The organism is Achromobacter anxifer (assembly GCF_903652925.1).
Classification (GTDB): domain Bacteria; phylum Pseudomonadota; class Gammaproteobacteria; order Burkholderiales; family Burkholderiaceae_B; genus Achromobacter; species Achromobacter anxifer.
Genome location: NZ_CAHLAR010000008.1, coordinates 111,852 through 226,108, shown reverse-complemented (window position 1 = coordinate 226,108; position 114,257 = coordinate 111,852). Strand labels below are relative to the sequence as shown.

Here is a 114,257-nt window from a genome sequence, read left to right as displayed (position 1 = left end):
AACGGATTGGCGCTGCTGAACCATGGCCTGTCCCTGGACGGCAAGGCTTTGAAGCCGGCCCAGGTGCGCTGGCAGAACAGCGACCAGCTGCGCTTCGTGTTGCGCGAAGGCAAGAAGCGGCAGATCCGCCGCATGTGCGAGCTGGTCGGCCTGAAGGTGATAGGCCTGAAGCGCGTGCGCATCGGCCGCGTGTCGCTGGGCGACCTGCCGCTGGGGCAGTGGCGCTACCTGCGCGAGGACGAGCGTTTCTGAGCGCCATTCCGGCCCCGATTGAACGGCCCAGCCGACAACTGTTGTCGGCGGCCCCTAAATTTTTCAGTCTGTTTCCGGTTCCTGCCTGGTTCAGAAAGCAGGAGTATCCTTCGCCTGCCCGTTGCCGCCCAGGCGCTCCATCAGGAATTCGATGAAGATCCTGGTCTTGGCGGGTAGAAGCCGCGTCTCCGTTACCGCGTAGACCGGGAACGGCCCCAATTGCCAGTCAGGCAGCACGCGCTGCAATTGGCCGGACTGCTGTTCGGCCGGCTGGCCGCCCACGAGCACCACGATGCCCGCGCCCAGCATGGCCAGGCGCCGGGCCATGGCGACCCCGTTGACGGAAAAGCGGTTGCCCGGCGTGAATTCGATGTGGTTGCGGCCGTCGGTCAGGGGCCAGCGGGTGACCTGTCCCGCGCCCTTGGCGCGGAACTCTATGCATTCGTGCCGGGTCAAGTCGCTGGGGTGCTGCGGAACGCCGTGCTTCTCCAGGTATTCACGCGAGGCGTACAAATGCGCGGGCAGCATGCCCAGCAGCCTCGCAATCTGTGTCGAATCGGGCAGTTCGCCGATTTCGATGGAAATATCGCAGGTCTGGAACACGCGCGACGCGTGGTCCGGATTGGCCAGATCAAGGAAGAAGGTCACGTCGGGATAGCGGCGGGAAAACTCCATGAACGACTCAGCCAGGAAGTCCGTGCCGAAATCCGCGGGCATGTTCACCCGCAGCGGCCCGGCCGGTCTGTCGACCAGCTTCTGCAGTTCCTCATGGGCGATCTGCGCCTCGGCCACGATGCGCTGGCAGCGATCGAAGTACAGCCGGCCCGCATCGGTCAGCTCGACCTTGCGGGTGGTGCGGCTGAGCAGGCGCAACCCGACCGACCGCTCCAGTTCGGCCACCTGGCGGGACAAAGTCGATTTCGGCACGCCGAGCATCGCCGCCGCGCGGCTGAAGCTGCGCGTTTTCGCGACTTCGACGAAAAGTTCCATGCCTTGTAAGCGTTTCATGACGAAATTCTGTCATATAGAGGTGAGGCTATTGTCCCATAAATGGAATGATGTTTTCTCAACATGCCTCTTTGTTTCTCGGGCGGGATAACTCAGAATGCGAGTTCTGCAATGCAGCAATGCGACAAAGCCCAGCCTGCGTGTTCGAGGCAAATCCACCCAATCGATGCGCACGGACCGCTCAGCAGCGGACCGGGGCGGGCATTTTTTTGTTGAAATCGGGAATGCAATCTATGGATAAGAAAAGCGCTATGTGGCGCAGCGCGGCGGTTGTCACGCTGACGGCATCGGCCCTCACTCTGGCCGCTTGCGGCAAGAAGCAAGACGCTCCTCAGGCGGGCAAGCCCAATGTAACGGTAGTGACGCTCGCCACGCAGCCCGTTTCGCTGACCACCGAACTGCCCGGCCGCACCTCGCCCTTCCGCGTGGCCGAAGTGCGTCCCCAGGTGAATGGCATCGTCCAGAAACGCCTCTTCACCGAGGGCGGCGAGGTCAAGTCGGGGCAGCAGCTCTACCAGATCGACCCCGCCCTCTATCAAGCCAGCCTGGACAGCCAGAAGGCCGCCCTGGCGCGGGCCCAGGCCCAGCAGAAGACGGCAGCCCTCCTGGCCGAACGCTACAAGCCGCTGGTCGCCACCCGCGCGGTCAGCCAGCAGACCTATGACAACGCCGTCGCCTCGCGCGACCAGGCCGCCGCCGACGTGCTGTCGGCCAAGGCGGCGCTGGACACGGCCCGCATCAATCTGGTCTACACCAAGGTCCTGTCGCCCATCGACGGCATCATCGGCCGTTCGGCGGTGACCGAAGGCGCGCTGGTCACGGCCAACCAGACCACGGCCCTGGCCTCGGTACAGCAGATCGATCCGATCTACGTCGACGTGACCCAATCCAGCGTCCAGCTGCTGCGCCTGCAGAACGCGCTGGCCAGCGGCCAGCTGAAGAAGGCCGACGGCGACCAGGCCGCCCTGGTGACCTTGACCCTGGAAGACGGCTCGCAATACGCGCAGCCGGGCAAGCTGCAGTTCTCCGAAGTGACGGTGGACCAGGGCACGGGCTCGGTCACGCTGCGCGCGGTGTTCCCCAACCCGGACCGCCGCCTGTTGCCGGGCATGTTCGTGCGCGCCCGTCTGGCAGACGGCGTGGCCGCCGACGGCCTGCTGGTGCCCCAGCGCGGCGTGACCCGCAACCAGCGCGGCGTGCCGACGGCGCTGGTGGTCAACGCCAAGAACCAGGTCGAACTGCGTGAACTGAAGACCGACCGCGCCATCGGCGACAAGTGGCTGGTCACCGATGGTCTGGCCGCCGGCGACAAGGTCATCGTGGAAGGCTTGCAGATGGTGCGCCCGGGCGCCGAGGTGGTCGCCACCGAAGCCAGCGCCGCCCCGCAGCCGGCGCAGCAGCCGCAAGCAGCCGCCGCGGCGGCGAAGCAGCAGTAGTCAGGAGCCTTGCATGGCAAAGTTTTTTATCGATAGACCGGTCTTCGCATGGGTGATCGCGATCGTGCTGATGATGGCCGGCGCGCTGTCCATCCTGAAGCTGCCGGTCTCCCAGTACCCCAACATCGCGCCGCCGGCCATCGGCATCGCGGTGACCTACCCGGGCGCTTCCGCGCAGACCGTGCAGGACACCGTGGTGCAGGTGATCGAGCAGCAGATGAACGGCCTGGACGGCCTGCAGTACATCTCGTCGGAAAGCAATTCCGACGGCAGCATGTCCATCACCCTGACCTTCACGCAGGGCACCAACCCTGACACCGCGCAGGTCCAGGTGCAGAACAAGCTGTCGCTGGCGCAGCCGCTCCTGCCGCAGGAAGTGCAGCAGCAGGGCATCCGCGTCACCAAGGCGACCAAGAACTTCCTGATCGTGGCGGGCTTCGTGTCCACCGACGGCTCGATGACCAAGGACGACCTGGCCGACTACGTCGCGTCCTACGTCCAGGATCCCATCAGCCGCACGCAGGGCGTGGGCGACTTCCAGCTGTTTGGTTCGCAGTACGCGATGCGCATCTGGCTGGATCCGGCCAAGCTCGTCAACTACGGCCTGACCACGGTCGACGTCGTGACGGCGATCAAGGAACAGAACGTGCAGGTGTCGTCCGGCCAGCTGGGCGGCCTGCCGTCCGTGCGCGGCCAGCAGCTGAACGCCACCATCATCGGCCCGTCGCGCCTGGAAAAGCCGGAGGACTTCGGCCGCATCCTGCTCAAGGTCAACACCGACGGCTCGCAAGTGCGCCTGAGCGACGTGTCGACCATCGAGCTGGGCGGCCAGACCTACGCCATCGACAGCTTCTATAACGGCAAGCCGGCCTCGGGCCTGGCGATCAAGCTGGCGCCGGGCGCCAACGCGCTGGACACGGCGCAGGCGGTGCGCGACACCATCAACAACCTGAAGCCGTACTTCCCGGCGGGCATGGACGTGGTCTATCCGTACGACACCACGCCCTTCGTCAGCCTGTCGATCCACGAAGTGTTCAAGACGCTGGTCGAGGCCATCATCCTGGTCTTCCTGGTGATGTACCTGTTCCTGCAGAACTTCCGTGCCACCATCATCCCGACGCTGGCGGTGCCGGTGGTGCTGCTGGGCACGTTCGGCGTGCTGGCGGCCTTCGGCTACTCCATCAACACCCTGACCATGTTCGGCATGGTGCTGGCCATCGGCCTGCTGGTCGACGACGCCATCGTGGTGGTGGAAAACGTCGAGCGCGTGATGGCCGAGGAAGGGCTGACCCCCAAGCAGGCCACCCGCAAGTCCATGTCGCAGATCACCGGCGCCCTGATCGGGATCGCCATGGTGCTGGCGGCCGTGTTCATTCCCATGGCCTTCTTCGGCGGGTCCACGGGCGTGATCTACCGGCAGTTCTCCATCACCATCGTGTCGTCCATGGTGTTGTCCGTGCTCGTGGCCATCGTGTTCACGCCGGCCTTGTGCGCGACCCTGCTCAAGCCCATCCCCAAGGGCCATCATGGCTCCAAGAAGGGCTTCTTCGGTTGGTTCAACCGCACGTTCGAGCGCAGCAGCCACGGCTATGCCAACACCGTTGCGCGCGGCCTGAACCGCACCAAGCGCCTGATGGTGGTCTACCTGGCGCTGGTCATCGCCATGGGCTGGATGTTCACCCGCATCCCGACCGCGTTCCTGCCGGACGAGGACCAGGGCATTCTGTTCGCCCAGATCCAGACGCCTGCCGGCGCCACCGCGGAAAGCACCAAGGCCGTCATCGACGACGCCACGAACTACCTGCTGACCGAAGAGAAGGACGCGGTCACCTCGGTGTTCGCGGTCAACGGCTTCAACTTCGGCGGCCGCGGCCAGAACGCGTCCATCCTGTTCATCAAGCTGCGCGACTGGGAAGAGCGCGGCGGCGCCAACCTCAAGGCCGGCGCCGTGGCGGCGCGCGCCAACGCGCACTTCGCCAAGACCGAACGCCGCGCGCAATTGTTCGTGGTGCCGCCGCCGTCCGTGATGGAACTGGGCAACGTCACCGGCTTCGACTTCCAGCTGATGGACCGCGCCGGCGTGGGCCACGAGAAGCTGCTTGCCGCGCGCAACCAGCTGCTGGGCGAAGCCGCCAAGAGCCCGGTCCTGCGCGGCGTGCGCCCGAACGGCATCGAAGACGCGCCGCAGTACCAACTGGACATCGACCGCGAGAAGGCGCGCGCCCTGGGCGTGGCCGTGTCGGACATCAACAGCACGCTGGCCACGGCCTGGGGTTCGTCGTACGTCAACGACTTCATCGACCGCGGCCGCGTGAAGAAGGTGTTCGCGCAGGGCGAGGCCTCCTCGCGCATGCTGCCCTCGGACCTGGATAAATGGTACGTGCGCAACAATGCGGGCGACATGGTGCCGTTCTCGGCGTTCGCCAAGGCCACCTGGAGCTACGGTCCGCAAAAGCTGAACCGCTACAACGGCGTGCCGTCCTACAACCTGCAGGGCCAGGCGGCGCCGGGCTACAGCTCGGGCGCGGCGATGGCGGAAATGGAACGCCTGGCGGCCAAGCTGCCGGTGGGCGTGGGCTATGAATGGACCGGCCTGTCGTTCGAAGAACGCCTGTCCGGCGCCCAGGCGCCCGCGCTCTACGCGATTTCGCTGATCGTGGTGTTCCTGTGCCTGGCGGCACTGTACGAAAGCTGGACGATTCCGTCGGCGGTGATGCTGGTGGTGCCGCTGGGCATCATCGGGGCCTTGCTGGCCACCATGCTGCGGGGCCTGTCCAACGACGTGTACTTCCAGGTGGGGCTGCTGACAACCATTGGTTTGGCGGCCAAGAACGCCATCCTGATCGTGGAGTTCGCCAAGGAGCACTACGAGGCGGGCGCCAGCCTGACCGAGTCGGCCATCCACGCCGCGCGCCAGCGCCTGCGCCCCATCCTGATGACGTCGCTGGCGTTCATCCTGGGCGTGACGCCGCTGGCGATCTCGTCGGGCGCGGGTTCGGGCAGCCAGAACGCCATCGGCACGGGCGTGATCGGCGGCATGCTGACCGGCACCTTCCTGGCCATCTTCTTCGTTCCGGCCTTCTTCGTGATCATGTTGCGCGTCTTCAAGGTCAAGCGCATGAGCGAAAACGTCGACAAGCACGACCCCAGCGTCAACGGTACGCAGGACGTGTCGACGGAGGGTCAATCGTAATGACATCCCCGATGAGAACCTTGTTGTCTGTTTCCCTGGCGGCGGCCCTGGCGGGCTGCTCGCTGGCCCCCACGTACGAACGGCCGGATGCGCCGGTCGACGCGGCCTATCCCACGGGCCCGTCCTACCAGGCGGCCCAGGCCGCCGGCGCGGGCGGCATGATGACCGCCGACATCGGCTGGCGCGATTTCTTCGGTTCGGATCCGCTGCTGCTGCAACTGATCGAGCAGTCCGTGGCCAACAACCGCGACCTGCGCGTGGCGGCCCTGAACGTCGAGGCGGCGCGCGCTCAGTACCGCATCCAGCGCGCCGACCTGATGCCCAGCGTGGGCATCGCCGGCCAGGAATCGGCCCAGCGCACGCCGGCCGACCTGAGCGCCAGCGGCCGCGCCACCACCAGCCACAGCTACCAGGTCGGCGCCGCGATGTCGGCCTGGGAACTGGACTTGTTCGGACGCATCCGCAGCCTGAGCGACAAGGCGCTGGAATCCTATCTGGCGCTGGACGAAACGCGCACGGCGACCCAGCTGACGCTGATCGCCGAAGTGGCCAACGCCTATCTGACCTTGCGCGCGGACCAGGAGCTGCTGAGCCTGACGCGCGACACGCTCAAGAGCCAGCAGGATTCCTTCAAGCTCACGCAGCAGAGCTACGACCAGGGCCTGTCCACGGCGCTGGACTTGAGCCAGGCCGAAGTGTCGCTGCGCACCGCCGAGCGCAATCTGTCGCAGTACACGCGCCAGGCCGCGCAGGACCGCAACGCGCTCGTGCTGCTGGTAGGCCAGCCCTTGTCGCCCGAGATGACGGTGGCGCTGGACAACGCGGTCAAGCTCGACGATTCCATGCTGCCGACCACGCTGCCCGCCGGCTTGCCCTCGGACCTGCTGGCGCGCCGCCCGGACATCCGCGCGGCCGAGCACCAGCTGAAGGGCGCCAACGCCAACATTGGCGCTGCGCGCGCGGCGTTCTTCCCGACCATCAGCCTGACCGGCTCGGCCGGTACCGCCAGCGCCAGCTTGGGCGGCTTGTTCGAAGGCGGCTCGGGCGCCTGGAGCTTCGTGCCCCAGATCTCCGTGCCGATCTTCGCGGGCGGCTCGCTGCTCGCCGGCCTGGACCTGGCCAAGGTGCAGAAGAACATCGAGGTCGCGCAGTACGAGAAGTCCATCCAGACGGGCTTTCGCGAAGTGGCGGACGCCCTGGCCGGCCGCGGCACGCTGGATGAGCAAATCCAGGCGCAGCGGCTGCTGGTGGCCGCCAACCAGCGCGCCTACGATGCGTCCGACCAGCGTTTCCGCCAGGGCATCGACGACTACCTGAGCGTGCTGGACTCGCAGCGTTCGCTGTACACCGCGCAGCAGGCCCTGGTCGACACGCGTCGGGCCAGGCTGTCCAACCTGGTCACCTTGTACAAGGTGCTGGGCGGCGGCTGGACCGAGCGCACCGTGACCGCGCAGGCCCAGTAGGGCAGAGGCCGCGGCACCCCGCAAAAGAAACGGGCCGATCAAACGATCGGCCCGTTTTCATTCCGTACCCAGCAAGATGTCAGGTGCGCTTCTTGGCGATCAGGCCGACGACGAACAGCACGATGATCGCGCCGACGACCGAGCCGATCCAGCCTGCCGGTTCGCCTGGTTGGTACCAACCCAGCGACTGGCCCAGGAAACCGGCGACGACCGAGCCGACGATACCCAGGATGGTGGTCATGATGATCCCCATGTTCTGGTCTCCGGGCATGATGGCGCGGGCGATCAGGCCCACGATGAACCCGACGATGATCATGATGATGATGCTCATGCGCGTACTCCTTGCTGGAAGTAAAAGGGGCAGTGTGGCTAGATAATACCCACGCCCCGCGCGCAGCGGCTGTAACAACTGGTGTATGGGCGGTGCGCGACATGCCGCGCCCGCAAGCGGCGCCGGACGGGCAGCCTCAGGACGTCAGGTCGATCAGCTGGCGCACGTCCTTGGTCAGGGCGTCGATGCTGTCGGTGTCAGAGGCCAGCAGCCGCGCCTTGCCGTCCTTGTCGAATATATACACGCCGCGGCTGTGCGTGACTTCGTACATGTCCGCGTCGTCGCCCGGGCGCGGCTTCTCGATCTGGTAGGCCACCCGGTAGCGGCGCGCCAGGTCCGCAATCTGCTTTTCATTGCCGGTCACGCCGATGGCATTGTTGTTGAAGGCGTTGACATAGGCCTGCAGGATGTCGGGCGTGTCGCGGTGCGGGTCCACGCTGACAAACAGGATGCGCACGTTCTTGGCCTTGTCGCCCAGGTTCTGCAGCACGGCCGTCAACTGCGCCATGGTGGTCGGGCAGATGTCTGGGCAGCTGGCGTAGCCGAAGAACAGCAGCACGGTCTTGCCCTTCAGGTCGTCGCTGCTGACCATCTTGCCGCCCGCGCCGGGCAGCGAGAACTGCAGGTCGGGCAGGTGCCCCTTCACGTTGTACAGGGTCCAATCGACGTTCCTGTCGCCGCAGGCAGCGAGAAACACGCACAGAGTCAGCAGCAGGCTGCGCAGGGCGCGGCCGGAAATGAGGTGTCGCATGAGTCCAAGGGCCGGGTAGGGGGTAAACCTTTCGATTCTACCCGCAAGCCGGGGGGCGGACGGATGGCTCAGGGCGCCGCAATCCGGCTGTGGCTTGCCCTGGCGCAAACCTCGTTTGCGCTATCCGGCGGCGGCACTTGTAAAGCTTTGTCTGTTTATTGTTTGGAAGTGGCGAATTTCGCGGACCCGGCGAGATGTCTGCCGCTAAATTCAGGTCCGTGTCAGATTTCATTATCCAGAGGCTTCGTACATGGACATGCCGGCCAGGAATTCCTTGCGCTATCCCTACTATCCGTATTACCCCGTGGTCCTGGACATCCTGCGCAGCCGCCTGGCGGACTCCGTGCTGGACGCGCCTTGCGGCCTGGGCTGGCTGGGCGACATGCTGCCCGCGGCCAGCGGCCGCCAGGTGGATATCGACGGGGTGGGCCTGTGGGAATTTCCCGAGGCCGACGGCGGTTATCGGCGCGTGACCGAGCACGACCTTGAAACCCCGTTGACGGTGCAGGCGCTCTACGACGCCGTGGTGTGCTGCGAGGGCATACATCTGCTGACCAATCCCGGCGTGTTGATGCAGAGCTTCCAGCGCGCGCTGCGTCCGGGCGGCACCCTCATCATCACCACCCCCAACACCTGGTACTTCCGTTCGCGCCTGCAATTCCTGTTGCGCGGCTTCCACTCAGGCTTTCGGCCGATGGTGGGGCGGCAGCGCGGCGAGGACTACGTCACGTACTTTCCCTGGAGTTTTCCGCAGCTGCACCTGCTGCTGAAGCACTACGGCTTTACGGACATCACTTTGCATGAGGTCAACGAGGCCAAGCCCAAGCGCGTGGTGGAGCATTTGCTGGCGGTGCCGTCGCGCTTGTATTACGGACGGCGGCTCAGGCAGGCGCAGGACGAGGAGAGCCGCCGCTACTGGAAGCAGGCGGGATCCGACCAATCCGTGCATGGACGCTGGCTGGTGATGTCGGCGCGCCGGCCGGTCAGCGATTCTTCCATCCAATAGAAAACGGCCCGCCAGGGGCGGGCCGTTTGAATGGGCGCTGCGTGGGCGCGGCGCTCAGGCGGGCGTCATGCCGCTGTGGCGCAGCAGGGCGTCGATGCGCGGGGCGCGGCCGCGGAAGGCGGCGAAGGACTCGGCCGCCGGGCGGGAGCCGCCCACGGCCAGCACTTCGCGCCGGAAGCGTGCGCCCGTTTCGGGATCCAGCGTGCCCAGGGCATTGCCGGCTTGGCGGGCCGCCGCTTCCTCGAAGGCTTCATAGGCGTCGGCCGACAGCACTTCCGCCCATTTGTAGCTGTAGTAGCCGGCGCCGTAGCCGCCCGCGAACAGGTGCGAGAAGGCATGCGGCAGGCGGTGCCAGGCGGGCGGGAACAGCACGGCGACTTCCTTGCGCACTTCTTGCAGCAGGGCCAGCACTTCGGCGATCGACGCGCCCTGGGCGCGGTCGTGCATCAGCATGTCGAACAGCGCGAATTCGATCTGGCGCACGGTCTGCATGCCGCTCTGGTAGTTGCGGGCGGCGACCAGGCGGTCGTAGAGCGCGCGCGGCAGCGGCTCGCCCGTGTCGACGTGGGCGGACAGCTTTTGCACCACCGCCCATTCCCAGCAGAAGTTCTCCATGAACTGCGAGGGCAGTTCGATGGCGTCCCATTCCACGCTGGCAAAGGCCGCGGCGCCCGGCTCGTCCACCTCGGACAACAGGGCGTGCAGGGCGTGGCCGGTTTCGTGGAACAGCGTGATGACGTCGTCGTGCGTCAGCACGGCCGCCTTGTCGCCGTTGGGGCGCGAGAAATTGCAGGTCAGGTAGGCGATGGGCGTCTGCACCTTGCCGCCGACGACGCGGCGCGTGCGTTCGCTGTCGACCCAGGCGCCGCTTTGCTTGCCGGCACGGGCGTACAGGTCCAGGTACAGATAGCCGATGAGTTCGCCCTTGGGGCTTTCCACGCGCACGCCGCGCACGTCGCCGTGCCACGACGACACGGGCGTTTCCGCCAGGCGCACGTCGAACAGGGTTTCGATGACTTCGAACAGGCCGGACAGCACGCGCGGCTCGGTGAAGTACTGCTTCACCTCGTCCTCGGAATAGGCGTAGCGCGATTCGCGCAGGCGCTCAGAAGCGTAGGCCACGTCCCAGGGCTGCAGGTCGTCCAGGCCCAGTTCGCCGGTGGCGTAGGCCTTGAGTTCGGCCAGGTCGCGCTGGGCATAGGGCTTGGCGCGCGCGGCCAGGTCGCGCAGGAATACGGTGACTTCCTTCGCGTCGCGGGCCATGCGGGTCTGCAGGCGCAACGCGGCGAAAGTGCCCAGGCCGAGCAGGCCAGCCTCTTCGGCGCGCAGGGACAGCAGTTCCTCGATCAGGGGTGAGTTGTCGAACTTGCCTTCGCCCTGCTCGGACGCCACGGTGCCGTAGCCGCGGTACAGGGCCTCGCGCAGCGCGCGGTCCTGGGCGTACTGCATGACGGGCAGATAGCAGGGCATCTTCAGCGTGAGCTTCCAGCCGGCCTTGCCATCTTCCTCGGCGGCTGCGCGCGCCGCAGCGCGGACGTCGCCAGGAATGCCGGCAAGGCGCGCTTCGTCCTCGACCAGCAGCGACCAGGCGTCGATCGAGTCCAGCACGTTTTCGGAGAACTTCTGCGAGGCCTGGGCCTCGCGGTCGGAGATGGCGGCGTAGCGCTCGCGGTCCGCGCCTTGCAGCTCCACGCCGCTGAGGCGGAAGTCGCGCAGCGCCATTTCCACGATGCGGCGGCGCACCGGCGTCCAGGACGCGAAATCGGGGGCGGAGGCCAGGCGCTGGTATTGCTTGTACAGGCCTTCGTGCAGGCCGACCCAGGTGGAGAATTCGGTCACCAGGGGCAGGGCGGCGTTATAAGCCTCGCGCAGCTCCGGGGTGTTGACCACGGCATTCAGGTGGCCGGCCACCGACCAGGCGCGCCACAGGCGCTCGGAGGCGGTATCCAGCGGTTCCGCCACGGCTTCCCAGGTGGGCGCGAGCGCCGGGTCGGCGGCGCGGTCCACGGCCTGGCGGGCGATGCCCAGCAGTTCCTCGACCGCGGGCACGATGTGTCCGGGCTTGACGGCCGCATAGTCGACGAGGTCGGAAACAGGGGCGAGCAGGGGATTCTGGGACATGGCGGTAGCGGGAGGAATAGGGACAAGAATCAGGTTGGGGCGATTCCCGGGAATGCAAGTGCGATGGGCGCGGCGCGGGAGTTCTGGCAGTAGAACTCCCGCGCCGCGCCCATTACATGCAAGGTATCAGCCTGCGGCGCGTTCCGCGGCTTCGATCGTGTTGATCAGCAGCATGGCGATGGTCATGGGGCCCACGCCGCCCGGAACGGGGGTGATGGCGCCAGCCACTTCCTTGGCCGAGGCGAAGTCCACGTCGCCGCACAGCTTGCCGTCGGCGCCGCGGTTGATGCCCACGTCGATGACGACGGCGCCGGGCTTGATCATCGAACCGTCGATCATGCCGGGCTTGCCGGTGGCGACCACCAGCACGTCGGCGCGGCGGGTCTGCGCCGCCAGGTCGCGCGTCTTGGAATTGCAGATGGTGATGGTGGCGCCGGCCTGCAGCAGCAGCATCGCCATGGGCTTGCCGACGATGTTGCTGGCGCCCACGATCACGGCTTCGGCGCCGCGCAGCGTCACGCCTTCCGATTCCAGCATCTTCATCACGCCGTAGGGCGTGCAGGGGCGGAACAGCGGCTGGCCGGTCATGAGCAGGCCGGCGTTGCTGATGTGGAAACCGTCCACGTCCTTCTCGGCCGCGATGGCTTCGATGACCTTGTGCGAGTCCATGTGCTTGGGCAGCGGCAACTGCACCAGGATGCCATGGATGGTCGGGTCCTGGTTCAGGACGGCGATGCGGGCCAGCAAGTCGGCCTCGGTCATGTCAGCCGGATACTGCTCCTTGACGGAATGCAGGCCGGCCTTTTCGCAGGCGGCAACCTTGTTGCGGACGTACACCTGGGAGGCGGGGTCCTCGCCCACCAGCACCACGGCCAGGCCGGGGCGGGTGCCCTTGGCGGCCAGGGCGGCAACGCGTTGGGCGGCTTCTTCGCGAATGCGCGCCGACAGGGCCGCGCCGTCGATAATTCTGGCGGTCATGCAGTTGCCTCGGGTTTGGCCAAGGCCACTTTCATCAAATCAGCTACGGTGGTCACTTCAAGTTTTTCCATGATGTTGGCGCGGTGCGCCTCTACGGTCTTGATGCTGATGCCCAGGTCGTCGGCGATCTGCTTGTTCAAGCGGCCGGCGACGATGCGCTCCAGCACCTGCTGCTCGCGTGCGGTCAGGCGCGCCAGCATGGCTTCGTGGTCCTTCTGGGCCTGGTGCTTGCTCACGCGCTGCGTGGCCTGCTCCAGCATGCGCGCCACGATCTCGCGCAAATCGGATTCATTGAACGGCTTTTCCAGGAAGTCCACCGCGCCTTTCTTCATGGTGGACACGGCCATGGGTACGTCGCCGTGGCCGGTGATGAACACGATGGGCAGCGGGGCATTGCGTGCGATCAGCTGTTCCTGCAGTTCCAGGCCGCTCATGCCGGGCATGCGCACGTCGGCGATCAGCACGCCGATCTGGCTGGCGTCGTAGTCTTCCAGGAAGGATTCGCCGCTGGCGTAGGCGCGAACGCGGTAGCCATTGGCTTCCAATAGCCAGCGCAGCGAATCGCGGACCGCTTCGTCGTCGTCAACAATGAAAACCGTGCTCGACAGGTGGGGCGTGTTCATGCGTGCAACTCCTCGGACTGATCGTTCTGGGCCTGCGACTGGGGTGCAGCGCAGGGCAGGGTAAAGCGGAAAATGGTGCCGCCGGCGGGATTGGGATCCGCCCACAGGCGACCGTGGTGCGATTCAATAATGGTACGGCAGATATTCAGCCCCATGCCCAGGCCCTGGGTCTTGGTGCTGAAGAAGGGTTCGAACAGGCGCTCGGGTTCGGCCAGGCCGTGGCCGCGGTCGACCACGGCGACCTCGATGTGCTGTTCATGCAGGATCACGGCGACCTTGAGCTCGTCGGATTCGCTCTTTTCCATGGCTTCCAGCCCGTTCTTCAGCAGATTCAGCAGCACCTGCTCGATCAGGATGGGGTCGGCCAGCACGTCTGGCGCGTTCGACGGCACGAACCGGTCGATGCGGATGCGGCGCTTGCGGGCGTCGATCTCGGCGAAGCCGATGGCATTGTCCACGATCCGGCTGATCGCGACGCGCTGGCGGCGCGGCTCGCTGCGCTTCACGAATTCACGGATGCGGCTGATGATCTTGCCGGCGCGCTCGGCCTGCGAGGCGGCCTTTTCCAGGGCCGGCAGCAGCATGTTCGGGCTGGTATGGCCGGCCTTGACCAGGGCGACCGCGCCCATGCTGTAGTTGGCGATGGCGGTCAGCGGCTGGTTCAGTTCGTGCGCCAGCGACGATGCCATTTCGCCCATGGTGGTCAGGCGGCTGGTGAGCTGGATCTTTTCCTGCTGCACGCGCGAGGCCTCTTCATGGACACGGCGCTCGGTGATGTCGCGCGCCACCTGCATGCGCACGCGCCGGCCGTCGGTCCAGGCCAGCATGCGGTGGTGCACTTCGAACCAGCGCTGCACCGAGGGCGCGAAGACTTCCACCGATTCGTCGGTGAAGCGGCCGCGGCGGCCGGCCAGCAATTCGTCATGGCCGCCGGTCTGCGCGCCGAACACGCGGCGGTAGGTGCGGTTGGCGAACAGCAGTTCCAGGCCGTCGTGGGTGTCGGCGGTGACCGAGATGGCGTCGTCCAGGCCTTCCAGCACCGTCATGAAGCGTTCGTGCGCGGCCGTCAGGGCCTCGCGGATGCGCTTGGGCTCGGTGATGTCGGTCATGGAGGTCATCCAGCCGATCTGGTTGCCGTTGGGGTCCAGAAGTGGGGACACGTACATGCGCGCCGTGAAGCGCGAACCGTCGCGGCGCTGCGCCTCGACTTCCAGGCCGCTGCTGGGCGTCTTGCCGGACATCAGCACGTCCAGGGTGTGCTGGTGTTGTTCGTGGCGGCCCGGCACCCAATAGGGGAAGGGCGGGCTGCGGCCGATCAGGTCGGCCTCGTTCCAGCCGATCATGCGGCAGAAGGCCGGGTTGACGTAGGCGATGCGGCCTTCCATGTCCAGGACCCGCATGCCGGTGGACATGGAGTTCTCCATGGCGCGGCGGAATCCGGTTTCGGCGATCAGGGCAGCCTCGGCCGCCGAGCGGAAGCGGGTATAGCGCCACAGCATCAGCAGGCTGATGACGATCACGCAGGACAGGGCCAGCACCACCCAGATCAGGCGTTGCTGGCGCATTTCCTGGTCGATGGTGACAAACATGACGCTGTCGTCATGGATGCGCTGCAGCCAGAAAAACACCGCCATCACACAGATATAGAGGATCAGCACCATGGCTGGCGTGACCCAGTACACCCCGCGTCGGCGAGTGCGGGCGTGATCGTGGAACGGCGTAGGAATATTGGACTTGGGCGCGCTGGACATGGAATTCGGGCCGGATAGACCGCGCATTTTAGTGCGTGTTGGCAGGGATTTGCCGGGAATCAACCCCTCCTTTTGGAGTACCCACTAAAAAGTATGACGCTAAACCGTTCAGCTTGCTTTCATTTTTCCGCATTATGAAATGCCGTACCGCAACATGAAATTTTGCTTGCGACCGGTTAACCTTCTTTCTTAGAATGCCCGCTGATAGGGAACCGACCCAGTAGCAGGTCTCTAGAACACCCCGACCCATGCACTGCATGGTAGCCCGGATGATCCCGGCTACCATGCGATGTCCGCGAGTAGATAAAGAAGCGGGTGTGGTCACGAACAAACCCAACAGGAGACACACGATGTCCTCTTACGCCCAGGCTGGCGCCGTGCAGGCTGCCAACGACGAAGACACCCTTGAAACCCAGGAGTGGCTCGAAGCCCTGGCGGCAGTCCTTGATCGTGAAGGACCGCAGCGCGCCCACTATCTGCTCGAACGCCTGATCGACGAAGCCCGTCGTTCCGGCGCCCATATCCCGTTCTCGCCGAACACCGCCTACGTCAACACGATTCCCCCCGGCCTGGAGCCGGCCCACCCGGGCAACCTGGAGCTGGAATCGCGCATCCGTTCATACGTGCGCTGGAACGCCATGGCCATGGTGGTCAAGGCCAACAAGCACAACCCGCCGGACGGCGGCGACCTGGGCGGCCACATCGCCTCCTTCGCCTCGCTGGCCACCATGATCGGCTGCGGCCAGAACCATTTCTGGCATGCCGAGGACGAAAACCACGGCGGCGACCTGGTCTACTTCCAGGGCCACACCTCGCCCGGCATGTACGGCCGCGCCTACCTTGAAGGCCGCCTGACCGAAGACCAGCTGAACCATTTCCGCCAGGAAGTGGACGGCAAGGGCCTGTCCTCGTACCCGCACCCGAAGCTGATGCCGGACTTCTGGCAGTTCCCGACGGTATCGATGGGCCTGGGCCCGCTGATGGCCATCTATCAGGCCCGCTTCCTGAAGTACCTGCACGCCCGCGGCATCGCCGACACCAGCAAGCGCAAGGTCTGGGTGTTCTGCGGCGACGGCGAAATGGACGAACCCGAATCGCTGGGCGCCATCGCCCTGGCCGCCCGCGAGAAGCTGGACAACCTGATCTTCGTCATCAACTGCAACCTGCAGCGCCTGGACGGCCCGGTGCGCGGCAACGGCAAGATCATCCAGGAGCTGGAAGGCGACTTCCGCGGTTCGGGCTGGAACGTGATCAAGCTGATCTGGGGCGGCTACTGGGATCCGCTGCTGGCGCACGACAAGGAAGGCATCCTGCGCAAGATCATGGAAGACACCGTGGACGGCGAGTACCAGGCGTACAAGGCCAACGACGGCAAGTTCGTGCGCGAGCACTTCTTCGGCAAGCACCCCAAGCTGCTGGAAGCCGTGTCGCGCATGAGCGACGAGGACATCTGGCGCCTGAACCGCGGCGGCCATGACCCGCACAAGGTGTACGCCGCGTTCAACGCCGCCGCCACCCACGAAGGCCAGCCCACCGTCATCCTGGCCAAGACCATCAAGGGTTACGGCATGGGCCACGTCGGCCAGGCCAAGAACCCGACCCACCAGCAGAAGAAGCTGGAGCTGGACTCGATCCGCGAATTCCGCGACCGTTTCGGCATCCCCATTCCGGACGACCAGCTGGCCGACCTGCCGTACTTCAAGCCGGCCGAAGACTCGCCCGAAATGAAGTACTTGCACGAGCGCCGCGCAGCGCTGGGCGGCTACCTGCCGCGCCGCCGCGCCAAGGCCGACGAGCAGCTCAAGGCCCCCGCGCTGGAAGCCTTCAAGGCCGTGCTGGAACCCACTGCCGAAGGCCGTGAAATCTCCACCACCCAGGCTTTCGTGCGCATCCTGAACCAGGTCCTGCGCGACAAGGAACTGGGCCCGCGCGTCGTGCCGATCCTGGCCGACGAATCGCGCACCTTCGGCATGGAAGGCCTGTTCCGCCAGATCGGTATCTATGCGCCGGAAGGCCAGAAGTACACCCCGGTCGACAAGGACCAGGTCATGTACTACAAGGAAGCGGCCGACGGCCAGCTCCTGCAGGAAGGCATCAACGAAGCGGGCGCGATGAGCTCCTGGATTGCGGCGGCCACGTCGTACTCCTCGAACAACCGCATCATGATCCCGTTCTTCATCTATTACTCGATGTTCGGGTTCCAGCGCATCGGCGACCTGGCCTGGGCGGCCGGCGACATGCAGGCGCGCGGCTTCCTGCTGGGTGGCACCGCCGGGCGCACCACGCTTAACGGCGAAGGCCTGCAGCACGAAGACGGCCACAGCCACATCCTGGCGTCCACCATCCCGAACTGCGTGTCCTACGACCCGACGTTCGGCCATGAACTGGCCGTCATCATCCAGCATGGCCTGAAGCGCATGGTGGAAGACCAGGAAAACGTCTATTACTACCTGACGGTGATGAACGAAAACTACCCGCAGCCCGGTCTGACCCAGGGCGACGAGGAAGGCATCATCAAGGGCATGTACAAGCTCAAGTCGCACGGCAAGGGCAAGAACCGCGTGCAGCTGATGGGCTCGGGCACGATCCTGCGCGAAGTCATGGCTGCGCAGGAACTGCTGGAAGCCGACTGGGGCGTGGCCTCGGACCTGTGGAGCGTCACCAGCTTCACGGAACTGCGCCGCAACGGCCTGGACGCCGACCGCCACAACATGTTGCACCCCGAAGAGAAGAAGCCGCAGGTGGCCTACGTCACGGAACAGCTGGCCAAGACCGAAGGCCCGATCATCGCGTCGACCGACTACATGAAGCTCTTCGCCGACCAGATCCGTCCGTTCGTGCCCAAGGGCCGCGAATACAAGGTGCTGGGCACCGACGGTTTCGGCCGCTCGGATTTCCGCTCGAAGCTGCGCGAGCACTTCGAAGTGGACCGCCACTTCGTCGTGGTCGCCGCGTTGCGCGCGCTGGCCGACGAAGGCAAGGTGCCGGTTGCCAAGGTGGCCGAAGCCATCAAGAAGTACGGCATCAATCCGAACAAAGCCAACCCGCAATACGCCTGAGGGTAAAGAGACATGAGCAACATCGTGCAAATCAAGGTTCCCGACATCGGCGACTTCAAGGAAGTGGAAGTCATTGAAGTGCTGGTGGCGGTGGGCGACACGATCAAGGCCGAACAGAGCCTGATCACCGTCGAATCCGACAAGGCCTCGATGGAAATCCCCGCGTCGCAGGGCGGCGTGGTGAAGTCGATCAGCGTGAAGGTGGGCGACAAGGTCGCGGAAGGCACGGTCGTGCTGGAAGTGGAAGCGTCGGGTTCGGGCGAGGCCGCGGCTCCCGCGGCTGCGCCGGCCAAGGAAGAAGCACCCAAGGCCGAAGCCAAGGCTGCCCCGCAGCCGGCCGCCGCCGCGCCGGCAGCTCCGGCTGCCGCCAGCGGTCCGGTGAACATCGAAGTGCCGGACATCGGCGACTTCAAGGAAGTCGAGGTCATCGAAGTCATGGTCGCGGTGGGCGACACGATCAAGGCCGAACAAAGCCTGATCACCGTCGAGTCCGACAAGGCCTCGATGGAAATCCCCGCCTCGCAAGGCGGCGTGGTCAAGGAAGTGAAGGTCAAGGTCGGCGACAAGGTCGCCAAGGGCTCGGTCGTGGTCGTGGTGGAGGGCGCCGCGCCCGCCGCCGCCGCTGCCGCAGCCCCGGCTCCGGCCGCCAAGGCCGAAGCCGCTGCCGCTCCCGCCGCCAAGGCCGAAGCGCCGGCGCCTGCCGCGCAGCGTCCGGCGCCCGCCGCCGCGCTCGAGGACGCCAATCTCAAGCCGGGCCAACTGCCGCACGCCTCGCCTTCGGTGCGCAAGTTCGCGCGCGAACTGGGCGTGAACCTGAGCAAGGTCAAGGGCTCCGGTCCCAAGGACCGTATCACCGCCGACGACGTGCGCGGCTTCGTCAAGCAGGCGCTGGCTGCCGGTCCCGCTGCCGCCAGCGGCGGTTCGGCCGATGGCGCCGCGCTGGGCCTGTTGCCGTGGCCGAAGGTCGACTTCACCAAGTTCGGCCCGATCGAAGCCAAGCCGCTGTCGCGCATCAAGAAGATCTCCGGCGCGAACCTGCACCGCAACTGGGTCATGATCCCGCACGTCACCAACAACGACGAAGCGGACATCACTGACCTGGAAGCCCTGCGCGTCACGCTGAACAAGGAAAACGAGAAGTCGGGCATCAAGGTCACGATGTTGGCCTTCCTGATCAAGGCCGTCGTTGCGGCCCTGAAGAAGTTCCCCGAGTTCAATGCCTCGCTGGACGGCGACAACCTGGTGCTCAAGCAGTACTACCACATCGGCTTCGCCGCCGACACGCCCAACGGGCTGGTGGTGCCGGTGATCCGCGATGCCGACAAGAAGGGCATTCTGCAGATCGCCCAGGAAATGACCGACCTGTCCAAGAAGGCGCGCGATGGCAAGATCTCGCCCGCCGAAATGCAGGGCGGTTGCTTCTCGATCTCGTCCCTGGGCGGCATCGGGGGCACCTCGTTCACGCCGATCATCAACGCTCCTGAAGTGGCGATCCTGGGCGTGTCGCGCTCCTCGCACAAGCCCGTCTGGGACGGCAAGCAGTTCGTGCCGCGCCTGATCGTGCCGCTGTCGCTGTCGTACGACCACCGCGTCATCGACGGCGCCTCGGCCGCGCGCTTCAACGCCTATCTGGGCGCCTTGTTGGCCGACTTCCGCCGCATCGCGCTGTAAACGGGGAGCCCCATGAGCAATACCGTTCAAATCAAAGTGCCGGACATCGGCGACTTCAAGGAAGTGGAAGTCATCGAGGTGCTGGTCGCCGTGGGCGACACGATCAAGCCCGAGCAGAGCCTGATCACCGTCGAGTCCGATAAGGCCTCGATGGAAATCCCCGCGTCGCAGGGCGGCGTGGTGAAGTCCATCAACGTTAAGGTCGGCGACAAGGTCGCCGAAGGCACGGTGGTGCTGGAAGTGGAAGCGGCCGCCTCGGGCGCTGCCGCCGCCCCGGCCGCCAAGGAAGCCCCCAAGGCCGCCGAGGCGCCCAAGCCGGCCGCCGCCGCGCCCGCCGCAGCCAGCTTCAAGGGCTCGGCCGACGGCGAGTACGACATGCTGGTGCTGGGCGCCGGCCCCGGCGGCTATTCCGCCGCCTTCCGTGCCGCCGACCTGGGCCTGTCCGTGGTCCTGGTGGAACGCTACGACACGCTGGGCGGCGTCTGCCTGAACGTCGGCTGCATTCCGTCCAAGGCGCTGCTGCACAACGCCGCCGTCATCGACGAAGCCCGCGAGCTGGCTGCCCACGGCATCAGCTTTGGCGAGCCCAAGATCGACCTGGACAAGCTGCGCGGCTACAAGGACAGCGTGGTCGCCAAGCTGACCGGCGGCCTGGCCGGCATGGCAAAGGCGCGCAAGGTCACCGTGGTGCATGGCGTGGGCGAATTCGCCGACCCCAGCCACCTGACGGTCAAGTCCGCCGACGGCAAGACCCAGACCCTGCGCTTCAAGCAGGCCATCATCGCCGCCGGCAGCCAATCGGTGAAGCTGCCGTTCCTGCCCCAGGACGACCGCATCGTCGACTCCACCGGTGCCTTGCTGCTGCGTGAAGTGCCCAAGAAGATGCTGATCATCGGCGGCGGCATCATCGGCCTGGAAATGGGCACGGTGTATTCCACGCTGGGCGCGCGCCTGGACGTGGTGGAAATGCTGGACGGCCTGATGCAGGGCGCCGACCGCGACCTGGTCAAGGTATGGCAGAAGAAGAACGCCTACCGCTTCGACAACATCATGTTGAAGACCAAGACCGTGGGCGCGGAAGCCAAGAAGGACGGCGTCTACGTCAGCTTCGAAGGCGAGGGCGCTCCCAAGGAACCGCAACGCTACGACCTGGTGCTGCAAGCCGTGGGCCGCAGCCCCAATGGCAAGAAGATCGGCGCCGACCGCGCGGGCATCGCCGTGACCGACCGCGGTTTCATCGAGGTCGATCGCCAGATGCGCACCAACGTGCCGCACATCTATGCCATCGGCGACATCGTCGGCCAACCCATGCTGGCCCACAAGGCCGTGCATGAAGGCCACGTCGCCGCCGAAGCCGCCGCCGGCCAGAAGTCCTTCTTCGACGCCCGCGTCATTCCGTCGGTGGCCTACACCGATCCGGAAGTGGCCTGGGTCGGCCTGACCGAGGACGAAGCCAAGAAGCAAGGCATCAAGGTCGAGAAGGGCGTGTTCCCCTGGGCCGCCTCCGGTCGCGCCATTGCCAACGGCCGCGACGAAGGCTTCACCAAGCTTATCTTCGACGCGGAAACGCATCGCATCCTGGGCGGCAGCATCGTGGGCACCCACGCTGGCGACCTGATCAGCGAACTGGCCCTGGCCGTCGAAATGGGCGCCGACGTGGTCGACATCGCCAAGACGATCCACCCGCACCCGACCCTGGGTGAATCGGTAGGCATGGCTGCGGAAGTCGCTGAAGGCGTCTGCACCGACTTGCCGCCGATGAAGAAGAGGTAAGGCGCTGGGGGCGGTTCGCGGGTAACGCTCCGCGCGTTATCCCCTTCGAGCGCGCAAAAGCAAAAGCGCCGGCCCTGCATAGGGGCCGGCGCTTTTTTTCCGAGTGCCGTTAGCGCAACAGCCTGGTCTTGTGGAAGGCAAGTCGTGCCCCGCGGATGCGGGAACGTGGCTGTCTTGAGGCGGAGGGGGGGCTTCCCCTGCTCAGGCGTGCGTATCAATGCGCGAACCCAGCGTGGCGTCCACGGCCAGCACGGGCAGCGACTGCATCAGCGTCAAGGCCGTGTCCGCCTGCGCATTGAGGGCTTTCTTCAGCACGCGGGCCTGCACTTCCTGCATGAGATTCGCGTCCTTCAGGGCCAGGGCGGTATTGACGGTGTTGTTGATCGAAGCGTCCATTGGGTGTCCTGGTGTGGAATGTGGGTGTTCAAACCGAGATGCGATTATGGCGCGGGATTGCGATTCGAGGCAAAGCATTCATGGCCCGCAAGGCCGGACATTCGGGTCTGCACTGCAGGCCGCTGCTTCAAATCGCCACTTCAGGCCGCCACGGTAATTCCGCGCGCGTGCGCCCGCCGCGCCGGCTCGACCACGATTTCAACGTGCTGATCCAGCGATACCAGGGCCCGCATCAGCCGTTCCAGCGAGATGTTCTGCAATTTGTAGCGTCGGATCTGCGAGACCTTGGGTTGCGTCATGCCCGTAAGCGCGGCCGCCTCCATCTGGCTGAGTCCACGCTGGTCGATCAAGTCATTGAGCTTGAGCGCGAGCGCCGCCTTGGCCGACAGTTCTTCGGCATCCTCGAAACCTAGGTCCAGCAGGACGTTATCGGTGCTCGGGGAACTGTTGTTGCGTGTCATTGCATACTCCTGCCGGATTCGTGCCGGGCCACCGCCGCTTTCAAGCGTTTTTCGAGGAGTTCGATGTCCGATTGCGGCGTGGCGATGCCGGACTTGGATTTCTTCTGGAAAGCATGCCGCCCAGCTGGACGACGAACAGGGCGACGCCCATGTCCTTCTGGACGTCGATGGGAAATTTCTTGAAGTCCTTCTTGGCGGATCCTTCCCAATACAGCAGCTTTCTTTCCATAATTATATCCGTTCGGATATATATCTCGGGCCCCCAAAGCCTTGCTCCGGGTCGCGCATTCCGGGTTGGCGCGCAGCGTCAGATCCCGGTGGATATGGGGCGGGTATCGATAGGGGCTTGGTCATGGCTGCCTTGGTACGTGTTGGGCAGCAGGCAGGATAGGCTTTCGAGGACTGGCGCGGTTGTGGAGAGGGATCGTTTCAGCACGCGGCCTCGAGCTCAAGGCCGGTTCGGACATTCCTTGATCGTGCCCCAGGCCCGATGCGGCTCGCAGTACTGCTTGCGCGCTGCCCAGGCACAATCCGGGCGCTCAAAAAACCCCAGCGTCGCGCAACGCGCCAATTCGCTCTTCAATTCGCCGACCCAGGCCAGCGGGTCCTGCGCGGGAATCTCGGTGACCCGCAAGGTGGACCGAGGAGCGGAGGCAGGTGGTTCCGCCGCTTGCTCGACAGGACGTGATGCGCCCGCGTGCTCCTGGCGGGTGGGGGTGGCCGATTGCGCTTGGCCTGGGGCATGCTCTGGCGCAACATCCGGCGCGGGTACGGAATCGGGTGGCACGGTGCCGGCCGTGGATTCCGACGGGGCGGGTGCGGGTTCGACCGTGGCCTTAGCGGGATCCGACGGAACCGATTCGGACGCGGCCTCCATGGTGGGCGACGGCGTAAGCGGCATACGCACCGGCCCGGCCGCGGTCGAGCCCGAGCGCGGGGTGCTTGGCGAACTCCATGACACGACCAGCAGTACCAGCGCGCCGTAGATCGCAAGCGTATAGATCACGGTCAGGGTGGCGTAGCCCACGCGCTTGCTCGTGATCGGCCGTCCTTCTTCCCGGCCCAACAGGCTTCGCCACCCGACGAGTACAGCCCCCGGAGCGGAAATCAGCCACCAACCGAGCCGCCGCAGCAGTCCTGCTTCTTGTTGGGGTGGAGCAGCCTGCGCCTGGGCAACCAGCAATTCACGCAGTGCGCGATTCTCTTCGCGCAGACGTTGGGTCTGCTCGTCCATCGGCGCCTGGCTATCTGGATCCGTGGTGCTGCCGTGCTGCGTAGCTAGTGGATCGGGGGGCGTCGCGGTCATGTTGTGAAAACTATGGATACAAAAGCGTGCAGTCGCGAGTATGGGGCAATCGCAAGAAGTGAAAAAGGGGAATAGTCTGAAAAAAATGGGCTAATTGGGACTGGAGCGAGGCGTGCCTCGGCAGTCCATCGAATAGCCTTGAGGCTGCTGCGCTGCCAAGCCGCCGTATCGGCAGTTGGCGCCAGCGGAGAGGGCAAACAGTAAGGACTGAGAAAAAGAAACAAGCCGGCGTATGCCGGCTTGTTTGTTGCGACAAGGGCGTGAGGACCCTTGTGCGGTGGCGGGAGGGCAGAGCCTTGCGGCTCTGCGTCTGCCCGACCGTCAGGCGTTGCGGCGTGATTAACGCAGCAGCGACAGGACGGATTGCGGCACTTGGTTGGCTTGGGCCAGAACCGAGGTACCAGCTTGTTGCAGGATCTGCGCCTTGGTCATGTTCGACACTTCCGTGGCGTAGTCAGCGTCTTCGATACGCGAACGAGCGGCGGAAAGGTTGTTGATGGTGTTGTTCAGATTCGCGACCGTGGATTCGAAACGGTTTTGAATGGCACCCAGGTTGCTGCGCAGCGCGTCGACCTTCGACAGCGCGGAGTCCAGCGCGGCCAGCGGCGAGGTCGTTGCGCCCGACGACAAGGACGTCAGGGCCATGTTGGTCGTATCGATCTTGAAAGCGGCCGTGGTCGGGGTGCTGACGTCGGCCTTGGACGGCTCGACGGCGATGTAGAACACGCCACCGGTGCTCTTGATGCCGCGCGAAGCCAGGTTGCCCTGTTCAGTCGCGTTGGCGGGCGTAATGGTGACTTGGGCAAAGAAGTTGCCGTTGTCGTCCTTGTACACGTTCGTGGCGTCGAAAGCGACGCTGCCAGCGGCAACGCCCAAGCGCTCAGCCAGTTTGCCGCCGGTATTTTCCGCAACCGTCGCGCCTGCGACTTGGCTGGTCGAACCGTAAGCCTTCTGGAAGTCGGCGGCAACTGCTGCGACGGGGGTGCCCTTGGGGCCGCTGACGTTGAAACCTTGCAGGTTCAGGGTCTGAGCGGTGATCTTGCTCAGGTTGATGTCGATGGTTTCGTTGTCGTTCGCGCCGACCTGGATCGTCAGGGTGTTGTCGTTGGCGAGAACCTTGATGCCGTTGAACTGGGTCTGACCCGACACGCGGTCGATTTCGTCCAGGCGCTGCTTGATTTCCGACTGGATCGATTCCAGGTCGCTGGGCGAGTTCGTGCCGCTGGTGGCTTGGACCGACAGTTGGCGCACGCGCTGCAGGTTGTTGTTGATTTCGTTCAGGGCGCCTTCGGTCGTTTGAGCGATCGAGATGCCGTCGTTGGCGTTACGGGCGGCTTGGGTCAGGCCCTTGACGTTGGCGGTGAAGCGGTTGGCGATGGCTTGGCCAGCGGCGTCGTCCTTGGCGCTGTTGATGCGCAGGCCCGAGGACAGGCGCTCAATGGCGCTGCCCAGGGTGGACTGCGATTTGTTCAGGTTGTTTTGTGCAACCAGGGACAGGTAATTGGTATTGATGACTGCCATGTGAGGCTCCCAAGAGAGAAAGGCTTCTTCAAACTGGGCAGCGACGCCGCCCACTGGTGTTAACGGGAAAGTTCGTCGACTTTTTGTCTAGGAATCTCTCCGTTGCCAGGATTACGGCAGTCCAAAATCAATCTTTAGCGCTATTTCTCGAAAGTCGAAATTTTTCTTGTATCGCTGATGCGGGCATATCGAGTGGCCCCGGGGGGGGCTGCGCCATTCGCGCGGCGACGCTTGCACGGAAGAGGGCGGGTGCGTGGCGGCGCAGGGCGGCGGAAGGCCGGACATGGATCTGTTGAGAGGCGTGGGCGGCCATCCTCCTGGCCGGCAATGCAAAACGGACGCATGGCGCGTCCGTTTTGCATTGTCTGTCTCCGCTGCGGCCGGAGCATGTATTTATAGTGTGCCGCTCTAGATAACTTGCGCGATCTGCCCTTCCTGGGGCAATTCCTGCCAGGCCTGTTCCTTCAGCTTCGCGCGGATCCGCGCCGTCGCCTGCGATCTCAACTGGCACACGCGGGCTTCCGTCACATTCAGGATCGCGCCGATTTCCTTCAGGTTCAGGCCCTGCTCGTAGCACAGGGACAGCAACAGTTTTTCGCGTTCGGGCAGGGCGTCGATGGCGTGTACCAGCGCCTGGCGGAAATCTCCGGCCAGCAGCGAGTCCAGCGGGTTGCCGCCGGCGGCGCCATGGTTGAGCGTGGCGGCCCAGTCGGATTGGCCGCTGGCCGAGTCGGGCTCGGTGGTGAAGTCCTCGTAGTGCACGATCTGCACGCCTTGGGCGTCGTGCAACAAGGATTGGTACTCGTCCAACGGCATGTCGAGCTGTTGCGCGATCTCGGCTTCGCTGGGCGCGCGCATCAAACGCTGTTCGAGCTGCTGGATGGCCTGTTCTATCTTGCGCGCCTTGGCGCGCACGCTGCGCGGCAGCCAATCCTGCCCGCGCAGCTCGTCCAGCATCGCGCCGCGGATGCGGGTGGTGGCGTAGGTTTCGAATTGGGCGTCGGCCGTTTCCTGGTAGCGGCGCACGGCGTCGAGCAGGCCGATCATGCCGGCCTGTATCAGGTCGTCGAGTTCTACGCTGGCCGGTAGCCTGGCGAGCAATTGCAGGGCCAGCTTCCGCACTAGCGGGGCATATTCGACCAGGCTGTCATCTGCGTGGGGCATTGCGGGAATGTCGGGCGGTGTCCATCGTGACGCATCGTCGGTTGTTGTCAATTTGCGACATTGTCGACAAACGCGCGGCTGCGATAAAGCGAGCTGAATTTAGTGGTCTGCAAGGTGCCATTGTCGGTAAATAGGCCTGTTTCATTCCTCAAAGTACGCAATGTTTTGAATGCTTATTTGCCAAATTGACGTAAATTTGTCTGAAATTTATATGTCAAGGTGTATCGCATCCGGTAAGTTGCGCAACATCAACAAAGTTTTGTCATATAAGTCATAGAAAATGACATCAGCTGTGGTAAATTTTACTTAAATTGCGAACAAATGATACATTTCGCATCAAAGCAAGGTGTATCGGACGCAGGAGCATCGGAATTCCGGCGCTTTTGCTTACATAGGCCCCCATCGGCGGGATAGGGAACAGGGAGTTGGGCGTGCAACAAGTCGAAAATTCATTGCTGACAGACATTCGTGAAGTGAATCTGTCCTATTTGTTACTGGCGCAGCGTATGTTGCGTGACGATTACGCAGCATCGATGTTCCGCTTGGGGTTCAGCAACGAAGTTGCCGACATCCTGATGCGGCTTTCGCCGGCCCAGCTGGTCAAGCTGGCCAGCTCCAGCTCGCTGCTGTGCCGATTCCGCTTTGATGATTACAGCCTGTTGTCCGCGCTGACCCATGATGTTCTGGGTGGTGCGCTGCAGCAAGCGCACGCGACGATTCTGCTGGCCAAGCAACCCGTCGAAGAATTGGCCTGACGGCCTGATCATTCCATCCGGAAACACGTGCAATGGCCACCAAGAGCGTTTCGCAGGAAGCGGATGACATCCTGCTTGCCAGCTCCATGATCACTTTGGGCGCCCGGCTGCAGGTGCTGGAGGCTGAAACCAGCCTCAGCCATGACCGCCTGGCCCGCCTGTACCGCGAAATACGCGGCTGCTCGCCACCCAAGGGCATGCTGCCTTTTTCGGTCGACTGGTTCATGACCTGGCTGCCGAACATCCATTCCTCGCTCTTCTACAACGTCTATTCATTCCTGAATACGCGTACCAGCAGCAAGGGCATACGCGCCACGATCGACGCCTACCGCCTCTATCTCGAGAACGCCGGCACGGATGCCGCTGAAGCCGCAGAGCCCGTCCTGAGCTTCACGCGCGCCTGGATGCTGGTGCGCTTTTTCGACAGCGGCATGCTGCAAATGTCCGCCTGCCGCCAGTGCGGGGGGCATTTCATCGCCCACGCCCACGATCCCCAGTCGGATTTCGTGTGCGCGATCTGCCGTCCGCCACCCCGCGCCGGCAAGACGCGCGCCGCGGCCAAGGCGCGCGCCGGCACTCGCCCCGCGCCCGTTGCGAATACCGCCCGGCTCTGACCGGCGGTATCCAAATACATCAAAAGCCCTGGAAAACCCCCCGTAACCCGCCTTTTTGGCCCGGGGGGAACAGGGGATCATTGACGCCGGTTTTAGACTTCGTTGGCAGGGGCCTGATGTGTTGATTGTTATCGGTTATCTCGTGGTGGGCGTCTCGGTCGTCGGCAGCTTCATAGCGCTGGGCGGCCATCTGGGCGCGTTGTACCAGCCGTTCGAGCTCACGCTGATCTTCGGCGCGGCTTTTGGCGCCTTCCTTGCCAGCAACAGCAAGAAGTCGCTGATGCTGGTGAAGGCGGCGCTGCCCGACGCGCTGAAAAGCTCGCGCTACGGCAAGGACGTATACATGGAGCTGATGGCGCTCCTGTACGTGCTCTTGAACAAGGCGCGCCGCGAGGGCCTCATGGCCATCGAATCGCATATCGAGGATCCGGAATCCAGCCCGATCTTCAGCGAATATCCGCGCATCGCCAAAGACGCCAAGCTCATGGAGTTCATCACGGACTACCTGCGCATCATGATCAGCGGCAACATGAGCTCGTTCGAGATCGAGACCCTCATGGACGAGGAAATCGAGACCTACCGCCATGAGCGCGAAGTCCCTGTCCGCGCCCTGCAGCAGATGGCCGACGGCCTGCCGGCCTTCGGTATCGTGGCGGCGGTGCTGGGCGTGATCAAGGCGCTGGCGGCGGTGGACCAACCCCCGGCGATCCTGGGCGACCTGATCTCCAAGGCCATGGTCGGCACCTTCCTGGGCATTCTGCTGGCCTACGGTTTCGTCGGCCCGCTGGCCTCGCGCATCGAGCGCCGCAGCGACGAAGCGACCAAGGTGCTGGAATGCATCAAGACCACGCTCCTGGCCAGCATGAACGGCTACCCGCCCCAGCTGGCGGTGGAATTCGGCCGCAAGGTGCTGTTCTCGGCGGTGCGTCCGACCTTCGGTGAGCTGGAAGAACACGTCCGGCAAGCCAAGTCCACCGCCACCGGCAAGGCCTGACGGAGCGGGCCATGAGCACGGTAAACAACCACCGTGTGGTGATCCGCCGCAAGAAGGTGCACGGCGGCGGGCACCATGGGGGCAGCTGGAAGATCGCCTACGCCGACTTCATCACGGCGATGATGGCGTTCTTCCTGGTGATGTGGCTGATCAGCGTCGTGCCGCGCGAAGAGCTCAAGGGTATCGCGGAGTATTTCCGCATGCCGTTGCGCGTCGCCATCACGGGCGGGCCCAGCAGTTCGGCCGAGACCAGCGCGGTGCCGGGCGGCGGCCACGATCCCTTGCGCAGCGAAGGCGAGGTCCGCCGCGCGCAGGGCAACCGGGTCGAGGCGCAGCCGATGGGCGACGCCGAGCGCCGCGAGCAGCATCGCCTGGAAAACCTGAAGAAGCGCATCGAGAACGTCATCGAGACCAGCCCGGTGCTGAAGAACTTCCGGCCCCAGCTGCTGATCGACCTGACCACCGAAGGCCTGCGCATCCAGATCATCGACAACCAGAACCGTCCGATGTTCGCGACCGGCCGCGCGGAAGTGCAGCCCTACATGCGCGACATCCTGCGCGAATTGGGGCCGGTACTGAACGAATTGCCCAACAAGGTCAGCATTTCCGGCCACACCGACGCGTCGCAGTATGCGCGCGGCGAGCGCGCCTACAGCAACTGGGAGCTCTCGGCGGACCGCGCCAACGCTTCGCGCCAGGAATTGGTGGCGGGCGGCATGAACGAAAGCAAGGTCCTGCGCATCCAGGGGCTGTCGTCCAGCATGAGCCTGGTTAAAGATGACCCGTATGCGGCCGTTAATAGACGCATCAGCCTAGTGGTGCTCAATCAGAGCACCCAGCGGCGCATCGAAAACGAGAACGCCGCAGCCGCGGACGTCAGCGCCAAGGATGCCCGCGAGGTGGGAACGGCAGTGGAAGCGGCGCAAGCCGCCGCCCAGGCCACGACGGCAACCAAACCAGGCGAGACGGAGAGCAACCCGTCCGCGGAAGGGGTTCGATAGCAATGGCGGCAACGATTCTGGTGGCGGACGACTCGGCGACGATGCGGATGATCGTCCAGGCGACGCTGGCGGGCGCGGGATGGACAGTCTTGACGGCCGGCAACGGCCAGGAAGCGCTGGAAATGGCCAAACGCCATCCCGTGGACCTGGTGGTCAGTGACTGGAACATGCCGGTCATGGGCGGCCTGGAACTGATCCAGGGCTTGCGCCAGGAGGACCAGTATCTGGACGTGCCGGTGCTGGTGCTTACCACCGAGGACGATGTGGACAGCAAGATGGCCGCCCGGGATCTGGGTGTTTGCGGCTGGCTTTCCAAGCCGGTCGACCCCGATGTGCTGGTGGAATTGGCGTCTGAACTGCTCGACGAGCAGGCCGGCGCGTAAGCAGGTTCATTTTTGAAGGCGTACGGGTCATGAGTTCTGGTTTGGACCTCAGTCAGTTTTACGAGACCTTTTTCGACGAGGCGGATGAGCTGCTCGCGCAAATGGAGCAGTTGCTGCTTGAGCTTGACGTGGGCGCGCCCGACATCGAGCAGCTCAACGCCATTTTCCGCGCGGCCCACTCGATCAAGGGCGGGGCGGCGACGTTCGGCTGCTTCACGCAGCTGGCGGGCACCACCCATTTGCTGGAAAACCTCCTGGACGCGATCCGTCGCGGCGAAATGGCGCTGCGCACGGACATGATCGATATTTTCTTGGAAACGAAAGACGTGCTCAAAAGCCAACTGGATGCCTACCGGGCCTCCGAAGAGCCCGATGAAGCCGTGTTTGAGCGTATCTGCGCCGTACTGAGGCAGCTCGCGCTGGAGCATAAGGATCCCGCCGCGGCCCCCGCGCCGGTTCAGGCGGCCGCACCCGCTCCGGCCCCGGCTCCCGTGCCGGTGGCAGTGGCTCCGGCGCCCGAGCCGCAGGCTCCGGCCGCGGAGTCCGGCAGTCTGCCCTTGCGAGTGCGGATCTCCAAGGTCTCCGACAAGGACGCCGCCTCGCTGCTCGAAGAAATGGGCAACCTGGGCAACGTAAAGGCCAGCGAACGCGCCGACGGCGCGCTGACCGTATGGATGGACAGCACCTGCACGCCGGACGACATCGAGGCGGTCTGCTGCTTCATCGTCGACGGCGACCAGCTGGAAATCACCCGCGAGGCGGCTCCCGCGCCAGCGACGGCTGCCGCCGCTCCCGCGCCGGCCCCGATTCCCGCCGCGGCTCCGGCTCCGGCCGCGCCCGCCGTGGCCGAATCCGCCGCTGCCGCCGAAGCCATCACCCAGGCAGCCCGCGCGACGCGGCCCGCCGCCGCCGCGCCCGCGCATGCGGACAAGGAATCCACCTCGATCCGCGTGGGCGTCGAAAAGGTCGACCAGGTGATCAATCTGGTGGGCGAACTGGTCATTACCCAGGCGATGCTGGCCCAGACGGCCTCCACGCTGGACCCGGTGCTGCACGACCGCCTGCTCAACGGCATGGAACAGCTGGAACGCAACGCCCGCGACCTGCAGGAAGCGGTCATGTCCATCCGCATGATGCCGATGGACTACGTGTTCAGCCGCTTCCCGCGCCTGGTGCGCGACATCGCCAGCAAGATGGGCAAGCAGATCGAACTGCAGACCCACGGCCGCGCCACAGAACTGGACAAGAGCCTGATCGAACGCATCATCGATCCGCTCACCCACCTGGTGCGCAACAGCCTGGATCACGGCATCGAGACGCCCGAGAAGCGCGTTGCCGCGGGCAAGGATCCGGTCGGGCAGCTGGTGCTGTCGGCCCAGCACAACGGTGGCAACATCGTCATTGAAGTCAGCGACGACGGCGGCGGCTTGAACCGCGACAAGATCCTGAAGAAGGCGATCGCCCAGGGCCTGCCGGTCAACGAGAATTCGCCGGACGACGAAATCTGGCAGCTGATCTTCGCGCCTGGCTTCTCCACCGCCGAAAAGGTCACGGACATCTCCGGCCGCGGCGTGGGCATGGACGTGGTGCGCCGGAATATCCAGGACATGGGCGGCCATGTGCAGCTGTCGTGCGAGCCGGGCAACGGCACCACCACGCGCATCGTGCTGCCCTTGACCCTGGCGATCCTGGACGGCATGTCGGTGCGCGTCGGCGAGGAAACTTTCATCCTGCCGCTGAACCACGTGACCGAATCGCTGCAGCCCACGAACGACCAGATCTATTCGGTGGCGGGCAACGAGCGCGTGATGCACGTGCGCGGCGAATACCTGCCGCTGGTCGAGATGCATCGCGTGTTCTCGGTGAGCGACGCCCAGACCGATCCGACGCAGGCCATCGCGGTCATCATGCAGGCCGAGGACCGCCGCTTTGCGCTGCTGGTGGATCACCTGATCGGCCAGCACCAGGTCGTGGTGAAGAACCTCGAATCCAATTACCGCAAGGTGCCGGGCATTTCCGCCGCCACCATCCTGGGCGATGGCAGCGTGGCCCTGATCGTCGATGTATTTGCGCTTGCGCGCGCCAACCGCGAGCGTTGGTCGCAGCCCGAAGCCATTCTGAATTGATGGAGAAATGAACCTCATGGCAGCCAAACCGCATGCGCAAGCCGCGCGCAATGAAGATGTCGGCAGCGAATTCCTGGTCTTTACGCTGGGCGACGAAGAGTACGGCATCGATATCCTGAAGGTGCAGGAGATCCGCGGCTACGACGCCGACACGGTCACCCGCATCGCGAATGTTCCGCCGTTCATCAAGGGCGTGACGAACCTGCGCGGCATCATCGTGCCCATCGTCGACCTGCGCATCAAGTTCAACCTGGGCCGCGTCGACTACAACGAGCAGACCGTCGTCATCATCCTGAACCTCGACCGCCGCGTCGTCGGCATCGTGGTGGACGGCGTGTCCGACGTGCTGATGCTCAATTCCGGCCAGATCCGTCCGGCGCCCGAGTTCGGCGCGACCCTGTCGACGGAATACCTGACGGGCCTGGGCACGGTCGACGAACGGATGCTGATCCTGGTGGACATCGAGAAAATGATGACCAGCGACGAAATGGCGCTGGTGGAGAAGGTCGCTTCCTGATCGGAACCGGCCTGCTTGGAGGTAGAAGCGCCATATTGCACCCAATGTGGCGCTTTCCTTTAACGATTTCAGTCTAGGAGTGGTTCTTGTGATGCGCAAGTTTTTCGCGAACATGACGATACGCAGCAGCCTGTTGTGGGTGCTGGCGTTTTTCTCATTCATGTTGGTGATCGGAGCCGCGCTGGGCGTGCTGTCTCTGCGCATCAGCAATGGCACCCTGGCGGAGATCAAGCAATCGCAGGAACTGGATGACGCGGTCGGCCGCGTGGTTTCCAGCTACAAGGACACCATGACCGGGCTGGGCCGCGCGGCCTCGGCCAACTATGCGGACATCGTGAAGAACGTCGGACAGGCCACGTTGCTGACCCAGGGGCTGTCATCGGACGCGGCCGGCCTGCTGGAGCGCGCCAAGGCCTCCATGAACAAGGGGCAGGCCGAATACGAGTACTACAAGACCTTGTCCCGGCCGGCCGAAGCCGCCGAGGCGCTGAAAGAGATCGACGAGTCCTACGGCGCGCTGGTGCAGCAAGGCCTGACGCCGCTGGTCGCCTCCCTGGAAAAGGCGGACATGCCTGCCTTCCAGAAGCAGGTCCAGACCGTGCAGGACGCCCTGGAAGGGCGGTTCGCGCGTGCGATCGAAGGCTTCGATTTCTGGCGCGCCAGCAAGACGCTGGACGCCCATGAAGTGGCGCAGGTGCGCTACCAGTTCGTTCTGATGGCGGTGGGCGCGGGCGGCGTGATCGCCGCGCTGCTGGTGTTCGCCACGTATGTTTTCCTGCGCCGGCGCGTGCTGTTGCCGCTAAAGGAAGCGGGGCATCACTTCGACCGTATCGCCGGCGGCGACCTGACCGCCCGCGTGGACGTACGCAATACCAACGAAATCGGCCAGTTGTTCGCCGCCCTGAAGCGCATGCAGGAAAGCCTGACGCGCACGGTGGCGTCGGTGCGCCGGGGCGTGGACGAGATCAACGTCGGTTCGCACGAGATCGCGGCGGGCAATACGGACCTGTCCAGCCGCACCGAGCAGCAGGCGGCCTCGCTGGAGGAAACCGCGGCCTCGATGGAGCAACTGGCTTCGACCGTGAAGCAGAATGCGGACAATGCGCGCCAGGCCAACCAGTTGGCAGCCAGCGCCTCGGACGTGGCCGAGCGCGGCGGTTCGGCGGTGTCGGAAGTGGTCAGCACCATGCAGGAGATTTCCGCCAGCTCGCGCAAGATCTCCGAGATCGTGTCGGTGATCGACGGCATTGCATTCCAGACCAACATCCTGGCGCTGAATGCGGCCGTGGAAGCGGCGCGGGCGGGCGAGCAGGGCAAGGGTTTCGCGGTGGTGGCGGGCGAAGTGCGCTCGCTGGCGCAGCGCAGCGCGCAGGCCGCCAAGGAAATCAAGGGCCTGATCGAGGACTCGGTGACCAAGGTCGGCGCCGGTTCGCAGCAGGTGGAGCGCGCCGGCTCCACGATGCAGGAGATCGTGGCCTCGGTGAAGCGTGTGACGGACATCATGGGCGAGATTTCGGCGGCGTCCGAGGAACAATCCAGCGGCATCGAGCAAGTGAACCGCGCGGTATCGCAGATGGACGAGGTCACGCAGCAGAACGCGGCGCTGGTGGAAGAGGCGGCGGCCGCCGCAGGTTCGCTGCAGGAACAGGCGCAGCGCCTGGCCGAAGCGGTGGCCGTGTTCAAGGTCAACGCGGGCGAGGTCATCGAAGTGCCGGCCCAGCGCTTGTCGTCGGCGCGTTCGTCCGATGACGACGCGCGCTTGCAGGCGCCGGACGCGCTTGCACTCGGTCATTGAGGACGGCAGTGGCTACCGTGGCAACCCTGGCGCCGTCCATTCCGGTGGACCGCCAATTCGACTTCCGCGACGCGGACTTCTCGCGCGTGCGCAAGATGATCCACGCGCACGCCGGCATTTCCCTGGGCACGCACAAGCGTGAAATGGTCTACAGCCGCCTGGCGCGCCGTCTGCGCGCCTTGGGGCTGCAGGATTTTGGCAGCTATCTGGATCACCTGGAAAGCGAGCCGGACGCCGCGGAATGGGAAGATTTCGTCAACGCGCTGACGACCAACCTGACGGCGTTCTTCCGCGAATCCCATCACTTTCCCATCCTGGCCGACTTCGCGAAGCGGCGCGGCGGTCCGGTGTCGGTGTGGTGCTGTGCGGCCTCGACCGGCGAAGAGCCATATTCCATCGCCATGACGCTGGTGGAAGCGCTGGGGCCGCGGGCAAGCTCCTGCTCGGTGCTGGCCACCGATATCGACACCAACGTGCTGACGCGCGCGCGGGCTGGCGTCTACCCTGCCGAGCGCGTGGACAAGATGGACGGCGAGCGCCTGCGCCGCTTTTTCCTCAAGGGGCGCGGCGCCAATGAAGGGCAGGTCCGGGTGCGCCCCGAGATCGCCGACATGGTGCGCTACGAGACCTTGAACCTGTTGGCGCCGGCGTGGCCGATCAACGAGCAGTTCGACGTGATCTTCTGCCGTAACGTCATGATCTATTTCGATAAACCGACCCAGGCAAGAATCCTGGAGCGGTTCGTGCCGCTGCTCAAGCCGGGCGGCTTGCTGTTTGCCGGCCACTCCGAGAACTTTACCTATATCAGCCGGGATTTCCGTCTGCGCGGGCAGACCGTCTACGAATGCGCGGGCAGGTCCTGAGCGGGACGAGGCAGCAATAAATGAAGAAAATCAGCGTTTTGTGTGTGGACGACTCCGCGTTGGTGCGCGGACTGATGACCGAGATCATCAACAGCCAGCCCGACATGGAGGTGGTCGCGACGGCGCCCGATCCCCTGGTCGCGCGCGAACTCATCAAACGCCATAACCCGGACGTGCTGACGCTGGACGTGGAAATGCCCCGCATGGACGGGCTGGATTTCCTTGAAAAGCTGATGCGCCTGCGGCCGATGCCGGTGGTGATGGTGTCGTCGCTGACCGAACGCGGCGGGGAAATCACGCTGCGCGCCCTGGAACTGGGCGCCATCGATTTCGTCACCAAGCCCAAGCTGGGCATCCGCGACGGCCTGCTCGAATACACCGAGATCATTGCCGACAAGATACGCGCCGCGTCGCGCGCCAAGCTGCGCGCGCCGGCGGCGCACGCCACGCCGGCCACGCCTGCGCCCATGCTGCGCCGGCCCCTGTCCAGCTCGGAAAAGCTGGTCATCGTCGGCGCCTCCACGGGCGGCACCGAGGCGATCCGCGAAGTCCTGCAGCCGCTGCCGCCTGACAGCCCGGCCATCCTGATCACCCAGCACATGCCGGCCGGCTTCACGCGCTCGTTCGCGCAACGCCTGGACGCGCTCTGCGCCGTGACCGTGCGCGAAGCCGCGCACGGAGACCGGGTGCTGCCGGGACACGTGTACCTGGCGCCGGGCGGTGACACGCACATGCGCCTGGGGCGCAGCGGCGCCAACTATGTGATCGAGCTGGAAGCCAGCGAACCCGTCAACCGCCACCGTCCGTCGGTGGACGTGCTGTTCAATTCGGCCGCCGTGGCCGCGGGCAAGAACGCCATCGGCGTCATCCTGACCGGCATGGGCAAGGACGGCGCCGCGGGCATGCTGGCCATGCATCGCGCGGGCGCCCACACGATTGCGCAGGACGAGGCCAGTTGCGTCGTCTTCGGTATGCCCCGCGAAGCTATCGCCATAGGCGCCGCGGATGAAGTGGTTTCGTTATCGGCGATCAGCGAACGCATTCTGACTCGCCTGGGCGATCGCGGGCACCGCGTCTGACGCGGCAGGCTCCCCGATCGGTCCAAGGCAAATTTTTTCTGGAGTAGAAGATGGTAGACAAGGGCCTGAAGATTCTGGTGGTGGATGACTTCCCCACCATGCGGCGGATCATTCGCAACCTGCTCAAGGAGCTGGGTTTCGAGAACGTGGATGAGGCCGAGGACGGCGCCATCGGACTGGAAAAGCTGCGCAACGGCGGCTTCCAGTTCGTGGTGTCGGACTGGAACATGCCCAACCTGGATGGCCTGGAAATGCTCAAGCAGATCCGCGCCGACGCGGCGCTGGCGTCGCTGCCGGTGCTGATGGTGACGGCGGAGGCCAAGAAGGAAAACATCGTTGCCGCCGCCCAGGCCGGGGCCAACGGCTATGTGGTCAAGCCCTTCACGGCGGCGACGCTGGAAGAGAAGCTCACCAAGATCTTCGAGAAAATCGCCGGTTGAGGTGCGCCATGAGCACGACGGAAAATGAAAACCCGGCGGAATCCACCGACCTGATCCACCGCATCGCCTCGCTGACGCGCATGTTGCGCGACAGCATGCGCGAGCTGGGCCTGGACCAGGCGATCAAGGACGCCGCCAACGCCATTCCCGACGCCCGCGACCGTCTGCGCTACGTGGCGCAGATGACGGAGCAGGCCGCCAACCGCGTTCTGAACGCGACCGAGCTGGCCGGCCCGATCCAGGACGGCCTGTCGCGTTCGGCGCAGGCGCTGGATGCGCGCTGGCAGCAATGGTACGACCAGCCGCTGGAACTGCCCGAGGCGCGTGAACTGGTGAAGGACACCCGCGCGTACTTGCAGGAAGTGCCGAAGCAGGCGCAACAGACGCAGTCCCAGCTGATGGAAATCACCATGGCGCAGGATTTCCAGGACCTCACGGGCCAGGTCATCATGCGCATGATGGACGTGGTGGGCGCGATCGAGCGCGAGCTGCTGCAGGTGCTGCTGGACAACGTGCCGCAAGAGCGCCGCGAGGAGGCCAACAGCCTGCTCAACGGCCCGCAGATCAGCCCGCAAGGCAAGACCGACGTGGTCACCAGCCAGGATCAGGTCGACGACCTGCTGGCCAGCCTGGGCTTCTAGGCAAGCGCCGCGCCGCCGGGGATGTCCTCCGGCGGCGCGGTGTCGGTCCGCAAGCCGGGCATGAACGTATTCCCTAAGGGCGCAAACAGCGTCCGGCCGATAGACTTCCCGCCATAATAATTAGCAGGGGCCGTGCAGCGTGAAACATGGCGCGCGCGCAGCGCGCCAGGCAACGGATGCCCACAGAAGGCGATCCGGGCCGGCACAAGGAGGTTCATCGTGGCCAGATCCGTATTCCGCCTGGGTGGCATGTGGCGGTTGTTGCGGCGGCTCAATCGCGGCGACGCGACGCTGTCGGAACGCACACTATCCATCAGCCCGGCCGTCTGGCCGCTGTACCGGTTCATGGGGCGGATACGCAGCCGCATCATGACCGTCCGCCAATCCAGCATAGAAATCGCGCTGAACGCGGCGCGTACGCAATTCCAGGCCGGCCGTTGTTCGTTGCTGGCCCAGGAGCAGGCGCGCGCGGCGCAGGCGCTCGCGGCCAGCGGGGCGCAGATCGCCGCCTTGTCGGGTTCCACCTCCAGCCATGCGCGCGAGATCGCCGAGGTATCGGGGCAGAATCTGCTCACGGCGCGCCAGGCGCAGGCCGAACTGGCGGACGTCAAGGAGCGGGTGGAGCGCATGACGCGCGAGATGGCTGCCTTCACCGAAGTCGTCGGCCAGTTGACCGGCCGCGCCAGGTCGGTGGCGGACATCAGCAAGCTGATCAAGGACATCGCTTTGCAAACCCAGCTGCTGGCCCTGAACGCAGGCGTCGAGGCCGCCCGCGCTGGCGATGCGGGCAGGGGGTTCGCGGTGGTGGCCAGCGAGGTAGGGCGGTTGGCCGAGCGCGTGAATTCGGCCACCAGCGATATCGGCAGGCATACGACCGAGATGCTGGAACTGGTCGACACCACACAACGCCAGACACAGACGCTGCGCGAGGACGTCGATGCGTCGGGCGGCGTGCTGGACCGCACTTGCTCCAGTTTCGAGCGTTTCGTGCGCGATTTCGACGGCATGAACCGCCAGATGGGTGAAGTGGTCCAGGCCGTGGGCGAAGTGGACATCACCAACCACGGCATGAGCGAGGAAGTCGGGCGGATCGCCGCGCTCAGCGCCGACGTGCTGGAGCGTGTCGGCAGCATGTCCGGCGAGATCGACCGCATCCGCCGCCAGACGGAAAGCGTGCAGGAAGTGCTGGCCGACATGCGCACGGGCGCTACCGCCTTCGACGGCCTGTGCGATGCCCTGGATGCCTTCCGCGACGCGGCCGCCAGCCTGCTCGAGGATGCCCGGGCGCGCGGCGCGGACGTGTTCGACCGCCACTATCAGCGGATTCCGGGCAGCGAACCCCCGCGCTTTCATACCCGCTACGACCGCGCGATCGACGAGGCCTTGACCCGTCTGCTGGACAGCGTGCTGGAGAGCATACCGGGCGGGATCTACACCATCCTGGTCGACGACCGGGGTTACGCGCCGGCACACAACAGCCGCTTTTCCCATGCGCCTAGCGGGGATCCCCAGATGGACATCGTGCGGACGCGGCACAAGCGCATCTTCGATGATCCGGTGGGGCGGCGCCTGGCCGCCAATACCGGTGCGATGCTGTTCCAGACCTATTCGCGAGATACAGGCGAGATCGTCAACGACATCTCTGTCCCTGTTTATTTGGGCCCGGAGCATTGGGGCGCGGTGCGGATCGGCCTGGACTACGGCCGCTTCCAGGCGGAGGTGGAAGAGGGCGCGGGCGGGCACGCCGCCGCTGTCGCGGCGCGCTGACGCCGGTCCTCGCCGGCCATCCCGGGGCGAGCGGCGCCGGGGCAGGGCGCGCGTCCCGCAACGCATCCGGGAATAGCGCCGCTTTCCCCCCGTTTCTTGGCTTATCGCCCAGGGCCCGGGCCTCCTAGAATCTCGGCGGGCAGCTCGTCATTCCAGAATCCGCGAGCCGCAACGACACCGCAGAGCATGGCCGAAGAAAGCGACCTCGAAAAAACCGAAGCCGCCTCTCCCAGGCGCCTGGAAAAGGCGCGCGAGGAGGGGCAGATTGCGCGTTCCCGCGAATTGGGAACGTTCATGATGCTGGCGGCGGGCGTGGGCGCGATCTGGGTTGGCGGCGGCTCGCTCTACCGCGCCCTGAGCGGCGTGCTGCGCAACGGCCTGGCGTTTGACCAGCGCATCGTCCTGGATCCCGGCGTGATGGTCGAGCGCGCGGTCGACGGCTTCGGCCAGGCCTTGCTGGTGCTGTTGCCGATCTTTGGCCTGCTGGCGGTCATCGCGGTCCTGTCCAGCGTGCTGCTGGGCGGCATCGTCATATCCGGCAAGCCGCTCCAGTTCAATTTCTCCAAGCTCAGCCCCATTTCCGGGATGAAGCGGATGTTCTCGTCGCAGACGGTGGTCGAACTCATCAAGGCGCTGGCCAAGGCCGCGCTGGTCGGCGGCGTGGCGGTCTGGGTCATCTGGCGTTACCACGACGACATGCTGAGCCTGATGCACGTGGCGCCGTCGGCGGCGCTGATCAAGGCGCTGACGCTGGTGGCGATGTGCTGCGCCTTCATCGTGGCGTCGCTGATGGTTATCGTCATGCTGGACGTGCCGTGGCAGATCTGGAGCCACCTGAAGAAGCTGCGCATGTCCAAGGAAGACGTGCGCCAGGAACACAAGGAAAGCGAAGGCGATCCCCACGTGAAGGCGCGCATCCGCCAGCAGCAGCGCCAGGCCGCGCGCCGCCGCATGATGTCCGAGGTGCCGAAGGCGGACGTGGTGGTGACCAACCCCACGCACTATGCCGTGGCGCTGAAGTACGACGAGGAAAAGAGCGGGGCGCCGCGGGTCCTGGCCAAGGGCACCGGCCTGATCGCGGCCAAGATCCGCGAACTGGCGGCCGAGAACCGCATCCCTACATTGGAAGCGCCGCCGCTGGCGCGCGCATTGCATCAACACGTGGAGCTCGGGCAGGAAATCCCCTCCGAGCTGTACACCGCGGTGGCGGAAGTGCTGGCGTGGGTTTTCCAGCTGCGCTCCTGGCGGGCCGGGTGGGGAGCCGAACCGACGGCCCCGACCAAGCTGGCCGTGCCGGCCGCGCTGGACCCGCAAGCCAAAACCGCAGCACAAGGAGTTTAAGGAATGAGCGCTTTGCTCACCATGTTGAAGAGTAGCGGAGCCACGCACGCGCGGCTGCTGGCGGGCCCCATCCTGATCGTGATGGTGCTGGGCATGATGGTCCTGCCGCTGCCCACGTTCCTGCTGGATCTGCTGTTCACCTTCAACATCGCGCTGTCCGTGATGATCCTGCTGGTGGCGATGTTCACGCGCAAGCCGCTGGACTTCGCCGCGTTCCCGGCCGTGCTGCTGTTCGCCACGCTGCTGCGCCTGTCGCTGAACGTCGCCTCCACCCGCGTGGTGCTGCTGCACGGCCACACCGGCCCCGACGCGGCGGGCAAGGTCATCGAGGCCTTCGGCCACTTCCTGGTCGGCGGCAACTTCGCCGTCGGCATCATCGTCTTCGTCATCCTGACCATCATCAACTTCATCGTCATCACCAAGGGCGCCGGCCGCATCGCCGAAGTGGGCGCGCGCTTTACCCTGGACGCGATGCCGGGCAAGCAGATGGCGATCGACGCGGACCTGAACGCCGGCCTGATCGGCGAGGATGAGGCGCGCAAGCGCCGCGCGGAAGTCTCGCAGGAATCGGATTTCTTCGGATCCATGGACGGCGCCAGCAAGTTCGTGCGCGGCGACGCCATCGCCGGCCTGCTGATCATGGCCATCAACATCATCGGCGGCCTGATCGTGGGCGTGGCCCAGCACGACATGTCGATGGGCGATTCGGCGCGCGTCTACACGCTGCTGACCATCGGCGACGGCCTGGTGGCCCAGATTCCGGCGCTGGTGATTTCCACCGCCGCCGGCGTGGTGGTGTCGCGCGTGTCGACCGACCAGGACATCGGCCAGCAGATCCTGAGCCAGCTGTTCTCCAATCCCAGCGTGCTGTTCCTGACGGCCGGCATCGTCGGCATCATGGGCCTGATTCCGAACATGCCTCACGTCGCATTCCTGACCCTGGCCGGCGCGCTGGGCTGGGGCGGCTGGATGCTGTACAAGCGGCAGGCGGCGGCGGCCGCGGCTAAGGCGGAGGTGCCGCCGCAGGCGATCACCCAGGCGCAGGCCGCCGCGGCGGAGGCCAGCTGGGACGACGTGTCCATGGTGGACCAGCTGGGGCTGGAGGTCGGCTACCGCTTGATTCCGCTGGTCGACCACGCCCAGAACGGCGAACTGCTGCACCGCATTCGCAGCCTGCGCAAGAAGTTTGCGCAGGACGTGGGCTTCCTGCCGCCGGTCGTGCACATCCGCGACAACCTGGAGCTCAAGCCCAACGACTACCGCATCCTGCTGTCCGGCGTGGAAGTCGGACATGGCGTGGCGATGCCCGGCCAGTGGCTGGCGATCGACCCGGGCGGCGTGACGATGCAGATCAAGGGCACGCCGACGACGGACCCCGCTTTCGGTCTGCCGGCGCTGTGGATTGACGGCAGCCTGCGCGACCAGGCGCAGGTGGCGGGTTACACGGTGGTGGACGCCGGTACCGTGGTCGCGACGCACCTGAACCACCTGATGCACCGCCACGGCTCCAATCTGCTGGGCCGCCAGGAAGTGCAGCAGCTGCTGGACCGCATCGGCCGCGACGCGCCCAAGCTGGTCGAGGACCTGGTGCCCAAGACCCTGTCGCTCACGGCGTTGCAGAAGGTGCTGCAGGGCCTGTTGTCGGAAGAGGTTCCGATCCGCGACATGCGGACCATCATCGACACCTTGTCCGAGCACGGCCCGCGCCTGGCGGCATTGGCGGCCGGCACGGGCAGCCAGCCGGACATCAACGAACTGATCGCGTTGACGCGCCGCTCGCTGGGCCGCGCCATCACGCAGCAATGGTTCCCTGGCGAAGGCGAGCTGCGCGTGATCGGCCTGGACGTGAAACTGGAGCGCGTGCTGGCGCAGGCCATGACGACCAGCGGCGGCCTGGAGCCCGGGCTGGCCGATACGCTGCTGCGCGAAGCGCAGGCGGCGGTCGAACGGCAGGAGTCGCAGGGCAATGCGCCGGTGCTGCTGGTGTCGCCGGTCTTGCGCGCGCCCTTGTCGCGCTTCCTACGGCACCATTTGCCGCAGCTGGGCGTGTTGTCGAATACGGAAATTCCCGATGAGCGCATGGTGCGTGTGACCGCGCTCATCGGCGGAGGTAATGGGGCATGAAGATAAGCCGTTTTTTCGGGGCGAACAGCCGTGACGTGATGCGTCAGGTCCGGCAGGTGCTGGGGCCCGACGCGCTGATCGTGTCGAACCGCAGCGTCGACGGCGGCGTTGAAGTGTTGGCCACCGTCGAGGGCGCTTTCGACGATGCCGCCCATGAGGCGGCGCCGCGCCAGGAGGCCGCGTATTCCCGGCAGCCCGAAGCGCGGCAGCAAGCGCCCGCCGGCTCGCCGGCAGTTCCACGTTTCGATGTGCCGGACCAGGGCGCGCGCGCCCCGGCTCCCGTGATGCCGCAGGGCGGATACCCGGCGCCGTCGCGCTCCATTGCCGCCTACCAGACCGCCTACGCCTCCTCGACGCAAGCCGAGGACGAGACGCCCGAGGCTCAGCAACCGGTCGCGTCCGCGCCCGCCGCTCCCGTACGCGTTGAATTGCCGTCCTTGCCGCCGCTGCGCCAGATGCCCGCCGCCGGCCCGGCCGCGACACCCGCGGGCGCCGCAACGGTTGCGCCGCAAGCTTATGCAGCGGTTGCCACCGCGGGCACGGCTCCCGTTGCGCCGCCTGCCTATCCCGCAGCGCCGGCGGGCACGGCGCAGGCGACGCCGTCCGCCTATTCCGCGTCTCCCTCCACGCCGGCTCCCGCAGCGCCGATGCCCGCGGCCCGTGCGCCCGAAGCGCTCCAGTCCGCGCCCGCGCCTTCCATGGCTCGCATGCCGGATGCGCCGCTGCGCCAGCCTCCAGCCGCGCCGCCAGCAGCCATGGCCGCCGATGCCGCAGCCGGCTTGCAGGACGCCATCAGCGCATTGCGCGGCGCGCTGGAAAGCCGCATGGACGGGCTGCTCTGGGGCGGACGCCGGGGGCCGGGCCGGGAACCGGCCGGAGCTGCGTTGTTCCGCAGCCTGCTGGATGCTGGTTTCAGCACGAAGCTGGTGCGTACCCTGGTGGAGCGCCTGCCCGAGGGCATGACGCCGGAAACGGCGTTGAGCTGGGCCCGCAACGAACTGGTGACGCACCTGCCGGTGCTGCGGTCCGAGGACGAATTCCTGGCCGGCGGCGTTTATGCGCTGGTCGGTCCGACGGGCGTCGGCAAGACGACCACGTTGGCCAAGCTGGCCGCGCGCTGCGTGGCGCGCGAAGGCCGCGAGCAGGTTGCGATGCTGACCACGGACAATTTCCGGATCGGCGCGCTGGAGCAGTTGCAGATTTACGGGCGCCTGATGGGCGTGCCCGCCCACTCGGTGCGCGACGCGGGCGAACTGCGCCGTATCCTGGCGGAGTTGGGCAACCGCAAGATCGTGCTGATCGACACCACCGGCATCAGCCAGCGCGACCGCCTGGTGGCGGAGCAGGCGGCCATGCTGTGCAACGCCGGCAAGCCGGTGCGCCGGCTGCTGGTGCTGAATGCGGCCAGCCAGGGCGACACCCTGGACGAAGTGGCGCACGCCTATCGCAATGGCGTGGGCGAGGACGTGGCCGGCTGCATCATCACCAAGCTGGACGAGGCCACGCGCCTGGGCGCGGCGCTGGACACTGCCATCCGCCACCGTTTGCCGATCCATTACATGTCGGTCGGCCAGAAAGTGCCCGAGCACATGGAGCTGGCCCGGGCCGACGTGCTGATCGACCGCGCCTTTTCCATGGTTGAGCGCGCCCGCGCGCTATATACCCCGAGCGAAGCCGACCTTGCGACGCTGGTGTCGGCCTCGCGCGAGTCCGAGAGCGTGGATCCCGCCCGCAAACGGCAGTTGCTGGCTTCCGCCATCCTGCGCCCGCAAGGCGGCGCGGACTCGGTCGAGGCCGCGCAGAATCTGGACGACGCCATTGCCTGGCTGGAAAGCGACCGTGCCTGCGTGCAGGCCCGAGCTTCCTGGCGCGGCTACGTGGACGACGCTTCGGGTTCCAGCCTGGCCCCGTTGGCCGACGAACCCCTGTCGATGGCGCGCCGCGAATTTTCCGCGGTCTGCGGACGGCATCTGCTTGCCGTGCACGGCAAGGCCGCCATGAAGGGCGAGGGCCTGCCGGGCGGCACGCTGCTGGGCACCTTGTTGATGAGCGACCGCGGTACCGCGCTGGCGGCGCCGGCGCAGCAATTGGTACTGCCGCACGGCATGCTTTCTTCGTTCGCGCCCGCGGCGCCGGCCCAGCCGGACGCGGCCCTGGCGTTGCAAGCGCGCGTGGATTGGCTGACGGAAAAGCTGGCGCGCGTACCGGTCGTGCACATGCTGGAAGCCGGCACGTCCGCCTTGTGGCCCGCCCTGAACGAGCAGGGCGTTGCCTGGGTGGCGCGCAGCGCCGGCGGCCAGCGCGTGATTCAGGATGACTGCCCCACCAATCTGAACGCGGTGGGCAAGAGCGTGGGCTATTTGCCCGTCGGCCAGCCTGGCGACATGCCGGGACTGCACAGCATCCAGGCAGGCAAGCGCGTGCCGCTGGCGCTGTGGGCGTCGGGCACGGAAGTGACGCTATCCGGCCGCGGCGCCGGCGACCCGGTGCGGCTGGTTTGCGCCCGACTGATCGATACGGTCAGCGGGGAAGTGGCCGGGCAGCTGTTCGGCATGACGAATCTGCCTGCGTCCCAGGCGGACGCGGCGACGGTGGCGCGTTGGTTGGTCTTGCAGGATGAGGCCAAGGCGGGCTTCCGCTATATGGTGAATGCCTGGCAGGCCTTGCCGGCCGTGGACGGCGCCCATGCGCTTGCGCGTCAGGCGTTGATGGCCGGGCAGATGGGCGCCGCTTGCTGGCAGTTGGCGCACACGTGTGGCGCAGAGATTCTGCAGGGTCCCTTGTCGGGCATCATGGGTACGGAACGCAAGCTGTCGGGGCGGATGTTGCCCGTGGCTTTGTTGAAGATGTACGCGATGCTGGAAATGACCGGGGGGTGAACCGGGCCGTGGCCCGGCTGTTCAGCCGGCGACGATGGGCTTGCGGCCCGGGGCGCTGCGGGCGCCGCGGCCGCGGGCGTCATAGGTGTTCGTCGAGCCGCCCGCCACGCCCATGTTGCGCAGGGCGTCCAGCGATTGCTGCGTATAACGCAGGTGCACGTCGATGAGCGCGCCGTTGCGCATATTGATTTCGTTGGCGGATGCCGATTTGTTCAGCAAGGCCTGCCAGACGCCCGACAGTTGCGGGTGCAGTACGGCCGCCTGCTCGGTGCCGGTGTGTCCCGGCGGCAGGCCGATCTCCGTGAGCAGGGAATCGCGGACCTGGCTCAGGTCCACCAGCTGACGGGCGACGTTGCCCTTGCGCTCGGTGATTTCCTGCAGCACCTCGACGCTTCCCAGGCCCACCAGCACTTCGGTCTCTTCTTCCAGGATGGAGGAGAACTCGGTGATCAGGGCATCTTCCTGGCGCATGCAGGATTGCAGGGAGTCGACGGTGCTCATGGTCATGCTTCGGCTCGGTATATCGGGGTTTACTACGTCTTGGGTTTGCTACGGAAGTTCATTGCGACAGGCCACTGCCGCAGCGACGCGGCGGCAGCTCACTTCAACAAATCACGGGCGCTGGCGATCAGGCTGTCGGCGATGCGGCCGGTGTCGATCTTGAGCTGGCCCGAGGCAATGGCCGCGCGGATGGCGGCGACGCGTTCGACGTTGATGTCGGTCGAGCCGTCCTGCAGCGCCAGCATCTTGCGCGATGCCGAGCTCAGTGCCACCTGCGAGCTGCTGGAACCGCTGGCGCTGCTGGCGCCATAGGCCTGGGCAACCGCGGAGTCGGCGCGAGGAGCGACAGCGTCGGCCGATAGGGGGCGGTTGGTGGTGGAATTGATCTTCAAGGTTTTCTCCGCAGGGCGTCCTGGGTCGGTTGTGCGACGGATTCGCCTACTTGTGTCTCTGTAACGTCAGGTCCGGACGGAACTTTAGGGCGGACGGCCTGTTGGCGCAACGCGATATGTAACAGCAATTACAGTTGTATTTCCACGAGGCTGGCGTTGCGCACCACGCCGCTGACCACCTGGCCGCCGGCGGTGCGCACCTGCACGGTGGCGCCGGGCGCCGCATTGTCCAGCGCCTGGCCTTCGCTGCTGACCACGAAACCGTTGCCGCGCGCGTTGATGCGGACATTGGAGCCGCGCACCACCGACTGGGCATTGCGCAACGCCGATCCGCGCACGGCTTGCCCGGCATTGATGCGGTGGACCGCCGTCATGCCGACCACGGTCTGCGGGTCGGTGATGGCACCGGGGGGCAGGGCCACCAGGTCGCCGTCCCGCGGCGCCAGGTCATCTGGCGTCAGGGCCTGCCCGGCGGCAATCATGCGCGAGGCGACGTAATAGTAGCCCGGCACGCTGACCGTGGCCTGCACGTAGGCGGTCCAGGGCTTGGGCGCGTTGCAGCGCACGCCCACCGTCATGCGGGAGCGCAGCTTCATGCCCGAGGGCATAAATGGGGACATGGCATCGCAGGGCGCCAGGCGTTCCGCGCGCGGGGGATCGATCGCGATGGAGGGTTGGCCGGGCAGGCCGGCCAGCTGGTCGCGCAGATAGGACTGGGCCGCAAGCGCGATCGCCTCGGGAGCCTGGGTGGCGGCTTCCTGGGCCTGCGCGGCCAGGGGCAGCAGCAGGAAGGCCAGGCAGGCAGCGCGCGCGCGGAGTCGTCTTGCGGAGATCTTCATGATGGATGAATTGTAGAAGTCCGCGGCGCTCGGCAATACGTGAATTGGATGAGAAATGACGGGTTATTTGGCTGATTGTGTTCAGCCCCCGGCCCCTATGATGCCGTCATCCAATGGGATAACGGTCTGTCCGGAATCCCGGGTTTCATCCGAATTGCAACGCACCAAGGCGCCACGATGCTAGACAGGCTTAATGAAGATTTCCGGTTCTTCCAGCAGTCCCTGGGACTGCGCGCACAGCGCCAGGAAGTACTGTCGTCGAACATCGCCAACGCCGATACGCCCAACTACAAGGCGCGGGATTTCGATTTCAAGACGGCGATGACCAACGCCATGGAAGGCTCCAAGCGCCTGGCCGACACCTCGCTGACGCTGACCTCGGTCCGCCATATTCCGGCCAAGGCCGTGTCGCAAGGCCCCACGGACCTGCTCTACCGCCTGCCGTACCAGCCCAGCATGGACGGCAACACGGTGGACATGGATATCGAGCGCGTGCAATTCGCGGATAACACCCTGCATTACCAAAGCACGATGCAACTGCTGTCTGGCCGCATCCGGACCATGATGGCCGCAATTCAGGAATGATTTTTAAAGGGAGCGGCAGGCAATGTCCTTGTTGAGCATTTTCGATATCGCCGGTTCGGCGCTCAGCGCGCAATCGCAGCGCATGAACGTGGCGGCCAGCAACATGGCCAACGCCGACAGCGTGGTCGGCCCCGACGGCCAGCCTTACCGCGCCCGCCAGGTCGTGTTCCAGGTGAATCCGCCGGCCGGCCAGGCGCTGGGCCAGGAGATCGGCGGCGTGCGCGTGGCCGGCGTGGTCCAGGACCAGTCTCCGCTGAAGCTGGTCTACGACCCGAAGCACCCGCTGGCCGACGCCCAGGGCTACGTCAGCATGCCCAACGTCGATCCGGTGGCCGAAACGGTCAACATGATCGCCGCCTCGCGTTCATACCAGGCGAACGTGGAAGTGCTCAACACCGCCAAGTCGTTGATGCAAAAGACGCTGACCATCGGCCAGTCCTAATTTCCGGAACCAGTGAACCCATGACCACCATCGACCAATCGACCAGCAAGACCGGCCTGGGCCTTGCGCAAACCGGCGCCAACGGCAGCAGCACGGCGCAGGGTCTGCAGGACCAGTTCCTGAAGCTGCTGGTCACGCAGCTGCAGAACCAGGACCCCCTGAATCCGATGCAGAACGCCGAGCTGACGTCCCAGCTGGCTCAGATCTCCACGGTGGAAGGCATCACCAACCTGAAGAACACGATGCTCGCTATCAGCGGGCAGATCGACGTGTCCCAGTCGATGAATGCCGTGTCCATGATCGGCAAGGGCGTGCTGATTCCCGGCTCCAAGATCAAGCTGGGCGTGGACGCGGATAATCCCGCCGCGCGCGTGGTCACTCCTTACGGTCTGGATTTGCAGGGCGACGCGCAGAAGGTGCAGATCCGCATTTCGGACGCCAACGGCGCGGTCGTGCGCACGATCGAAACGCAGGATCAGAAGACCGGCGTGTACACGCTGGACTGGGACGGCAAGAACGACAACGGCGTGCCGCTGGAGGCGGGCGCCTATACCGTTTCTGTGCTGGCCACGGACGCCGATGGCAAGAAGGTGAACGCGGAAGTGCTGAGCTACGGCAAGGTCAAGAGCGTGGCGTATTCCACCAACGGCCTGAGGCTGGATCTGGGCCTGGACGGCCAGACTAGCATGCTGGACGTGCGCAAGGTAATCGGCGCCTGAAGCGGGCGCATTGAATCGGTGCCGGCGCGGGCGCGGCGGCTTCCCCTAGTTAAAGATTAGCGAGAACAAACATGGGTTTCGGACAAGGATTGAGCGGCTTGAACGCCGCGGCGCAGAACCTGGACGTCATCGGCAACAACATCGCCAACTCCGGCACCGTCGGCTTCAAGTCGGCGACCGCGTCGTTTGCCGACGTCTACGCCAGCTCGCGGGTCGGCCTGGGCGTCAAGGTCGCGGCGATCAACCAGCGCTTCACCGTCGGTACGGTGAACGGCGGCGGCGGTGAATATGACATCGCGATCGACGGCGCCAAGGGCATGTTCCGCGTCACCGACCAGAGCGGCGCCGTGATGTACACCCGCAACGGCGAATTCCTGGTCGACAAGAACAACTTCATTGTCAATGCCCAAGGCTATCGCCTGACGGGCTACCCGCCCGGCTCGGTCGGCGCGAACCCGGTGGAACTGCAACTGCCCACGGCCAACGTGGCGCCCCAGGCGACGTCCACTGGCACCACCGTGGCCAACCTGGATGCCAACGCGAAGATCGTGTACCCGGTCGATACCGTGACCGCGCCGGCCCAGCCCGGGTCCGTGTCGCTGGGCGGCACCGCATACACGTTCACCAAGGCTGCTGGCGGCGCGCTGACCTGGACGCCCGGCAATCCTCCCCCCGCCACCTATGGCACGGCGCCCAATACCGTGACCATCGACGGTACGGGCCAGGTGTCCGCCGGCGCACTGAACAACATTCCGGGCTTCGTCGACTACACCGCCGCCGTCGTCGAACTGGGCAAGCCCTTCGATCCCAAGCTGAGCACGACCTATACCAACGCGTCGCCCATGACGGTGTTCGACTCGCTGGGCAATTCGCACCAGGTCATGCAGTACTTCGTGAAGCGTCCGGCCGATGCCGCGGGCAACAGCGTCTACGACGTGTACTACACGATGGACGGCGAGGCCATGGCGCCGACCACCAATGCGGGCAATGTCTGGGGCAATCCCCAGCAGTTCACGTTCAACAAGGCTGGCGTGATGACCAGCGCGCCCGTGGTGAATTTGTCCTTCGCCACGCCGGGCGGCGGGACCACCCCGGCCGATCCGATCAACATCGCGATGAACTACGCCGGCACCACCCAGTACGGCAGCGCCTACAAGCTGGTGGCCAAGCCCAACGGCTATGCCTCCGGCGAGTTCAGCGGCATCAACATCGGTGGCGACGGCAGCCTGGTGGCCAGCTACACCAACGGCCAGACGCAGGTCGTGGGCACCATCGTGCTGGCCGACTTCTCCAACCTGCAGGGCCTGCAGCCCGTGGGCAACAACGCCTGGACCGAAACCGCCGCCTCCGGCCAACCCATCCTGGGCCAGCCTGGCAGCAACGGCTTGTCCAAGGTCGTGGGCCAGGCGACCGAGTCGTCCAACGTCGACATGAGCAAGGAGCTGGTGAACATGATCATCGCTCAGCGCACCTACCAGGCCAACTCGCAGACCATCAAGACCCAGGACGAAATCATGCAAGTCCTGATGAACCTGAAGTAAGGCCGGCAGGCAGCGACGACACCGACGGAATAGGCAATGGACCGTATCATCTACACCGCCATGAATGGCGCGGCGCGTATCACCGAGCATCAGGCCGCGCTTTCCAACAACATGGCCAACGTGAACACGACGGGTTTTCGCGAGCAGATCGCGCTGTACCGGTCGGTTCCCGTCACGGACGGGGTGAGCCTGCCCACGCGCGTTTCGACGGTGGCGTCCACGCCGCGCAACAGCTTCCAGATGGGCAATATGCAGACCACGGGCCGGGACCTGGACGTGGCGCTGTCCAGCGAGCGCGGCTGGCTGGCCGTGCAGACGCCGCAGGGCGAGGCCTATACGCGCGCCGGCAGTCTGCAGGTGGGAATCAACGGCCTGCTGCAGACCTCGCTGGGCCAGCCGGTGCTGTCAGACCAGGGCGGTCCCATCGACGTGCCCGACCAGGCCGCGCTGACGATTACCTCGGATGGCACCATCACGGCCATCGGCGCGGGCGACGCGCCGAACAACATCCTGAACCTGGGCCGCCTCAAGCTGGCCAGCCCGCCGAACGAGCAGCTGGTGCACGGCGATGACGGCGTGTTCCGTCTGGCGCCGGTCAATGGCCAGCCTGCGCCTCCGGCGCCCGCCGACCCCAGCCTGCGGCTGCTGTCGGGCGTGCTCGAAGGCAGCAACACCAATCCGATGGCGGCAATGGTGGGCATGATCGCGAACGCGCGCCGCTTCGAGCAGCAGATGCAGGTGATCCAGCAGTCGGACCGCAACGCCGAGCGCGCCAACGGCATCCTGTCGGTAAGCGCCTGATACGGCAACTGAATTAAAAACAATTTCCGCGCGCGGCCGGGCCGCGGCACCAGGAGTACTTCATCATGATGCGTTCGCTGTGGATCGCCAAGACGGGCCTGGAAGGTCAGCAGACCTCCATGGACGTGATTTCGAACAACTTGGCCAACGTCTCCACCAATGGTTTCAAGCGCGGCCGCGCCGTGTTCCAGGACCTGATGTACCAGACGCTACGCCAGCCCGGGGCCCAGGTCGGCGACGCCACCCAGCTGCCTTCGGGCTTGCAGCTCGGCACCGGCGCGCGCGTGGCCGCGACCGAGCGCATCCACACCACTGGCAACCTGAACAACACCGGCGGCGAAATGGACATCGCCATCAACGGCCGCGGTTTCCTGCAGGTCGAATTGCCGGATGGCACCCAGGCGTACACCCGCGACGGCGCTCTGCAACGCGACCAGAACGGCCAGTTGACGACCGTCAGCGGCTACGTGATCCAGCCGCCCATGAACATCCCCGACAACGCGCTGACGATCTCCATCGGCAAGGACGGCATCGTGTCGGTGACGCAGCCTGGCGCCGCTGGCATCAATGTGCAGGTCGGCCAGTTGCAGATCGCCACGTTCATCAATCCCACCGGGCTGCAAAGCGTCGGCGAAAACCTGTACCTGGAAACCGACGCCTCCGGCCCGGCCAACCTGCTGCAGCCGGGCGTCGACGGGGCGGGTTCGATCATGCAGAACTACGTCGAAACGTCCAACGTTAACGTCGCTGAGGAACTGGTCAACATGATCACCACGCAGCGCGCGTACGAAATGAACAGCAAGGCCGTCAAGACGTCGGACGAAATGCTGGCCCGCCTGACCCAACTGTGATGTCCATGTCTGTCCTGCGTCTGGTATCGAGCGCGGCACTGGCTTTGCTGGTGGCCGGTTGCGCCATGATTCCGCCCGAGCCCATCGTGACCGGGCCGACGACGGCCGCGCCGCCGCCTCAGCCCACGCCCATGGCGCAGCCCACGGGCTCCATCTACCAGCCGACGACCTACGGCAACTATCCCCTGTTCGAGGACCGCCGTCCGCGCAACGTGGGGGATATCGTCACCATCGTCCTGAACGAAAAGACGAACGCCTCGAAGAACGTCGCCACGAACACAAATCGCAGCGGCAACACCACTCTCGGCATCGCCGCGGCGCCGTCCTTCATGGACAGCTGGGCCAACGCCAACCTGAACACGGAAGCCAAGGGCGGCAACGTGTCGCAGGGCAAGGGCGACAGCACCGCGAACAACGCCTTCACCGGCACCATCACCACGACGGTGGTGGGCGTGATGTCGAACGGCAACCTGCAGGTCGCCGGCGAAAAGCAGATCGCCATCAACCGGGGCAGCGAATTCGTGCGCTTCTCCGGCGTGGTGGATCCGCGTTCCATCACCGGCACCAACACCGTGTCGTCCACGCAAGTGGCCGACGCGCGCATCGAATACCGCAGCAAGGGAGTCATGGACGAAGTCCAGACCATGGGCTGGCTGCAACGCTTCTTCCTGATCGCTTCGCCGTTCTGAACATGAAACAACCGAATCCGATATCCGCCTTGCTGTCCTTGTTGGCGCGCGTCTGCGTTTCGGTCGGACTGGCGGCCGGCGCCGGCGCGGCCCATGCCGAGCGCCTCAAGGACCTGGCCTCGATCCAGGGCGTGCGCGGCAACCAGCTGATCGGCTACGGCCTGGTGGTGGGCCTGGACGGCAGCGGCGACCAGGTGCGCCAGACGCCGTTCACGCAGCAAAGCCTGACCAATATGCTGTCGCAGCTGGGCATCACCGTGCCCGCCGGCAGCAACATGCAGCTGAAGAACGTGGCGGCGGTCATGGTCACGACCACGCTGCCGGCCTTCGCCCGCCCGGGACAGACGCTGGACGTGGTGGTGTCCTCCATGGGCAACGCCAAGAGCCTGCGCGGCGGCACCTTGCTGATGACCCCGCTGAAGGGCGCCGACAGCCAGGTGTACGCCATCGCCCAGGGCAACATCCTGGTGGGCGGAGCCGGCGCGTCCGCCGGCGGTTCCAGCGTGCAGATCAACCAGCTGAACGGCGGCCGCATCAGCGCGGGCGCCATCGTCGAACGCGGCGTGCCCACCACGTTCTCGCGCGACGGCTACATCTATCTGGAACTGAACAACACGGATTTCGGCACGGCGCAGAACGTGGTCGCCGCACTGAACCGCAAGTTCGGCCAGGGCACCGCCACGGCGCTGGACGGCAGGGTGGTGCAGGTGCGCACGCCCATGGAGCAGGCCTCGCAGGCCCGCTTCCTGTCGCAGGTCGAGGACCTGCAGGTGGCGCGCGCGCCCACGGTCGCCAAGGTCATCATCAATGCCCGCACCGGTTCGGTCGTGATGAATCGCACCGTCATGATCGAAGAGGCCGCGGTGGCCCACGGCAACCTGTCGGTCATCATCAACCGCCAGAACCAGGTCTCGCAGCCGGACACGCCCTTCACGGAAGGGCAGACGGTGGTGGTGCCGAACACGCAGATCGAGGTGCGCCAGGACAACGGCTCCCTGCAGCGCGTGAGCACCAGCGCCAATCTGGCTGACGTGGTCAAGGGCTTGAATGCCCTGGGCGCCACGCCGCAGGACCTGCTGGCGATCCTGCAGGCCATGAAGTCCGCGGGCGCCCTGCGCGCCGAACTGGAAATCATCTGACGGCCATGGCTTACACCAATGATGCGGCGCGCGGCGCAGGCCGCCAGGATTCGGTCTTCGACATGGGGCGCCTGTCGGACCTGAAGCGCGACGTCAAGAAGGACCCGGAAGGCACCGAGCAGCAGAAGCAGGTGGCCAAGCAGTTCGAGGCCCTGTTCCTGCAAATGATGGTCAAGCGCATGCGCGAGGCCACGCCCAAGGAAGGGCTGTTTGATTCCCAGCAGACGCAGATGCTGCAGTCCATGGCGGACGAGCAGTTGGCGCTGCACCTGGCGTCGCCCGGCATCGGTCTGTCCGGTGCCATCCTGGCGCAGATGCAGCAAGGCAAGCCGGGCGAGCTGGGCGCGGATGCGATCAAGCGCCTGGGTGAGGGCGGCGATCTCGATTTCCGTTCGGCCGGTTCGCGGGAAGTCTCGGCGCTGCTGAACGTGATGCGCAACAACAGCGCTCAGAACCGTGCGCTGGCCGCCGCCGAGGGTGCGCCCGAGCATGTGGTTTCCTTCGTCTCCAAGATGTCGCGCGCGGCCAATCTGGCATCGCAGCAAAGCGGCGTGCCTGCGCGCCTGATCATGGGCCAGGCGGCGCTCGAATCCGGTTGGGGCAAGCGCGAGATCAAGCATCAGGACGGCAGCACCAGCTACAACCTGTTCGGCATCAAGGCCGGCGCCAGCTGGAAGGGCAAGGTCGTCAACGTGCTCACCACCGAATATGAGGACGGCGTGGCGAAAAAGGTGACGCAACCTTTCCGCGCCTATGCGTCCTATGAGGAATCGTTCGCGGATTACGCGCGCCTGATCGGCAACAGCCCGCGCTACGAAGGCGTGACGCAGGCGCGCAATGAAATCGAAGCGGCGCGCCGGATCCAGGACGCGGGTTATGCGACGGATCCGCAGTACGCGCAGAAGCTGATCGGGGTGATGAGCCAATTGCGCGGCGCGGCATCCAAGGTGGAAATTTCCCGCCAGATGTTGGATGGACTCTAAATTCGGATCATCTCCTGCCGTTAACGGAGTATCCAGGTATATCGGTTGCGCTTAAATACGGGGCGTTGTCAGCATGAACATGTATAAATTGGCGCTGGGCGGGCTGAACGCCGCTCAGGCAGGCTTGGCCACCACCAGCCACAATATCAACAATGCCACCACGGTCGGTTACAACCGCCAGCGCGTCATGGTTTCGACGGCCGGCGCGCAGGCCACCAGCAACGGCTACATCGGCCGCGGCGTCCAGGTCGACACCGTCGTGCGCAGCTACGACAGCTTCCTGTACAAGCAGCTGGTTGGCGCCCAGGGCAGCGGCGCCCAGCTGCAGACGCAGTTTGACCAGGTTTCGGCGATCAACAACCTGTTCGCCGACCGCACGGTGGGCATCGCTCCCGGCCTGACCAACTTCTTCACCAGCATGAACGCCGTGGCGAGCAAGCCCGCGGACCCCGCGGCGCGCCAGGACCTGCTGGGCAAGGCCAATAGCCTGGCCACCCAGATCCGTTCGGCCTACACGGAAATGCAGAATCAGCGCATCGGCCTGAACACGCAGATCACGACGACGGTGGAGCAGGTCAACAGCTACCTGTCTCGCATCGACGACCTGAACCAGCAGATCTCGCTGGCCACGGGCAAGGCGGGCGGCAGCCCCCCGAACGATCTCCTGGACCAGCGCGACCAGGCGGTGATGGAACTGAATAAGTTGGTGGGCATCACCACCTACGAACAAGGCGACAAGATCAATATCTCGCTGGCCAATGGCGGCCAGGCGCTGCTGTCGGGCAATACCATTTACCCGTTGCAGGCGGTGGCTTCGTCCAAGGACGCGGGCCGTACCGCCATCGCCTACACCTTGCCGGCAGGCGCCGGCAAGACGGTTGCGGTGGAACTGAACGACGCGGAAGTGACCGGCGGTTCGCTGGGCGGCCTGCTGCAGTTCCGGGCTACCTCGCTGGACGTCATGCAAAGCCAGCTGGGCCAGATGGCCGTCGGCCTGGCGCTGTCCTTCAACGAGCAGCACAAACAGGGCCTGGACCAGAACGGCAACCCGGGCACCGACTTTTTCGGTATCGGTTCGCCGCAAGGCGTGCCCAATGCGCAGAACAAGAGCAACGCGACGCTGACTGGCGAGTTCACAAATCTGAACAACATCAACGCCAAGGAATACGAGATCTCGTTCGATGGCACGAACTACCGCGTGCTGCGCATGCCGGAAGGTTCGCAGGTCTACAACGGTCCGTCTACGGGTACGCCGGGCACGCTCGATCTCGAGAGCGAAATGGGCGTGAAGCTGACCATCAGCGCGCCGCCCCAGGCGGGCGACAAGTGGTCGCTGGCGCCCACCCGCGATGCGGCGCGCGACCTTACCGTGCTGATCAGCGATCCGTACAAGATCGCCGCGGCCGATGCGGCCGGCGGCGACGCCAACGGCAAGAACGCGCTGAAGCTGGCGCAGCTGCAGAACTCCAAGGTGCTGGGCAACGGCACGATGAGCGTGAACGACATGTTCGGCCAGGTCGTGAACACCGTCGGCGTCCAGACGCAACAGCTCAAGTCCGCCGCCACCGCCCAGGCCAACCTGATCACGCAGAAGACCGCGGCGCAGCAAGCCGTGTCGGGCGTCAACCTGAACGAAGAATACGTCAGCCTGTCGTTGTACCAGGAGCAATACCAGGCCAGCGCCCGCATCATCGATGTGGCCAGCACCATGTTCGACACGCTGCTGGGTCTGCGCGGCTGATCGGATCGTTGAATCGTGACCAATAAAGATAATTTCGGAGCTTCACCATGCGCCTGAGCACCTCGATGATGTACGCGAACGGCCTGAAGGGCGTTCTCTCTCAGGAATCCGACATGAACCGCCTGGTTGAGCAGGTCGGTAGCGGGCGCAAGAACCTGAGCCCTGCGGATGATCCCCTGGCGGCCGCGCAGGCCATCAGCGTGGCGCAGACGCAGAGCATGAACAACACCTACGGCTTGAATCGCCAGACGGCCAACACGAATCTGGGCCAGGAAAGCAATACCCTGACCGCGGTGACGAATGCCTTGCAGGAAGCGCGGACGCGTATCCTCCAGGCAGGCGGCGTGCTCTCCGATAGCGACCGCCAGACCTTGTCGACTGCGCTCAAGAGCACGCGGGATGCCCTGCTGGGTCTGGCCAATACGACGGACGGCAATGGCCAGTACCTGTTCTCGGGCAACGATGGCAGTGTGGTGCCCTATTCCAAGAACGCGGCAGGTCAGATCGTCTATAGCGGTTCGGTTGGTGAACGGACGATTCAGGTGGATCAGAGCCGACAGCTCTCGACCAGCGATCTGGGCAAGGATATCTTTGGCCGCGCCAACCCGGGGTCGCAGACGTTTGTTACCTCCGCAGCCAGCACCAACACCGGTACGGCCGAATTCACCGCGGCCTCGGTGACGCCAGGTACGGCCAACGCGGGCAAGAAGTTCGCGGTGCAGTTCGAAACCGATGCGGTCACCGGAGCCGTCGGTTATCGGGTCACGACGACCAATCCCGACGGTTCCAGCGCGACCGTGCCTGCAGCCGGCTCGCCCGCGAAGGCCTACGCCGACGGTGCAACCATCGATCTGGGCAGCGGCGTATCGATGTCGGTCAAGGGCGCCCCGAAGGCCGGCGACGTGATCAACGTCGACAGCGTCCAGTCCGCAGGCATGAACATGGACGTGTTCGCCACCCTCAACGATGTCATCGCCGCCCTGGATGCGCCCAGCGCCGGCGATCCGGTCGCAACCGCCAGGCTGAACAACGTCTTGGCCACGACCAACAGGAAGCTGGCGAACACCTACGACAACGTGCTTACGGTGCAAGCGTCGGTGGGTGCCCGGATGAACGAACTGGAAGCGCTGGACGCCACCGGCACGCAGAAGGGCTTGTCGTACTCCAAGTCCCTGTCGGATCTGGAAGAGCTGGACTATTACCAGGGCGCCAGCCAACTGGCCCTGCGCCAGGTTGCGTTGCAAGCGGCGTCGGCGGCATTCATGACCATCCAGGGATCAAGCCTGTTCAGCCGCAAGTAGTAATGCTGTAGGTCCAAAAACGCGCCATTGCGTGCGGAAGGTTGCGCCGTTGCGGACGCTACTGGCCAGGGGCCGGGGCGTCCGTGCGTGCGTGCAGGGTAGGAAATAGTCGTTTCACATCGTTTAACGCTTGGATAGTCCATGCTTGTCAACTTGAAAGTCCGCACCTGTCTAGTTCTGGTGTTGCTGCTCTTCACGGGCGCCATGTTCATATCCAATGGCGTTTCCTGGGTCGGGCTGAATTCCAGTAATACCAAGCTGGAGCAGGTCAATGATGCCTACTCCACGCAAGCCACGCTGTTGAACAAGGCTTACACGCTGTTCCTGCGCGGCCGTTTGCTGCTGGCGACCTCCCTGATGGATCTGCAACAGGGCAAGACCGAACAGGCCGTTTCGCAGACCAAGCGCGCGGAAGGGCTGATGCAAGAGGGCGCCAAGGCGCTGGACGAGTACCGCAAGGCGCCCCGCCTGGAAGGCGCCGAGGCGCTGAACCAGAAGCTGGAAAGCGCCTACAAGCAGTTCGACGACGTGGTCAAGCGGCAGGTTGCCGCCCTGTCCTCGATGGCGGTGCAAGAATACCTGGACCTGAACGATGCGGGCAGCGCCGCGAACTCGGTGTTGCGCGAGGCGGTGGGTGGCGTGCTGGACTTTGTCGATACCAGCACCGACGAATTGGTGGCCCAGGCTGCCGTGGCGCATGGGATTTCGCGCACGGTCACGATCGTGATGCTGGCGATTGCGCTGGTTCTGGCCCTGGGCTGCTGGATCTTCATCAGCCGGACCGTGCTGCGGCCGCTGCGCGATGCCGGGGACCATTTCGAGAAGATCGCTGCGGGTGATTTCACCGGCCGTATCGAGGTGCGCAGCACCAATGAGATCGGTCAGCTGTTTGCCTCGGTCAAGCGCATGCAGGAGAGCCTGACGCGCACCGTGGCGTCGGTGCGCCGCGGCGTGGACGAGATCAACGTCGGTTCGCGCGAGATCTCGGCAGGCAATACGGACCTGTCCAGCCGCACCGAGCAGCAGGCGGCCTCGCTGGAGGAAACCGCGGCCTCGATGGAGCAGCTGGCTTCGACCGTGAAGCAGAATGCGGACAACGCGCGCCAGGCCAACCAGTTGGCGGCCAGCGCCTCGGACGTGGCCGAGCGCGGTGGTTCGGCGGTGTCGGAAGTGGTCAACACGATGCAGGAGATCTCGGCCAGCTCGCGCAAGATCTCCGAGATCGTGTCGGTGATCGACGGCATCGCGTTCCAAACCAACATCCTGGCGCTGAATGCGGCCGTGGAAGCGGCGCGCGCAGGCGAGCAGGGCAAGGGCTTTGCGGTCGTGGCGGGTGAAGTGCGCTCTTTGGCGCAGCGCAGCGCCCAGGCGGCCAAGGAAATCAAGGGCCTGATCGAGGACTCGGTCACCAAGGTCGGCGCGGGCTCGCAGCAAGTGGAGCGCGCCGGCTCGACGATGCAGGAAATCGTGGCTTCGGTGAAGCGCGTGACGGACATCATGGGCGAGATCTCGGCGGCGTCCGAGGAGCAGTCCAGCGGCATCGACCAGGTGAACCGCGCGGTGTCGCAGATGGACGAAGTCACGCAGCAGAACGCGGCGCTGGTCGAAGAGGCGGCGGCCGCCGCAGGTTCGCTGCAGGAACAGGCGCAGCGCCTGGCCGAGGCCGTGGCCGTGTTCAAGATCAATGCGGGCGAAGTGATCGAGGTGCCCGCCCAGCAGCTGGCGGCGCAACGCAGCGCTCCGCGCATGCCGGCGCCGGCGGCACCCGCCAATGCATCGGCCAGGACAGCTGCCAAGGCTGCGGCTGAACCGGCCCAGGCGCAAGCGCCTGAAGCCTCGCCGAAGGCCGCACCCGCGCCGCGTTTGACGCAAGTCGCCCGGCCCAAGCCGGCGGCCGACTCTGCCACGACGGTCCGTCCGCTGCGTCGTCCGGCCAGCCGCCCGGCGAGTGCCGCGCAAGCCGCGCCTGCGGCAGCGCCGGCCAGTCGCCGGCCGCCACCGTCGGACGACGATTGGGAGTCTTTCTGACGGAGCGATCCGGCAGCGCAGCACATGCAGTAAAGCTACCCCCCTTTACGTCCTGGCGGCAACGATGCCGCCAGGACGATTACCGGAATACACGGAAATGTTTAGCAATCTGAAGGTGCGCACGGGCCTGATGCTCGCTCAGTTGGCCGTGGCTCTGGCCGCGCTTGTGGCCATCGTCCTCGGCTGGAACAGCATGCGGTCCAATTCCGAGGCGATCAACGCCCTGGATACGCTGAGCGTGCAGCAGGCCAATCTGATCAAGGATGCTTACACGCAAATGCTGCGCGCCACCATACGCGCCGACATTGCCGCCGCGCAACGCGCCACCGGCGACGCCAGCGGCGCGAGCGAGAACACGCGCACGGTGCAGCAACTGGTAGCCGATGCCAAGAAGAAGATGGAAACCTTCAAGGGCATTCCGAAGACCACCGCGATCGGCAAAAGCGCGGAGGGGGATCTGATCTCTTCGTTCAACGGCTTTGCCGACGCGCTGCAAGCCATGATGTCGGCATTGGACAAGGGCGATTCGGCGGCCTACCTGGATCTGAAGAACACCCGTGCAGGCGCCGCGAGCGGAGCCTTTTCCAAGCAATTGAGCGACTTCGCGAAGGAAATTACCTCCTACAGTGAAGAGATGGTGGCGTCCTCGCGCTCGCAGGCGGCCACGATGGCCATTGTGTACATCGTGCTGGCCGTGGTGATCGTCGCGGTGTGGCTGGGCGCCTTCCTGTTCATGAATCGTGTGGTCCTGCGCCCGTTGCGCGCGGTCAGCGACAGTTTCGATAAGATCGCCGGCGGCGACCTGACCGTCCGAGTGGATGTGACCTCCACCAACGAGATAGGCATGCTGATGGCGGCGGTCAAGCGCATGCAGGACAGCCTGACCCGCACGGTGTCGGCGGTGCGTCGCGGCGTGGACGAGATCAACGTCGGTTCGCGCGAGATTTCGGCGGGCAATACGGACCTGTCCAGCCGTACGGAAGAACAGGCGGCCTCGTTGGAAGAAACCGCGGCGTCGATGGAACAGCTGGCCTCGACCGTGAAGCAGAACGCCGACAACGCGCGCCAGGCCAACCAGTTGGCGGCCAGCGCTTCGGACGTGGCCGAACGCGGCGGTTCGGCGGTGTCGGAAGTGGTCAGCACCATGCAGGAGATTTCCGCCAGTTCGCGCAAGATCTCGGAAATCGTGTCTGTAATCGACGGCATCGCGTTCCAGACCAACATTCTGGCGTTGAACGCGGCCGTGGAAGCGGCGCGGGCGGGCGAGCAGGGCAAGGGCTTTGCAGTGGTGGCGGGCGAAGTGCGTTCGCTGGCACAGCGCAGCGCCCAGGCGGCCAAGGAAATCAAGGGCCTGATCGAGGACTCGGTGAGCAAGGTCGGCGCGGGTTCGCAGCAGGTGGAGCGCGCGGGCGCGACGATGCAGGAAATCGTGGCCTCGGTGAAGCGCGTGACGGACATCATGGGCGAGATCTCGGCTGCGTCCGAAGAGCAATCCGGCGGCATCGACCAGGTGAACCGCGCGGTGTCGCAGATGGACGAAGTCACGCAGCAGAACGCGGCGCTGGTGGAAGAGGCGGCCGCAGCCGCGGGCTCGCTGCAAGAACAGGCGGAACGCCTGGCCGAGGCGGTGGCCGTGTTCAAGATCCATGTGGGCGAAGTGATCGAAGTTCCCGCGCATCAGCTGGCCGGCCAGCGTCCCGCGCCGCGTATGGCCGCTCCGGCGGCGCCGGTGCAGGCAGCGCCCGCGCCCGCCGCGGAAGCCAAGGTCGTGCCGGCGGTGCGCCTGACGCACTCCACGCGCGCCAAGCCGGCCGCGGCCGAGGGCGCGACGGCGGCGCGTCCGTTGCGCCGTCCGACGCTGCGTCCGACCGCCGCGCCGGAAGCGAAACCCGCCGCGCCTGCAAGCCGCCGGTCCGCGCCTGCGGATGACGATTGGGAATCTTTCTGACACCGGCCTGGCCGGTAAATGGGTAGGGTATGCGAGGCTATATACATCTTCTGGCGGCGGCCGCGTTTGCGGTGTTTCTGGCCGGCTGCGCCGCGACGGGCCACAATTTCGACCCGGACAAGCTGTCGACCCTGACCCCCGGGCAAACGACGCTGGAAGAGGCTTCGCGGGCGCTCACCGCCCCTCCCGACAAGATCTACAAGCAGACCGACGGCACGTTCCTCGCGCTCTGGGCATTCAAGATCACTTTCGTCGCTGACGGCTTGTACAGCCGCAAGGAAGCGCTGTTGCAGTTTGGCCCGGACGGCCGGCTGCTGCGCCTCGTCGACAGCACCAATATCCTGCTGGAACCCTGGGAACGCCAGAAGCTGCTGGGACCGGCGCCTATGCCTGACATGCGTCAGGATCTGGCGCCGCCCGTTGCGGAACCCGAGGTGCAGACCATCTACATACCGGGCCCGGGTGAACCGACCGGCTTGCAGCCGCGGGGCAAATAGCGCCCTGTAGTCCAGCGGGAAACGGCGCGGCGCAGGCCGCGCCGTACGTCGCCCTGAGTACATGCCTCGTGTAACAAGGCATGTCCATAGGGTGGTTTTTCATTTGGTCAGAGTAGTTCCTGAGGCATGGGGAAATAATATGGAAGCGAGTCTCGAATCCGGCGGGAAAGCCGGCAAGGCAGGCAAGAAGAAGGCCGCGCGCGCGCCCAAGGTGAAGCGCAAGCTGCGGTTGCGGGACGCCCGCGTCGGCACCATGTTGCTGTGGGTCATGGCGTTTTTCGCGGTACTGATCGCGGCGGTGGGCGGCCTGGCCGCGTATTTCCTGCAGAGCAACTATGAGTCGATCAGCGAAGTCAGCGCCTTGACCGAGCGTTCCAAGCAGGTTGAGGTGATCAACAGCGACATGCTGCGCGCGCGCGTCGCGCTGATGGTTGCCGCCCGCCACCTGCAGGAATCGGGTTGGGGCAGCGGTGAAAACTCGGCTCGCGATGCCGCAGCGGCGCTGAAAGGCGCGACGGATCTGCTGACGGGTGTGCGCAGCCGCTTCGCCGATTTCCAGAAGAACATGCTGCAGGACGATACTGGCCGCCAGCTGTCGATGAACCTGGTGCGCCGTTATCGCTCCTATATCGACGATGGCGTGGATACCATGGTCGAGGCCCTGCGCAGCGAAGACTATTCGACCTTCTACATGGTGAACAACGAGTACGGCACGCCGCGCAGCGCCGCGTTCATCGAGGCGATCAACGAATTCGGCAAGTACATCAACGATCAGCAGCAGAGCACGATCGATGAGGCCGCTGCCAATTTCAAGCTCGCCATGGTGGCAGTGGGCGTTGCAGTCGGCCTGGCCGTGCTGCTGATGATCCTGGCGCGCCTGGTGTTCGGCCGCCTGGTGGTGCGTCCCCTGGTGGAAGCCGGGCAGCATTTCGACAGGATTGCGGCAGGCGACCTCACCAGCCGCGTGGAAGTGCGTTCGCACAATGAGATAGGCCAGCTGTTCGCCGCCTTGAAGCGCATGCAGGAAAGCCTGACACGCACGGTGTCGACGGTGCGCCGCGGCGTGGACGAGATCACGGTGGGCTCGCGCGAGATTTCGGCGGGCAACACGGACCTGTCCAGCCGCACGGAAGAGCAGGCGGCCTCGCTGGAAGAAACCGCGGCCTCGATGGAAGAGTTGGCCTCGACCGTGAAGCAGAACGCGGACAACGCGCGCCAGGCCAATCAGCTGGCGGCCAGCGCCTCGGACGTGGCCGAGCGCGGAGGTTCGGCGGTGTCGGAAGTGGTCAGCACGATGCAGGGCATTTCTGCCAGCTCGCGCAAGATTTCCGAGATCGTGTCGGTGATCGACGGCATTGCATTCCAGACCAACATCCTGGCGCTGAATGCGGCCGTGGAAGCGGCGCGCGCGGGCGAGCAGGGCAAGGGCTTTGCGGTCGTGGCGGGTGAAGTGCGCTCGCTGGCGCAACGCAGCGCCCAGGCGGCCAAGGAGATCAAGGGCCTGATCGAGGACTCGGTGACCAAGGTCGGCGCGGGTTCGCAGCAGGTGGAGCGCGCGGGCGCGACGATGCAGGAAATCGTCGCTTCGGTGAAGCGCGTGACGGACATCATGGGCGAGATCTCGGCGGCGTCCGAGGAGCAATCCAGCGGCATCGACCAGGTGAACCGCGCGGTGTCGCAGATGGACGAAGTCACGCAGCAGAACGCGGCGTTGGTCGAAGAGGCGGCGGCCGCCGCAGGTTCGCTGCAGGAACAGGCGCAGCGCCTGGCCGAGGCGGTGGCCGTGTTCAAGATCAATGCGGGCGAAGTAATCGAAGTGCCCGCGCACCAGTTGTCTGGCTACGCCGCGCCGACTCTGACGCAGGCTTGACGTTACTGGCCCGAAAGGCCAGGAGCAGGACCGCGGCCGCGGTCCATCCGCCTTGCGGGCGCAGGCGCGCAAAATTCATGCGCACGTTAAGTTTTCGAAAATCTGACCGTTAATTGCAATAACGCCTGAAAAGGGCGGTGAACAGTGTTCGAAGGCGTTTGGACTTCCTGGAAGCTCAGCCTGACGAACCCGGGCGGGGGAGCGCGTCTATGCGGGGCGTCAGATCCGGTTTGCTCGCCGTTGTTCATTCGCTGCCCGACCGATGTACCCGGAGACAAGCTGTGCGCGTCAACCTACCCGTCCATAACGTGGAAACCAAGCTGCGCGAAGATCAGTATCTGATCTCGCGTACCGATACGAAGGGCCGGATCGTCTATGCGAATCCGGCCTTTGTCGAAGTCAGCGGCTTCTCCCGCGAAGAACTCATCGGCAAGGCGCATAACATCGTGCGCCACCCCGACATGCCTCCGGAAGCCTACGAGGACCTGTGGGAGACGCTGCAGGCCGGCGAATCCTGGCTGGGTCTGGTGAAGAACCGGCGCAAGGATGGCGGCTTCTATTGGGTGCTGGCCAATGCCACGCCCATCGTCGAGAACGGCGAAGTCGTGGCGTACTCCTCGGTGCGGGTGCGCCCGTCCGAAGAGCAGATCGAAATGGCCGAGGCGCTCTACGCTCGCATCCGCGAGGGCAGGGCCCGGGGCGTGCGCATCCTACGCGGCCGTCCGGTGCGCGCCGGCTGGCGCCGTGGCCTGGACGCGCTGACGTTTCCCTTCAAGCGCACCGTGCGCAGCCGCATGTTGCGCCAGGCGCTGCTGTCGTCCGGGATCATGGCTGGCGCGGGGATCTATGGCTTGCGTGCCAACTGGGACGAACTGAGCACGCTGGGCGCGAGCCTGGGCTGCGCGGCGATCGCCTTGGGCATCATCGCCATCTTCGGTTCGGGCTGGCGCCTGTCGCGTTCACTGCTGGATCCCATGGTCGACGCCGCCAACATGGCGCGCCAGGTTGCGGCCGGAAATCTGACCACGCAGATCGTGGCGGATTCCGATGACGAGATCGGCAGCCTGAAATTCTCGTTGGAGGTCATGCGCAAGAGCCTGATAGGCATTGCGCAGGACGTGTATCGCGGCATCGAAGGCACGACCCATGCTGCGGCCCACATCGCGCGCGGCAACCAGGAGCTGGCTGGCCGCACGGAGGGCCAGGCCGCGTCCCTGCAGCAGACCGCCGCCAGCATGGAACAGCTGACGTCCACCGTGCGGCAGAATGCGGACAACGCGCACCAAGCCAATCAGCTGGCCGCCAGCAGCATGGACGTGGCGCGCCGCGGCGGCGTCGCGGTGGGGCAGGTAGTCAGCACCATGCACGGCATTTCCGACAGCTCGCGCAAGATTGCCGACATCGTCAGCATCATCGAAGGCATCGCGTTCCAGACCAACATCCTGGCGTTGAACGCGGCGGTGGAAGCGGCTCGCGCCGGGGAATCCGGCAAGGGCTTCGCAGTGGTGGCGGGCGAGGTCCGCAGCCTGGCCCAGAAGAGCGCCCAGGCGGCCAAGGAGATCAAGGGCTTGATCGAGGATTCCGTCGAGCGCGTGACGGAAGGCTCGCTGCAGGCCGAGCAGGCCGGCGCGACGATGCAAGACATCGTGGCCGCCGTGCACCGCGTGACCGACATCATCGGCGAGATCTCGCAGGCCTCGCAGGAGCAATCCAGCGGCATCGAGCAGGTGGACACGGCCGTGTCGCAGATGGATGTGATGACGGTGCAGAACACCGCGCTGGTCCAGGACCTGGGCGGCGCCGTCGTGCAGCTGGGCAGCCAGTCCAGCGCGCTGCGCGACACGATCCGCGTGTTCCGCCTGACCGGACAGCAGTAAGACCCGGCAATCCCAAGCCTGGCGCCGGCGGCGCCTGGCCTGGGCGCGGAGCCAGCTGGGCTGGCGGAACCAGCGGGGCTAGCGCCCCGCGAGCGCGTCGGCGACGCGGCTCATCGCGTTCAGCCCCGATTCGAACAACGATTCCAGGAAGGGGCCGGCATGCGGCAGCACGACGGCCAGGATCGTTACGCCGATGATGAGCGTCACCGGAAAGCCGATCGAGAACACGGACAGCTGCTGGGCGGCGCGGTTCAGGATGCCCATGGCCAGGTTGATGGTCAGCAAGGCGCAGATCAGCGGCAGCGCCAGCAACAGGCCCGAGATGAATATGGTCTTGCCCCATTCCACCACCACGCCCCAGCCGTTCTGATGCAGCTGAATCATGGCGATGGGCAGCGTGTCGAAGGAGCGCACCAGCGCCGCCAGGACCAGCAGGTGGCCGTCCAGCGCCAGGAAGGTGAGCATCGCGATGATGTTGAACAGGCGCGACAGCACCGCGGTGTTGGCGCCCGAGCTGGGATCGAAAAAGGAAGCGAACGACAGGCCCATCTGCAGGCCCACGAATTCGCCCGCGGTCTGTACCGCGGCGAACACCAGGCGCATCGTGAAGCCCAGCGCGATGCCGATCAGCACCTGCTGCATCACCATCCACAGCCCGGCAAAGGATCCAGGCGCGATGGGAGGCATGGGGTCCAGGGCCGGACTGACGGCGACGGCCAGGACGAAAGCCAGGCCAACCTTGACCTTGACCGGGATCAGCGATTCGGAGAAGAGGGGGGCCGTGCCCACCAGCGCCAGGATGCGCACGAACGGCCAGAGGAACTGGCCGATCCAGCCGTTGAGCTGTTCGAGCGTGAAGGCGATCATGGGGAGGAAAGGTCCGGCGTCCGGCGGCGAAGGCCGCTCAGGACACCAGCATGGGGATCTGGCCGATCAGTTGCCGGATGTAGTCGACCATGACGCCGATGAGCCAGGGGCCGAGCAGCACCAGCACGCCGCACATGGCCAGCAGCTTCGGAATGAACGACAGCGTCATTTCGTTGATCTGCGTGGCGGCCTGGAAGATGCTGATGACCAGGCCGACCACCAGGGTGATGAGCAGCAGGGGGCCCGCCATCGCCAGCACGATCTTCATCGCCTGGTAGGTCATGGTCATGACGGTTTCGGCGGTCATGGCGATTCTCCTCCAGGCGTTATTGGTAGAAGCTCTGGGCCAGCGAGCCCATGAGCAGGTTCCAGCCGTCCGCCAGCACGAACAGCATCAGCTTGAAGGGCAGGGCCACTGTCACGGGCGGAACCATCATCATGCCCAACGCCATCAGCACGCTGGCGATCACCAGGTCGATGATGAGGAAGGGGATGAAGATGGTGAAGCCGATCTGGAACGCGGTCTTGAGTTCACTGGTAATGAAAGCCGGCACCAGGATGCGCAGCGGCACTTGCGAGGGGTCTTCCAGGGCCGGCTGCTTGGCCAGGTTGGCGAACAGCGACAGGTCGTTCTCGCGCGTCTGGTGCAACATGAAGGTGCGCAGCGGCGCGGCGGCCCGCTCGACCGCGGCCTCGAACTGGATCGAGCCCTCGGACAGCGGCTTGTAGGCGTCGGTGTAGATCTTGTCGAATACCGGCGACATCGTATAGAAGGTCAGGAACAGCGCCAGGCCGATCAGCACGTGGTTGGGCGGCGACATGGCCGTTCCCATGGCGCTGCGCAAGAGGCCCAGCACGATGATGATGCGGGTGAAGCCCGTCATCATCAGCAGCGCGGCGGGCAGGAACGACAGCGACGTCATCAGCAGCAGGGTCTGCATGCTGAGCGAATAGGTTTCGGAGCCGTTCGGTCCCGGGGTGGCGGTCAGCGCGGGCAGGGTGGCCTGGGCGACGACACCCGCGGGGAACAGGGCCAGTCCCAGCAGCGCGGCGGCGCCGAGCAGGTGCAGCGCGCCAGGCCGGGCGCGGGCGGATGTCGTGCTTGTAGGCAAACTCATGGGTGTCGCTTGGATGGCGCGGCAGCGCTAGCGGCGCTTGAGCGCCTGGCCCAGCTTGGCCGCGAAGGCGGCGGCGGGCAAGGTCGAAGCCTCCGGCAACTGGCCGGCGGGCAGGGTATGCAGGGTGTTGAGCTGGTTCGGGCCGACGCCCACCACCAGCCAGGTGTTCTCGACTTCCACCACGACGATGCTTTGGCGCGGACCGACCGGCAGGCTGGCAACCTGCCGCAGCAGATTGCCGCCGCCGCGCTGAGTCAGCCCGGCGCGGCGAGCCAGCCAGGCCGAGACCAGGATGGCGGCCAGGACCAGGATCAGGCCGACGATGACGCGCAGGAGGGCGGAATCGGTCATGACGCCAATATCAACGGCGATTGTTCAAGCGGTTGATCCGCTCGGACGGCGTGATGATGTCGGTCAGGCGGATGCCGTACTTGTCTTCGACCACCACGACTTCGCCCTGGGCGATCAGGTAGCCATTGACGAAGATGTCCATCGGTTCGCCCGCCAGGCCGTCCAGCTCGACCACGGAGCCCTGACCCAGTTGGAGCAGGTTCTTGATGGTCAGGCGGGTGCGGCCCAGTTCGACTGTCAATTGGACGGGTACGTCCATGATCAGGTCGATGTCCGCGCCGGCGCCGCCCGTGGCGCCAGCCAGCGGCTTGAACACGGATTGCGCCGCGGACTGCGCGGTTGCGGCGGCAGGCGCGGCCGCGGGAGCGCCTGCCGGCGTGGCAGGGGCTGCGGCGGCGGTCTGTTCCGCCATGGCGGCGGCCCAGTCGTCCTGGGGCTTCAGGCCGTCGGCCTGCGTGGGCGGATTGGCGCGGGATTGTTCGGCCAGCGCGTCGGCCCAGTCGTCGGCCGGGGACGAGCCGGTACCGGGCTCGTTCTTGTCAGTCATGGTCAGAGGCCTCGTTGGATTCTGTATCGTGGGTAAACATGTTTTGTACGCGCAGGGCGTACTGGCCATTGAAGACGCCGTAGCCGCATTCCATAAGCGGCACGCCATCGACGCTGGCGATTATGGTTTCGGGCACGGTCACGGGCAGGACGTCGCCTACCTTCAGGCGCATCAGCTCGCGGATCGACGAAGGGATGCGAGCGAACTCGGCCACCACGTCGATGTCGGCGCTGCGCACCTGGCGCGAGAGCTGCTGCGCCCAGCGCTGGTCCACTTCCTCGAGCGTGGTCTCCTGCAGGGGCCGCGTGAGCAGATCCCGCACCGGCTCGATCATGGAGTACGGCAGGCAGATGTTCAGGTCGCCGCCGGTCGCGCCGAATTCGATGTGGAAGGAGGTGACGACCACCACTTCGTTGTTGCCGGTGATGCTGGCGAACTTGGTGTGCATCTCCGAGCGCACGTACTCGAATTCGATCGGATAGACGGGGTCCCAGGATTTGCCGTAGCTTTCCAGGGTCAGGTTGAGCAGGCGCCGGATGATGCGCTGCTCGGTCGTGGTGAAGTCGCGGCCTTCGACGCGCGTGTGGTAGCGGCCATCGCCGCCGAACAGGCTGTCGATGACCAGGAACACCAGGTTCGGGTCATAGGTGAAGAGGGCGGTGCCGCGCAGGGGCTTCATCTGAATCATGTTCAGATTGCTGGGCACCGGCAGATTGCGTTCGAAATCCGCGTACTTCAGGATCTTGATCGAACCCACCGTGATGTCGGCGCTGCGGCGCATGAAGTTCAAGAGCACATGGCGCATCTGGCGCGCGAAACGCTCGTTGATCAGCTCCAGCGTCTGCATGCGGCGCCGCACGACGCGCTCCGGAGAGCTCAGGTCGTAGGCGCGCGCGCCGGCGTTCTGGCCCGCCGCTTCGGTTTTGCTGTCGCTTTCGCCAGTGACGCCGGCCAACAGCGCATCGACCTCGTCCTGGGAAAGAAATGCCTCGTAGGCCATGCTTATTGCACCACGAACGCCGTGAACAGTACGTCGGTGACATACTGGCCGTCCGGCAGGGGCGAGAACGGGCGATTGACGGCCTGCTTGATCGCGGCGGCCATGTCGGTCTTGCCTTGCTGCGTCTGCACGCCGGTGGGCGATTGCGACGACAGAATCATCAGGATGCGGCTGCGCACTTCAGGCATGTATTTTTCGAGCCGCGTGCGGGTCTGCTCGTCGCTCACGCGCAGGGTCAGGCCCACGTGCATGATGCGTTCCGTGTCCGCGTTCTGCAGCGTGACGGTGAAGGGTTCGATCGGCACGAAGATGGGAGCGGGCACGGCGACCGGGCCGGCGGGCGGCGCGACGAACGTGGCGGGGGTTGCCTGGGGGCCTTGTCCGGGCTGGCCAGGCTGACCCGGTTGGCCAGGCTGGCCGGCCGGCGTCTGGCCGACGCCGAGCTGCACGGTCGCGCTGGCTTGCGGCTGCATGCGTTGAGTGATGAACCAGGTTGCGCCGGCGCTGGCCGCGGCAACGATGAGCAGGACCAGGATCGCCAGCAACGGGCGGAGAATGCGGCCCATGCCGGAGCGGTTGGAGGCTGCGCCGCGCGCGGGCATGGGTGAAGGTTTGGAAGTCGCCATCTCGGTGTCGATGCGTGTTTTGCCGCTGATGAAAACGGGTTCTTAGTGGATGAAAGCATTCTGCCCCAAATGCCGCCGCCGCTTGGAGGCGAAAAACAGGGCGAAAGCCGCGTATCTCAGGCTATTGCTGCACCGCGCAGCCGGGGCCGCGAGCGGTGCGCAGGTTTGTCAGGCGAAGGTGTCCACGAGCGCGTTGGCATTGCGCGCGACCGTCACTGCTGCAGGCGCTTCGGCCAGGGTCTCGTTGCCGGACTGGCCGCCGCCGGACTGGCGCTGCGATCCGCCGCCGCCCTGTTGCGCGAACTCCTGCTGGGCGGCTTGTTCGCCCACGTTGGTCTGGCCCAGCGAGATGCCGGCCTGGGCTAGCGCCTGCTGCAATTGCGGGATCGCGTTTTCAATCGCCTGGCGCACCGAGGCGTGAGCCGAGACGAAGGACGCGCTGGCCACGCCTTCGGACAGGTTCAGGCTGACGCGCAGCGGACCCAGATCGGGAGGATCGAGGCGCAATTCCGCGGTCTGCATGCCCTGGCGGGCGCTGTGGCTCATCATGACGACCTGCTGGCCGAGCTCGGTACCCCAGTGCGTGCCGCCCACGGGGGTGGCGACCTGCATCACCAGCGGCACGGCGGGCGCGGCGATGGCCGCCGGGTTGGCGGCAGGCGCGACGACCTGACGCTGCGTCGCGGCGGCAAGCGCCTGGGCCAGGTGGTCTTGCGCGGAGGCGCCATGTTGCGGCGCCTGGAATTGTTGCGCGGCGTTGGCCAGCGTCTGGACCGATTCGTCGTCGGCGTGTTCCGGCAGCGCGGCGTGGCCGGCTTCGGCGCGGGCGTCGCGGGCGGGACGAGGCAACGGGGCGTCGACCGCCAGGCGCGGCGTTTCGGCCTTGGCCGGCGCGGCGGCGACGGGGGGCCGTTCCGGCACCTGCGTGGCGACGGGCGCGGTGCTGCCGGGTTTGGCTGCCGCGGTCACGACCGGCACGGCGATTTGCGCATCGCGGATGGCTTGCGCGGCGGCCGCTTCGGCTTGAGGCGCGGTGGTGGCGACAGCCGCGGCGCCTGCCTGCACCGTGGGCATCGCGTCCGCGGCATTCAGCGCGGCGGTCAGGACTGCCGCGCCGCTGCTCATCGCGGCGGCGGCTGCGGCCGCGTTGCCGCGCGCAAGCTGCACCTGCTCGGCGGCCTGGGCGGCGATTTCCAAGGCTTGCTGCGGCAACACGACGGCAGGCTGGGCGGCGGCGACCGCGAGTGCGCCGGCTTCCGCCTGCGTGGCCGTCTGCACGGCCGCATCGATGGCGCTGGCGGCGGCGTTTTCCGCGCGCGCGGCCGAGTCGCCGGAATTCTGGCCGCCCGACTGGGTCTTGGAGCCATTGCCGGCCGGCCGCGAGCCGGAGGCCTGGTCCGGGCGCTGTTGCGCGGGACGCTGCTGGGCCAGCACGTCGGAGAAGGTGGGGCCCTTCTTGTTGGCGGGCGCGGACTTGGCGCCCAGGGCGTCGGCGGCCGGCGTGGGCACGACAGGCGCGATCGAGGGCAGGGGCAGGGGAGCGTTCATCTGGGGCTTCCTGTGAGGTATTGCTTAATGCATGCCTGCCTGGCGTTGGACCAGGCGGGCGGAGTATTCGTCGTTGGCGCGCTGTTCGCGGCGGGATTCCACCACGGCCTGGGCACGCAGTTCACGCTGCGCCAGCGCGTCGTAGGAGTTGAGCTTGCGCTTTTCCTGCTGCCAGTAGAGCCGGCCTTTCGCCAGGTTGTCGTCGGCTTGGCGCAACACACCTTGCTGCTGGCTGATGGCGTCGTCGAGCGTGCTGATGAAGCGCTGGTAGTTGTGGCAGTCGCTGGCCGACATGCCGGTGGTCATCGCCTGCTGCAGCCGTTCCAGGTAGTCCTGGCGGTAATCCTGCAGCATGCCCAGCTGGCGTTCGGCATTGGTGCGTTCGGCGCTGAGCCTGCCGAGCAGGCGGGCGGCTTCGTCCGTGCTCTCCTTGGCCAGGTTGATCAGCATGTCCAGGGGCAATTGGCTAGGCATAAGCGTCTCTCAATTCGAAACTGGCGCGCAGCTGGTTGACGGCGGCTTCGTAGCCGACGTTCTCGCCGATGTCCTGCTGCAGGAATGCTTCCAGGCGCGGGTAGCGGGCGATGGCGTCGTCCAACTGCGGATCGTTGCCGGCGGCGTAGGCGCCCACGGCGATCAGGTCGCGGTTGCGCTGGTAGCGCGACAGGCTTTGCTTGAAGCGGCGGACCACGGCGAACTGCTCGGGCGTGATCAACGAGGTCATGGCGCGCGAGATCGACGCTTCGATGTCGATGGCGGGGTAGTGGCCCGCTTCGGCCAGGTGGCGCGACAGGACGACGTGGCCGTCCAGGATGGCGCGGGCCGAGTCGGCAATCGGATCCTGCTGGTCGTCGCCTTCCGCCAGCACGGTGTAGAACGCGGTGATCGAGCCGGCCTTGCCGGACGGTCCGGGCGCGCCCATGCCTGCTCGTTCGACCAGCATCGGCAGCTTGGCGAAGACCGAGGGCGGATAGCCCTTGGTGGCTGGCGGTTCGCCGATGGCGAGCGCGATTTCGCGCTGGGCCATGGCGTAGCGCGTCAGCGAGTCCATGATGAGCAGCACGTCCAGACCCTGGTCGCGGAAGTGCTCGGCCAGGCGCGTGGCGTAGGCGGCGCCCTGCAGGCGCAGCAAGGCGGAAACGTCGGCCGGGGCGGCTACCACGACCGAACGCGCCAGGCCTTCCGGGCCGAGGTTGTGCTCGATGAATTCCTTGACTTCCCGGCCCCGTTCGCCGATCAGGCCGACGACGATGACGTCGGCCTTGGTGTAGCGGGCCATCATGCCCAGCAGCACGCTCTTGCCGACGCCGGAACCGGCGAACAGCCCCATGCGCTGGCCGCGGCCCACGGTGAGCAGGCCGTTGATGGCGCGCACGCCCGTGTCCAGCACGGTGTCGATCGGCGCGCGCGACAGGGGATTGATGGGCTGGGCGGACAGGGGAGCGAGTTCGGCGCCCGTGAGCGGACCCAATCCGTCCAGGGGGCGGCCGGCGCCGTCCAGGACCCGGCCGAGCAGGGCGTTGCCCACCGGCAGGTGACGGCCCAGCTGCGGCTTGGCGTTGCCGTTCAGTTCGGCCTTGCGGGGTAGTGGGATCTGGCGCTGGACTGGCGGTTCGCCGGGCACGACGCGCGCGCCGGGCGGCAGGCCGGAAATGTCGGCCTGTGGCATCAGATACAGAGTGTGGCCGTCGAAGCCCACGACTTCGGCGTCGGCCCAATGGTCGTGGCCGCGCGCGATCTCGATGCGGGCGGCGGCCCCCACCGGCAGGCGCAGGCCGGTCGCGTGCAGCACCAACCCGGTGGCGCGCGTGATCTTGCCGCTGACCAGCCAGGGGTCGGTCGAGGCGGCGCGGATCGAGCCGATCTGCAGCTGGGTTTGCCAGCGGTCGATGACCGGCACGGCGGCGGCGGGCGCGGCCGCTTGGCCGGGCTGCGCGGGAGCCGGATTGGCGCTCACGCCGGATCCTCCCAGGAGACGTTGCGGCCCAGCGAGGCCGCGACCCGGCGCCAGCGCGTCTGCAGGGTGGCGTCGATGTCGCCGTAGGGCGTTTCGGCGCGGCAACCGCCGCGCGCGATGGATTCGTCGGCCAGGACGCGCCAGTGGCCTTCCTTGAGTTCATCCGCCAGGTGCAGGCGGATCAGCTCGATGTCCTCGGGATTGGCCCACAGGCGCATCTGGCCGCCGGCGGTCGGATTGATGTGCAGAACTTCGCGCACGGCGCTGACCACGGTGTCCGGCTGTTCCGCGAGGGTGGTGCGCACGACCTGCTGGGCGATGTCCAGAGCCAGGGTCAGCAGGCCCTGGCCCATTTTTTCTTCGAGCGAGCCCAGGGACGCCGCGCAGGCCTCGACCAGGGTACGCAGGCGCTGCGCTTCCTGCGCGCCTTGCTCGCGGGCCTGGGCCAGGCCTTCGGCGTAGCCTTGCTCGCGGCCAGCCGCCAGGCCGGCTTCGTAGCCGGCTTGGCGGCCCGCTTCCAGGCCATCCGCATGGCCCAGGGCGTGGCCTTCCTCGCGGCCTTCGGCCAGCGCCTGGGCGCGCAGCTGGGCCATCACCACTTCGGGGTCGGGACCAGGATCGGGTTCGGGTTCCGGCTCGGGTTCGACGTGCGCGGGCTCGTCGAACGACAGCATCTGCCAGCGGCGCCAGGCGGCGCTGCGCGAGATGAGCGTCGTCGCGCCGCTGTCCACGTCAGACATACGTGTCGTCTCCCTGGTTGCCCAGGACGATCTGGCCGCTCTCGGCCAGGCGGCGGGCGATCTGCAGGATCTTCTTCTGTTCGGTCTCGACCTTGGACATGCGGATCGGGCCTTGCGCGTCCAGGTCTTCGCGCAGCATTTCGGCGGCGCGGCTGGACATGTTGCGCAGGAACTTGGCGCGCAGCTCTTCGGGCGCGCCCTTGAGCGCGACCATGAGCGTGTCGTTGTCGATTTCCTTGAGGATGAGCTGGATGGCGCGATCCTCGACGTCGAGCAGGTTGTCGAAGACGAACATCTCGTCGATGATCTTCTGCGCCAGATCGTTGTCGCGTTCGCGCAGGCTGGCGACGACGGTTTCTTCCTGGACCGAGTTCATCATGTTCAGGATCTCGGCCGCGGTGCGCACGCCGCCCATCTTGCTGCGCTTGGCGCCCTGGCCGGCCAGCACGGAATTCAGCACTTCCGTCAGTTCGGACAGCGCCGCCGGCTGCACGCCGCCGAAGGTGGCGATGCGCAGCATGACGTCGTTGCGCAGGCGGTCGGTGAGCAGCGCCAGCACGCCGGCCGCGCGGTCGCGCTCCAGGTGCACCAGGATGGTCGCGATGATCTGCGGGTGCTCGTCGCCGATCAGCTCGGCCACGGTGTTCGGATCCAGCCAGTTCAGCGCGTCGATGCCGCTGCCGCCTTCGCCGGCTTCCAGGATGTCCTCGATCAGGCCGGCGGCGCGGTCGCTGCCCAGGGCCTTGGTCAGCACGCTGCGGATGTAGTCGTCCGAGCCCAGCGTGACGGCCATGAACTGGTCGGCTTCCTGGCGGAACTCTTCCAGCACCACGGCGACGTCGCTGCGCGTGACCTGCTTCAGGCTGGCCATGGCGGCGCCCACTTGCTGGACTTCACGGGCGCTGAGGTACTTGAAGACCTCGGCCGCGGCGTCTTCGCCCAGCGACATCATCAGGACGGCGCTGCGCGTCATGCCGTCCAGCGGAGTGGAATCATTTTTCATCTTTGTTCATCCAAGTGCGCAGCACCATTGCGACGGCGCGCGGATCCTTGCTGGCCATGGTGCGGGCGCGTTCCAGATTGTCCTGGTAGCGGTCCACTTCCTTGGCGCGGGCCACGTCCTGGGCTTCACGCGCAGCCTCCAGGCGATCGGCTTCGGCTTGTTCCGGATCGACCGGCGGGTACAGGTAGTCGCCCACCGTGCGGCGCAGGACGCGGTACAGCCACAGCGCCAGCACGCCACCGACCAACCAGGCCAGGATCGTCTTGAACAGTGAGATCATTTCCGGATCGCGCCACATCGGCACCGGCGGCGGGCCGTCGTTGAACTGGCTGTTGACCAGGTTGAGCGAGTCGCCGCGGTTCTCGGAGTAGCCCATGGCTTCGCGGACCAGGTTGGTCAGCTTGTTCAGTTCCTCGGGCGGCAGCGGTTGCAGTTCGCCGTCCTTGTCGCGCATGTAGTTGACGACCACCGCCACCGACAGGCGCTTGAGGTTGCCCACCGGCTGCTTGATGTGGCTGATGGTGCGGTCCACTTCATAGTTGGTGGTGGCGTCGCGGCGTTCGTTCAGGTTGCCGGTGACCGCTTGCGTGCCGGTCTGCTGCTGGCCGGCGGCGGGCTGTTGCGGCTGGCCGGGGCGGGGCGGCTGGGGTTGCGGCGGATTGGCGATGGGCGCCTGGGGATTGGCCGGCGCCTGGTTGGACAGCGCGCCCGGCACGCCCTGCGCGGGATTGACGCCGCGCTGGGTCGAGTCGCTGGTCTGCTGGCTGCGTACGGCAGCCTGGCCGGGTTCCTGGTTCGGGCGGTAGACCTCGGACGTTTCCTCGCGGCGGGCGAAGTCGACGTCGGCGCTGGCCTGGGCGTGGACGTTGCCCGGACCCACCAGCGGATTGAGGATGGTGAGGATGCGTTCGACCGTGCGCTGTTCCATTTCGCGCACGAAGCGCATCTGGTCGGCGTCCATGCCGCGGCCTTCGCCCAGCGGCGCCGACAACAGGCGGCCGTTCTGGTCGACGATGGAGACGTTTTCGGCGGTAAGTTCGGGGACGCTGGAAGCCACCAGCCACGAAATCGCCGAGACCTGGGCGTCGCTCAGGCTGCGGCCCGGGTGCAGGTTCAGCAGCACGGAGGCGGTGGGCGCCTGGCGTTCACGCACGAACAGCGACTGGCGCGGCATGGCCAGGTGCACGCGGGCGTGCTGCACGGTGTGCATGGCTTCGATCGAGCGCGCCAGCTCGCCTTCCAGGCCGCGCTGGTAGTTGATCTGTTCCGTGAACTGGCTGGCGCCGAAGCGGGCGTTGTCCATCAGCTCGAAGCCGACGGAGCCGCCGCGTGGCAAGCCCTGGGAGGCCAGCTGCAGGCGTGCGTCGTAGACGCGGTCGGACGGAACCAGCAGGGCAGTGCCGTTCTCGTTATAGCGGTAGGGCACGTTCATCGTCCCCAGCGCGGCCACGATGGCGCCGCCATCCCTGTCGTCCAGGTTCGAGAACAGCACCTTGTACTTGGGCTCGCTGCTCCACATCGCCACGGCGACGATGGCCGCGACCAGGGCGGCGGCCGCTCCCAGCAGAATGGGCTTGGGCAGCGCGCGCACCTTCTCCAGCACGGGGAATCTCGTCAACAGCGACGAACTCAGGGTGGCCTGCTGGTTCATCGGCGGCCCCCGCTGGCCACGCGGAGCTGGGAATGGGACTTCATGTCTGGGTAGGGCAGATTACACATGCAACGTGCTTCTGGTCTGGGGAGAGCGTGGATTATTGCCCCTGAGACGTCCATCCCAATCGTTGAAAACAGCCGGTTTTTGGCGTTACTTATCTCCTATGTCCGCGACAGGCGGCGGGGAGCGGGCGCAACCTGGCGGAGAGGCTGGCGCATTCGCGGAAATGTCGGGTGTTTTGGCGGTTCTTGTCGGCTATGGATTGCCGCCATCGGCGTTACGCTGTGCGCAACTTAGGCGTAATCCCCACCAGCAAGGAATCAGGTAATGGCTGTATCAGGCTTGTCCGGCATCGAAAGCATGCTCCAGCAGATGCGCACGGTCGTGAGCAAGGCGGAGACCGGTAACCTCGGCGCGGGTGAAATGGTCGGCCAGCCGGACGGCTTTGCAGCCGAGCTGCAGCGCTCCATCCGCCGCGTGACGTCGGCTCAGAACGCCGCCACGGCCCAGGCCAAGGCCTTTGAACTGGGCGCGCCGGACATCTCACTCAATGACGTCATCATCGACATGCAGAAGGCCAGCATCGGCTTCCAGACGGCAGTGCAGGTCCGCAACAAGCTGGTTGCGGCCTACAAGGAAATTTCCTCGATGTCCGTGTGATTTCCGATCCTGGGCGGGCGCGCTAGTCTCGCCCGGGATAATCCAGGCCCCGGGCCTGGAGATGGGGGCTCGTCTTTCATGCCCCTCGAAAAAACATCAATTGCGTTGCGCGCCTTTCTCCAGGCGCCACACCACCTGTTGCAGCCAGTTCTCCTGGCGCGCATCCAGATTCAGGAAAATCGCCCCCAGGTGGCTTACCGGCGGTTCGCCGGTAAGCGATACGTGCTTGGGCTCCGGTTCGTCCGGGCTGGACGCCTGAATCATGGGCTGCCCCGAGATCGGGTACACATTGCGTACTTCCAGGCTGGCGTTGATCTTGCCGAGATCGCCGAAATCCAGTTGCACGTTTTCCATGACCGCGCCGCGTTCCGGCAGGGCGGGCACCGCCAGCCCGGCGCGCAGGCCCACGCCGTCCACCGAGATGTCGCGCACCGTGAAGCTGTAGGGCTTGTCCAGGGGCGAGGCCTGCCAGCTCGCGCGGCATTGGTTGGCGGCAGCGATCAGCGAGGCGCGGAACATCTTGCGGCGCTGGATGCGGGCAAGGCGCTCCGGGAACGGCGACACCAGCGCGGCGCTGCCGTCGTCGAAATGAATGATGTGGGGCCGCTGCACGCGGAAGCGGATCTGCACGCCGCCATAGGCGGTGGCATGGAAGTGGAAAGTGGTGCCGCTCAGCAAGCCCATGGAGTCGGATTGCTCGAAGTCCGCGCCGGCGTAGTCGCGCGGCCTCCAGAAGAATTCGCCGGCCTGCTTGTCCACGCCCAGGATCAGCACGGCCATCTCGCGGTCCGCGGCGTCGCGCACCAGGATGTGGCTGTCGGGGTGGGTCAGCTCGAACAGGGCTGAGCGCATGTCTTCAGGCCGGGTCAGCAGGAACTCCGGGTCGCTGGCATCCAACACGTTGGTCGTCCTCAGGTAATAGGGTCAGGCGGGCGGAGCGGGTTCGGGGAACTCGCGCGATTCCAGGCGGTAGAGCCAGGCCAGCAATTCTGCCACCGCTACATAGAGTTGGGGAGGAATATGTGCGTCCAGGTCCACTTGCATGAGCAAGCCGACCAGTTCGCGCGACTCGTGCACGTAAAGGCCGTTCTCCTGCGCGGCGCGGACGATGGTGTCCGCGAGCTGGCCATAGCCCTTGGCGACGACGCGCGGAGCGCCGTCTTTTTCTTCGTAGGAAATGGCGACCGCCGCGTTGCGGTTGGCGTTCGGGGACGTTTCCGGGGTGGGGGCAGGGCGGCTCATCAGATATCGGCCGGGAAGTCGGGGCGTGGTTCGACCACGTTCACCGACAGGTTGCTCAGGGTCAGGCCCGCCGCCAGCAGGCGCGAGCGCAGCGCGTCCGAGGAATCATTCAGTTCCGTCGCGCTGTGCGGGGCGATCAGCTGCAGGACGATTTGGTCGCCGGCGAGGTTCAGCCGCGCGTCGACCAGGCCCAGGCGGGGCAGGTCCAGCTTCAGGCGCGTGGCCCAGGTGGGAAGCGCGGAATCAGGATCGCCACCGTAGGGGTCGCGCTCGACTTCCCATTCCATGGGCGTGCCTGGCCACGCTTCGCCCTGCCAGGTCAGCGCCTGGTTGGCCAGCACGTCCAGCTGCTGGCGGACCAGTACGGTCAGGTCCTGGTGAATGCCGCTAATCTGGCCGCCGGCTGGCGACGAACCGGAAGCGCCGGGACTGCTGGGCGCGGCGTCGGCGCCTGCGCGGGTGGTCGCGGATGCGTCGGCCCGGGCGCGCGCGGGCGCGGCGTCCTGCGCGGACGGGTTCTTGCTCAGCAAGGCTTGCGGTTCATTGCGTAATTGCTGCGGGGTGGTCCTTCCGAAGACCATGTCGGTCAGATGGGACTCATAGAACAGGCCGCTGCCTTGCAGCGCCTGGCGCAGGGCTTGCGCCAGCACGCGCGCGGAAGGTGCGCCGGCGCTCAAGGCGGCGTGTGCCGCGGCGTCGGGGCCCTTGGCACCGCCTGTGTTTTCGGCATGTCCGGCGGGTCGATCAGCCTTGGCGCTCCCATCCGTCTTATCGGCGTCCAGGGCCGCGGCGAGCGAGGCGGCCACGGCCGGCGATTGCTGCGCGGACGCGGGGACGCCGGGTTGTGCAGCGGCCTGGCCTGGCGTCGCGGTGGCGGCTTGACCCGTCGTTTGCGCGGGAGGCTGGCCCGGTTGTGCCGGGAGGGACTGGCCAGGCGAGGCGCCCGGCTGGTCGGCGGACGTGTTGGCAGCCCACAGCGGCGCGCGTCCCTGGACGGCAGGCGCCGCCTCCGGGAACTGCGCCAGCAAAGCCAGGATGGTGCGCGCGGTCGTGCCCAGCGTGGTCGGCGCCGAGGCCGTGGTGTCGCTGCTGGTGACCAGGCCGCGGGCGGCCAGCGCCAATGCGGCCGCGGTTTTGGGGTCGACGACAGTATTCTGGCGGTCGCCGCGGGCGCCGCCAGTCTGTATGCCTTGCCGAGGGTCGCGGGCCGATCCGTCCGAGGCGCCGGGTTTCTCCGGACTGCCTGGCTGGCTGACCGCGTCGGGCCGGGCGCCGGAAACCTGATTGGCGCTGGCGGCGGACATCGTCGTGCCCAGCACGGCGTCCAGCCGCTGCACCAGGACGTTGCCAAGTGCGGCGGGACCTACGCTCATTCTTCAGGCGCCTGGTAGCCGTACGCGGACAGCAGCGTCTGCTGGCGCTTCATGCGTCCCAGCAATTCGCCCAGGCGCGCCAGCTGCGGCAGCGCCAGGTCGCGGGTCAGGGCGTCGTTTTCGAGGATGCGCACGAGCAGGTCGTATTTCATGGCGCGGCCGGCATCATCCAGCGGCGCCACTTTTTCGGTCTGGCGCAGGCGTTCCACCAGTTCGCAGTATTGCTGTCCATGGACCATCGCTCCATCCCAGTCGCCGGCCTGCGCGGCCGCTAGCATTTCTCCCGTGATGAGAGCGATCTCCTGGTAATGCTCCAGGATGGGGGAGGTGTACTGAGTCGTGGACGTCATGGAAATCTCGGGCGTTCGATTGCTGGACGGTGCGTATGTCGTCGTGCCGTCAAGGTTGTACGCCCCCGGCAGGGCGATCAATGGATGTCTGCCAGGCCTCGGCCAGATCAGCCAACAGGCGATCGGCCGTTTCAAGCGATTCCGCGTCTGCTTTCAGGTTTGCCATCAGCAGCGTGCGAACGATGTAGTCGTACAGGCGCGCGAGGTTGGCGGCGATTTCGCCGCCCGCCTCCATGTTCAGTCCGGTCTTCAGGCCTTCGTCGACGATCTTGATGGCCTTCGAGATGGCAGCGCCGCGCTCAGTGATTCTGCCTTCCTGGAGGTGAAGGCGAGCCTGTCCGATTGCCGCCCGGGCGCCCATGTAGAGCAGCGAGATCAGCCTTTCCGGGCTGGCGCCCAGGATCTGTGTTTCCAGGCCTATCTCGGCGTAGGAACGCACGGAATAGGAGCCGGTCGGGCGGCGGGCGGCGTAAGTCATCAGTACATCTTCTATAAATTATTTCGATTTGGTCATGGCCGCGAACTGTTGGGTCAGGTAGTTGGCCGTGACCGTCTGTTGCGATACGAATTTGTCCAAAGCGACGAATTGGGCGCGCATGGCGGCCATGGATGCCGCGCTGGTAGCCTTGGCGCGTTCCAATTGATCCTTCACGTCCTTGATGGACGCGTTCAGCCCATCCTGGCTGGTCTTGATGGAACCCTCGGTGCCCAGGGCTGCCTTGGTGGCGGCGTCGAACTTGGCGGCCAGACCGTCGGCCGAGGTCATGAGGCGCTTGACGTCGGCGGGATTGGCGGCCAGCGCCTTGTCCAGTTCCTTTTGGTCCAGCTTCAGTTGGCCCGTCTTGGGATCCATGGCGATGCCGAGATCAGCCAGGGAGCGCACCGAGCCTTCCTGGGTAAAGACCTGCAAAGCGCCGGACATCGCGGACTGGATGCCGCGCGTCGTGCTGTCGCCAGTCAGGGCCTGGTTGGTTTGGGCGGAGATGTCGAAGGCAGTCAGTTTCGTGATCGTGCCTTGCAGCGCGTTGTAGGCATTGACAAAATCCTGCACCGCCTTGCTTGCGACAGTGGTGTCGCTTTGCAGTTTCAGGGTGACGGGCTTGTTGACGTCGGTCTTGGCGGTGAGGTTGAGCGTGACGCCATCGATGGCGCTGGAAATGCTGTTGCTGCCGCTCTTGATGGTGATCCCGTTGACCTCGACTTCCGCATCGGTGGCGGCGGTCTGCTGAGTCAGCTGCGATCCGCTAGCTGAGTTGTAGCTGAGGATGTTCTGGAGTTCGGGGGTGCCAGTGACGGTAATGGACTTCACCGACGCCTGCACGCCCGTATTCTTCGCGCTCAGCATCAGGTAGCTGCCAGAGTCATTGGTGATGATGGTCGCGCGCACGGCGGCCTTGTCGTCGCCGTTGATGGCCTTTGCGATGCCGTTCAGCGAAGTGTCGTCCTTCAGGTCGACGGTGTACTTCGTGCCGTCGGTGAGTTCGATTTCAAACGAGCCGGTGGCGCCATTGGAGGCCTTGCGATCGGCGACGAGGCCGGATTGCAGGGTCTGCGCGGTAGCCACGTTTTTCACGTTGATCGCGTACTCGCCCATCGTGGCGCCATCTGCACCGATCGTCGCGGTCAGTCCGTCGCCGATCACGGTGGGTTTCACTGCGTCCAGCGTCGACGATTTGCCCAGCGCGGCCGCGGCTTTCTGCAGGGCCTCGACTGCGCTCTGAATCTGGCCAAAGGCGCTTACACGGGCTTCGTAGCTGGCTTGGCGATTGCTGTACAGGCTGAGTTTCTTGTCCTCGGCCGCCTGGAGGTCCGTCAGGATCTTTTCAAGGGGCAAGCCGGTGGTCGAGCCGAGGTTGGTGATAGAAGCCATATGAAATTCCTTCCTAGCGATGCGATTCTGTCAAAAATTCGATGCCGGCGATTGGCCGGGTTAGGGCATAAGGCAGGCCTAATTCGGCGCTTCCATGGTCGGTGACGTTGAGGCGGGGATCCGCGTCAATTCTGGGGCCGGATCAAGCGGAGGTCTTGATGCCGTTGCCTTGCATGTTCACAATCATTTTTGCGATTTTCAGTAGTGTTTCGCTGGGGATAGTGCGAATGACGTCACCTGACTTCGCGTCCACCACCGAGACCACGACCTGGTGCACGTTGGGATCTATTTCGAACTTCAACTGCGTGGACCAGGCCTTCATCTGGTCGTTGATCTCGTCCAGTGCCTTGTCCAGGGGAAGTTTCTGCGAATCGGATTGATCCGACGTCGCGCTGTCCGAAGCCCCGCTGTTCGTTGCGGCAGCGGTGGGCACTACGCTCACGGCGGGGTCCGGCGCGACCGGCGCGGCCGGGACCGGCGCTGGTGCAAACGATGCGGGGGCTAGGGGGGTTACGGCCATGATCACTCCAACGGCGATGTGGGCGTCTCGGAGGAACGCGCTGTTTTCAGGGAATTCTCAGCTACGATTACGGCAGGCCGCCAGGGAACTTTAGCCACCTGCGAGCCAGATGTTTCACGTGCTAAATGGTCAGGATTGGGCAATGAGTGTCAAGACGGCGCTGCGAGTTATCGAAATCATCGAAACCTATGCCCGCGAAAAGCGCGCGCTGCCGCTGTCGGAACTGGCCCGCTTGCTGGATGTGCCGGTATCGAGCTGCCTGGCCCTGATCCGTACCCTGACCGGCCTGGGCTATCTCTATGAAACGGGGCGGCGCCAGGGCTACTACCCGACCGGCAGGCTCCTGGCCATGGCGCAGCGCATCGCGCGCGCCGACCCGGTGCTGGACCGGGTCTATCCCAGCCTGACCGAATTAAGGGACGCCACCCGCGAAACAATCGTTTTCGCCAAACTGAGCCAGGACGGGCGGGTGGTCTACCTGGACGTGCTGGATTCGCCACATACGATCAGATACGCGCCTGTTGCAGGTGAATTCAAAGACGTACACGCGAATTCGCTCGGCAAGGCGCTGTTGTCGCTATTGGATGAGACGGCGCGCGATGCCTTGCTCGCCGCCATGCCCATGACCCGCCACAACGAGCGCACCCTGGTCACGCGCGAGGCGCTGCTGGCCGACCTGGAGCTGTCGCGCCAGCGCGGTTGGTTCATGAACAGCGGCGAGTCGATTCCGGACGTGGGCGCCATCGCCTGGCCGGTCACGCTGTCCGGCGAACACTACGCCATTTCGGTGGGCGGTCCGATCTACCGGATCGAGCCGCAGCAGGAAGCCTATGCCCGCATCCTGCGGGCGGCATGCACCGCGCTGGAACAACAGGCCTGACACGCAGGCCTGGCAAGCGGGCTGGACGCTCTGGCTGGGCAACAGGGCCTCAAGAACGGCCCTGAAACAGCAGCCTTAAAAGGCAGCCCCGAAAAGCCGCCCGCCCCGGCGGCGCTCAATAGGACTTGGGCAGCCCCAGCACCTTTTCCGCGATGAAGCACATGATCAGCTGCGGGCTGACCGGGGCGATGCGCGGGATGAAGCTTTCGCGCAGCAGCCGTTCCACGTGGTATTCCTTGGCATAGCCCATGCCGCCCAGGGTCATGACCGCGGTCTGGCAGGCGTTGTAGCCGGCTTCGGCCGCCAGGTATTTGGCGGAATTGGCGTAGGGGCCGCAGGGTTGGCCGGCGTCATACAGGCTGGCTGCCTTGAACACCATCAGATCGGCGGCTTCCAGTTGCATCCAGGCCTGCGCCAGCGGATGCTGGATGCCCTGGTTCTGGCCTATCGGGCGGCCGAACACGGTGCGCTCGCCGGCATACTTGACGGCGCGGTCCAGCGCGGCGCGGCCGATGCCCACGGCTTCCGCCGCGATCAGGATGCGTTCGGGATTCAGGCCGTGCAGGATGTATTCGAAACCCCGGCCTTCCTCGCCGATGCGGTCGGCCACGGGAATGCGCAGGCCATCGATGAACAGCATGTTCGAGTCCACCGCCTTGCGGCCCATTTTCTCGATCTCGCGCACTTCTATCTTGCCGCGGTCCAGGTCTGTATAGAAAAGCGACAGGCCCTGGGTGGGCTTTTCCACCTCGGACAGCGGGGTGGTGCGGGCCAGCAGCAGCATCTTGTGAGCGACCTGGGCGGTCGAGATCCAGATCTTGCGGCCATGCACGACGTATTCGTCGCCCTGGCGCACGGCGCGGGTGCTGAGCTTGGTGGTATCCAGCCCGGCGTCGGGCTCGGTCACCGCGAAGCAGGCCTTCTCGCGGCCCGCGATCAGCGGCTCCAGCCAGCGGCGGCGCTGCTCGTCGCTGCCGAACACCACCACGGGGTTCAGGCCGAAGATGTTCATATGGACGGCCGAGGCGCCGGTGAAGCCCGCGCCCGAAGCCGCGATGGTCTGCATCATCAGCGCCGCCTCGGTCATGCCCAGGCCGGCACCGCCATATTCTTGCGGCATGGCGATGCCCAGCCAGCCGTTGCGCGCCAGGTCGGCATGCAGCGGTTCCGGGAAGCCGCCTTCGCGGTCGCGTTCCAGCCAGTATTCGTCCGGATAGCGCTGGCAAATGCGGGACACGGCGTCGCGCAACGCCAATTGGTCAGGGGTGAATTCGAAGTCCATCAGTCGTTTCCATCGAGGGTGATGCCGCGGGCCGCCAGGGCGTCGATCCGGGCGCGGTCGTAGCCGGCTTCCGCCAGCACTTCGCGGCTGTGCTCGCCCAGCCTGGGGGCGGGCCGGCGCAGCGAGGTGGGGGTGCTTTCGTATCTGCCCAGCGGCGCCGTGGTGCGGATCGGGCCTTCGCTGGGGTGATCCACGGCCTGGATGAAGCCCGTCGCGGCCAGGTGTTCATCCTGCAGCAGGCTGTCCACCGTGTAGAGCGGCGAGGCCGGAATGTCCGCCCGCGCCAAGCCGTTCAGCCACTCCTGGCTGGTTCGGGTGGCGATGACGTCGGCGACAAAGGCGTAAACCTCGCCGATGCGGGCGGCGCGGGCGCCGTGTGTGCTGAAGCGCGGGTCCTGCGACAGCTCGGGCTGGCCGATCAGGTCGAAGAAGTTGCGCCAATGCTTGTCGTTGTAGATCAGCAGACAGATATAGCCGTCGGACGTGGCATAGGGCCGGCGGTGCGGCGCCAGCAGGCGGGCGTAACCGGTGGGGCCCAGCGGCGGCTCGAAGGTCGAGCCGCCCAGGTGGTCTCCCAGCACCAGATGGGCCATGCCTTCGAACATGGGGATTTCCACCTGCTGGCCTTGCCCCGTGCTGCGGGCATGCAGCACGGCGGACAGCAGCGCGATGCCCACGTGCAGCCCGACGGCCCGGTCGGCCAGGGTCAGCGGCGCATAGCGCGGCACGTCGCCGCTTTGTTGCGCGGAGAGCGCGGCGATGCCGGTCTGGCCCTGGATCAGGTCGTCGTAGGCGGGGCGGCCCGCATAGGGGCCGGCCTCGCCGTAGCCATAGGCTCCCAGATAGACGATGCGCGGATTGCGCGCCGCCACCGCCTCATGGGACAGCCCCAGCCTGGCCATGGCCTGGGGGCGGATGTTGTAGAGCAGGGCGTCGCAGCTTTCGGTCAGCTTCAGGCAGGCCTCCAGGCCTTCGGGCGTCTTCAGGTCCAGCACGACCGAGCGCTTGTTGCGGTTCAGGTGCAGATAGATATGGCCCATGCCGGGGTTGCGCATGGGGCCGACGGCCCGCATGTTGTCGCCCGCCGGCGGCTCCACCTTGATGACGTCGGCGCCCAGGTCGGCCAGGACCTGGGTGGCATAGGGGCCCATCACCACCGTGCTCAGGTCCAAAATGCGCACGCCCGCCAGCGGGCCGGCGGCGGGCGTTGCGGATTGCGGCTGTCCGGTCATTGCTGTTCGATCCCCGCGTCGCGGATCAGCTTGCCCCACAGGTCCAGCTGGGCGCCGACGAATTGGGCGAACGCGTCGGGCGTGCTGGAGAAGGCGTCGAAACCCAGCCCGGCCAGCCGTTTCTGCACGTCGGGCTTGGCCACCACCTGATTGATCGCGGCATTCAGCTTGGCCACGATTTCGGGCGGCATGCCGGCGGGGCCGAAGTAGCCGTTCCAGGAGTTCAGGTCGAAATCCTGCACGCCGGACTCCGCCATGGAGGGCAGGTCCGGGACGATGGCGCTGCGTTCGGCGGTGGATACGGCCAGGGCGCGCAACTGGCCCGATTGCACGAAGGGCAGGCCGGACGCCAGGTCGGTGAACATGAAATCGACCTGGCCGCCGACCACGTCGGTCAGGCCCTGCGGCGTGCCTTTGTAAGGCACGTGCAGGATGTCGATGTTGGCGCGGTTGGCCAGGGTGGCGCCGGCGACGATGCCGGTGCTGTTGCCGCTGGCGTAGGTGATGCGGCCGGGATGCTGGCGCGCGTCGGCGACCAGTTCGCTCACGGACTTCCACGGCCGCTTCGGATTCACGACCAGGATGAAGGGCAGGTTGCCGCCGCGGGCGATGGGCGTGAAATCCTTGACCGGATCGTAGGGCACGCTCTTCATCAGCCAGGGGGCGGCCGAATGCGAGGTATTGGTGGTGACGAACAGGGTGTAGCCGTCCGGCTTGGCGCGCGCCACGTAGTTGGCCGCGATGGTGGCGTTGGCGCCGGGCTTGTTCTCGACGACGACCTGCTGGCCCAGGATGGTGGCCAGTTCGGCGCCGAAGATCCGGCCCACGGCGTCGGTGCCGGATCCGGCGGGGAACGGGACGACCAGGGTAATGGGCTTGGTCGGGTAGTCGGCGGCATGCGCGGCCGGCGCGGCGATCAGGGCTGCGCAACTGGCCAGGGCGGCGCCCAGCAGGCTTAGGGATTTCATGGGTTTGTCTCCTGTGTGCTTCGGATTCAGGCGCGGTTTCTGCGTCCGCTGCCCGAGGCTGCGCCGCTCAGGCGGCGGAGGGTGGCGCCGGAAAACCGCGAATGACGCGGTCGGGGGATTCCTCGTAGGGAGGCGTATAGATCACCAGCAGGCGGGCGGGCTCGTCGCTGGTGACGGTGAAGACGTGCGGCACGTCCGGGGGGAAGTAGCAGCAGTCTCCGGGGCCCATGTCGGCCCATTCGTCCTGCACCTGGGCACGCGCCGTGCCCGACAGCAGGTAGCAGACCTGTTCGATGCCGGGATGGGCGTGCGGCAGGGCGCCCTTGCCCTTGTCGATCACGCCCAGCAGCACTTCCACGCCGCGGGCGCCCACGGTGCCGGGACCGATCAGGCGCCGATTGAGCGTTCCGGTGTGGTTTGCAGGGTGGTAGCCGGGCACGTCGGCCTCGCGCACCAGCCAGAATGGGGTCTTGCCTTGCGTCATAGGTGGTCCAATAAAATTTCCATACGTGAATTTATTTTTATGTATGAGAAAAATATCGGCAAGCGGTTTTTCATCGGCGATACCGTGCCGCACCCTAGGGGATTAGGGAAAACACCGGGCGCGGACTGCTAAAATCGAAGGCTGATTTCACTTTCGGCCCTGTCATGTCTTCTGTCCGCACGCCCGACGCTTCCGCCACCCTGTCCGATTGGCTGCAGTACCTGGAATCCATCCACGCCACCGCGATCGACATGGGCCTGGACCGGGTGCGCGAGGTGGCCGAGCGCCTGGGGCTGGAGCTGTCCGGCGTGAAGTTCATCGTCGGCGGCACCAATGGCAAGGGCTCCACCTGTGCCATGCTGGAAGCGATCCTGCTGGCGGCCGGCTACAAGGTCGGGCTGTATACCTCCCCGCACCTGATCGACTTCAACGAACGCGCCCGCATCAATGGCCAGATCGCCACGGACGACGCGCTGATCGCCCAGTTCCAGGCGGTCGAGGCCGCGCGCGGCGAGGTGTCGCTGACGTACTTCGAATTCACCACGCTGGCGATCCTGCGGCTGTTCTCGCAGTCCCGGCTGGACGCCGTGGTGCTGGAAGTCGGCCTGGGCGGACGCCTGGACGCCGTCAACATCGTCGATGCCGATTGCTCCATCGTCACCAGCGTGGACCTGGACCACACCGACTGGCTGGGCGACACGCGCGAGAAGATCGGCTTCGAAAAGGCCCATATCTACCGTAGCGGCCGGCCGGCCATCTGCAGCGATCCCATGCCGCCGCAATCCCTGCTCGACCACGTCAAGGAAATCGGTGCGGACCTGTGGCTGTTCGGGCGCGATTTCAACTATTCCGGCGACCGCCAGCAGTGGTCCTATGGCGGGCGCAACCAGCGCCGCAACTCGCTGGCCTATCCGGCGCTGCGCGGCGCCAACCAGCTGTTGAACGCCTCGGCGGCGCTGGCCGCCCTGGAGTCGGTGCGCGACCGCCTGCCGGTGCCGCAGCAGGCCGTGCGCCTGGGCCTGCTGCAGGCGTCCCTGCCGGGCCGCTTCCAGATCCTGCCCGGCCAGCCGGCGGTCATCCTGGACGTGGCGCACAACCCGCATGCCGCGGCGGTGCTGGCGCAGAACCTGGACAACATGGGTTTCCATCCCTACACCCACGCGGTGTTCGGCATGCTCAACGACAAGGACCTGGCCGGCGTCGTCGCCAAGCTGGGTACGCGCATCGACAACTGGTATTGCGCCAGCCTGCCCGGCCCGCGCGGCACCTCGGGCGAAGCGCTGGCGCAGCAGGTCGCCGCGGCGCTGCCGCCCACGCCGGCGGGGGGCGAAAGCCCGGGTATCGCCGCGTACGCGGATCCCGCCCAGGCCTTTGCCGCGGCGCGCGAGCGGGCAGGCGAGAATGATAGAATCGTGGTGTTCGGCTCGTTTCTCACCGTGGCCTCGGTTTTGCAGGCTCTGGGTCGCAAGGCATAGGCAGCATCGGGTCAATCGCGTCCAGGCGGCCCGCCGCCATATCGCCGCAAGGAATTCTCCTCCATGGGTTTTTTCACACGCAAAGATCCTGCCGACCAGGCGCAGTCCTCCAAACGGGCGGCTGTGCCCAGCGAAGTGCAGGCTGCGGAGCTGCGCGGCCGCGCGCGGCGCAGGCTGGCAGGCGCCGTGGCGCTGGTGCTGGCCGCAGTCATCATCCTGCCCATGGTGCTGGACTCACAGCCCAAGCCGGTCGACGACAACATCCCCATCCGGGTGCCGGAACGCAACACGCCGTTCCAGCCGCAAGTGACCGAACCCCAGGTTGCCGCGCCGCAGACGCCCGCGCCGGGCGGCGCCGCGCCGACCGATCCTTCGGCCATACCCACGCCGCCTCCGGTCACCTCGGTGCAGCCGCCCGCGACGGCAACGCCGACGACGCCTCCGGCAACCCAGCCGGCGACCCCGCCTGTTACCGCGGCCGTCACGCCGCCCAAACCCGAGCCCAAGCCGGCCACGCCGCCCAAGCCCGAGCCCAAGCCGGCGACGCCTGCCAAGCCCGACACCCGTTCGGATGACGGCGCGCGCGCCCTGGCCCTGCTGGAAGGACGCCCGGCGCCCGCCGCGACGGCCCCCGCGCCGAAGCCGGCCGCCAAGGGTAATTTCGTGCTGCAGATCGCCGCCTACACCACGTCGGAAGACGCCCAGTCGCGGCGCGGCAAGCTGCACCAGGCTGGCGTGACCAACGCCTTCGTCGAGCAGGCCACCGTCAATGGCAAACAGCAGTACCGTCTGCGGGTGGGGCCGTTCCCCTCGCGCGAGGCGGCGCAGGCGGCCCAGGCGCGGTTGCGCACCTTGGGCTATGACAATGGTTTCATCGCCGCCCAATAGTGACCGGCTTCGACTTCGTCGTGCTGGCCATCCTGGCGGTTTCGGGTGTGCTGGGTCTGGTGCGCGGCCTGCTCAAAGAGGTGCTGTCGCTGGTCGCCTATCTGCTGGCCTTCGTGGCCGCGATATGGTGGGGCCCCACGGTCTATGCCTGGCTGGAGCCTTATATTGAAACGACGCTGCTGCGCATGGGAGTTTCGTACGCAGCGGTGTTCATCATCGTGCTGCTTGGCGTGGGGCTGGTCAACATGACGCTTGCCGCCTTGATCCGCAGCACCGGACTGAGTCCCGCCGACCACGGCTTGGGCGGGATGTTCGGGCTGGCCCGTGGCCTGTTGATCGTGCTGGCGCTGGTCGCCGCCGCAGGCTACACGCCGCTGCCGGAAGAGCCGTGGTGGAAGGACGCCATGTTTTCGCATTCGGCCATCGAGGCCATCAAACATATCAAGACGTGGTTGCCGCCATCCCTGGCGACGTGGCTGCCGTATTGATTAGCTTTAAATCAACCAGGAAATCTCACCATGTGTGGAATCGTAGGGGTCATCGGGCGCGGGCCGGTCAACCAGCTGCTCTATGACAGCTTGCTGTTGTTGCAGCATCGCGGGCAGGACGCCGCGGGCATCGCGACGTCGCAAGGCAACCAATTCAATATGTACAAGGCGCACGGCCTGGTGCGCGACGTCTTCCGCACGCGCAACATGCGCGCGCTGCCGGGTACGTCGGGCGTCGGCCAGGTCCGCTATCCCACCGCGGGCTCCAGCGCCAGCGAGGAAGAGGCCCAGCCGTTCTACGTCAACGCGCCGTTCGGCATCATGTTGTCCCACAACGGCAACCTGACCAACTGGCGCGAGCTGCGCGAGTCGCTCTACCGCGTCGACCGCCGCCACATCAACACCAACTCCGATTCCGAAGTCCTGCTGAACGTGCTGGCGCACGAGCTGCAATCGGCAGCCAGTGGCGTGTCGCTGGATGACGACGCCATCTTCCGCGCCGTGTCGGCCCTGCACAAGCGCGTGCGCGGCGCCTACGCCGTGGTGGCGCAGATTTCCGGTTACGGCCTGCTGGCCTTCCGCGATCCCAACGGCATCCGTCCGCTGTGCATCGGCCGCCAGGAAACCGAAGAGGGCGTGGAGTGGATGGTCGCGTCGGAATCGGTGGCGCTGGAGGGCAGCGGTTTCGCCTTCGTGCGCGACGTCGAGCCCGGCGAAGCCGTGTTCATCGACCTGGACGGCCGCTTCGTCAGCCGCCAGTGCGCCGACAATCCGCAGCTGGTGCCCTGCATTTTCGAATACGTGTATTTCGCGCGTCCGGATTCGCTGATCGACGGCGTGTCGGTTTACGACGCCCGCCTGCGCATGGGCGAATACCTGGCCGACAAGGTGGCGCGCAACATGCGCCTGGGCGACATCGACGTGGTCATGCCGATTCCGGACTCCTCGCGTCCCGCCGCCATGCAGCTGGCCGCGCGCCTGAACCTGGACTACCGCGAAGGCCTGATCAAGAACCGCTACGTCGGCCGCACCTTCATCATGCCGGGCCAGGCCGTGCGCCGCAAATCGGTGCGCCAGAAGCTCAATGCCATCGGCATGGAGTTCAAGGGCAAGAACGTGCTGCTGGTGGACGACTCCATCGTGCGCGGCACGACCAGCCGCGAGATCGTCGACATGGCCCGCGCCGCCGGCGCCAACAAGGTCTACTTCGCCTCGGCCGCGCCTCCGGTGCGTTTCCCGAACGTCTACGGCATCGACATGCCCACGCAGAGCGAACTGATCGCCACCGGCCGCAGCGACGAGGAAATCGCCCGCGCGATCGGCGCCGACTCGCTGGTCTACCAGGACCTGCACGATATGCAGCAGGCAGTGCGGGACATCAATCCCAAGCTGTCGCGCTTCGAGGCTTCGTGCTTTGACGGCGAGTACGTCACTGGCGACATCACCGCCGAATACCTGGCCCGCCTGGGCCAGTCCCGCGCCGAACCCGGCGAGGAAGGCGGCGCCAGCGGCCTGCAGTTCAACATGGGCTACGCCGCCAACGACGCCTGAGCGCGGCGCATCGGTCGAACCCAATAAAAATGCCGTCCCTGGTGGACGGCATTTTTTTGCTCGCGGTTTGCGCGCGCCCCTTCCTGTGGGGAAGGGGCGTGGCGTCTACGCGGATCAGGGCGCGGGCGTGGCGTCAGCCATCTTGGGCTGCCGCAGGCCGCGGATGAAGTTGACGAACTTCCAGACGATCACCAGCCCGATCACGCCGAGCAGGGTGGCGCTGATCGGCCGCGTCACGAACACGTCGAACGAACCCCGGCTAAGCAACATCGCGCGGCGGAAGTTCTCTTCCAGCATGGGGCCCAGGATGAAGCCCAGCATCAGCGGCGCGGCGCCCATGCCCAAGCGCAGGAAGGCATAGCCGATCAGCCCGAATACGGCCGTGATGTAGATGTCATCCAGGCTGTTGTTGATGCTGAAGGTGCCGACGATGCAGAAGAACAGGATCGACGGGAACAGGACCGTGTAGGGAATCTTGAACACGGAGAGCCAGTAGCGCACCAGCGGCACGTTCAGGATCAGCAGGAAGCAGTTGCCCACCCACATGCTGGCCACCAGGCCCCAGAACAGGTCCGGGTGCGAACCGATCATGTTGGGACCGGGCTGCACGCCCTTGATGATGAACGCGGCCAGCATCAGGGCCATCACGGCATTCTCGGGAATGCCGATGGCCATCAGCGGGATGAAGCTGGTGCGGGCGGCGGCTTCGTCCGCGGCGGCCTGGCCGGCCACGCCTTCGATCGCGCCATTGCCCATCTCGTGCTTGTACTTGCTGAAACGCTTGTCGGCCGCATAGGCTGCAAACTGCGCAATCGTGGGGCCGCCGCCGGGCAGGATGCCCAGCGCCGCGCCGATCGCGCTACCGCGCAAGGCGCTCGGGATGATCCGCTTGAACTCGGCCCAGGTCGGCATGAGCTTGATCTTGCCGTTGAACGGAGTCAGTTCGTTGCGGTTGTCCAGGTTCTTCACGATTTCCGCGATGCCGAAGCAGCCCAGCGCAATGCTGATCAGGCCGATCCCGTCCTGCAGGAAGGCGAAGTCCATGGTGTAGCGCGCGGTGCCGCTATTGACGTCCGTGCCGATCGAGGCCAGCAGCACGCCGACGATGGCCATCGCCAGGCCGGTCAGCATGTTGCCGCTGCTGACGAAGCTGACGCAGAAAAAGCCCATCAGCATCAGCGCGGTGTAGTCCGCCGGGCCGAACAGGAAGGCGGCTTCGCCCAGGATGGGCGTCATGGTCGACAGCACCACGATGGCCACCGTGCCTCCGATGAAGCTGGAGACGCCCGCCGTGAACAGGGCGAGGCCGGTCTTGCCATTGAGGTTCATCTGATAACCGTCTATGCAGGCGACGATACTGCTTGCATGCGGAATCTTCATGGTGATGGCGCTGACGCTGTCGCCATACTGCGCGCCGTAATAAATGCCGGCCAGCATGATCAGCGCGCCACCGGTGGGTATGGAATAGGTCAGCGGCAGCAGCAGGCTGATCGTGGACAGCGGGCCCAATCCGGGCAGCAGTCCGACCAGGGTGCCAATAACGCAGCCCATCGCGCAATAAAGCAGGTTTTGCCAGGTCAAGGCATGCTCGAAGCCGAGCATCAGGTTATTTATGATTTCCATCGCGCGCTCGCTTCAATATAGGGGCAGGTTAAGGCCGAGAAAGCTCTTGAATGCAAAAGCCACGGCAATCAGCCCTCCTGATATTTTCAGGTTTCTCAGGGTTGAATATGAAGTGGCGGCCAGCGAGGCGCAGAAAACCAGGAATATGATGCCGACGATCATATTGACCGCGCCGGATATTGCGGCGCAGCCCACCAGGCTCAGCATGATGATGGAAATGTTCTTGATGCTGTGGCTCATGGGAACCGGCGGCGTGAAGAACGAGGTGATTACCGTGATCAGCCCGATGACAAACAGCGCCGAGCTTGCCATCAGTGGAAAGAGGCCCGGTCCGCCCCTGGAAAATGTACCGACCTGATATTTGAGTGCCGTCACTCCGAAAACAAGGGCGAATACCATCATGAATGCGCCCCTGACAAAATTCTGGTTATTCATATGTCTATGAATACCCCTCTCCACATTTATATTGCTGCTGCTTTGTTCAAGCACCATCTTCTCCTTGTTATATAAAACGCTTACAAGGAGCTGGAATTTTCGACCCCCTTACAAACGCCTGAGAGAGTCTAATAACGGCCACTTTCACTCCGCTTTCGGTTTTTGGCGATAAATTCCGGATTTCATGCTCGCTAACCCTAGGGGCATCGAAATTTTTCGCCGCCGAATTGGAGTATTCAGCTTGCGTTAAGAATATAGTCAGATGGCTTTAAGAAAACAGTCAGAATGGAGTCAGAATATATTCAGGAAACGTTCAGAATTTGGTTTCAGGTAACTGCCAGGAATTAATCGATCCGGGAGGCGAAAAATATATGCGCCGCGATTAATCAGGCCTTTGGATCCCACAACGGCTGGCGCGTCGCTTCCAGGTGCGTCAGGTATAGGCGAAGATCGAATTCGTACTGGTGGTACTGCGGCTCCATGCGCAGGCACATGCTGTAGAAGGCCTTGTTGTGGTCCTTCTCCTTCAGGTGAGCCAACTCATGCACCGTGATCATCTTCAGGAATTCGGCGGGCACGGTCTTGAACAGGGTTGCCACCCGGATTTCATGCTTGGCCTTGAGCTTGCCGCCTTGCACGCGCGAGATATAGGTGTGCTGGCCGAGCGCATGCTGGATCACGTGGATCTTGCTGTCGAAGGCGACCTTGTTGATCTGGTCGCCATTGCGCATGTAGGCGTTCTTCAGGTCCGTCACGTACTGGTACAGCGCGCGGTCGGTGCGCACGCCGTGTGGGCCGGCGGGGTAGCGGGCCAGCAGCGCCGCGCCGAGCTTGCCGTCGTCCAGCAGCTTGCGGGCCTGGACGAGCAGGGATTCCGGGTATCCGGTCAGGTACTTCAAGGTAGACATGATCAAAAGGGTATGACAGTCAGCCGCGGCCAGATCTCGGCATGGCGCTTGGCGGCCAGGCGCGAGGCGTAGGCCTGGCGATCCGCTGCGGGGCTGGGCCGCAGCACCAGTCCGAACAGATCGGCCATTCCATGCGGGGCGATGATATCCACCAGGCCATCCCGCGTCAGGCGCACCGCCACGCAAGTGGCGGTTTCGGGCCAGGTGGCGATGCCGGCCGTCAGCGATGCCGCCGGGGGCGGCGCCACGCCAGTGCTGTCGCGATGCCACAAGTGCACGCGAGCCTGGTTCACGACCTCCCAGGCGGCGTCGGGCGCCGCCGCGTGCAGGCGCCTGGCGACGTCCGCCTCGTGCCCGGGCGTGAGATCCGTGGGATCGTGATAGACGAAGTCGACGTCGGCCGGCGCGTGGCTGCCCGCCGGATAGCCGTGCAGGTGGTTCCAGACCAGGGAGCGCACCACGCCCGCGCCGATGCAGCCGTCCGTGGGGCCGTGGTCGCGGGCAGCGTGCAGCCAGCGTACGAGCGGCGGGTGCGCCAGGACCAGCCGGCGCAGCGTGGCGGCGTGCGGGTCCTCGGGCGGAGTCAGCACCGGCTTAGCGCGTATGGCCGCGCCGGAAGGCGACCGGTAGCGCCATGAAGAAGAGGATGGCGAAGAGCGCCAGGCTCCACAGGGCGTACTCGATGCCGAGCACCGGCACCTTGGCGTCCATGCAGGTGGCGTAGATGCCGAACAGCCAGGGCACCGCGCTTTCCAGGCCGATGCCGGTCATGAAGCGGTCGGCGAAGGTCTGGTCGCAGGACAGCATGTTGGCGGCCACGCTGTACTGGTACCAGGCGGCGGCGATGCCGCCCAGCGACAGCAGCCCGGCGAGCGCGCCGCAGAGACGAGTCAGGGCCCGTCCGCCGCCGAATCCGCCTATCAGCGCGATGACGCCGATCACCAGGTAGATCAGGCGCTGCATGACGCACCAGGCGCAAGGCGGCATGTCGAAGACGTGCTGGGAGACCAGGGCGATGCCGACCGCGCCGAAGCAGAAGAGGGCGATCAGGCGGAGCAGGCGTTCTGAACGAGAAGTCATTGTTGTTCTGAAAAGGGGGTGAAAAGGAGCCAGGCGCGGCGCCTGGCGAGGCTTAGGCCTTGGGAATCGGAATTGGTTGCATCACCTGCTGCAGCACGCCCAGCAGCAGTTCGCGCGAACCTTCCCAGAAGATCTGCACGCCCAGGCACAGCATGATGAAGGCCGACAGGCGCATGAACACGGCGGTGCCATTGTCGCCCAGGCGGTGCAGCATCTGCGCGGCAAAGCGCAGGCAGATATAGAGCGTCACGGACACCACGATGATGCCGGGAATGGAGCCGCCCAGCCGTAAGAGGCTGAGCACGTGGTTCTGGTCCCGCAGCGACACGCCGACCGTGATGGCCGCGGCGATGGAGCCCGGGCCGCAGCTGATGGGAAAGGTCAGGGGATAGAACGCCCGGGCCTTGGCCATTTCGGGGGTGAAGGATTCGGCCATGCGGGCCACGCGCTCGGTGTCGGCATCGGGCGAATTCACCAGCCGCCAGGCGCTGGCGATCACGAGCATGCCGCCGCCGACCCGCACGATGGACAGGGAGATGCCGAAGAAACTGAGCAGCACGTTGCCCGCCACCATCGCGACGACCAGCATCAGGCAGACATTGATGGCCACGCGCTTGGCCAGCACCATGCGCGTGGAAGAGGACGCGCCTTCGGTCAGCGACAGGAAGATCGGCGCGATGGCGGGCGGGTTCAGGAAGGGGAGCAGGGTGGCCAGCGCGAAAAAGAAGCTGCCGCCGAAAACGCGCAGATATTCGTTTAGCTGCATGGGTAGGGCAATCGCCTGGCCGAAAACCGGGATTGTATGCGGTCCCGGCGGCCCTGGCGATGCCCGGTCGGGGACTGGCTTTGGGGCTGGGTTGGGGAGCGGCCTGTGGGCCGCTCAGGCCGCGCGCTGCCGCGCTTCCTCGCCCGCCAGAGCGTCCAGGACGTCGCGTTCGAACTGCATCTGGCTGCGCGGGCGGGCCAGCGCCGACCCATCCACGATGAACACGTCCTCGACGCGGTCGCCCAGCGTCATGATCTTGGCCATCAGCAGGTTCACCTCGTGGCTGGCGAAGACCCGGGCCAGGGCGTGCAGCAGGCCGGGGCGGTCGGTGGCGGTCACGGACAGGCGCCAGGAGGTGCTGCGCTCGTCGGGTTGCAGCTCGGCCTGCGGCATGACCGGGAACACGCGCGACACGCGCGACTGCCGGCCGCGGCCGTAGTAGCCGCCGCGGGCCGGTTGCTGCTGGGCGGCGGCATGCGGATCCTTCAGCCGTTCGGCCAGTTCATGCTCGACCAGCGTGGCCTGGGCGCGCAGGTCGCTGGCGCCTTCCGGCAGCAGCACGATGAAGCTGTCCAGCGCCCAGCCGTGGCGCGTGGTGTGGATGCGGGCGTCCTGAATCGAGAGCGATTTGGCATCGAAATAGCCGCAGATCGCCACGAACAGGTCGGGCGCGTCGCGGGTGTACACCATGATCTGCAGGCCTTCCCCGTGTTCGGTGGGGCGGGCTTTGACCACGGCCTGGGCCGGTGCGACCTGGTGGTACAGGTGGCGCGTGTGCCAGGCGATGTCCGAAGCGTCGTGGCGCAGGAAGTACGCCACGTCGAGCTGGTTCCAGAAGGCTTCACGGGCGTCGTCGCGCAGGCCCGCCAGGCGGGTCAGGCGGGCGGCTTCTTCCTTGCGTTCGGTCAACACCGTGTGCGCGTCGGCATGGGCGCCGCCCAGCGCCGCCAGGGTCAGCTTGTACAGGTCTTCCAGCAGCTTGCCCTTCCAGGCGTTCCAGACCTTGGGGCTGGTGCCGCGGATGTCGGCCACCGTCAGCAGGTACAGCGCGGTCAGGTGGCGTTCGTCCTTCACGGTGGCGGCGAAGTCCTGCACCACCGTCGGGTCGGACAGGTCGCGCTTCTGCGCCACGGCCGACATCAGCAGGTGCTGGCGCACCAGGAACTCCACCAGCTGGGTGTCTTCGGGCTCCATGCCGTGGTCTTGCGCGAACTTGCGCACTTCGCGCGCACCCAGCTCGGAGTGGTCGCCGCCGCGGCCCTTGGCGATGTCGTGGAACAGGGCGGCCACGTACAGCAGCCAGTGGCGGTCCAGTCCGGCGATCAGCTGGCTGGCCAGCGGATATTCCTGGGCGTGCTCCGGCATGGTGAAGCGGCGCAGGTTGCGCACCACTGCCAGCGTGTGCTGGTCCACCGTATAAGCATGGAACAGGTCATGCTGCATCTGGCCCACGATGCGGCGGAACACCGGCAGATAGCGCGGCAGGATGTTCAGCATGGTCATGCGCCGCAATTCATGCACGATGCCGCGCGGCTGCTGCAGGATCTGCAGGAACAGCTTGCGGTTAACGGGGTTGCGGCGGAACTGCGCGTCGATGCGGTGGCGCGAATGCCAGATGGCGCGCAGCGTGCGGGCCGACATGCCGGTCAGTTCCGGATGCTGCTGCATCACCAGGAAGGCGCGCAGCAACAGGGTGGGATTGCGTTCGAAGCCGTCGTCGCGAATGATGTCCAGGCGGTCGCGCAGGTTGCGGAAGTCGTCGTCGATGTCGCGCGCGTCGCTGTCGGGGCGCGGGAACAGCCGTTCCTCGATGTTCTGCACCAGGATGCCGTTCAACTGCGTCACCAGCCGCGCCGCCCAGTAGTAGCGCTGCATCAGCAGTTCGCTGCCGCGGCGGGTGGCGGTGGCGTGGATGCCGTAGACCTCGGCCAGCGCCGGCTGCAGGTCGAACAGCACACGATCCTCGCGCCGGTTCGCCAGCAGGTGCAATTCGATGCGCAGGCGCTTGAAAGCCTGCTCGGCCTTGCGCAGGTCGCGGGCCTCGGACGAGGTCAGCAGGCCGGCCTGCGCCACGGAACGCCAGCTATCGCCGAAACCGGCCGCGCGCGCCATCCACAGGATGACCTGCAGGTCGCGCAGCCCGCCGGGGGATTCCTTGCAGTTCGGTTCCAGCGCGTAGGGCGTGTCGTGATAGCGCGCGTGGCGCTGCTGCATTTCGACGCGCTTGGCGCGGAAGAAGGCGCGCGGGTCCAGCCGGGACTTGGTCGCGGCCTCGAACTTCTTCATCAGCGTGCGGCTGCCGGCCAGCCAGCGAGACTCCAGCAAGGCTGTTTCGACGGTGATGTCGGCATCCGCCTCGCGCTCGCAGTCCTCGATGGTGCGCACGCTGTGGCCAGGCTCAAGGCCCAGGTCCCACAGCGAGGCCACGAGCTTCTCTATGGCCGACTCTTCCTCGCGCGTGGGGGCGTGAGGCAGCAGGATGAGCAGGTCGACGTCGGAGTGGGGATAGAGTTCGCCGCGGCCATAGCCGCCCACGGCCGCCAGCGTGGCGCCGGCCGGCAGCGGGCACTGCTTGACCAGATCGCGCAGGGCCGCGTCGACGATGCGGCGCAGCTCGGAGAGCAGGGTGTCCGGGCGTTCGTGTTCGCGGAATTGCGTCACCGCGGTCCGCCGGGCTTCCTGGATTCGTTCGCGCAGGGCGCTGAGGGTTTCGGCGGTCATGGTGGCGGCAGCTTGTGTTTCAGACGGCGGGGATGACCAGGGGTTCGGTGATGAAGGCGGGCGGTTGCGGCATGCCTGGGGACAGGGTCAGCACTTCATAGCCGGTTTCGGTTACGCAGACAGCATGCTCCCACTGGGCCGACAGGCTGTGGTCGCGGGTCACGACCGTCCAGCCGTCGGACAGCTGGCGGATCTCGCGGCGCCCGGCGTTGATCATGGGTTCGATGGTGAACAGCATGCCGGTCGTCAGCGGCACGCCCGTGCCAGGCTTGCCGTAATGCAGCACCTGCGGATCTTCATGGAAGCGTTGGCCGATGCCGTGACCGCAGAATTCGCGCACCACCGAAAAGCCGTTGGCCTCCGCATGTTTCTGGATCGCGTTGCCGACATCGCCCAACGTGGCCCCGTTTTTCACCTGCTGGATGCCCTTCCACATGCATTCGAAGGTGATCTCGGTCAGACGGCGCGACAATATGGATTGTTCGCCCACTGCGTACATGCGGCTGGTGTCGCCGAACCAACCGTCCTTGATGATGGTGACGTCGATATTCAGCGAGTCGCCGTTCTTCAGCACCTTGTCGCCCGGGATGCCATGACAGACCTGGTGGTTGACCGAGGTGCAGATGGCGCCGGGGAAGGGGGGATAGCCCGGGGGCGCGTAGCCCACGGTGGCGGACTTCACGCCGAGCTCGTCGGTCAGGTATTCCAGGCAGAGTCGGTCCAGTTCCCCGGTGGTGACCCCCGGCTTCACGTGGGGGGTGATGAAGTCGAGGACTTTGGCCGCATCCTGGCAGGCGGCGCGCATCTTGGCCAGGTCGGCTTGATTGGTGATTGTGCCCATGGAGTCGCTTGGCGATATCTCGCTTGAATGTCTGCTTGAAAGAATAGTAGAATTATAGGCTTCCCTAAAATTTTGGGGAGCAATCGGGTTACGGCAAAGGCTGAACCCGGCGGGTGTCGGTCCAAGGACGCGGACCAGGCAGCCCGGCAGTACTGGCGGCGGATCCATCCCAGTGGGATCGGCGGCATGCCCTGAAGTTTCACCGCAAGCGAAGGTTGTGGAGCGAATTCGGGCAGGCCGTGGGTGACACGGGCGGGAGCGTCGGTTGGTATCGGTCGGGCGGAATTGGAAGGCAGTCCGAAGATGGGCGCAAGCTGGGACGCGGCGTGCTTGTAAGCCCGGTCATGTTTTAGAGCGGCGATGCAGGCTCAGGGTCTGGACATCAATGTGGATGTCGGCTTAAGTTCTTGAAAACGTTCGCGTTTTCTTAAGAAATGCCCCGATGGTCTGATGCGCGATCAAGTAAGTCTGAACGCGAGGAGCCGGATTTTCCAGAGCTGGATTTCGCCGCCAACAAAACAGGTCCGGGTGCGCTTTCGGGAAACCGCCGGAAACTTCCAGGAAATTCCTGGTGGGTCTGGACAAGCGCCTGCAAGCGTGCGGTGCAAGGCTTTTGGTCGTGGCGGCCGTCTGGGTTTATCGCGGCAGCGTAGTAGAAGCGCCTAGGCGCTGTAGTTATTGCGGCAGTGATCGGTCGGCCCGGTTAAAATTTTGTCATCCCGCACAGGCGGGAAATCGCGCGCAACACCACCCAGGGTGTCAGCCAGAGGCTGATGCAGGTGCGGCGCAAGAAATCAACCCTTGGAGAAAGTTATGTCTTTGATGCGCGAAATGCTGGAAGCGGGTGTCCACTTCGGTCACCAGACCCGCTACTGGAACCCCAAGATGGCCCCCTATATCTTCGGCCATCGCAACAAGATTCACATCATCAACCTCGAAAAGACGGTTGATAAGTACCAGGAAGCCACCAAGTTCGTGAAGCAGCTGGCTGCTCGCGGTGGCAACATCCTGTTCGTCGGCACCAAGCGCGCTGCTCGCGAGCTGGTCGCTACCGAAGCCGCCCGTTGCGGCATGCCCTTCGTCGACGCCCGCTGGCTCGGCGGCATGCTGACCAACTTCAAGACGGTCAAGACCTCGGTCAAGCGCCTGAAGGACATGGAAGCCGTGGTCGCCGAAGGCGGCGCCGAGCGCATGATCAAGAAGGAAGGCCTGCTGTTCCAGCGCGAACTGGAAAAGCTGAACAAGTCGATCGGCGGCATCAAGGACATGAACGGTCTGCCTGACGCCATTTTCGTGATCGACGTCGGCTACCACAAGATCGCCATCGCCGAAGCCAAGACGCTGGGCATCCCCGTGGTCGCCGTGGTTGACACCAACCACTCGCCCGACGGCATCGACTACGTCATCCCCGGCAACGACGACTCGGCCAAGGCCATCGCGCTGTACGCCAAGGGCATCGCCGACGCCGTGCTGGAAGGCCGCGAGCAGAACCTGAACGGTCTGGTCGAAGAACTGGGCGAAGGTCAGGAAGAGTTCGTCGAAGTCCAGGACAACCAGGCCTAAGCCTGTTGTCATGTCCGGCGGTTAGCGTCTGGGAGCGGTTCCGCATGCGGGTCCGCTCCCGCCTCGCCGGCAATGCGAAGGTGGGCTCCCATCTTCCTGATCCGCCAAGCGCGGATGTCCCATCGAATCAAACCACTGTTCCGGTTTCCCGGAACATGTTCTAGCAAATTGGAGCAAACATGGCTGAAATTACCGCTGCCCTGGTCAAGGAACTGCGCGAAAAGACCGACGCCCCCATGATGGAGTGCAAGAAGGCCTTGACGGAAGCCGAGGGCGACCTGGCCCGCGCCGAGGAAATCCTGCGCGTCAAGCTGGGCAACAAGGCCAGCAAGGCCGCCGCCCGCGTCACCGCTGAAGGCCTGATCGGTCTGTTCATCTCCGCCGACGCCAAGAAGGGCGCCGTCATCGAAATCAACTGCGAAACCGACTTCGTCGCCAAGAACGACGATTTCGTCGGCTTCGTGAACAAGCTGGCCGAGCTGGTCGCCACGCAGAACCCCGCCACGGTGGAAGCCCTGTCGGCGCTGCCCTACGGCGACGGCACGGTGGAAAGCACCCGCACCGCCCTGATCGGCAAGATCGGCGAAAACATCTCGATCCGCCGCTTCGAGCGCATCGAGACCCCGAACGCGCTGGCCAGCTACGTGCACGGCGGCAAGATCGGCGTGCTGGTCGAATACACCGGCGCGGAAGAAGTGGGCAAGGACCTGGCGATGCACATCGCCGCCACCAAGCCCAAGGCCCTGAACGCCGACGGCGTGAACCCGGCCGACATCGCCGCCGAGCGCTCGGTTGCCGAGCAGAAGGCCGCCGAATCGGGCAAGCCGGCTGAAATCGTCGCCAAGATGGTCGAAGGCTCGGTCGCGAAGTTCCTGAAGGAAGTCACCTTGCTGTCGCAGCCGTTCGTCAAGAGCGACAAGCACAGCGTTGAGCAGATGCTCAAGGAAAAGGGCGCTTCGATCAGCAAGTTCGTGCTGTTCGTTGTCGGCGAAGGTATCGAGAAGAAGACCAGCGATTTCGCCGCTGAGGTCGCCGCCGCCGCCGCTGGCCGCGCCTGACCCAGGGTATAGTGCTTAAGGGCCGGCGCTAGATTAAATTCTAGTCCGGCCTATTTCTTGTCTTACACTTTCGTCGGATTGTTCTTCGGGATATCACCTATGAGCAGCAAAGCATACAAACGGGTTCTTCTCAAACTTTCCGGCGAGGCGCTGATGGGCGAAGATGCATTCGGCATCAATCGCTCCACCATCGTCCGCATGACCGATGAGGTCGCCGAAGTCGCCGCCACCGGCGTCGAACTGGCCATCGTCATCGGCGGGGGCAACATTTTCCGTGGCGTCGCCCCGGGTGCGCAGGGCATGGACCGCGCGACCGCCGACTACATGGGCATGATGGCCACCATCATGAACGCGCTTGCGCTGCAAGACGCGCTCAAGCACAAGGGTGTCGACACCCGCGTGCAATCGGCCCTGAATATCGATCAGGTCGTCGAGCCGTACATCCGCCCGAAGGCGCTGCGCTACCTCGAAGAGGGCAAGGTCGTCATCTTCGCGGCAGGCACCGGCAATCCCTTCTTCACCACGGATACCGCCGCTGCGCTGCGCGGCGCGGAAATCGGGGCGGAGATCGTGCTGAAGGCCACCAAGGTCGACGGCATCTACAGCGCGGATCCCAACAAGGATCCCACCGCCACGCGTTACTCGCGCATCAGCTTCGACGAAGCGATTGTCCGCCGTCTGGAAGTCATGGACGCCACCGCGTTTGCGCTGTGCCGCGACCAGAAGCTGCCGATCAAAGTGTTTTCGATCAATAAGTCCGGCGCCCTCAAGCGGGTGGTCAGCGGCGAAGACGAAGGCACCTTGGTACACGTTTAAAGAAAAGGAAATTCCATGAGCGTCGCAGAAATCCGCAAATCCGCCGAAGCCAGGATGGCCAAGTCGCTTGACACGCTCAAGACCAACCTGGCCAAGATCCGCACGGGCCGCGCCCACACCGGCATCCTGGACCATGTGCAGGTCGAGTACTACGGTTCGCCCGTGCCGATCAGCCAGGTCGGCAACGTGAACCTCGTGGACGCCCGCACCATCAGCGTGCAGCCCTACGAGAAGCACATGGCCTCCGCCATCGAAAAGGCGATCCGCGAATCGGATCTGGGCCTGAATCCCATGTCGATGGGCGACTCCATCCGCGTGCCGATGCCCGCCCTGACCGAAGAGCGCCGCCGCGATCTGACCAAGGTGGTCCGCAGCGAAGGCGAGGACGCCAAGGTGGCCGTGCGCAACCTGCGCCGCGAAGCCAATGAAGCGTTGAAGAAGCTGGTCAAGGACAAGGAAATCTCCGAGGACGACGAGCGCCGTTCGCAGGACGATGTCCAGAAGCTGACGGACCGCAGCGTGGCCGAGATCGACAAGATGGTCACGCAGAAAGAAGCGGAAATCATGACCGTATAATTCCTGGATGCCGCCAGGGTGATAGGCTAGGCCGTATCAACCTGGCGACCAGGATATCCTGCCTGAGCGCCGTCCTGTCCATCGATTCGCAGCATTGCTGCCAGGCGGTGGAACGACGGCGCAGGCTTTTCTTCACGTAATTCCGTTTTCGCCGTTTCACCGCGCGCAGCTCCAGACCAATGGCAACCAGTTCGACCCAGGCGGTTCCCGCTACCCGCGACATTCCCGAGCACGTGGCCATCATCATGGATGGCAATGGCCGGTGGGCGACGAGGCGGCTGCTGCCGCGCACGGCCGGCCACGCCAAAGGCGTGCAAGCGGTGCGGCGCGTCGTCGAGGCCTGCGGCCGAGCCGGCGTGCGCTATCTCACCCTGTTCGCCTTCAGTTCCGAGAACTGGCGCCGCCCGGCCGAGGAAGTGTCACTGCTGATGCGCCTGTTCGTGCAGGCGCTGGAGCGCGAAATCGGCAAGCTGGAAGAGCAGGGCGTGCGTTTGCACGTCATTGGCGACCTGTCGGCCTTCGAGCCCCGCTTGCAAGAGCTGATCTTCGCGGCTCAGGAGCGCACGGCGCACAACGACCGCCTGCACCTGACCGTTGCTGCCAACTATGGCGGGCGCTGGGACATCCTGCAGGCGACGCGCGCCATGCTGGCAGCCGAGCCGGGCTTGGCCACCCAGCCCCAGCTGGTGGACGAGGAGCGCCTGGCCCGTCATCTGTCCATGTCCTGGGCGCCGGAGCCCGATCTGTTCATCCGCACCGGTGGCGAGCAGCGTATTTCCAATTTCCTGATCTGGCAGATGGCCTACGCGGAGTTCTACTTCACGGACCGCTATTGGCCGGATTTCGGCGCCGCGGAGCTTGCGGCCGCCTTTGACTGGTACCGCACGCGCGAACGCCGTTTCGGCCGCACCAGCGCGCAAGTCGGCGAAAACGGCGCGAAATAACACGAACGGCGACTAGCGCGTCTTTCCAGGGCTGTACACGAGGAGACCGTCACATGTTGGGCCAGCGTATCGTTACCGCAGTCGTTCTGTTGGCCGTTCTGGCTGCCGCGATGATCAGCGCGAACCCCTGGTGGTTCGTCGCCTTGTTGGCCCTGGCTGCCGCCTGCGCAAACTGGGAGTGGCTGCGTCTGACGCTGCCGCAACCGCCTTCCCCCTTGATTTCCATAGGCGTGGCCGTCCTGCTGTTCGCGGGCATGCTGGCGCTGGCCTCGGCCTGGCTGGCTGGCGACCGCGCCGGCATGGCCGATCCGGCCTGGGTATTGCGCTACGTGGTGCCAGCGGTCGCCGCGGTGTGGCTGCTCGGCGGCGTGACTGCGGTGGTGCGCGGGCATTCCGACGCGCCGCCCGCCAGCCTGGGCTGGTCGGTTTTTTCCGTGCCTGCCGCATTTGCCGCCTGGGCCGTGCTGGCGCAGATGTTCGTGGCGCGCGGCGCGGGCTTCGTGGTGTCGCTGCTGGCGCTGGTGTGGGTCGCGGATATCGCCGCTTATTTTGCCGGCCGCGCGTTCGGCAAGCGTAAACTGGCGCCGCGGGTCAGCCCGGGCAAGACGATCGCGGGTGCGGTCGCCGGCGTGCTGGGCGCGGTGGTCTGGATCGGTCTTTCCAGCCTGTGGGAAGGCACTTACGGGCATGCGCTGGTCGAACGCTGGACCTTCTGGCTTGCGCTGCCCATCGCGGCATTGCTAGGCGTGCTGTCGATCGTGGGCGACTTGTTCGAGTCGCTGCTCAAGCGGCGCGCCGGCCGCAAGGATTCCAGCACGCTGCTGCCCGGGCATGGCGGGGTGTATGACCGCATCGACGCGATTCTTCCCGTCGCGCCGTTTGCGCTACTTTTGTCTGGAGTGTTGTTTTGACCGCTTTTCAACGCGTCGTCGTGCTGGGATCGACCGGTTCGATCGGTGAAAGCACGCTGGATGTGATTGCCCGCCACCCCGAGCGGCTGGCGGTTTATGCCTTGTCCGCCTACAGCCGGATGGAGCGGCTGGCTGAACAGGCGCTGGCCTGCCGCGCGGCTGTCGTGGTAGTGCCCGATTCGGCCGCTCGCGCGAAGTTCGTTGCGGCCTGGGGCGGCAAGCAGCCCATGCCCGAAATCCGGGTCGGTGCGCAGGCGCTGGCCGATACCGCTGCCGACTCGCAATGCGACTCGGTCATGGCCGCCATCGTCGGCGCGGCGGGCCTGCCCGCCGCCTTGGCCGCGGCGCGCAGCGGCAAGCGCGTGCTGCTGGCCAACAAAGAGGCGCTGGTCGCCGCCGGCTCGCTCTTCATGCAGGCTATTCGCGACAACGGCGCCGAATTGCTGCCTATCGACAGTGAACATAACGCTATTTTCCAGTGTCTGCCCCATGGTGGCCGCGCCGTCGCGCCGAATCGTCCCGCGCCGGGCGTCCGCCGCCTGCTGCTGACCGCTTCGGGCGGCCCGTTCCGGGGGCGGGATCTGGAAGACCTGCACGACGTGACGCCGGCCCAAGCTTGCGCCCATCCCAACTGGAGCATGGGCCGCAAGATCTCGGTGGATTCCGCCACCATGCTCAACAAGGGCCTCGAAGTGATCGAGGCGCATTGGCTGTTCGCGATGCCCGCCGAGCGCATAGAAGTCGTGGTGCATCCCCAGAGCGTGGTGCATTCCATGGTGGAGTACGACGATGGCTCCGTGCTGGCGCAGCTGGGCCAGCCCGACATGCGCACTCCCATTGCCTATGGCCTGGGCTTTCCCGAGCGCCTGGATAGCGGCGTCGGTCCGCTGGACCTGACCCGTCTGGGACGATTGGACTTTGAAAAGCCCGATCTGGCCCGCTTCCCGTGCCTGGCGCTGTCCTTCGCGGCGCTGCGCGCCGGGCAGGGCGCCTGCGTGGCGCTGAACGCTGCCAACGAGATCGCTGTCGACGCCTTCCTGACCGGCCGCCTTCCTTACACCTGGATTCCGCGCGTGATCGAGGCTTCCCTGGAGTGGCAGGCGCGGCAAGCATCTGTTACGCTCAACAGCCTTGACGACGTGCTCGCGCTTGATTCCGATGCGCGCGTCTTCGCGGGCAACCTGGGCCTGGCCTGATGCAGGCATGGGCGCCGCCCGCTGGCCTCTGATTTCCTAGATTTCCCTGATCCCGATGCTTTTCACCCTGCTGGCCTTTGCGGTTGCGCTTGGCACCCTGATCATCTTCCATGAGCTGGGACACTATTGGGTGGCCCGTCTTTGCGGCGTGAAGGTACTGCGCTTCTCCGTGGGCTTTGGCAAGGTCATCCTGCGCCGCACCGACCGTCACGGCACCGAGTGGGCGGTTTCCGCCTTGCCGCTGGGCGGCTACGTCAAGATGCAGGACGATCCTCCCGCCGGCGCAAGCGCGGCGGAGGCGGCTGGCGCCTTCAACCGGAAACCTGTCGGCCAGCGCATCGCCATTGTCGCCGCCGGTCCGATCTTCAACCTGATTCTTGCCGTTGTCCTCTACGCCGGGCTGAACATGGCCGGCACCGAGGAGCCCCAGGCGCTCATCGCTCAGCCCGCTGCCGGCACGCCGGCTGCCAGCGCCGGCCTGCTCGCCGGAGACCGCATCCTGGCCATCGACGGCGAGGAAGTCGCCTCCTGGTCCGACGCGCGCTGGCGCCTGATGGATGTCATGGCCACCGGCGGCAAGGCCCAGATCGAGGTCAGAACGCCGGCGGGCGCCGTGCAGCAGCGTGAACTGGTCCTGCCGTCCAACACGATGGATCCGGCTGGCGGCGACCCGCTGGCCGCGGCCGGCGTCCGGCTGGCCCAACCCAAGCCCGCAGTGCGCGCCGTCAACGATGGCGGAGAAGGGCAAGCGGCTGGCTTGCGGACCGGCGATCTCGTCCTGGCGGTGAATGGCGTGCCCACGCCCGATACCGGGGCCCTGGTCCGCCAGATACAGGAAAGCGCGGGCAAGACCCTGGCGCTCACGCTGGCGCGCGACGGCGCCAATATTTCCCTGAACGTCACGCCGCGGGCCGAGACCGTCAACGGCCAGCAGATAGGCCGGCTGGGCGTGCAGCTGGGCGGCGACGTGCCCATGGTGACCGTGCGTTACGGTGTGTTCGAAAGCCTGTGGAAGGGCGCCGTCCGCACCTGGGACACTGCGTGGTTCTCGCTGCGGATGATGGGCCGCATGGTGACGGGCGACGTTTCCTGGCGCAATGTCAGCGGTCCTGTGACCATTGCGGACTACGCCGGCCAGACCGCCAGAATCGGAATTGTTGCGTATATCGCCTATATCGCCTTGATCAGCATCAGTCTGGGCGTACTAAATTTGCTGCCTATTCCTATGCTGGATGGTGGTCATCTGCTGTACTATCTCGTCGAAATTGTGCGGGGTAGCCCGCCGCCAGCAAGGTGGATCGATATCGGACAGCGCGCCGGCATAGGTTTATTGGCAAGTCTGATGGGGCTTGCGCTGTTCAACGATTTCACGCGTTTGTTCACTTGAACGCGATTTAGCATAAAATCCCCCGCCATTTGCACGACCGAGGATACTCAAGGATGTCTTTTCGCCGGATGTTTCATCACAAAAAGGGTGTACTGCCGGGTTTGATCGCCGCACTGCTGGTACCGGCCATCGCCCACGCCTTCGACCCTTTTGTCGTGCGGGATATCCGCGTAGAAGGGATTCAACGGACTGACGCCGGCACCGTCTTCGGCTATCTCCCCGTCAAGGTGGGCGAAAAGTTCACCGAGGAAGAAGCGACCGAAGCCATCCGCCGCCTTTACGGCACCGGCTTCTTCACCGACGTGCAGATCCAGACCGACAACAACGTCGTCGTGGTGGTCGTGCAGGAGCGTCCCACGATCGCGTCGGTCAACTTCAACGGCATGCGCGAGTTCGACTCCAAGGCCATCACGACCTCGCTGGCGCAGGTGGGCTTTGCCGAAGGCCGCATTTTCGACCGCTCCATGCTCGAGCGCGCCGAATACGAACTGAAGCAGCAGTACCTGTCCAAGGGCAAGTACGGCATCGAAGTGACTTCCACCGTGACCCCGCTGCCGCGCAACCGCGTGGGCGTGAGCTTCGACGTGTTCGAAGGTTCGGTCGCGCGCATCCAGGAAATCCGCTTCGTGGGCAACAAGGCTTTCTCGGAAAGCGATCTGCTCGACGAATTCAAGCTGACCACGCCGGGTTGGCTCACCTGGTACACCGATACCGACAAGTACTCGCGCGAAAAGCTGGAAGGGGATCTGGAGCGCTTGCGCTCGTTCTACCTGGACCGCGGCTATCTCGAGTTCTCGGTCGAGCCGCCGCAGGTCACGATTTCGCCGGACCGCAAGGACATCCGCATCACGATCACCGTTCACGAAGGCGAGCCCTACAAGGTGCGCAGCGTGAAGCTGGCCGGCAACCTGCTGGGCCTGGACAAGGAAATCAACGGCCTGGTGGACATCAAGCCGGAAGAGACGTTCTCGGCCGCCAAGGCCAACGGCTCGGCCAAGGCCATCACCGACTACCTGGGCGAGCTGGGCTACGCGTTCGCCAACGTCAACCCGAACCCGCAGCTGGACCGCGCCAAGCATGAGGCCGACCTGACGTTCTACGTCGACCCCAGCCGCCGCGTCTACGTGCGCCGCATCCAGATCGGCGGCAACACCCGCACGCGCGACGAAGTCGTGCGCCGCGAAATGCGCCAGCAGGAAGCCGCCTGGTACGACGCCAAGGACATCAAGACCTCGCGCGACCGTGTCGACCGCCTGGGCTATTTCAGCGATGTCAACGTCAAGACCGATCCGGTCCCGGGCTCGCCCGACCAGGTCGACGTCAACGTCGACGTGAAGGAAAAGCCGACCGGCATGATCAACCTGGGCGTGGGCTACGGCTCGTCCGAAAAGGCGATTCTGTCGGCCGGCATCAGTGAAGACAACGTGTTCGGCAGCGGCACCAACCTGACCCTGCAACTGAACACCAGCAAGACCAACCGCGCGGTGGTTCTGTCGCACACCGATCCGTACTGGACCAAGGACGGCATCAGCCGCACTACGTCCGCCTACTACCGCGTGACCGAGCCCTGGAACAACAACGACGGCGACTACCGCGTCAAGGCCATGGGCCTGGGCATGAACTTCGGCGTGCCGATTTCGGAATACGACCGGATCATGCTCGGCGCGAACTTCGAACGCAACCAGATCGACCTGTTCAACAACTCGCCGGCTGCGTACGAGAAGTTCGTCAGGGACTATGGCGATTCGACCAACTCGGTGATCTTCACCACCGGCTGGACCAAGGACACCCGCGACAGCGCCCTGGCTCCGACCAAGGGTTCGTACACGCGCCTGAAGGCCGACCTGTCGACCGTCGACCTGAAGTACACGATGCTGACGGGTCAGCAGCAGTATTTCGTGCCGCTGGGCGGTTCCTACACGCTGGCCTTGAACGGCATGGTGGATTGGGGCCAAAGCTACGGCGGCAAGGATTATCCGATCATCAAGAACGTCTATGCCGGTGGTATCGGCACGGTCCGCGGCTACGAAGGTTCGTCGCTCGGTCCGCGCGACGTGAAGACCGGCGACTACCTGGGCGGCACGCGCCGCATCATCGCCAACGCGCAGCTTTACCTGCCGTTCCCGGGCGCCTCGAAGGACCGCACCCTGCGCTGGTTCATCTTCTCGGATGCCGGCCAGGTTTCGGCGGGCAGCGGCTTGCAGTGCACCAGCGGCAAGCCGGGCAGCGAGGTCGAGGATCCTTGCGGCTGGCGCTTCTCGGCGGGTATCGGCCTGTCGTGGCAGTCGCCGATGGGACCGCTGCAGTTGTCCTATGCCCGTCCGCTCAATTCGAAGCCGGGCGACGACAAGCAAAGCTTCCAGTTCCAGATCGGGACCGGTTTCTAAGCGCGTCGTTACGCTTGAAAACAAGGGAGAAAGGCGCTCCGCCGGCTCCCTTGCTGTTTAGTGGCACAATACACACTTTGGCTTTGCCTTACTGGAAGGTGAGATTTTCATGATGTCTGATTCCGCACTTAAAACCTCGAATTCGCTGCGCGCCAAGCGCCGCGGCAAGCTGGGCGGCTCCATTGCCCTGGTAGGTGCGCTCATTCTCGGTTCGGCTGCTGCGATTCCTGCGCAGGCTCAAGGCACGAAGATCGGTTTCGTCAATACCGAGCGCATCCTGCGCGAATCGGGTCCGGCCAAGGCTGCGCAAAGCAAGATCGAAGCCGAATTCAAGAAGCGCGACGACGAGCTCCAGCGCCTGAACAACAGCCTGCGTTCGCAAGCCGAGAAGTTCGACAAGGACGCGCCTGTCCTGTCGGAGTCCGACCGCGTCAAGCGCCAGCGCGAACTGTCCAACCTGGATACCGACCTGCAGCGCAAGCGCCGCGAGTTCCAGGAAGACTTCAACCGCCGCCGCAACGAAGAATTCTCGGGCATCGTGACGAAGGCCAATGAGGCCATCAAGCGCATCGCCGAGCAGGAAAGCTACGACCTGATCATTCAGGACGCCGTGACGGTCAACCCGCGCATCGACATCACCGACAAGGTGATCCAGAGCCTGGGCAAGTAAGCAGCTCCCGTCACGTCATGCCGGTTTTACTGGATCTTGCCCGCGCGCCAACGCTGGAAGCACTGTTGAGCGCCGCCAATACCCAGGGAATGGACTGGCGTATCAGCGCGGTTCCCGGTTCGGACCCCTTGCGGGTCTGCGGCATCGGAACCCTGTCATCGGCGGGTCGGCAGGAAATCGCTTTCCTCGCCAACCCCCGCTACCAGAGCCAACTCGGCGCCACGCAGGCAGGGGCGGTCATCGTCTCACCCGACGTGGCCGAGGCTCTGGAGGCGCAGGGCGACGCCCGGCCGCCGTTCGCGCTGGTCGTCTGTAAGCATCCCTATCTGCTTTACGCCCGCGTGGCGCAGTGGTTCGACGCCGCGAGGCATCCTGCGCAGCCGGCTTCCACGCATCCTACTGCCGTGGTCGCGGCGGACGCCGTCATCGAAGAGGGCGTGCGCATCGGTCCGCATTGCGTCATCGAGTCCGGCGCCCGCATCGGCCGCGATAGCGTGCTCGGCCCGGGCTGCGTCATCGGCGCAGGCTCGTCGGTCGGCCCTGGCAGCCGCCTGCACGCCCATGTCACCCTGTACGACGGCGTGAAGGTGGGCGCGCGCGCGATCATCCATAGCGGCGCCGTGCTGGGTGCGGATGGATTCGGCTTCGCGCCCGATCCTTCGCTGGGCAAGGGCGCCTGGGGCAAAATTCCCCAGCTGGGCGGGGTTACCGTCGGCGATGACGTCGAAATCGGCGCCAACACCACGATCGACCGCGGCGCGCTGGAAGACACGGTGGTGTCCGACGGCGTGAAGCTGGACAACCAGATCATGGTTGCCCACAACTGCCGCATCGGCGCGCATACCGCCATGGCGGCCTGCGTGGGCGTGGCTGGTTCGACCACCATCGGCGAGCGCTGCACCATAGGCGGCGCTGCCATGCTGTCGGGTCACCTGACGCTGGGTGACGACGTGCATATTTCCGGCGGCACCGCGGTGACGTCGAACATTTTGAAGCCTGGCCGTTATACCGGGGTCTTCCCGTATGCGGAACATGGCGAATGGCAGCGCAACGCCGCCGTGATACAACAGTTGGCGCAACTGCGCCGGCGCGTGCGGACGCTGGAAAAGGACTAGGGCGCCGCCGCCCTGGCGCGTCCGCGCCGCACGATTACTTTACTTCGCAGGAAAGCATAGAAAAATGGAACTCGACATCAAGGGGATCATGGAGAGGCTGCCGCATCGTTATCCGATGCTGCTGATTGACCGCGTCGTCGAAATGGTGCCAGGCAAGTCCATCGTCGCCATCAAGAACGTCTCGATCAATGAACCGTTTTTCAACGGCCATTTCCCGCATCACCCGGTAATGCCGGGCGTGCTCATCGTGGAAGCGATG

The 114,257-nt window shown here is 65.4% G+C and carries 106 protein-coding genes and 1 pseudogene (2 of these 107 cut by a window edge); 58 read left to right on the top strand and 49 right to left on the bottom strand.

The annotated features are described in order from the left end of the window. Nucleotides 1-252, top strand: partial view of a pseudouridine synthase gene (locus HWY37_RS24310; RefSeq protein WP_176090028.1) — the 3' end only. Its footprint begins 480 nt before the window's first position; only the last 252 of its 732 coding nucleotides appear in the window; its start codon lies off the left edge, out of view; its stop codon occupies nt 250-252. A 90-nt stretch (nt 253-342) separates the two neighbouring features. On the opposite strand, the gene HWY37_RS24305 is transcribed toward HWY37_RS24310, so the two are convergent. After that, a complete protein-coding gene (locus tag HWY37_RS24305) occupies nt 343-1,242 on the bottom strand; it encodes a LysR family transcriptional regulator (RefSeq protein WP_175209581.1) in 900 nt (299 codons plus the stop codon). Nucleotides 1,243-1,493: 251 nt separating this feature from the next. Between HWY37_RS24305 and HWY37_RS24300 the strand changes: the two genes are divergently transcribed. Genes HWY37_RS24300 through adeC form a run of 3 tightly spaced genes read left to right on the top strand, consistent with a single transcriptional unit; the run spans nt 1,494 to nt 7,352 of the window. Then, entirely contained in the window at nt 1,494-2,696 is a 1,203-nt protein-coding gene (locus HWY37_RS24300) for an efflux RND transporter periplasmic adaptor subunit (RefSeq protein WP_420872188.1), read from the top strand. A 13-nt stretch (nt 2,697-2,709) separates the two neighbouring features. After that, the gene (locus tag HWY37_RS24295; RefSeq protein WP_175209572.1) at nt 2,710-5,889 is read left to right on the top strand and encodes an efflux RND transporter permease subunit; all 3,180 of its coding nucleotides are present in this window, start codon (nt 2,710-2,712) and stop codon (nt 5,887-5,889) included. Beyond that, complete coding sequence (gene adeC / locus HWY37_RS24290; protein ID WP_281372272.1) at nt 5,889-7,352, top strand: AdeC/AdeK/OprM family multidrug efflux complex outer membrane factor; 1,464 nt, start codon at nt 5,889-5,891, stop codon at nt 7,350-7,352. The genes HWY37_RS24295 and adeC overlap by 1 nt, the downstream gene beginning before the upstream one ends. A 79-nt stretch (nt 7,353-7,431) precedes the next feature. Here the strand turns inward: adeC and HWY37_RS24285 are convergent, their stop codons facing one another. Both HWY37_RS24285 and HWY37_RS24280 read right to left on the bottom strand, forming a co-directional pair. Then, entirely contained in the window at nt 7,432-7,683 is a 252-nt protein-coding gene (locus tag HWY37_RS24285; RefSeq protein WP_175209574.1) for a GlsB/YeaQ/YmgE family stress response membrane protein, read from the bottom strand. 136 nt (nt 7,684-7,819) lie between these two features. Then, nucleotides 7,820-8,434: an SCO family protein gene (locus HWY37_RS24280; protein ID WP_175209575.1), complete on the bottom strand. Its 615-nt coding sequence runs from the start codon at nt 8,432-8,434 to the stop codon at nt 7,820-7,822. 250 nt (nt 8,435-8,684) lie between these two features. Between HWY37_RS24280 and HWY37_RS24275 the strand changes: the two genes are divergently transcribed. After that, entirely contained in the window at nt 8,685-9,440 is a 756-nt protein-coding gene (locus tag HWY37_RS24275) for a class I SAM-dependent methyltransferase (protein WP_176090026.1), read from the top strand. A gap of 54 nt (nt 9,441-9,494) precedes the next feature. Here HWY37_RS24275 and HWY37_RS24270 read toward each other — a convergent pair whose 3' ends face one another. The 4 genes from HWY37_RS24270 to HWY37_RS24255 form a co-directional block, all read right to left on the bottom strand. Further along, nucleotides 9,495-11,561, bottom strand: a complete 2,067-nt coding sequence (locus tag HWY37_RS24270) for a M3 family metallopeptidase (RefSeq protein WP_175209577.1) — start codon at nt 11,559-11,561, stop codon at nt 9,495-9,497. A 126-nt stretch (nt 11,562-11,687) separates the two neighbouring features. After that, complete coding sequence (gene folD, locus HWY37_RS24265; protein ID WP_175209578.1) at nt 11,688-12,539, bottom strand: bifunctional methylenetetrahydrofolate dehydrogenase/methenyltetrahydrofolate cyclohydrolase FolD; 852 nt, start codon at nt 12,537-12,539, stop codon at nt 11,688-11,690. Then, on the bottom strand, nt 12,536-13,162 hold the full coding sequence (locus tag HWY37_RS24260; protein WP_054456641.1) for a response regulator transcription factor: 627 nt from the start codon (nt 13,160-13,162) through the stop codon (nt 12,536-12,538). The genes folD and HWY37_RS24260 overlap by 4 nt, the downstream gene beginning before the upstream one ends. Further along, nucleotides 13,159-14,913: a PAS domain-containing sensor histidine kinase gene (locus HWY37_RS24255; protein ID WP_013393358.1), complete on the bottom strand. Its 1,755-nt coding sequence runs from the start codon at nt 14,911-14,913 to the stop codon at nt 13,159-13,161. Before HWY37_RS24255 ends, HWY37_RS24260 begins: the two co-directional genes overlap by 4 nt. 350 nt (nt 14,914-15,263) lie before the next feature. On the opposite strand from HWY37_RS24255, the gene aceE reads away from it, so the two are divergent. The 3 genes from aceE to lpdA are packed head-to-tail and all read left to right on the top strand — an operon-like array spanning nt 15,264 to nt 21,416. Further along, nucleotides 15,264-17,972, top strand: a complete 2,709-nt coding sequence (gene aceE / locus HWY37_RS24250) for a pyruvate dehydrogenase (acetyl-transferring), homodimeric type (protein ID WP_175209579.1) — start codon at nt 15,264-15,266, stop codon at nt 17,970-17,972. 12 nt (nt 17,973-17,984) lie between these two features. Beyond that, nucleotides 17,985-19,643, top strand: coding sequence for a dihydrolipoyllysine-residue acetyltransferase (aceF, locus tag HWY37_RS24245; RefSeq protein WP_176090025.1), 1,659 nt, complete (start codon nt 17,985-17,987; stop codon nt 19,641-19,643). A 12-nt stretch (nt 19,644-19,655) separates the two neighbouring features. Further along, nucleotides 19,656-21,416: a dihydrolipoyl dehydrogenase gene (gene lpdA / locus HWY37_RS24240; protein ID WP_176090024.1), complete on the top strand. Its 1,761-nt coding sequence runs from the start codon at nt 19,656-19,658 to the stop codon at nt 21,414-21,416. 201 nt (nt 21,417-21,617) lie between these two features. Here the strand turns inward: lpdA and HWY37_RS24235 are convergent, their stop codons facing one another. The 6 genes and pseudogenes from HWY37_RS24235 to HWY37_RS24210 form a co-directional block, all read right to left on the bottom strand. Then, a complete protein-coding gene (locus HWY37_RS24235; protein WP_176090023.1) occupies nt 21,618-21,812 on the bottom strand; it encodes a YjfB family protein in 195 nt (64 codons plus the stop codon). Nucleotides 21,813-21,952: 140 nt separating this feature from the next. Beyond that, a complete protein-coding gene (locus tag HWY37_RS24230; protein ID WP_176090022.1) occupies nt 21,953-22,273 on the bottom strand; it encodes a helix-turn-helix domain-containing protein in 321 nt (106 codons plus the stop codon). Continuing rightward, a pseudogene (locus HWY37_RS24225) lies at nt 22,270-22,502 on the bottom strand (hypothetical protein). Before HWY37_RS24225 ends, HWY37_RS24230 begins: the two are co-directional and overlap by 4 nt. A 219-nt stretch (nt 22,503-22,721) precedes the next feature. Beyond that, entirely contained in the window at nt 22,722-23,507 is a 786-nt protein-coding gene (locus tag HWY37_RS24220) for a hypothetical protein (RefSeq protein ID WP_246302391.1), read from the bottom strand. Between the two features lie 411 nt (nt 23,508-23,918). Next, on the bottom strand, nt 23,919-25,100 hold the full coding sequence (locus tag HWY37_RS24215) for a FliC/FljB family flagellin (protein ID WP_176090020.1): 1,182 nt from the start codon (nt 25,098-25,100) through the stop codon (nt 23,919-23,921). A gap of 408 nt (nt 25,101-25,508) precedes the next feature. Continuing rightward, the gene (locus HWY37_RS24210; protein WP_175211243.1) at nt 25,509-26,264 is read right to left on the bottom strand and encodes an RNA polymerase sigma factor FliA; all 756 of its coding nucleotides are present in this window, start codon (nt 26,262-26,264) and stop codon (nt 25,509-25,511) included. Between the two features lie 431 nt (nt 26,265-26,695). Between HWY37_RS24210 and flhD the strand changes: the two genes are divergently transcribed. The 12 genes from flhD (at nt 26,696) to cheZ (ending at nt 37,472) form a co-directional block, all read left to right on the top strand. Next, nucleotides 26,696-27,019 (top strand): flagellar transcriptional regulator FlhD, encoded by a 324-nt coding sequence (flhD, locus tag HWY37_RS24205; RefSeq protein ID WP_013393369.1) that lies wholly within the window; start codon nt 26,696-26,698, stop codon nt 27,017-27,019. 32 nt (nt 27,020-27,051) lie between these two features. Then, on the top strand, nt 27,052-27,633 hold the full coding sequence (flhC, locus tag HWY37_RS24200; protein ID WP_175211245.1) for a flagellar transcriptional regulator FlhC: 582 nt from the start codon (nt 27,052-27,054) through the stop codon (nt 27,631-27,633). 118 nt (nt 27,634-27,751) lie between these two features. After that, nucleotides 27,752-28,627, top strand: a complete 876-nt coding sequence (gene motA / locus HWY37_RS24195) for a flagellar motor stator protein MotA (protein ID WP_175211247.1) — start codon at nt 27,752-27,754, stop codon at nt 28,625-28,627. Nucleotides 28,628-28,638: 11 nt separating this feature from the next. Further along, nucleotides 28,639-29,628 (top strand): flagellar motor protein MotB, encoded by a 990-nt coding sequence (motB, locus tag HWY37_RS24190; RefSeq protein ID WP_175211250.1) that lies wholly within the window; start codon nt 28,639-28,641, stop codon nt 29,626-29,628. Between the two features lie 2 nt (nt 29,629-29,630). Beyond that, nucleotides 29,631-30,011 carry a response regulator gene (locus HWY37_RS24185; protein WP_175211252.1) on the top strand — a complete coding sequence of 127 codons (381 nt, stop codon included), beginning with the start codon at nt 29,631-29,633 and terminating at the stop codon, nt 30,009-30,011. A gap of 29 nt (nt 30,012-30,040) precedes the next feature. Beyond that, a complete protein-coding gene (cheA, locus tag HWY37_RS24180) occupies nt 30,041-32,137 on the top strand; it encodes a chemotaxis protein CheA (RefSeq protein ID WP_176090019.1) in 2,097 nt (698 codons plus the stop codon). Nucleotides 32,138-32,153: 16 nt separating this feature from the next. Further along, nucleotides 32,154-32,654, top strand: coding sequence for a chemotaxis protein CheW (gene cheW / locus HWY37_RS24175; RefSeq protein WP_175211479.1), 501 nt, complete (start codon nt 32,154-32,156; stop codon nt 32,652-32,654). Nucleotides 32,655-32,745: 91 nt separating this feature from the next. Further along, the gene (locus tag HWY37_RS24170) at nt 32,746-34,449 is read left to right on the top strand and encodes a methyl-accepting chemotaxis protein (protein ID WP_175211481.1); all 1,704 of its coding nucleotides are present in this window, start codon (nt 32,746-32,748) and stop codon (nt 34,447-34,449) included. 8 nt (nt 34,450-34,457) lie between these two features. Beyond that, nucleotides 34,458-35,312 carry a CheR family methyltransferase gene (locus tag HWY37_RS24165; RefSeq protein ID WP_175211483.1) on the top strand — a complete coding sequence of 285 codons (855 nt, stop codon included), beginning with the start codon at nt 34,458-34,460 and terminating at the stop codon, nt 35,310-35,312. Nucleotides 35,313-35,332: 20 nt separating this feature from the next. Then, on the top strand, nt 35,333-36,391 hold the full coding sequence (locus HWY37_RS24160; protein WP_175211485.1) for a protein-glutamate methylesterase/protein-glutamine glutaminase: 1,059 nt from the start codon (nt 35,333-35,335) through the stop codon (nt 36,389-36,391). Nucleotides 36,392-36,441: 50 nt separating this feature from the next. Further along, nucleotides 36,442-36,831 (top strand): chemotaxis response regulator CheY, encoded by a 390-nt coding sequence (gene cheY / locus HWY37_RS24155; protein ID WP_006224583.1) that lies wholly within the window; start codon nt 36,442-36,444, stop codon nt 36,829-36,831. 8 nt (nt 36,832-36,839) lie between these two features. Continuing rightward, complete coding sequence (gene cheZ / locus HWY37_RS24150) at nt 36,840-37,472, top strand: protein phosphatase CheZ (RefSeq protein WP_175211487.1); 633 nt, start codon at nt 36,840-36,842, stop codon at nt 37,470-37,472. On the opposite strand, the gene HWY37_RS24145 is transcribed toward cheZ, so the two are convergent. After that, entirely contained in the window at nt 37,469-37,690 is a 222-nt protein-coding gene (locus HWY37_RS24145; RefSeq protein WP_176090018.1) for a hypothetical protein, read from the bottom strand. The two genes, cheZ and HWY37_RS24145, sit on opposite strands and share 4 nt — an antisense overlap. Nucleotides 37,691-37,721: 31 nt before the next feature. Here HWY37_RS24145 and HWY37_RS24140 point away from each other — a divergent pair, with 31 nt between their 5' ends. The 4 genes from HWY37_RS24140 (at nt 37,722) to flhF (ending at nt 45,583) form a co-directional block, all read left to right on the top strand. Beyond that, nucleotides 37,722-39,239: a methyl-accepting chemotaxis protein gene (locus HWY37_RS24140; protein WP_175211495.1), complete on the top strand. Its 1,518-nt coding sequence runs from the start codon at nt 37,722-37,724 to the stop codon at nt 39,237-39,239. Nucleotides 39,240-39,425: 186 nt separating this feature from the next. Next, complete coding sequence (gene flhB / locus HWY37_RS24135; RefSeq protein WP_176090017.1) at nt 39,426-40,580, top strand: flagellar biosynthesis protein FlhB; 1,155 nt, start codon at nt 39,426-39,428, stop codon at nt 40,578-40,580. Nucleotides 40,581-40,583: 3 nt separating this feature from the next. After that, a complete protein-coding gene (gene flhA, locus HWY37_RS24130) occupies nt 40,584-42,704 on the top strand; it encodes a flagellar biosynthesis protein FlhA (RefSeq protein ID WP_175211491.1) in 2,121 nt (706 codons plus the stop codon). Further along, the gene (gene flhF, locus HWY37_RS24125) at nt 42,701-45,583 is read left to right on the top strand and encodes a flagellar biosynthesis GTPase FlhF (RefSeq protein WP_176090016.1); all 2,883 of its coding nucleotides are present in this window, start codon (nt 42,701-42,703) and stop codon (nt 45,581-45,583) included. The genes flhA and flhF overlap by 4 nt, the downstream gene beginning before the upstream one ends. A gap of 21 nt (nt 45,584-45,604) precedes the next feature. Here the strand turns inward: flhF and HWY37_RS24120 are convergent, their stop codons facing one another. The 3 genes from HWY37_RS24120 to flgA form a co-directional block, all read right to left on the bottom strand. Continuing rightward, on the bottom strand, nt 45,605-46,084 hold the full coding sequence (locus tag HWY37_RS24120) for a flagella synthesis protein FlgN (RefSeq protein ID WP_175208402.1): 480 nt from the start codon (nt 46,082-46,084) through the stop codon (nt 45,605-45,607). A gap of 98 nt (nt 46,085-46,182) precedes the next feature. Next, nucleotides 46,183-46,476, bottom strand: coding sequence for a flagellar biosynthesis anti-sigma factor FlgM (gene flgM, locus HWY37_RS24115; RefSeq protein ID WP_175208401.1), 294 nt, complete (start codon nt 46,474-46,476; stop codon nt 46,183-46,185). A gap of 128 nt (nt 46,477-46,604) precedes the next feature. Next, complete coding sequence (gene flgA / locus HWY37_RS24110) at nt 46,605-47,315, bottom strand: flagellar basal body P-ring formation chaperone FlgA (RefSeq protein WP_175208400.1); 711 nt, start codon at nt 47,313-47,315, stop codon at nt 46,605-46,607. Nucleotides 47,316-47,492: 177 nt separating this feature from the next. Between flgA and flgB the strand changes: the two genes are divergently transcribed. The 16 genes from flgB to HWY37_RS24030 all read left to right on the top strand — a co-directional run bounded on the left by flgB (nt 47,493) and on the right by HWY37_RS24030 (nt 66,327). Further along, a complete protein-coding gene (flgB, locus tag HWY37_RS24105; protein WP_175208399.1) occupies nt 47,493-47,900 on the top strand; it encodes a flagellar basal body rod protein FlgB in 408 nt (135 codons plus the stop codon). Between the two features lie 22 nt (nt 47,901-47,922). Then, nucleotides 47,923-48,342 (top strand): flagellar basal body rod protein FlgC, encoded by a 420-nt coding sequence (flgC, locus tag HWY37_RS24100; protein WP_175208398.1) that lies wholly within the window; start codon nt 47,923-47,925, stop codon nt 48,340-48,342. Between the two features lie 20 nt (nt 48,343-48,362). Further along, nucleotides 48,363-49,061, top strand: coding sequence for a flagellar hook capping FlgD N-terminal domain-containing protein (locus HWY37_RS24095; protein WP_175208397.1), 699 nt, complete (start codon nt 48,363-48,365; stop codon nt 49,059-49,061). A gap of 71 nt (nt 49,062-49,132) precedes the next feature. Then, nucleotides 49,133-50,602, top strand: a complete 1,470-nt coding sequence (locus HWY37_RS24090; RefSeq protein WP_175208396.1) for a flagellar hook-basal body complex protein — start codon at nt 49,133-49,135, stop codon at nt 50,600-50,602. A gap of 36 nt (nt 50,603-50,638) precedes the next feature. Continuing rightward, nucleotides 50,639-51,403 carry a flagellar basal body rod protein FlgF gene (locus HWY37_RS24085; protein WP_175208395.1) on the top strand — a complete coding sequence of 255 codons (765 nt, stop codon included), beginning with the start codon at nt 50,639-50,641 and terminating at the stop codon, nt 51,401-51,403. A gap of 65 nt (nt 51,404-51,468) precedes the next feature. Further along, complete coding sequence (gene flgG / locus HWY37_RS24080; RefSeq protein WP_176090015.1) at nt 51,469-52,254, top strand: flagellar basal-body rod protein FlgG; 786 nt, start codon at nt 51,469-51,471, stop codon at nt 52,252-52,254. After that, on the top strand, nt 52,254-52,943 hold the full coding sequence (locus HWY37_RS24075; RefSeq protein ID WP_175208393.1) for a flagellar basal body L-ring protein FlgH: 690 nt from the start codon (nt 52,254-52,256) through the stop codon (nt 52,941-52,943). Before flgG ends, HWY37_RS24075 begins: the two co-directional genes overlap by 1 nt. Nucleotides 52,944-52,945: 2 nt before the next feature. Next, a complete protein-coding gene (locus tag HWY37_RS24070; RefSeq protein WP_175208392.1) occupies nt 52,946-54,082 on the top strand; it encodes a flagellar basal body P-ring protein FlgI in 1,137 nt (378 codons plus the stop codon). 5 nt (nt 54,083-54,087) lie between these two features. Next, nucleotides 54,088-55,065: a flagellar assembly peptidoglycan hydrolase FlgJ gene (flgJ, locus tag HWY37_RS24065; protein ID WP_175208391.1), complete on the top strand. Its 978-nt coding sequence runs from the start codon at nt 54,088-54,090 to the stop codon at nt 55,063-55,065. Between the two features lie 73 nt (nt 55,066-55,138). Then, the gene (gene flgK, locus HWY37_RS24060; RefSeq protein WP_175208390.1) at nt 55,139-56,806 is read left to right on the top strand and encodes a flagellar hook-associated protein FlgK; all 1,668 of its coding nucleotides are present in this window, start codon (nt 55,139-55,141) and stop codon (nt 56,804-56,806) included. 47 nt (nt 56,807-56,853) lie between these two features. Then, on the top strand, nt 56,854-58,107 hold the full coding sequence (flgL, locus tag HWY37_RS24055; RefSeq protein ID WP_176090014.1) for a flagellar hook-associated protein FlgL: 1,254 nt from the start codon (nt 56,854-56,856) through the stop codon (nt 58,105-58,107). A gap of 141 nt (nt 58,108-58,248) precedes the next feature. Next, the gene (locus HWY37_RS24050) at nt 58,249-60,135 is read left to right on the top strand and encodes a methyl-accepting chemotaxis protein (protein WP_176090013.1); all 1,887 of its coding nucleotides are present in this window, start codon (nt 58,249-58,251) and stop codon (nt 60,133-60,135) included. A gap of 97 nt (nt 60,136-60,232) precedes the next feature. Beyond that, nucleotides 60,233-62,083, top strand: coding sequence for a methyl-accepting chemotaxis protein (locus tag HWY37_RS24045; RefSeq protein WP_176090012.1), 1,851 nt, complete (start codon nt 60,233-60,235; stop codon nt 62,081-62,083). A gap of 29 nt (nt 62,084-62,112) precedes the next feature. Next, nucleotides 62,113-62,580 (top strand): hypothetical protein, encoded by a 468-nt coding sequence (locus HWY37_RS24040; RefSeq protein ID WP_175211864.1) that lies wholly within the window; start codon nt 62,113-62,115, stop codon nt 62,578-62,580. Nucleotides 62,581-62,719: 139 nt separating this feature from the next. Then, the gene (locus tag HWY37_RS24035; protein ID WP_176090011.1) at nt 62,720-64,450 is read left to right on the top strand and encodes a methyl-accepting chemotaxis protein; all 1,731 of its coding nucleotides are present in this window, start codon (nt 62,720-62,722) and stop codon (nt 64,448-64,450) included. Nucleotides 64,451-64,731: 281 nt separating this feature from the next. Next, complete coding sequence (locus HWY37_RS24030; RefSeq protein ID WP_175208388.1) at nt 64,732-66,327, top strand: methyl-accepting chemotaxis protein; 1,596 nt, start codon at nt 64,732-64,734, stop codon at nt 66,325-66,327. A 78-nt stretch (nt 66,328-66,405) separates the two neighbouring features. On the opposite strand, the gene fliR is transcribed toward HWY37_RS24030, so the two are convergent. From fliR to fliF, 13 genes are all read right to left on the bottom strand, one after another. After that, nucleotides 66,406-67,194 carry a flagellar biosynthetic protein FliR gene (gene fliR, locus HWY37_RS24025; protein WP_175208387.1) on the bottom strand — a complete coding sequence of 263 codons (789 nt, stop codon included), beginning with the start codon at nt 67,192-67,194 and terminating at the stop codon, nt 66,406-66,408. 37 nt (nt 67,195-67,231) lie between these two features. After that, entirely contained in the window at nt 67,232-67,501 is a 270-nt protein-coding gene (gene fliQ / locus HWY37_RS24020; RefSeq protein ID WP_175208386.1) for a flagellar biosynthesis protein FliQ, read from the bottom strand. Nucleotides 67,502-67,520: 19 nt separating this feature from the next. Then, complete coding sequence (gene fliP / locus HWY37_RS24015; protein ID WP_175208385.1) at nt 67,521-68,312, bottom strand: flagellar type III secretion system pore protein FliP; 792 nt, start codon at nt 68,310-68,312, stop codon at nt 67,521-67,523. A 27-nt stretch (nt 68,313-68,339) separates the two neighbouring features. Continuing rightward, nucleotides 68,340-68,663 (bottom strand): flagellar biosynthetic protein FliO, encoded by a 324-nt coding sequence (fliO, locus tag HWY37_RS24010; RefSeq protein ID WP_175208384.1) that lies wholly within the window; start codon nt 68,661-68,663, stop codon nt 68,340-68,342. Nucleotides 68,664-68,673: 10 nt separating this feature from the next. Next, nucleotides 68,674-69,210 (bottom strand): flagellar motor switch protein FliN, encoded by a 537-nt coding sequence (gene fliN, locus HWY37_RS24005; protein WP_176090010.1) that lies wholly within the window; start codon nt 69,208-69,210, stop codon nt 68,674-68,676. After that, nucleotides 69,203-70,210, bottom strand: coding sequence for a flagellar motor switch protein FliM (gene fliM, locus HWY37_RS24000; protein ID WP_175208382.1), 1,008 nt, complete (start codon nt 70,208-70,210; stop codon nt 69,203-69,205). Before fliM ends, fliN begins: the two co-directional genes overlap by 8 nt. A gap of 2 nt (nt 70,211-70,212) precedes the next feature. Continuing rightward, nucleotides 70,213-70,836: a flagellar basal body-associated protein FliL gene (gene fliL / locus HWY37_RS23995; protein ID WP_175208381.1), complete on the bottom strand. Its 624-nt coding sequence runs from the start codon at nt 70,834-70,836 to the stop codon at nt 70,213-70,215. A 168-nt stretch (nt 70,837-71,004) separates the two neighbouring features. Next, nucleotides 71,005-72,384: a flagellar hook-length control protein FliK gene (locus tag HWY37_RS23990; protein WP_176090009.1), complete on the bottom strand. Its 1,380-nt coding sequence runs from the start codon at nt 72,382-72,384 to the stop codon at nt 71,005-71,007. A gap of 24 nt (nt 72,385-72,408) precedes the next feature. Further along, entirely contained in the window at nt 72,409-72,858 is a 450-nt protein-coding gene (gene fliJ / locus HWY37_RS23985) for a flagellar export protein FliJ (RefSeq protein WP_175208379.1), read from the bottom strand. Continuing rightward, nucleotides 72,851-74,341: a flagellar protein export ATPase FliI gene (gene fliI / locus HWY37_RS23980; protein ID WP_175208378.1), complete on the bottom strand. Its 1,491-nt coding sequence runs from the start codon at nt 74,339-74,341 to the stop codon at nt 72,851-72,853. Before fliI ends, fliJ begins: the two co-directional genes overlap by 8 nt. Next, on the bottom strand, nt 74,338-75,081 hold the full coding sequence (gene fliH / locus HWY37_RS23975) for a flagellar assembly protein FliH (protein WP_176090008.1): 744 nt from the start codon (nt 75,079-75,081) through the stop codon (nt 74,338-74,340). Before fliH ends, fliI begins: the two co-directional genes overlap by 4 nt. Beyond that, on the bottom strand, nt 75,074-76,084 hold the full coding sequence (gene fliG, locus HWY37_RS23970) for a flagellar motor switch protein FliG (protein WP_175208376.1): 1,011 nt from the start codon (nt 76,082-76,084) through the stop codon (nt 75,074-75,076). The genes fliH and fliG overlap by 8 nt, the downstream gene beginning before the upstream one ends. Beyond that, a complete protein-coding gene (gene fliF, locus HWY37_RS23965; protein ID WP_176090007.1) occupies nt 76,074-77,735 on the bottom strand; it encodes a flagellar basal-body MS-ring/collar protein FliF in 1,662 nt (553 codons plus the stop codon). The genes fliG and fliF overlap by 11 nt, the downstream gene beginning before the upstream one ends. 330 nt (nt 77,736-78,065) lie before the next feature. Here fliF and fliE point away from each other — a divergent pair, with 330 nt between their 5' ends. Then, nucleotides 78,066-78,398 (top strand): flagellar hook-basal body complex protein FliE, encoded by a 333-nt coding sequence (fliE, locus tag HWY37_RS23960; protein WP_175208374.1) that lies wholly within the window; start codon nt 78,066-78,068, stop codon nt 78,396-78,398. 96 nt (nt 78,399-78,494) lie between these two features. On the opposite strand, the gene HWY37_RS23955 is transcribed toward fliE, so the two are convergent. The 7 genes from HWY37_RS23955 to HWY37_RS23925 all read right to left on the bottom strand — a co-directional run bounded on the left by HWY37_RS23955 (nt 78,495) and on the right by HWY37_RS23925 (nt 83,753). Continuing rightward, complete coding sequence (locus HWY37_RS23955; RefSeq protein WP_176090006.1) at nt 78,495-79,298, bottom strand: flagellar brake protein; 804 nt, start codon at nt 79,296-79,298, stop codon at nt 78,495-78,497. Nucleotides 79,299-79,322: 24 nt separating this feature from the next. After that, nucleotides 79,323-79,640, bottom strand: coding sequence for an EscU/YscU/HrcU family type III secretion system export apparatus switch protein (locus HWY37_RS23950; protein WP_175208372.1), 318 nt, complete (start codon nt 79,638-79,640; stop codon nt 79,323-79,325). Beyond that, nucleotides 79,640-81,013: a flagellar hook-length control protein FliK gene (gene fliK / locus HWY37_RS23945; protein ID WP_176090005.1), complete on the bottom strand. Its 1,374-nt coding sequence runs from the start codon at nt 81,011-81,013 to the stop codon at nt 79,640-79,642. The genes HWY37_RS23950 and fliK overlap by 1 nt, the downstream gene beginning before the upstream one ends. After that, the gene (locus tag HWY37_RS23940; protein WP_175208370.1) at nt 81,010-81,363 is read right to left on the bottom strand and encodes a flagellar protein FliT; all 354 of its coding nucleotides are present in this window, start codon (nt 81,361-81,363) and stop codon (nt 81,010-81,012) included. The genes fliK and HWY37_RS23940 overlap by 4 nt, the downstream gene beginning before the upstream one ends. 49 nt (nt 81,364-81,412) lie before the next feature. Further along, a complete protein-coding gene (fliS, locus tag HWY37_RS23935) occupies nt 81,413-81,841 on the bottom strand; it encodes a flagellar export chaperone FliS (RefSeq protein ID WP_175208369.1) in 429 nt (142 codons plus the stop codon). Between the two features lie 18 nt (nt 81,842-81,859). After that, nucleotides 81,860-83,233 (bottom strand): flagellar filament capping protein FliD, encoded by a 1,374-nt coding sequence (fliD, locus tag HWY37_RS23930; RefSeq protein ID WP_176090004.1) that lies wholly within the window; start codon nt 83,231-83,233, stop codon nt 81,860-81,862. A gap of 142 nt (nt 83,234-83,375) precedes the next feature. After that, entirely contained in the window at nt 83,376-83,753 is a 378-nt protein-coding gene (locus HWY37_RS23925) for a flagellar protein FlaG (RefSeq protein WP_176090003.1), read from the bottom strand. A 142-nt stretch (nt 83,754-83,895) separates the two neighbouring features. Between HWY37_RS23925 and HWY37_RS23920 the strand changes: the two genes are divergently transcribed. Continuing rightward, complete coding sequence (locus HWY37_RS23920) at nt 83,896-84,633, top strand: IclR family transcriptional regulator (RefSeq protein ID WP_175208366.1); 738 nt, start codon at nt 83,896-83,898, stop codon at nt 84,631-84,633. A gap of 115 nt (nt 84,634-84,748) precedes the next feature. On the opposite strand, the gene HWY37_RS23915 is transcribed toward HWY37_RS23920, so the two are convergent. The 4 genes from HWY37_RS23915 to HWY37_RS23900 form a co-directional block, all read right to left on the bottom strand. After that, nucleotides 84,749-85,915, bottom strand: a complete 1,167-nt coding sequence (locus HWY37_RS23915) for an acyl-CoA dehydrogenase family protein (protein ID WP_176090002.1) — start codon at nt 85,913-85,915, stop codon at nt 84,749-84,751. Then, on the bottom strand, nt 85,915-87,147 hold the full coding sequence (locus HWY37_RS23910; RefSeq protein WP_175208364.1) for a CaiB/BaiF CoA transferase family protein: 1,233 nt from the start codon (nt 87,145-87,147) through the stop codon (nt 85,915-85,917). Before HWY37_RS23910 ends, HWY37_RS23915 begins: the two co-directional genes overlap by 1 nt. Further along, nucleotides 87,144-88,115: a Bug family tripartite tricarboxylate transporter substrate binding protein gene (locus HWY37_RS23905; RefSeq protein ID WP_176090001.1), complete on the bottom strand. Its 972-nt coding sequence runs from the start codon at nt 88,113-88,115 to the stop codon at nt 87,144-87,146. Before HWY37_RS23905 ends, HWY37_RS23910 begins: the two co-directional genes overlap by 4 nt. A gap of 67 nt (nt 88,116-88,182) precedes the next feature. Beyond that, nucleotides 88,183-88,599 carry a cupin domain-containing protein gene (locus HWY37_RS23900; RefSeq protein ID WP_175208362.1) on the bottom strand — a complete coding sequence of 139 codons (417 nt, stop codon included), beginning with the start codon at nt 88,597-88,599 and terminating at the stop codon, nt 88,183-88,185. Nucleotides 88,600-88,763: 164 nt separating this feature from the next. Between HWY37_RS23900 and folC the strand changes: the two genes are divergently transcribed. From folC to purF, 4 genes are all read left to right on the top strand, one after another. Further along, entirely contained in the window at nt 88,764-90,074 is a 1,311-nt protein-coding gene (gene folC / locus HWY37_RS23895) for a bifunctional tetrahydrofolate synthase/dihydrofolate synthase (protein ID WP_175208361.1), read from the top strand. A gap of 63 nt (nt 90,075-90,137) precedes the next feature. Beyond that, nucleotides 90,138-90,962: an SPOR domain-containing protein gene (locus HWY37_RS23890; protein WP_176090000.1), complete on the top strand. Its 825-nt coding sequence runs from the start codon at nt 90,138-90,140 to the stop codon at nt 90,960-90,962. Further along, entirely contained in the window at nt 90,962-91,450 is a 489-nt protein-coding gene (locus HWY37_RS23885) for a CvpA family protein (RefSeq protein WP_062684746.1), read from the top strand. The genes HWY37_RS23890 and HWY37_RS23885 overlap by 1 nt, the downstream gene beginning before the upstream one ends. 30 nt (nt 91,451-91,480) lie before the next feature. After that, on the top strand, nt 91,481-93,001 hold the full coding sequence (gene purF, locus HWY37_RS23880) for an amidophosphoribosyltransferase (RefSeq protein WP_175208359.1): 1,521 nt from the start codon (nt 91,481-91,483) through the stop codon (nt 92,999-93,001). A 114-nt stretch (nt 93,002-93,115) separates the two neighbouring features. On the opposite strand, the gene HWY37_RS23875 is transcribed toward purF, so the two are convergent. From HWY37_RS23875 to map, 8 genes are all read right to left on the bottom strand, one after another. Beyond that, nucleotides 93,116-94,624, bottom strand: a complete 1,509-nt coding sequence (locus HWY37_RS23875) for a tripartite tricarboxylate transporter permease (RefSeq protein WP_175208358.1) — start codon at nt 94,622-94,624, stop codon at nt 93,116-93,118. Nucleotides 94,625-94,636: 12 nt separating this feature from the next. Continuing rightward, nucleotides 94,637-95,026, bottom strand: coding sequence for a tripartite tricarboxylate transporter TctB family protein (locus HWY37_RS23870; protein WP_338076227.1), 390 nt, complete (start codon nt 95,024-95,026; stop codon nt 94,637-94,639). Between the two features lie 419 nt (nt 95,027-95,445). Further along, nucleotides 95,446-95,967, bottom strand: a complete 522-nt coding sequence (locus HWY37_RS23865) for a YgjP-like metallopeptidase domain-containing protein (RefSeq protein WP_175208357.1) — start codon at nt 95,965-95,967, stop codon at nt 95,446-95,448. A gap of 2 nt (nt 95,968-95,969) precedes the next feature. Next, nucleotides 95,970-96,557, bottom strand: coding sequence for a nucleotidyltransferase family protein (locus HWY37_RS23860; RefSeq protein ID WP_217706409.1), 588 nt, complete (start codon nt 96,555-96,557; stop codon nt 95,970-95,972). Nucleotides 96,558-96,561: 4 nt separating this feature from the next. After that, nucleotides 96,562-97,047, bottom strand: coding sequence for a disulfide bond formation protein B (locus HWY37_RS23855; protein WP_175208356.1), 486 nt, complete (start codon nt 97,045-97,047; stop codon nt 96,562-96,564). 52 nt (nt 97,048-97,099) lie between these two features. Further along, nucleotides 97,100-97,813, bottom strand: a complete 714-nt coding sequence (locus HWY37_RS23850; protein ID WP_175208355.1) for a MarC family protein — start codon at nt 97,811-97,813, stop codon at nt 97,100-97,102. Nucleotides 97,814-97,927: 114 nt separating this feature from the next. After that, nucleotides 97,928-100,534, bottom strand: a complete 2,607-nt coding sequence (locus HWY37_RS23845) for a [protein-PII] uridylyltransferase (protein WP_176089999.1) — start codon at nt 100,532-100,534, stop codon at nt 97,928-97,930. 19 nt (nt 100,535-100,553) lie between these two features. Next, nucleotides 100,554-101,375, bottom strand: a complete 822-nt coding sequence (gene map / locus HWY37_RS23840) for a type I methionyl aminopeptidase (RefSeq protein ID WP_176089998.1) — start codon at nt 101,373-101,375, stop codon at nt 100,554-100,556. Between the two features lie 813 nt (nt 101,376-102,188). Here map and rpsB point away from each other — a divergent pair. From rpsB to fabZ, 12 genes are all read left to right on the top strand, one after another. Continuing rightward, the gene (gene rpsB / locus HWY37_RS23835; RefSeq protein ID WP_175208352.1) at nt 102,189-102,938 is read left to right on the top strand and encodes a 30S ribosomal protein S2; all 750 of its coding nucleotides are present in this window, start codon (nt 102,189-102,191) and stop codon (nt 102,936-102,938) included. Between the two features lie 179 nt (nt 102,939-103,117). Then, nucleotides 103,118-103,996: a translation elongation factor Ts gene (tsf, locus tag HWY37_RS23830; protein ID WP_088140169.1), complete on the top strand. Its 879-nt coding sequence runs from the start codon at nt 103,118-103,120 to the stop codon at nt 103,994-103,996. A gap of 99 nt (nt 103,997-104,095) precedes the next feature. Next, nucleotides 104,096-104,812, top strand: a complete 717-nt coding sequence (gene pyrH, locus HWY37_RS23825; RefSeq protein ID WP_175208350.1) for a UMP kinase — start codon at nt 104,096-104,098, stop codon at nt 104,810-104,812. 15 nt (nt 104,813-104,827) lie between these two features. Next, a complete protein-coding gene (gene frr, locus HWY37_RS23820) occupies nt 104,828-105,388 on the top strand; it encodes a ribosome recycling factor (protein WP_175208349.1) in 561 nt (186 codons plus the stop codon). Nucleotides 105,389-105,567: 179 nt separating this feature from the next. Then, a complete protein-coding gene (uppS, locus tag HWY37_RS23815; RefSeq protein ID WP_175208348.1) occupies nt 105,568-106,332 on the top strand; it encodes a polyprenyl diphosphate synthase in 765 nt (254 codons plus the stop codon). A 53-nt stretch (nt 106,333-106,385) separates the two neighbouring features. Next, the gene (locus HWY37_RS23810) at nt 106,386-107,243 is read left to right on the top strand and encodes a phosphatidate cytidylyltransferase (protein WP_176089997.1); all 858 of its coding nucleotides are present in this window, start codon (nt 106,386-106,388) and stop codon (nt 107,241-107,243) included. After that, nucleotides 107,240-108,439 (top strand): 1-deoxy-D-xylulose-5-phosphate reductoisomerase, encoded by a 1,200-nt coding sequence (locus HWY37_RS23805; RefSeq protein ID WP_175208346.1) that lies wholly within the window; start codon nt 107,240-107,242, stop codon nt 108,437-108,439. Before HWY37_RS23810 ends, HWY37_RS23805 begins: the two co-directional genes overlap by 4 nt. A 55-nt stretch (nt 108,440-108,494) precedes the next feature. Continuing rightward, on the top strand, nt 108,495-109,826 hold the full coding sequence (rseP, locus tag HWY37_RS23800) for an RIP metalloprotease RseP (RefSeq protein WP_175208345.1): 1,332 nt from the start codon (nt 108,495-108,497) through the stop codon (nt 109,824-109,826). A gap of 53 nt (nt 109,827-109,879) precedes the next feature. Beyond that, nucleotides 109,880-112,213 carry an outer membrane protein assembly factor BamA gene (gene bamA / locus HWY37_RS23795; protein WP_175208344.1) on the top strand — a complete coding sequence of 778 codons (2,334 nt, stop codon included), beginning with the start codon at nt 109,880-109,882 and terminating at the stop codon, nt 112,211-112,213. Nucleotides 112,214-112,322: 109 nt separating this feature from the next. Continuing rightward, nucleotides 112,323-112,883: an OmpH/Skp family outer membrane protein gene (locus tag HWY37_RS23790; RefSeq protein WP_175208343.1), complete on the top strand. Its 561-nt coding sequence runs from the start codon at nt 112,323-112,325 to the stop codon at nt 112,881-112,883. Nucleotides 112,884-112,900: 17 nt separating this feature from the next. Further along, nucleotides 112,901-113,998 carry a UDP-3-O-(3-hydroxymyristoyl)glucosamine N-acyltransferase gene (gene lpxD, locus HWY37_RS23785; protein WP_175208342.1) on the top strand — a complete coding sequence of 366 codons (1,098 nt, stop codon included), beginning with the start codon at nt 112,901-112,903 and terminating at the stop codon, nt 113,996-113,998. A 64-nt stretch (nt 113,999-114,062) separates the two neighbouring features. Next, nucleotides 114,063-114,257 carry the 5' portion of a 3-hydroxyacyl-ACP dehydratase FabZ gene (gene fabZ / locus HWY37_RS23780; RefSeq protein WP_008167730.1) on the top strand. 261 nt of this gene lie beyond the right edge of the window, so only the first 195 of its 456 coding nucleotides appear in the window; the start codon lies at nt 114,063-114,065; its stop codon lies off the right edge, out of view.

Coding starts and splice junctions, on each gene's coding strand:
- HWY37_RS23875 (WP_175208358.1), bottom strand. CDS start 94,624: ATGGAAATCATAAATAACCTGATGCTCGGCTTCGAGCATGCCTTGACC.
- adeC (WP_281372272.1), top strand. CDS start 5,889: ATGACATCCCCGATGAGAACCTTGTTGTCTGTTTCCCTGGCGGCGGCC.
- HWY37_RS24215 (WP_176090020.1), bottom strand. CDS start 25,100: ATGGCAGTCATCAATACCAATTACCTGTCCCTGGTTGCACAAAACAAC.
- HWY37_RS23925 (WP_176090003.1), bottom strand. CDS start 83,753: ATGGCCGTAACCCCCCTAGCCCCCGCATCGTTTGCACCAGCGCCGGTC.
- HWY37_RS24260 (WP_054456641.1), bottom strand. CDS start 13,162: ATGAACACGCCCCACCTGTCGAGCACGGTTTTCATTGTTGACGACGAC.
- HWY37_RS24145 (WP_176090018.1), bottom strand. CDS start 37,690: ATGAACCTCCTTGTGCCGGCCCGGATCGCCTTCTGTGGGCATCCGTTG.
- HWY37_RS24275 (WP_176090026.1), top strand. CDS start 8,685: ATGGACATGCCGGCCAGGAATTCCTTGCGCTATCCCTACTATCCGTAT.
- HWY37_RS23870 (WP_338076227.1), bottom strand. CDS start 95,026: ATGATGGTATTCGCCCTTGTTTTCGGAGTGACGGCACTCAAATATCAG.
- HWY37_RS24035 (WP_176090011.1), top strand. CDS start 62,720: ATGGAAGCGAGTCTCGAATCCGGCGGGAAAGCCGGCAAGGCAGGCAAG.
- HWY37_RS24160 (WP_175211485.1), top strand. CDS start 35,333: ATGAAGAAAATCAGCGTTTTGTGTGTGGACGACTCCGCGTTGGTGCGC.
- flgA (WP_175208400.1), bottom strand. CDS start 47,315: ATGAAGATCTCCGCAAGACGACTCCGCGCGCGCGCTGCCTGCCTGGCC.
- fliJ (WP_175208379.1), bottom strand. CDS start 72,858: ATGCCTAGCCAATTGCCCCTGGACATGCTGATCAACCTGGCCAAGGAG.
- HWY37_RS23890 (WP_176090000.1), top strand. CDS start 90,138: ATGGGTTTTTTCACACGCAAAGATCCTGCCGACCAGGCGCAGTCCTCC.
- HWY37_RS23810 (WP_176089997.1), top strand. CDS start 106,386: ATGTTGGGCCAGCGTATCGTTACCGCAGTCGTTCTGTTGGCCGTTCTG.
- HWY37_RS23845 (WP_176089999.1), bottom strand. CDS start 100,534: ATGACCGCCGAAACCCTCAGCGCCCTGCGCGAACGAATCCAGGAAGCC.
- HWY37_RS24300 (WP_420872188.1), top strand. CDS start 1,494: ATGGATAAGAAAAGCGCTATGTGGCGCAGCGCGGCGGTTGTCACGCTG.
- fliQ (WP_175208386.1), bottom strand. CDS start 67,501: ATGACCGCCGAAACCGTCATGACCATGACCTACCAGGCGATGAAGATC.
- frr (WP_175208349.1), top strand. CDS start 104,828: ATGAGCGTCGCAGAAATCCGCAAATCCGCCGAAGCCAGGATGGCCAAG.
- HWY37_RS23850 (WP_175208355.1), bottom strand. CDS start 97,813: ATGCAGCTAAACGAATATCTGCGCGTTTTCGGCGGCAGCTTCTTTTTC.
- fliR (WP_175208387.1), bottom strand. CDS start 67,194: ATGATCGCCTTCACGCTCGAACAGCTCAACGGCTGGATCGGCCAGTTC.
- HWY37_RS24120 (WP_175208402.1), bottom strand. CDS start 46,084: ATGAGCACCGTCGACTCCCTGCAATCCTGCATGCGCCAGGAAGATGCC.
- HWY37_RS24305 (WP_175209581.1), bottom strand. CDS start 1,242: ATGGAACTTTTCGTCGAAGTCGCGAAAACGCGCAGCTTCAGCCGCGCG.
- HWY37_RS24140 (WP_175211495.1), top strand. CDS start 37,722: ATGTGGCGGTTGTTGCGGCGGCTCAATCGCGGCGACGCGACGCTGTCG.
- HWY37_RS24230 (WP_176090022.1), bottom strand. CDS start 22,273: ATGACACGCAACAACAGTTCCCCGAGCACCGATAACGTCCTGCTGGAC.
- rpsB (WP_175208352.1), top strand. CDS start 102,189: ATGTCTTTGATGCGCGAAATGCTGGAAGCGGGTGTCCACTTCGGTCAC.
- flgB (WP_175208399.1), top strand. CDS start 47,493: ATGCTAGACAGGCTTAATGAAGATTTCCGGTTCTTCCAGCAGTCCCTG.
- bamA (WP_175208344.1), top strand. CDS start 109,880: ATGTCTTTTCGCCGGATGTTTCATCACAAAAAGGGTGTACTGCCGGGT.
- lpxD (WP_175208342.1), top strand. CDS start 112,901: ATGCCGGTTTTACTGGATCTTGCCCGCGCGCCAACGCTGGAAGCACTG.
- HWY37_RS23865 (WP_175208357.1), bottom strand. CDS start 95,967: ATGTCTACCTTGAAGTACCTGACCGGATACCCGGAATCCCTGCTCGTC.
- fliO (WP_175208384.1), bottom strand. CDS start 68,663: ATGACCGATTCCGCCCTCCTGCGCGTCATCGTCGGCCTGATCCTGGTC.
- flgK (WP_175208390.1), top strand. CDS start 55,139: ATGAACATGTATAAATTGGCGCTGGGCGGGCTGAACGCCGCTCAGGCA.
- flhC (WP_175211245.1), top strand. CDS start 27,052: ATGGCCACCAAGAGCGTTTCGCAGGAAGCGGATGACATCCTGCTTGCC.
- HWY37_RS24295 (WP_175209572.1), top strand. CDS start 2,710: ATGGCAAAGTTTTTTATCGATAGACCGGTCTTCGCATGGGTGATCGCG.
- fliK (WP_176090005.1), bottom strand. CDS start 81,013: ATGAGCGTAGGTCCCGCCGCACTTGGCAACGTCCTGGTGCAGCGGCTG.
- aceE (WP_175209579.1), top strand. CDS start 15,264: ATGTCCTCTTACGCCCAGGCTGGCGCCGTGCAGGCTGCCAACGACGAA.
- HWY37_RS24090 (WP_175208396.1), top strand. CDS start 49,133: ATGGGTTTCGGACAAGGATTGAGCGGCTTGAACGCCGCGGCGCAGAAC.
- HWY37_RS23910 (WP_175208364.1), bottom strand. CDS start 87,147: ATGACCGGACAGCCGCAATCCGCAACGCCCGCCGCCGGCCCGCTGGCG.
- flgJ (WP_175208391.1), top strand. CDS start 54,088: ATGGCTTACACCAATGATGCGGCGCGCGGCGCAGGCCGCCAGGATTCG.
- HWY37_RS24220 (WP_246302391.1), bottom strand. CDS start 23,507: ATGGACGAGCAGACCCAACGTCTGCGCGAAGAGAATCGCGCACTGCGT.
- fliL (WP_175208381.1), bottom strand. CDS start 70,836: ATGGCGACTTCCAAACCTTCACCCATGCCCGCGCGCGGCGCAGCCTCC.
- HWY37_RS23940 (WP_175208370.1), bottom strand. CDS start 81,363: ATGACGTCCACGACTCAGTACACCTCCCCCATCCTGGAGCATTACCAG.
- HWY37_RS23790 (WP_175208343.1), top strand. CDS start 112,323: ATGATGTCTGATTCCGCACTTAAAACCTCGAATTCGCTGCGCGCCAAG.
- HWY37_RS24040 (WP_175211864.1), top strand. CDS start 62,113: ATGCGAGGCTATATACATCTTCTGGCGGCGGCCGCGTTTGCGGTGTTT.
- HWY37_RS24185 (WP_175211252.1), top strand. CDS start 29,631: ATGGCGGCAACGATTCTGGTGGCGGACGACTCGGCGACGATGCGGATG.
- HWY37_RS24235 (WP_176090023.1), bottom strand. CDS start 21,812: ATGGACGCTTCGATCAACAACACCGTCAATACCGCCCTGGCCCTGAAG.
- purF (WP_175208359.1), top strand. CDS start 91,481: ATGTGTGGAATCGTAGGGGTCATCGGGCGCGGGCCGGTCAACCAGCTG.
- flgG (WP_176090015.1), top strand. CDS start 51,469: ATGATGCGTTCGCTGTGGATCGCCAAGACGGGCCTGGAAGGTCAGCAG.
- HWY37_RS24285 (WP_175209574.1), bottom strand. CDS start 7,683: ATGAGCATCATCATCATGATCATCGTCGGGTTCATCGTGGGCCTGATC.
- flgL (WP_176090014.1), top strand. CDS start 56,854: ATGCGCCTGAGCACCTCGATGATGTACGCGAACGGCCTGAAGGGCGTT.
- HWY37_RS23900 (WP_175208362.1), bottom strand. CDS start 88,599: ATGACGCAAGGCAAGACCCCATTCTGGCTGGTGCGCGAGGCCGACGTG.
- fliP (WP_175208385.1), bottom strand. CDS start 68,312: ATGAGTTTGCCTACAAGCACGACATCCGCCCGCGCCCGGCCTGGCGCG.
- HWY37_RS24280 (WP_175209575.1), bottom strand. CDS start 8,434: ATGCGACACCTCATTTCCGGCCGCGCCCTGCGCAGCCTGCTGCTGACT.
- HWY37_RS23920 (WP_175208366.1), top strand. CDS start 83,896: ATGAGTGTCAAGACGGCGCTGCGAGTTATCGAAATCATCGAAACCTAT.
- HWY37_RS23950 (WP_175208372.1), bottom strand. CDS start 79,640: ATGAGCCGCCCTGCCCCCACCCCGGAAACGTCCCCGAACGCCAACCGC.
- fliF (WP_176090007.1), bottom strand. CDS start 77,735: ATGAACCAGCAGGCCACCCTGAGTTCGTCGCTGTTGACGAGATTCCCC.
- cheY (WP_006224583.1), top strand. CDS start 36,442: ATGGTAGACAAGGGCCTGAAGATTCTGGTGGTGGATGACTTCCCCACC.
- HWY37_RS24255 (WP_013393358.1), bottom strand. CDS start 14,913: ATGTCCAGCGCGCCCAAGTCCAATATTCCTACGCCGTTCCACGATCAC.
- uppS (WP_175208348.1), top strand. CDS start 105,568: ATGGCAACCAGTTCGACCCAGGCGGTTCCCGCTACCCGCGACATTCCC.
- fliN (WP_176090010.1), bottom strand. CDS start 69,210: ATGACTGACAAGAACGAGCCCGGTACCGGCTCGTCCCCGGCCGACGAC.
- fliG (WP_175208376.1), bottom strand. CDS start 76,084: ATGAAAAATGATTCCACTCCGCTGGACGGCATGACGCGCAGCGCCGTC.
- folD (WP_175209578.1), bottom strand. CDS start 12,539: ATGACCGCCAGAATTATCGACGGCGCGGCCCTGTCGGCGCGCATTCGC.
- flgC (WP_175208398.1), top strand. CDS start 47,923: ATGTCCTTGTTGAGCATTTTCGATATCGCCGGTTCGGCGCTCAGCGCG.
- HWY37_RS24270 (WP_175209577.1), bottom strand. CDS start 11,561: ATGTCCCAGAATCCCCTGCTCGCCCCTGTTTCCGACCTCGTCGACTAT.
- lpdA (WP_176090024.1), top strand. CDS start 19,656: ATGAGCAATACCGTTCAAATCAAAGTGCCGGACATCGGCGACTTCAAG.
- flhA (WP_175211491.1), top strand. CDS start 40,584: ATGAGCGCTTTGCTCACCATGTTGAAGAGTAGCGGAGCCACGCACGCG.
- cheZ (WP_175211487.1), top strand. CDS start 36,840: ATGAGCACGACGGAAAATGAAAACCCGGCGGAATCCACCGACCTGATC.
- fliD (WP_176090004.1), bottom strand. CDS start 83,233: ATGGCTTCTATCACCAACCTCGGCTCGACCACCGGCTTGCCCCTTGAA.
- folC (WP_175208361.1), top strand. CDS start 88,764: ATGTCTTCTGTCCGCACGCCCGACGCTTCCGCCACCCTGTCCGATTGG.
- HWY37_RS24045 (WP_176090012.1), top strand. CDS start 60,233: ATGTTTAGCAATCTGAAGGTGCGCACGGGCCTGATGCTCGCTCAGTTG.
- fliM (WP_175208382.1), bottom strand. CDS start 70,210: ATGGCCTACGAGGCATTTCTTTCCCAGGACGAGGTCGATGCGCTGTTG.
- flhB (WP_176090017.1), top strand. CDS start 39,426: ATGGCCGAAGAAAGCGACCTCGAAAAAACCGAAGCCGCCTCTCCCAGG.
- HWY37_RS24085 (WP_175208395.1), top strand. CDS start 50,639: ATGGACCGTATCATCTACACCGCCATGAATGGCGCGGCGCGTATCACC.
- HWY37_RS24075 (WP_175208393.1), top strand. CDS start 52,254: ATGTCCATGTCTGTCCTGCGTCTGGTATCGAGCGCGGCACTGGCTTTG.
- HWY37_RS24170 (WP_175211481.1), top strand. CDS start 32,746: ATGCGCAAGTTTTTCGCGAACATGACGATACGCAGCAGCCTGTTGTGG.
- pyrH (WP_175208350.1), top strand. CDS start 104,096: ATGAGCAGCAAAGCATACAAACGGGTTCTTCTCAAACTTTCCGGCGAG.
- HWY37_RS23990 (WP_176090009.1), bottom strand. CDS start 72,384: ATGAACGCTCCCCTGCCCCTGCCCTCGATCGCGCCTGTCGTGCCCACG.
- cheA (WP_176090019.1), top strand. CDS start 30,041: ATGAGTTCTGGTTTGGACCTCAGTCAGTTTTACGAGACCTTTTTCGAC.
- aceF (WP_176090025.1), top strand. CDS start 17,985: ATGAGCAACATCGTGCAAATCAAGGTTCCCGACATCGGCGACTTCAAG.
- map (WP_176089998.1), bottom strand. CDS start 101,375: ATGGGCACAATCACCAATCAAGCCGACCTGGCCAAGATGCGCGCCGCC.
- HWY37_RS24095 (WP_175208397.1), top strand. CDS start 48,363: ATGACCACCATCGACCAATCGACCAGCAAGACCGGCCTGGGCCTTGCG.
- HWY37_RS24210 (WP_175211243.1), bottom strand. CDS start 26,264: ATGCCCCACGCAGATGACAGCCTGGTCGAATATGCCCCGCTAGTGCGG.
- HWY37_RS24050 (WP_176090013.1), top strand. CDS start 58,249: ATGCTTGTCAACTTGAAAGTCCGCACCTGTCTAGTTCTGGTGTTGCTG.
- HWY37_RS23905 (WP_176090001.1), bottom strand. CDS start 88,115: ATGAAATCCCTAAGCCTGCTGGGCGCCGCCCTGGCCAGTTGCGCAGCC.
- tsf (WP_088140169.1), top strand. CDS start 103,118: ATGGCTGAAATTACCGCTGCCCTGGTCAAGGAACTGCGCGAAAAGACC.
- rseP (WP_175208345.1), top strand. CDS start 108,495: ATGCTTTTCACCCTGCTGGCCTTTGCGGTTGCGCTTGGCACCCTGATC.
- motB (WP_175211250.1), top strand. CDS start 28,639: ATGAGCACGGTAAACAACCACCGTGTGGTGATCCGCCGCAAGAAGGTG.
- fliS (WP_175208369.1), bottom strand. CDS start 81,841: ATGACTTACGCCGCCCGCCGCCCGACCGGCTCCTATTCCGTGCGTTCC.
- HWY37_RS23915 (WP_176090002.1), bottom strand. CDS start 85,915: ATGGACTTCGAATTCACCCCTGACCAATTGGCGTTGCGCGACGCCGTG.
- HWY37_RS23855 (WP_175208356.1), bottom strand. CDS start 97,047: ATGACTTCTCGTTCAGAACGCCTGCTCCGCCTGATCGCCCTCTTCTGC.
- fliE (WP_175208374.1), top strand. CDS start 78,066: ATGGCTGTATCAGGCTTGTCCGGCATCGAAAGCATGCTCCAGCAGATG.
- fliH (WP_176090008.1), bottom strand. CDS start 75,081: ATGTCTGACGTGGACAGCGGCGCGACGACGCTCATCTCGCGCAGCGCC.
- flhF (WP_176090016.1), top strand. CDS start 42,701: ATGAAGATAAGCCGTTTTTTCGGGGCGAACAGCCGTGACGTGATGCGT.
- HWY37_RS24070 (WP_175208392.1), top strand. CDS start 52,946: ATGAAACAACCGAATCCGATATCCGCCTTGCTGTCCTTGTTGGCGCGC.
- cheW (WP_175211479.1), top strand. CDS start 32,154: ATGGCAGCCAAACCGCATGCGCAAGCCGCGCGCAATGAAGATGTCGGC.